This window comes from Streptomyces sp. TS71-3 (assembly GCF_018327685.1).
Classification (GTDB): domain Bacteria; phylum Actinomycetota; class Actinomycetes; order Streptomycetales; family Streptomycetaceae; genus Streptomyces.
The window spans coordinates 5,231,040-5,344,841 of sequence record NZ_BNEL01000001.1 but is presented as its reverse complement, the minus strand read 5'-3'; the positions used below and the strand labels follow the sequence as shown (position 1 = coordinate 5,344,841).

The 113,802-nt window shown below is 73.0% G+C and carries 98 protein-coding genes and 7 tRNA genes (2 of these 105 running past the window's edge); 23 read left to right on the top strand and 82 right to left on the bottom strand.

Annotated elements, in window-relative coordinates:
* The 5 genes from Sm713_RS21805 to fmt all read right to left on the bottom strand — a co-directional run.
* Positions 1-159, bottom strand: partial view of a barstar family protein gene (locus Sm713_RS21805; protein ID WP_212911239.1) — the 5' end (the start) only. It extends 216 nt beyond the left edge of the window; the window shows 159 of its 375 coding nt (coding positions 1-159); the start codon lies at positions 157-159; the stop codon falls past the left edge of the window.
* A gap of 118 nt (positions 160-277) precedes the next feature.
* Complete coding sequence (locus tag Sm713_RS21800) at positions 278-1,294, bottom strand: sugar-binding transcriptional regulator (RefSeq protein ID WP_212912177.1); 1,017 nt, start codon at positions 1,292-1,294, stop codon at positions 278-280.
* 196 nt (positions 1,295-1,490) lie between these two features.
* On the bottom strand, positions 1,491-2,177 hold the full coding sequence (gene rpe, locus Sm713_RS21795) for a ribulose-phosphate 3-epimerase (RefSeq protein ID WP_212911238.1): 687 nt from the start codon (positions 2,175-2,177) through the stop codon (positions 1,491-1,493).
* Between the two features lie 191 nt (positions 2,178-2,368).
* On the bottom strand, positions 2,369-3,829 hold the full coding sequence (locus tag Sm713_RS21790; RefSeq protein WP_212911237.1) for an RsmB/NOP family class I SAM-dependent RNA methyltransferase: 1,461 nt from the start codon (positions 3,827-3,829) through the stop codon (positions 2,369-2,371).
* A 47-nt stretch (positions 3,830-3,876) separates the two neighbouring features.
* The gene (gene fmt / locus Sm713_RS21785) at positions 3,877-4,821 is read right to left on the bottom strand and encodes a methionyl-tRNA formyltransferase (protein WP_212911236.1); all 945 of its coding nucleotides are present in this window, start codon (positions 4,819-4,821) and stop codon (positions 3,877-3,879) included.
* A 353-nt stretch (positions 4,822-5,174) separates the two neighbouring features.
* Between fmt and Sm713_RS21780 the strand changes: the two genes are divergently transcribed.
* Complete coding sequence (locus Sm713_RS21780; protein WP_212911235.1) at positions 5,175-5,726, top strand: hypothetical protein; 552 nt, start codon at positions 5,175-5,177, stop codon at positions 5,724-5,726.
* A gap of 305 nt (positions 5,727-6,031) precedes the next feature.
* Here Sm713_RS21780 and Sm713_RS21775 read toward each other — a convergent pair whose 3' ends face one another.
* From Sm713_RS21775 to pyrR, 14 genes are all read right to left on the bottom strand, one after another.
* Positions 6,032-8,188, bottom strand: coding sequence for a primosomal protein N' (locus tag Sm713_RS21775; RefSeq protein ID WP_212911234.1), 2,157 nt, complete (start codon positions 8,186-8,188; stop codon positions 6,032-6,034).
* A gap of 212 nt (positions 8,189-8,400) precedes the next feature.
* A complete protein-coding gene (metK, locus tag Sm713_RS21770) occupies positions 8,401-9,624 on the bottom strand; it encodes a methionine adenosyltransferase (protein WP_212911233.1) in 1,224 nt (407 codons plus the stop codon).
* A gap of 527 nt (positions 9,625-10,151) precedes the next feature.
* The gene (coaBC, locus tag Sm713_RS21765; protein ID WP_212911232.1) at positions 10,152-11,354 is read right to left on the bottom strand and encodes a bifunctional phosphopantothenoylcysteine decarboxylase/phosphopantothenate--cysteine ligase CoaBC; all 1,203 of its coding nucleotides are present in this window, start codon (positions 11,352-11,354) and stop codon (positions 10,152-10,154) included.
* 271 nt (positions 11,355-11,625) lie between these two features.
* Positions 11,626-11,898, bottom strand: a complete 273-nt coding sequence (gene rpoZ, locus Sm713_RS21760) for a DNA-directed RNA polymerase subunit omega (RefSeq protein WP_212911231.1) — start codon at positions 11,896-11,898, stop codon at positions 11,626-11,628.
* A gap of 60 nt (positions 11,899-11,958) precedes the next feature.
* Positions 11,959-12,552, bottom strand: coding sequence for a guanylate kinase (gene gmk / locus Sm713_RS21755; protein WP_212911230.1), 594 nt, complete (start codon positions 12,550-12,552; stop codon positions 11,959-11,961).
* A 38-nt stretch (positions 12,553-12,590) separates the two neighbouring features.
* Positions 12,591-12,914 carry an integration host factor gene (locus Sm713_RS21750; RefSeq protein ID WP_069814075.1) on the bottom strand — a complete coding sequence of 108 codons (324 nt, stop codon included), beginning with the start codon at positions 12,912-12,914 and terminating at the stop codon, positions 12,591-12,593.
* A gap of 243 nt (positions 12,915-13,157) precedes the next feature.
* Entirely contained in the window at positions 13,158-14,000 is an 843-nt protein-coding gene (pyrF, locus tag Sm713_RS21745; RefSeq protein WP_212911229.1) for an orotidine-5'-phosphate decarboxylase, read from the bottom strand.
* 10 nt (positions 14,001-14,010) lie between these two features.
* Positions 14,011-15,135, bottom strand: a complete 1,125-nt coding sequence (locus tag Sm713_RS21740) for a quinone-dependent dihydroorotate dehydrogenase (RefSeq protein WP_212911228.1) — start codon at positions 15,133-15,135, stop codon at positions 14,011-14,013.
* A gap of 105 nt (positions 15,136-15,240) precedes the next feature.
* Positions 15,241-18,549 (bottom strand): carbamoyl-phosphate synthase large subunit, encoded by a 3,309-nt coding sequence (carB, locus tag Sm713_RS21735; protein WP_212911227.1) that lies wholly within the window; start codon positions 18,547-18,549, stop codon positions 15,241-15,243.
* Complete coding sequence (carA, locus tag Sm713_RS21730; RefSeq protein ID WP_212911226.1) at positions 18,542-19,747, bottom strand: glutamine-hydrolyzing carbamoyl-phosphate synthase small subunit; 1,206 nt, start codon at positions 19,745-19,747, stop codon at positions 18,542-18,544. The genes carB and carA overlap by 8 nt, the downstream gene beginning before the upstream one ends.
* Positions 19,744-20,364: a hypothetical protein gene (locus Sm713_RS21725; RefSeq protein ID WP_212911225.1), complete on the bottom strand. Its 621-nt coding sequence runs from the start codon at positions 20,362-20,364 to the stop codon at positions 19,744-19,746. The genes carA and Sm713_RS21725 overlap by 4 nt, the downstream gene beginning before the upstream one ends.
* A complete protein-coding gene (locus Sm713_RS21720; protein ID WP_212911224.1) occupies positions 20,361-21,647 on the bottom strand; it encodes a dihydroorotase in 1,287 nt (428 codons plus the stop codon). The genes Sm713_RS21725 and Sm713_RS21720 overlap by 4 nt, the downstream gene beginning before the upstream one ends.
* A 5-nt stretch (positions 21,648-21,652) precedes the next feature.
* Positions 21,653-22,675, bottom strand: a complete 1,023-nt coding sequence (locus Sm713_RS21715; RefSeq protein ID WP_212911223.1) for an aspartate carbamoyltransferase catalytic subunit — start codon at positions 22,673-22,675, stop codon at positions 21,653-21,655.
* Positions 22,676-22,791: 116 nt separating this feature from the next.
* Entirely contained in the window at positions 22,792-23,373 is a 582-nt protein-coding gene (gene pyrR / locus Sm713_RS21710; protein WP_212911222.1) for a bifunctional pyr operon transcriptional regulator/uracil phosphoribosyltransferase PyrR, read from the bottom strand.
* Between the two features lie 461 nt (positions 23,374-23,834).
* Between pyrR and bldD the strand changes: the two genes are divergently transcribed.
* On the top strand, positions 23,835-24,335 hold the full coding sequence (bldD, locus tag Sm713_RS21705) for a transcriptional regulator BldD (RefSeq protein WP_189930573.1): 501 nt from the start codon (positions 23,835-23,837) through the stop codon (positions 24,333-24,335).
* A gap of 122 nt (positions 24,336-24,457) precedes the next feature.
* On the opposite strand, the gene nusB is transcribed toward bldD, so the two are convergent.
* The 18 genes from nusB to Sm713_RS21615 form a co-directional block, all read right to left on the bottom strand.
* Positions 24,458-24,889 carry a transcription antitermination factor NusB gene (nusB, locus tag Sm713_RS21700; RefSeq protein ID WP_212911221.1) on the bottom strand — a complete coding sequence of 144 codons (432 nt, stop codon included), beginning with the start codon at positions 24,887-24,889 and terminating at the stop codon, positions 24,458-24,460.
* A 2-nt stretch (positions 24,890-24,891) separates the two neighbouring features.
* Positions 24,892-25,458, bottom strand: a complete 567-nt coding sequence (gene efp, locus Sm713_RS21695; protein WP_212911220.1) for an elongation factor P — start codon at positions 25,456-25,458, stop codon at positions 24,892-24,894.
* Positions 25,459-25,562: 104 nt separating this feature from the next.
* Positions 25,563-26,684, bottom strand: a complete 1,122-nt coding sequence (locus Sm713_RS21690; protein WP_212911219.1) for an aminopeptidase P family protein — start codon at positions 26,682-26,684, stop codon at positions 25,563-25,565.
* 533 nt (positions 26,685-27,217) lie between these two features.
* A complete protein-coding gene (locus Sm713_RS21685; RefSeq protein ID WP_374196061.1) occupies positions 27,218-28,168 on the bottom strand; it encodes an AAA family ATPase in 951 nt (316 codons plus the stop codon).
* Positions 28,169-28,532: 364 nt separating this feature from the next.
* Entirely contained in the window at positions 28,533-29,681 is a 1,149-nt protein-coding gene (gene aroB, locus Sm713_RS21680; RefSeq protein ID WP_212911218.1) for a 3-dehydroquinate synthase, read from the bottom strand.
* Positions 29,678-30,160, bottom strand: coding sequence for a shikimate kinase (locus Sm713_RS21675; RefSeq protein WP_212912175.1), 483 nt, complete (start codon positions 30,158-30,160; stop codon positions 29,678-29,680). The genes aroB and Sm713_RS21675 overlap by 4 nt, the downstream gene beginning before the upstream one ends.
* 77 nt (positions 30,161-30,237) lie before the next feature.
* Positions 30,238-31,422: a chorismate synthase gene (gene aroC, locus Sm713_RS21670; RefSeq protein WP_212911217.1), complete on the bottom strand. Its 1,185-nt coding sequence runs from the start codon at positions 31,420-31,422 to the stop codon at positions 30,238-30,240.
* Positions 31,423-32,047: 625 nt separating this feature from the next.
* A complete protein-coding gene (locus Sm713_RS21665; RefSeq protein WP_212911216.1) occupies positions 32,048-32,890 on the bottom strand; it encodes a shikimate dehydrogenase in 843 nt (280 codons plus the stop codon).
* Positions 32,868-34,793 carry an endolytic transglycosylase MltG gene (gene mltG, locus Sm713_RS21660; protein ID WP_212911215.1) on the bottom strand — a complete coding sequence of 642 codons (1,926 nt, stop codon included), beginning with the start codon at positions 34,791-34,793 and terminating at the stop codon, positions 32,868-32,870. The genes Sm713_RS21665 and mltG overlap by 23 nt, the downstream gene beginning before the upstream one ends.
* 125 nt (positions 34,794-34,918) lie before the next feature.
* A complete protein-coding gene (gene ruvX / locus Sm713_RS21655; protein WP_212912174.1) occupies positions 34,919-35,383 on the bottom strand; it encodes a Holliday junction resolvase RuvX in 465 nt (154 codons plus the stop codon).
* Positions 35,384-35,522: 139 nt separating this feature from the next.
* Complete coding sequence (gene alaS, locus Sm713_RS21650) at positions 35,523-38,204, bottom strand: alanine--tRNA ligase (RefSeq protein WP_212911214.1); 2,682 nt, start codon at positions 38,202-38,204, stop codon at positions 35,523-35,525.
* Positions 38,204-38,635 carry a DUF6167 family protein gene (locus Sm713_RS21645; RefSeq protein ID WP_249416424.1) on the bottom strand — a complete coding sequence of 144 codons (432 nt, stop codon included), beginning with the start codon at positions 38,633-38,635 and terminating at the stop codon, positions 38,204-38,206. Before Sm713_RS21645 ends, alaS begins: the two co-directional genes overlap by 1 nt.
* Positions 38,636-38,642: 7 nt before the next feature.
* The gene (locus Sm713_RS21640; RefSeq protein WP_249416423.1) at positions 38,643-39,098 is read right to left on the bottom strand and encodes a DUF948 domain-containing protein; all 456 of its coding nucleotides are present in this window, start codon (positions 39,096-39,098) and stop codon (positions 38,643-38,645) included.
* A 256-nt stretch (positions 39,099-39,354) separates the two neighbouring features.
* Complete coding sequence (gene rpsD, locus Sm713_RS21635) at positions 39,355-39,969, bottom strand: 30S ribosomal protein S4 (protein WP_212911212.1); 615 nt, start codon at positions 39,967-39,969, stop codon at positions 39,355-39,357.
* Between the two features lie 415 nt (positions 39,970-40,384).
* The gene (locus Sm713_RS21630; protein ID WP_212911211.1) at positions 40,385-41,755 is read right to left on the bottom strand and encodes a replication-associated recombination protein A; all 1,371 of its coding nucleotides are present in this window, start codon (positions 41,753-41,755) and stop codon (positions 40,385-40,387) included.
* A 109-nt stretch (positions 41,756-41,864) separates the two neighbouring features.
* A complete protein-coding gene (locus tag Sm713_RS21625; RefSeq protein WP_212911210.1) occupies positions 41,865-42,530 on the bottom strand; it encodes a vitamin K epoxide reductase family protein in 666 nt (221 codons plus the stop codon).
* Between the two features lie 193 nt (positions 42,531-42,723).
* Complete coding sequence (gene hisS, locus Sm713_RS21620; protein ID WP_212911209.1) at positions 42,724-43,986, bottom strand: histidine--tRNA ligase; 1,263 nt, start codon at positions 43,984-43,986, stop codon at positions 42,724-42,726.
* 12 nt (positions 43,987-43,998) lie between these two features.
* Positions 43,999-44,712 carry an MBL fold metallo-hydrolase gene (locus Sm713_RS21615; RefSeq protein WP_212912173.1) on the bottom strand — a complete coding sequence of 238 codons (714 nt, stop codon included), beginning with the start codon at positions 44,710-44,712 and terminating at the stop codon, positions 43,999-44,001.
* 179 nt (positions 44,713-44,891) lie between these two features.
* Between Sm713_RS21615 and Sm713_RS21610 the strand changes: the two genes are divergently transcribed.
* Together Sm713_RS21610 and Sm713_RS21605 are read left to right on the top strand one after the other, a co-directional pair.
* Entirely contained in the window at positions 44,892-45,731 is an 840-nt protein-coding gene (locus Sm713_RS21610) for a peptidylprolyl isomerase (RefSeq protein WP_212911208.1), read from the top strand.
* A 135-nt stretch (positions 45,732-45,866) separates the two neighbouring features.
* Complete coding sequence (locus tag Sm713_RS21605; RefSeq protein ID WP_212911207.1) at positions 45,867-47,096, top strand: DUF349 domain-containing protein; 1,230 nt, start codon at positions 45,867-45,869, stop codon at positions 47,094-47,096.
* A 75-nt stretch (positions 47,097-47,171) separates the two neighbouring features.
* Here the strand turns inward: Sm713_RS21605 and Sm713_RS21600 are convergent, their stop codons facing one another.
* The 18 genes from Sm713_RS21600 to pgsA all read right to left on the bottom strand — a co-directional run bounded on the left by Sm713_RS21600 (position 47,172) and on the right by pgsA (position 66,768).
* Complete coding sequence (locus Sm713_RS21600; protein WP_212911206.1) at positions 47,172-48,314, bottom strand: caspase domain-containing protein; 1,143 nt, start codon at positions 48,312-48,314, stop codon at positions 47,172-47,174.
* The gene (locus Sm713_RS21595; protein WP_212911205.1) at positions 48,298-48,783 is read right to left on the bottom strand and encodes a hypothetical protein; all 486 of its coding nucleotides are present in this window, start codon (positions 48,781-48,783) and stop codon (positions 48,298-48,300) included. Before Sm713_RS21595 ends, Sm713_RS21600 begins: the two co-directional genes overlap by 17 nt.
* Complete coding sequence (locus tag Sm713_RS21590) at positions 48,776-50,158, bottom strand: serine/threonine-protein kinase (protein WP_212911204.1); 1,383 nt, start codon at positions 50,156-50,158, stop codon at positions 48,776-48,778. The genes Sm713_RS21595 and Sm713_RS21590 overlap by 8 nt, the downstream gene beginning before the upstream one ends.
* A 125-nt stretch (positions 50,159-50,283) precedes the next feature.
* Positions 50,284-52,878, bottom strand: a complete 2,595-nt coding sequence (locus Sm713_RS21585; RefSeq protein WP_374196017.1) for a bifunctional (p)ppGpp synthetase/guanosine-3',5'-bis(diphosphate) 3'-pyrophosphohydrolase — start codon at positions 52,876-52,878, stop codon at positions 50,284-50,286.
* 304 nt (positions 52,879-53,182) lie between these two features.
* A complete protein-coding gene (locus tag Sm713_RS21580; RefSeq protein ID WP_212911202.1) occupies positions 53,183-53,764 on the bottom strand; it encodes an adenine phosphoribosyltransferase in 582 nt (193 codons plus the stop codon).
* Positions 53,761-54,882 (bottom strand): protein translocase subunit SecF, encoded by a 1,122-nt coding sequence (secF, locus tag Sm713_RS21575; RefSeq protein WP_212911201.1) that lies wholly within the window; start codon positions 54,880-54,882, stop codon positions 53,761-53,763. The genes Sm713_RS21580 and secF overlap by 4 nt, the downstream gene beginning before the upstream one ends.
* Position 54,883: 1 nt before the next feature.
* On the bottom strand, positions 54,884-56,698 hold the full coding sequence (gene secD / locus Sm713_RS21570) for a protein translocase subunit SecD (protein ID WP_212911200.1): 1,815 nt from the start codon (positions 56,696-56,698) through the stop codon (positions 54,884-54,886).
* Positions 56,699-56,837: 139 nt separating this feature from the next.
* Entirely contained in the window at positions 56,838-57,413 is a 576-nt protein-coding gene (yajC, locus tag Sm713_RS21565) for a preprotein translocase subunit YajC (RefSeq protein WP_212911199.1), read from the bottom strand.
* Between the two features lie 165 nt (positions 57,414-57,578).
* Positions 57,579-58,685 carry a Holliday junction branch migration DNA helicase RuvB gene (gene ruvB / locus Sm713_RS21560; RefSeq protein ID WP_212911198.1) on the bottom strand — a complete coding sequence of 369 codons (1,107 nt, stop codon included), beginning with the start codon at positions 58,683-58,685 and terminating at the stop codon, positions 57,579-57,581.
* Positions 58,686-58,908: 223 nt separating this feature from the next.
* Positions 58,909-59,517, bottom strand: coding sequence for a Holliday junction branch migration protein RuvA (gene ruvA, locus Sm713_RS21555; protein ID WP_212911197.1), 609 nt, complete (start codon positions 59,515-59,517; stop codon positions 58,909-58,911).
* Entirely contained in the window at positions 59,514-60,167 is a 654-nt protein-coding gene (gene ruvC, locus Sm713_RS21550) for a crossover junction endodeoxyribonuclease RuvC (RefSeq protein ID WP_212911196.1), read from the bottom strand. The genes ruvA and ruvC overlap by 4 nt, the downstream gene beginning before the upstream one ends.
* Positions 60,168-60,327: 160 nt before the next feature.
* Positions 60,328-61,080, bottom strand: a complete 753-nt coding sequence (locus Sm713_RS21545; protein WP_212911195.1) for a YebC/PmpR family DNA-binding transcriptional regulator — start codon at positions 61,078-61,080, stop codon at positions 60,328-60,330.
* Positions 61,081-61,129: 49 nt separating this feature from the next.
* The gene (pdxT, locus tag Sm713_RS21540; RefSeq protein ID WP_212911194.1) at positions 61,130-61,738 is read right to left on the bottom strand and encodes a pyridoxal 5'-phosphate synthase glutaminase subunit PdxT; all 609 of its coding nucleotides are present in this window, start codon (positions 61,736-61,738) and stop codon (positions 61,130-61,132) included.
* A 67-nt stretch (positions 61,739-61,805) separates the two neighbouring features.
* Positions 61,806-62,729 (bottom strand): pyridoxal 5'-phosphate synthase lyase subunit PdxS, encoded by a 924-nt coding sequence (gene pdxS, locus Sm713_RS21535; RefSeq protein WP_212911193.1) that lies wholly within the window; start codon positions 62,727-62,729, stop codon positions 61,806-61,808.
* 398 nt (positions 62,730-63,127) lie between these two features.
* Positions 63,128-63,679: a hypothetical protein gene (locus Sm713_RS21530; protein ID WP_212911192.1), complete on the bottom strand. Its 552-nt coding sequence runs from the start codon at positions 63,677-63,679 to the stop codon at positions 63,128-63,130.
* A gap of 199 nt (positions 63,680-63,878) precedes the next feature.
* A complete protein-coding gene (locus tag Sm713_RS21525; protein ID WP_212911191.1) occupies positions 63,879-65,066 on the bottom strand; it encodes a glycosyltransferase family 4 protein in 1,188 nt (395 codons plus the stop codon).
* Entirely contained in the window at positions 65,063-66,022 is a 960-nt protein-coding gene (locus tag Sm713_RS21520; protein WP_212912172.1) for a phosphatidylinositol mannoside acyltransferase, read from the bottom strand. Before Sm713_RS21520 ends, Sm713_RS21525 begins: the two co-directional genes overlap by 4 nt.
* A gap of 77 nt (positions 66,023-66,099) precedes the next feature.
* On the bottom strand, positions 66,100-66,768 hold the full coding sequence (gene pgsA, locus Sm713_RS21515) for a phosphatidylinositol phosphate synthase (protein WP_212911190.1): 669 nt from the start codon (positions 66,766-66,768) through the stop codon (positions 66,100-66,102).
* A gap of 250 nt (positions 66,769-67,018) precedes the next feature.
* Here pgsA and Sm713_RS21510 point away from each other — a divergent pair, with 250 nt between their 5' ends.
* Both Sm713_RS21510 and Sm713_RS21505 read left to right on the top strand, forming a co-directional pair.
* Positions 67,019-69,235 carry an elongation factor G-like protein EF-G2 gene (locus tag Sm713_RS21510; protein ID WP_212911189.1) on the top strand — a complete coding sequence of 739 codons (2,217 nt, stop codon included), beginning with the start codon at positions 67,019-67,021 and terminating at the stop codon, positions 69,233-69,235.
* Between the two features lie 443 nt (positions 69,236-69,678).
* Positions 69,679-71,346 (top strand): hypothetical protein, encoded by a 1,668-nt coding sequence (locus Sm713_RS21505; RefSeq protein ID WP_212912171.1) that lies wholly within the window; start codon positions 69,679-69,681, stop codon positions 71,344-71,346.
* A gap of 167 nt (positions 71,347-71,513) precedes the next feature.
* Here the strand turns inward: Sm713_RS21505 and Sm713_RS21500 are convergent, their stop codons facing one another.
* From Sm713_RS21500 to Sm713_RS21485, 4 genes are all read right to left on the bottom strand, one after another.
* Entirely contained in the window at positions 71,514-72,074 is a 561-nt protein-coding gene (locus Sm713_RS21500; RefSeq protein WP_212911188.1) for an HIT domain-containing protein, read from the bottom strand.
* A gap of 77 nt (positions 72,075-72,151) precedes the next feature.
* Positions 72,152-74,134: a threonine--tRNA ligase gene (gene thrS / locus Sm713_RS21495; RefSeq protein ID WP_212911187.1), complete on the bottom strand. Its 1,983-nt coding sequence runs from the start codon at positions 74,132-74,134 to the stop codon at positions 72,152-72,154.
* Positions 74,135-74,291: 157 nt separating this feature from the next.
* Positions 74,292-75,575, bottom strand: coding sequence for a hypothetical protein (locus Sm713_RS21490; protein ID WP_374196060.1), 1,284 nt, complete (start codon positions 75,573-75,575; stop codon positions 74,292-74,294).
* Positions 75,576-75,613: 38 nt separating this feature from the next.
* On the bottom strand, positions 75,614-76,246 hold the full coding sequence (locus tag Sm713_RS21485; protein ID WP_212911186.1) for a DUF4365 domain-containing protein: 633 nt from the start codon (positions 76,244-76,246) through the stop codon (positions 75,614-75,616).
* 186 nt (positions 76,247-76,432) lie between these two features.
* On the opposite strand from Sm713_RS21485, the gene Sm713_RS21480 reads away from it, so the two are divergent.
* Positions 76,433-77,158 carry a 3'-5' exonuclease gene (locus Sm713_RS21480; protein ID WP_212911185.1) on the top strand — a complete coding sequence of 242 codons (726 nt, stop codon included), beginning with the start codon at positions 76,433-76,435 and terminating at the stop codon, positions 77,156-77,158.
* A 290-nt stretch (positions 77,159-77,448) separates the two neighbouring features.
* Here Sm713_RS21480 and Sm713_RS21475 read toward each other — a convergent pair.
* Positions 77,449-77,520 (bottom strand) — tRNA-Val (locus tag Sm713_RS21475).
* Positions 77,521-77,559: 39 nt separating this feature from the next.
* A complete protein-coding gene (locus Sm713_RS21470) occupies positions 77,560-78,012 on the bottom strand; it encodes an SRPBCC family protein (RefSeq protein WP_212911184.1) in 453 nt (150 codons plus the stop codon).
* A gap of 148 nt (positions 78,013-78,160) precedes the next feature.
* Between Sm713_RS21470 and Sm713_RS21465 the strand changes: the two genes are divergently transcribed.
* Complete coding sequence (locus tag Sm713_RS21465) at positions 78,161-80,779, top strand: SCO7613 C-terminal domain-containing membrane protein (RefSeq protein ID WP_212911183.1); 2,619 nt, start codon at positions 78,161-78,163, stop codon at positions 80,777-80,779.
* Positions 80,780-81,438: 659 nt separating this feature from the next.
* Here Sm713_RS21465 and Sm713_RS21460 read toward each other — a convergent pair.
* Both Sm713_RS21460 and Sm713_RS21455 read right to left on the bottom strand, forming a co-directional pair.
* A tRNA-Val gene (locus Sm713_RS21460) sits at positions 81,439-81,510 on the bottom strand.
* A gap of 137 nt (positions 81,511-81,647) precedes the next feature.
* Positions 81,648-82,079 carry a TIGR02611 family protein gene (locus Sm713_RS21455; protein WP_212911182.1) on the bottom strand — a complete coding sequence of 144 codons (432 nt, stop codon included), beginning with the start codon at positions 82,077-82,079 and terminating at the stop codon, positions 81,648-81,650.
* A gap of 189 nt (positions 82,080-82,268) precedes the next feature.
* Between Sm713_RS21455 and Sm713_RS21450 the strand changes: the two genes are divergently transcribed.
* Both Sm713_RS21450 and Sm713_RS21445 read left to right on the top strand, forming a co-directional pair.
* Positions 82,269-82,682 (top strand): SsgA family sporulation/cell division regulator, encoded by a 414-nt coding sequence (locus Sm713_RS21450; protein WP_003959770.1) that lies wholly within the window; start codon positions 82,269-82,271, stop codon positions 82,680-82,682.
* A 484-nt stretch (positions 82,683-83,166) separates the two neighbouring features.
* Positions 83,167-83,724 carry a CGNR zinc finger domain-containing protein gene (locus Sm713_RS21445; protein WP_212911181.1) on the top strand — a complete coding sequence of 186 codons (558 nt, stop codon included), beginning with the start codon at positions 83,167-83,169 and terminating at the stop codon, positions 83,722-83,724.
* A gap of 360 nt (positions 83,725-84,084) precedes the next feature.
* Here the strand turns inward: Sm713_RS21445 and Sm713_RS21440 are convergent, their stop codons facing one another.
* Together Sm713_RS21440 and Sm713_RS21435 are read right to left on the bottom strand one after the other, a co-directional pair.
* Entirely contained in the window at positions 84,085-84,237 is a 153-nt protein-coding gene (locus Sm713_RS21440; protein WP_212911180.1) for a hypothetical protein, read from the bottom strand.
* A gap of 260 nt (positions 84,238-84,497) precedes the next feature.
* Complete coding sequence (locus Sm713_RS21435) at positions 84,498-84,974, bottom strand: hypothetical protein (RefSeq protein ID WP_212911179.1); 477 nt, start codon at positions 84,972-84,974, stop codon at positions 84,498-84,500.
* A 368-nt stretch (positions 84,975-85,342) separates the two neighbouring features.
* Here Sm713_RS21435 and Sm713_RS21430 point away from each other — a divergent pair, with 368 nt between their 5' ends.
* Positions 85,343-85,864 (top strand): DsbA family protein, encoded by a 522-nt coding sequence (locus Sm713_RS21430; protein ID WP_212911178.1) that lies wholly within the window; start codon positions 85,343-85,345, stop codon positions 85,862-85,864.
* A gap of 234 nt (positions 85,865-86,098) precedes the next feature.
* Here Sm713_RS21430 and Sm713_RS21425 read toward each other — a convergent pair whose 3' ends face one another.
* Both Sm713_RS21425 and Sm713_RS21420 read right to left on the bottom strand, forming a co-directional pair.
* Entirely contained in the window at positions 86,099-86,923 is an 825-nt protein-coding gene (locus Sm713_RS21425) for a GNAT family N-acetyltransferase (RefSeq protein ID WP_249416421.1), read from the bottom strand.
* Between the two features lie 77 nt (positions 86,924-87,000).
* Positions 87,001-87,822, bottom strand: coding sequence for an aminotransferase class IV (locus Sm713_RS21420; protein ID WP_212911176.1), 822 nt, complete (start codon positions 87,820-87,822; stop codon positions 87,001-87,003).
* Positions 87,823-88,453: 631 nt separating this feature from the next.
* On the opposite strand from Sm713_RS21420, the gene Sm713_RS21415 reads away from it, so the two are divergent.
* From Sm713_RS21415 to Sm713_RS21395, 5 genes are all read left to right on the top strand, one after another.
* Positions 88,454-88,526, top strand: a tRNA-Gly gene (locus Sm713_RS21415).
* Between the two features lie 38 nt (positions 88,527-88,564).
* Positions 88,565-88,638: transfer RNA gene (locus Sm713_RS21410), tRNA-Cys, on the top strand.
* 1 nt (position 88,639) lies between these two features.
* Positions 88,640-88,711 (top strand) — tRNA-Val (locus Sm713_RS21405).
* Between the two features lie 29 nt (positions 88,712-88,740).
* A tRNA-Val gene (locus Sm713_RS21400) sits at positions 88,741-88,812 on the top strand.
* A gap of 50 nt (positions 88,813-88,862) precedes the next feature.
* Positions 88,863-88,934, top strand: a tRNA-Val gene (locus Sm713_RS21395).
* Between the two features lie 145 nt (positions 88,935-89,079).
* Here the strand turns inward: Sm713_RS21395 and Sm713_RS21390 are convergent.
* The 3 genes from Sm713_RS21390 to Sm713_RS21380 form a co-directional block, all read right to left on the bottom strand.
* A complete protein-coding gene (locus Sm713_RS21390; protein WP_212911175.1) occupies positions 89,080-89,361 on the bottom strand; it encodes a zf-TFIIB domain-containing protein in 282 nt (93 codons plus the stop codon).
* 68 nt (positions 89,362-89,429) lie between these two features.
* The gene (locus Sm713_RS21385; protein ID WP_212911174.1) at positions 89,430-90,440 is read right to left on the bottom strand and encodes a phosphotransferase enzyme family protein; all 1,011 of its coding nucleotides are present in this window, start codon (positions 90,438-90,440) and stop codon (positions 89,430-89,432) included.
* A 387-nt stretch (positions 90,441-90,827) separates the two neighbouring features.
* Positions 90,828-91,028 carry a hypothetical protein gene (locus Sm713_RS21380; protein ID WP_212911173.1) on the bottom strand — a complete coding sequence of 67 codons (201 nt, stop codon included), beginning with the start codon at positions 91,026-91,028 and terminating at the stop codon, positions 90,828-90,830.
* 635 nt (positions 91,029-91,663) lie between these two features.
* On the opposite strand from Sm713_RS21380, the gene Sm713_RS21375 reads away from it, so the two are divergent.
* Positions 91,664-93,091 carry a serine/threonine-protein kinase gene (locus Sm713_RS21375; RefSeq protein ID WP_212911172.1) on the top strand — a complete coding sequence of 476 codons (1,428 nt, stop codon included), beginning with the start codon at positions 91,664-91,666 and terminating at the stop codon, positions 93,089-93,091.
* On the opposite strand, the gene Sm713_RS21370 is transcribed toward Sm713_RS21375, so the two are convergent.
* From Sm713_RS21370 to Sm713_RS21350, 5 genes are all read right to left on the bottom strand, one after another.
* Complete coding sequence (locus tag Sm713_RS21370; protein ID WP_212911171.1) at positions 93,058-93,876, bottom strand: RNA methyltransferase; 819 nt, start codon at positions 93,874-93,876, stop codon at positions 93,058-93,060. The genes Sm713_RS21375 and Sm713_RS21370 overlap by 34 nt on opposite strands.
* A gap of 101 nt (positions 93,877-93,977) precedes the next feature.
* Positions 93,978-95,210 (bottom strand): uroporphyrinogen-III C-methyltransferase, encoded by a 1,233-nt coding sequence (gene cobA / locus Sm713_RS21365; RefSeq protein WP_212911170.1) that lies wholly within the window; start codon positions 95,208-95,210, stop codon positions 93,978-93,980.
* Positions 95,211-95,416: 206 nt separating this feature from the next.
* Entirely contained in the window at positions 95,417-99,331 is a 3,915-nt protein-coding gene (gene cobT / locus Sm713_RS21360) for a nicotinate-nucleotide--dimethylbenzimidazole phosphoribosyltransferase (protein WP_212911169.1), read from the bottom strand.
* 494 nt (positions 99,332-99,825) lie between these two features.
* The gene (gene cbiE, locus Sm713_RS21355) at positions 99,826-101,037 is read right to left on the bottom strand and encodes a precorrin-6y C5,15-methyltransferase (decarboxylating) subunit CbiE (protein WP_212911168.1); all 1,212 of its coding nucleotides are present in this window, start codon (positions 101,035-101,037) and stop codon (positions 99,826-99,828) included.
* A gap of 195 nt (positions 101,038-101,232) precedes the next feature.
* Positions 101,233-101,880 (bottom strand): GNAT family N-acetyltransferase, encoded by a 648-nt coding sequence (locus Sm713_RS21350; RefSeq protein ID WP_212911167.1) that lies wholly within the window; start codon positions 101,878-101,880, stop codon positions 101,233-101,235.
* A 239-nt stretch (positions 101,881-102,119) separates the two neighbouring features.
* Here Sm713_RS21350 and Sm713_RS21345 point away from each other — a divergent pair, with 239 nt between their 5' ends.
* Both Sm713_RS21345 and Sm713_RS21340 read left to right on the top strand, forming a co-directional pair.
* The gene (locus Sm713_RS21345) at positions 102,120-102,479 is read left to right on the top strand and encodes a hypothetical protein (protein ID WP_212911166.1); all 360 of its coding nucleotides are present in this window, start codon (positions 102,120-102,122) and stop codon (positions 102,477-102,479) included.
* Positions 102,480-102,543: 64 nt separating this feature from the next.
* The gene (locus Sm713_RS21340) at positions 102,544-102,918 is read left to right on the top strand and encodes a hypothetical protein (RefSeq protein WP_249416652.1); all 375 of its coding nucleotides are present in this window, start codon (positions 102,544-102,546) and stop codon (positions 102,916-102,918) included.
* Between the two features lie 66 nt (positions 102,919-102,984).
* Here Sm713_RS21340 and Sm713_RS21335 read toward each other — a convergent pair whose 3' ends face one another.
* From Sm713_RS21335 to Sm713_RS21325, 3 genes are all read right to left on the bottom strand, one after another.
* Positions 102,985-103,488: a GNAT family N-acetyltransferase gene (locus tag Sm713_RS21335; RefSeq protein ID WP_212912170.1), complete on the bottom strand. Its 504-nt coding sequence runs from the start codon at positions 103,486-103,488 to the stop codon at positions 102,985-102,987.
* Positions 103,489-103,528: 40 nt separating this feature from the next.
* Positions 103,529-104,101, bottom strand: coding sequence for an RNA polymerase sigma factor (locus Sm713_RS21330; RefSeq protein ID WP_212911164.1), 573 nt, complete (start codon positions 104,099-104,101; stop codon positions 103,529-103,531).
* 76 nt (positions 104,102-104,177) lie between these two features.
* Positions 104,178-105,362, bottom strand: a complete 1,185-nt coding sequence (locus Sm713_RS21325) for a glycerophosphodiester phosphodiesterase (protein WP_212911163.1) — start codon at positions 105,360-105,362, stop codon at positions 104,178-104,180.
* Positions 105,363-105,630: 268 nt separating this feature from the next.
* On the opposite strand from Sm713_RS21325, the gene Sm713_RS21320 reads away from it, so the two are divergent.
* The gene (locus tag Sm713_RS21320) at positions 105,631-106,407 is read left to right on the top strand and encodes a 1-acyl-sn-glycerol-3-phosphate acyltransferase (protein ID WP_212911162.1); all 777 of its coding nucleotides are present in this window, start codon (positions 105,631-105,633) and stop codon (positions 106,405-106,407) included.
* Positions 106,408-106,423: 16 nt separating this feature from the next.
* On the opposite strand, the gene Sm713_RS21315 is transcribed toward Sm713_RS21320, so the two are convergent.
* Positions 106,424-107,377 (bottom strand): aldo/keto reductase, encoded by a 954-nt coding sequence (locus tag Sm713_RS21315; RefSeq protein WP_212911161.1) that lies wholly within the window; start codon positions 107,375-107,377, stop codon positions 106,424-106,426.
* Between the two features lie 151 nt (positions 107,378-107,528).
* Between Sm713_RS21315 and Sm713_RS21310 the strand changes: the two genes are divergently transcribed.
* On the top strand, positions 107,529-108,365 hold the full coding sequence (locus tag Sm713_RS21310; protein ID WP_249416420.1) for a helix-turn-helix domain-containing protein: 837 nt from the start codon (positions 107,529-107,531) through the stop codon (positions 108,363-108,365).
* A gap of 203 nt (positions 108,366-108,568) precedes the next feature.
* Here the strand turns inward: Sm713_RS21310 and argH are convergent, their stop codons facing one another.
* From argH to Sm713_RS21295, 3 genes are all read right to left on the bottom strand, one after another.
* The gene (argH, locus tag Sm713_RS21305; protein ID WP_212911159.1) at positions 108,569-109,999 is read right to left on the bottom strand and encodes an argininosuccinate lyase; all 1,431 of its coding nucleotides are present in this window, start codon (positions 109,997-109,999) and stop codon (positions 108,569-108,571) included.
* A gap of 223 nt (positions 110,000-110,222) precedes the next feature.
* Positions 110,223-111,416, bottom strand: coding sequence for an argininosuccinate synthase (locus Sm713_RS21300; protein WP_212911158.1), 1,194 nt, complete (start codon positions 111,414-111,416; stop codon positions 110,223-110,225).
* 302 nt (positions 111,417-111,718) lie between these two features.
* A complete protein-coding gene (locus Sm713_RS21295) occupies positions 111,719-112,063 on the bottom strand; it encodes a DUF488 domain-containing protein (protein ID WP_249416651.1) in 345 nt (114 codons plus the stop codon).
* A 197-nt stretch (positions 112,064-112,260) separates the two neighbouring features.
* Here Sm713_RS21295 and Sm713_RS21290 point away from each other — a divergent pair, with 197 nt between their 5' ends.
* On the top strand, positions 112,261-112,848 hold the full coding sequence (locus Sm713_RS21290) for a pyridoxamine 5'-phosphate oxidase family protein (RefSeq protein ID WP_212911156.1): 588 nt from the start codon (positions 112,261-112,263) through the stop codon (positions 112,846-112,848).
* 240 nt (positions 112,849-113,088) lie between these two features.
* Positions 113,089-113,802, top strand: partial view of a bile acid:sodium symporter family protein gene (locus Sm713_RS21285; protein ID WP_249416419.1) — the 5' portion only. The gene runs 366 nt beyond the window's last position; only the first 714 of its 1,080 coding nucleotides appear in the window; its start codon is at positions 113,089-113,091; its stop codon lies beyond the right edge, outside the window.

The window sequence follows — 113,802 nt, the reverse complement described above, 5'->3', positions numbered from 1 at the left end:
GTCCCAGTTGCGGCCGAACCACCCGGGAGCGTCCAGCGCCCGGGCGCAGCGCTCCAGGAAGGCCGCCTTCCCGGTGACCCCGGCGAGGTCCAGGACCCCGGTGCTCCAGCCGGCCGCACGGACGGCCTCCAGCACGGGGGCGAACGACGCTTCGGTCATCCCTCAACCACCTTCCGTGGCGGACCGCCGCACCCGGCGGCCGTCCGTCGCTTGCCGCCGCGCCCGATCCGGCCGCCCGTGCCATGCCACCGGGCCGGATCCGGGGCCGGGCGTCCGCTCACGCGGCGATGCTGTCGGGGTCCATGCGGTCCAGGGCGGGGCGCGGGGTGGGGCCGGTGGACATCAGGAAGTCCGCTGCCGTGGTGTCGGTGACGAGGCTGGTCACCAGGCCGGAGCGGAGCACCGCGTCGATCGCGGGCCCCTTGCGCTGCCCGCCCGCGATCGCGACGACCTCGGGGATGCGGCGCAGCCGGTCGGCCTCCACCGTGATGCACCGCTCCCCCAGGTCCCTGCCGACCCTGCGGCCCTCGGCGTCGAAGAGGTGCGCGGACATCTCGGCGGCGATGCCGAGCGAGGCGTAGCTGGCGCGCTCCTGCTCGCTGAGCATGTCGTGGACGGTGGAGACGCCCGCCTCCCAGGAGCCGATGGACACGCACGCGACGGTGACCTTGTCGAAGTACTCGAAGGCGCGGGCGATCCCGGTCTGGTGGCGCAGCGCGTCCGCGGTGGCCGAGTCGGGCAGCAGCATCGGGGCGTAGATGGGGTGGGCCTCGCCGCCGGAGACCTGCGCGGCGCGCCGCACCGCCTCCACGGAGCCGCGCTCCGCCGTTCCGGCGTCGTAGACGCCGGTGAGCTGCACCACCGTGCAGGGCGGCAGCCGGTCCAGGGCGGCCGCCATGTGGATGGTGGAGCGGCCCCAGGCCAGCCCCAGCACATCGCCCTCGGTGACCAGCTCGCCGAGCAGGTCGGCGGCGACCTCCCCGAGGTTCTCCGGGTCGGGCGACTCGTCGGCCTCCGCCGGGGACTCGACGACGACCGCGTGCCGCAGGCCGTACCGGGCGCGCAGCGCGTCGGAACGCTCGGCGTCCAGCTCGGCGGGCACTCTGATCTCGATCCTGACCAGGTCGCGTTCGAGGGCGGTCTCCAGAACCCTGGCCACCTTGAAGCGGCTCACGCCGAACTCCTCGGCGATCTGGATCTTGGACTTGCCCTCCAGGTAGAAGCGACGGGCCATGGCCGCCGCCTGTACCAGCTCCGCGGGCCCCATCCGCAGGGCAGGCCGACCCGCCGACATGCCGGACACGGCGATCTCCTCACTGCTCTTGTCGTCGTTCACACTCTGGATCCGCCGTTCATCCTTGCAGATCCGAGGGGTTGCCTCCCAGGGCCTTCAGGCACTGGGAGAGGTCGATCAGCCCTTGATGGGTGGCGTTCACGTTCCCTTGTCCCGGCGGCCGCCTGGCGATCGGGACGGTCGGACGCCTGTGCGGTCAGTGCCCGCCCGGCCACCCGGCGCCGGCCATGGTGGCACCGGCCTGGTCGCGCAGGCTCCGGACGGCCGCGGCCGGGTCGGAGGCACCGTAGACCGCGGATCCCGCGACGAAGACGTCGGCGCCGGCCTCCGCACAGCGCTCGATGGTGCTCTCCGAGACCCCGCCGTCGACCTGCAACCACACGTCGAGGCCGTGCTTGCCGATCAGCTGCCGGGTGCGGCGGATCTTCGGCAGCATGATGTCGAGGAAGGCCTGGCCACCGAAGCCCGGCTCGACCGTCATGATCAGCACCATGTCGAGCTCGGGGAGCAGGTCCTCGTACGGCTCGATGGGGGTGGCCGGCTTCAGCGCCATGCCCGCCCGCGCGCCCTTCGCCCGGACCTCGCGTGCCAGGCGCACCGGTGCCCCCGCGGCCTCCACGTGGAACGTCACGGACGAGGCGCCCGCCTCCACGTACTGCGGTGCCCAGCGGTCCGCGTCCTCGATCATCAGGTGGCAGTCCAGGGGGGTGTCCGTGGCCCGTGCCAGGGACTCCACGACGGGGACGCCGAGGGTGAGATTGGGGACGAAGTGGTTGTCCATGACGTCGACGTGGAGCCAGTCGGCGCCTTCCACCGCCCGGGCCTCGTCGGCGAGGCGCGCGAAGTCGGCGGACAGGATGCTCGGGTTAATCTGCGGGGCCATACCCCCAAGCCTGCCATGCCCCGGCACATCGGCCTCGCCCGGACTCCGGAAGCACCCAGTCCGGTACTTGACGGGGCGTGGGCCGCGGCGGGATGAGGGCATGCCGCCGGCCCGGTCCGGCCCCGCTTCGGTCCGCGCCGGGTTCAGCCAGTCCTGCATTCAATCCGCGCCGGGCTCAATCCGCGCCGGGCTCAGTCCGTCCTGCGCAGCAGGGCCAGGTACATCGCGTCCGTGCCGTGCAGGTGCGGCCAGAGCTGGATGTCGGGGCCCTCGCCGAGGGACGGCACGCCGGGCAGCATCGGCCGCGCGTCCATCAGCCGGGCGCCGCCGTGCCGCTTGAGGACGTCGTCGACCACGGCCCTCGTCTCGGCCAGGTGCGGGGAGCAGGTCGCGTAGGCGACCACGCCTCCCGGGCGCGCCGCGACGAGCGCCGACTTCAGCAGCTCGCGCTGGAGGGGTGCGAAGCCGTCCAGGTCGTCGGGGCGGCGGCGCCAGCGGGCCTCCGGGCGGCGCCGCAGCGCGCCCAGGCCGGTGCAGGGCACGTCCACCAGGACCCGGTCGAAGCTGCCGCTCCGCCACGGCGGGCGGGTGCCGTCCGCGGTGATCACCTGGTACGGGCCCGGGTTGCCGGCGAGCGCCTTGGCCACCAGGCCCGCGCGGTGCGGCTGCTTCTCCGCGGCGACGAGCGCCGCGCCGCGCCCTGCGGCGAGTCCGCCCAGCAGCGCCGCCTTGCCGCCGGGACCCGCGCAGCCGTCCAGCCAGAGCCGGTCGGGGCCGTCGAGCGGGGCCGCCGCCAGGGCCGCGGCCACGAGCTGGCTGCCCTCGTCCTGGACGCCGGCACGGCCCTCCCGCACGGCGTCCAGCGCGCCGGGCTCGCCGCCCTCGGTGAGCCGGACCGCGTACGGCGACCAGCGGCCCGGGTGTGCGGACGCGGAGGCCAGCGAGTCCAGCAGCTCGTCGGCGGTGGCCCGGCCGGGGCGGGCGACGAGGGTCACCTCGGGCCGTTCGTTGTCGGCCGCGAGCAGTTCCTCCATGCCGGCGCGATCGCCCCCCAGCGCGTCCCAGAGCGCGGAGACGATCCAGCGCGGGTGCGCGTGCACCACGGCGAGGTGGTCCTCGGGGTCGTCCTCGTACGGTGGTGCCACCCGGTCCAGCCAGCCGTCCAGGTCGTCCTGCGCGATCTTGCGCAGCACGGCGTTGACGAACTTCGCACGCCCGTCGCCGAGCACCACCCGGGCCAGCTCCACCGACGCGGACACCGCGGCGTGCGTCGGGATCCGGGTGCCGAGGAGCTGGTGCGCACCGAGGCTGAGCACGTCGAGGACCGGCGGGTCGACCTCGCGCAGCGGGCGGTCGACGCACTCCGCGATGACGGCGTCGTAGGTGCCCTGGCGGCGCAGCGTGCCGTAGACCAACTCGGTCGCGAGGGCCGCGTCCCGGCCGTCCAGCTCGCCCTTCTCGCGGGCCCTGCGCAGCAGCGGGGGCAGGACGAGGTTGGCGTACGCGTCCCGCTCGTCGACCGCACGCAGCGCCTCGAACGCGAGGATCCGGACAGGGTCCTTCTTCGGACGCCGGTACGGCTTGTGCTGCTTGCCCGTCCGTGCGGCGGCCGGTGCCCGGCGCCGGGCGGACGGCTCGTGCTGGCTGGTCAAAGGTGCTCCGCTGCTGTTCCTGAGCCGGGCAGGCTGCCCGTCCCCCCTCAGCCTACGTCGCCGGCGCCCAGGCGCTCCCCCGGGGCGATGCGCGCTCCGCGGGCCCAGTCGGCGCCGCGCATCGGCTTCTTGCCCTGCGCCTGCACCCAGAGCAGTTCCACGGCGTGCGAGCCGGTGCCCACGAGGACCTGCTTCTTGCCCGGTGCCAGCTCTCCGGGGGCGAGGCCGGTGTGCTCCTGCACGGGGGCGACCTGCACCAACTTCAGCCGCTCGCCGCGGAAGACGGTCCACGCGCCGGGCGCGGGGCTGCAACCGCGCACCACGCGGTCGACGCGCAGCGCCGGGGTGTTCCAGTCGATCCGGGCGTCGTCGACCGCCACCTTGGGCGCGACGGTGATGCCCTCGGCGGGCTGGGGCACGGCCTTCAGGGTGCCGTCCTCGATGCCGTCCATCGTGGCCACGAGCAGCCCCGCGCCCGCCAGTGCCAGCCGGGTGAGCAGGTCGCCGCTGGTGTCGGTGGACCGCACCGCCTCGGTGATCGTGCCGTACACCGGCCCCGAGTCCAGGCCCTCCTCGATCTGGAAGGTGGAGGCTCCGGTGATCTCGTCGCCGGCCATGATCGCGTGCTGGACGGGCGCGGCACCGCGCCAGGCGGGCAGCAGCGAGAAGTGCAGGTTGACCCAGCCGTTCGCCGGCACGTCCAGCGCGACGCGGGGCAGCAGCGCTCCGTAGGCCACCACGGGGCAGCAGTCCGGCGCGATCTCCCGCAGCCGGGCGAGGAACGCCTCGTCGCGCGGCTTCGCGGGCTTCAGCGCCTCGATCCCCGCCTCCTCCGCGCGCTCCGCCACGGGGGACGCGATCAGCCTCCGCCCGCGGCCCGCGGGCGCGTCGGGGCGGGTGACCACGGCGGCCACCTCGTGCCGTTCGGAGGCGATCAGGGCGTCCAGGGCGGGAACGGCGACCTCGGGGGTGCCTGCGAAGACGAGCTTCATCGGTGGCTGTCGGCCTCTCGGGCGGGGGCAGGGTGTACGTGCGCCTCGGCGCCGGGCGTCGCGGCGGCGCACCAGTCTAGGCCGCGCCCGGGGCGGGGGTCCTCGGCCGCCTCCGCCCCGGGTCGCCCGCGCGCCTCGGACCCGATTCCCGGGATACGGGAGATCGGGGCGCCGCCCCGGGGCTCGTGAGCGCGGGGCGCACCAGGCGTGAGCGCGGTGTGCGCGGTCGCATATGCCGCTGCGCCCCGTCACCGTGACCACACAGGGAGTGGCGCGTTGTCAAGAAAGAGTTGACCACAGGGGCCGCGATCGCGGCCCGACCCGTTTTCGACGCCGGTTCGAGAGGCTTGCCCATGGCCGACCACGCAACCCACGACGCCCAGGCTCGCGCCAGCCTGCATCTGCTGGTGCGGGACATCGAGCGGGTCCGCCGGCAGGTGGACGCGCTGCGCACCCTCACCGCCCAGCTGGGCAATGTCTACCGCCCCCGGCGCTCCGGCCCCGCCACGGGCTTCGTCGTCTACGGCCGTGCGCCCGCCCCCACCGTCCGCCTCGCCCAGGAGCTCCGAGACAGCGTGGAGACCCTGGTCACGGCCGCGGTGGACTTCGACCGCTCGCTGGGCTTCTCGTGGGACGCGGTGGGCTCGGCACTCGGCGTCACCAAGCAGGCGGTGCACCGGCGCTACGGCGCCCGTCGTGCCGCGGCCCAGGCCGCCGCGGAAGCCGAGCGCGGCACCGACACCCACAGCACGGCGACGCATCCGCTCCCCCTCGGCGGCGGCCTGCCCGCTGTCCCGGCGGCGCGCTCGATGCCGGGACAGCCCGCGGCTCAGCCCTTGCCCGGGGGCGTCCCCCTGCGTGAGGAGACCCGTCCGGGAGTCTTCCCCGGGCCCCGGCACGGCTGAGGCGGCGGGCCTCGCGGCCAGGACCGGCAATCCGACCGGGAATCCGAGGGCGAGCGCGGTCCTTGGATACCCCGGGGCAGCCGGAGTTCGCTCGGGATTCCGCAGCGGACATTCACCCTGAGGTTCGGCAGCACGGACGCTCGCATTGAGGTCCCGCAGGACGGACTTTCGCCCTGGGGTCCCGCGGCGCGGACTTTCGCCTCGAGGTTCCGCAGCGAGGACTTTCGCCTTGAGGTCCCGCGGCGCGGCCGGAGTTCACCGCGAGGTCCTGGAGCGCGCCCCCTCAGCCGATGTCCCGCGCCCCCTCAGCCGATGTCCGGCGGGTCGATACGGACCCACACCGCGTCAGCACCCGCGCGCGACGCCTTCGCCACCCTCGCCACCTGAGCCGCCTTCAGCGCCGCGGCCAGGGCCGCGCCACCGCCCTGCGGGACCCTGATCAGGGCGCGCTCCCACTGCTCCCCCGGCGGCGGCGACCCCGGGCGCCGAGGGCTGCCCGGAGGGCTCACCGGCAGCAGCACCGGCCCCATCACCTGCGCTCCCCCCGGCAGCTCGACCGCGCGGAGAAAGTCGGCCACCGCCTCAGGCGGCCCCGTCACCGACGCCATCCGCGACACCGGCGGAAAGCCCAGCTCCTCCCGCTCCGCGCGCTCCCGGACCGCGAACCCCACCGGGTCCCAGCGCACCAGAGCCTGCACCGGCTGCAGAGTGGCCTCGGCCACGACCGCGACCGTGCCGCCCGCCTCGCCGCCGCGCACCAGCGCCGCCGCCGCGATCCAGCGGCGGAGCGCGTCCTCACCCGCCCGCAGGTCCGGGCGGCCGAGCATCGTCCAGCCGTCCAGCAGCAGCGCGGCCGCATAGCCGCCGTCTGCGACCGGCTCGGCGCCGGGCGTGCTCACCACCAGCGCGGGGGTCTGAGGCACCGTGTCCAGCACCTGCTCGCGCCCGGACGTGCGCACCGGCACCGACGGGAAGGCCCGCCCCAGTTCCTCAGCCGTCCGCCGCGCCCCGACCACCTGGGCGCGCAACCGGGTGGCACCGCACTCCTGGCAGTGCCACGCGGGCTCGCCCCGGCCGCACCAGCCGCACCGCAGTGCCCCGTCAGGCGCCGCCTGGAGGGGGCCGGCGCACTGCCCGCAGCGGGCGGGCGTACGGCAGCGCTCGCAGGCCAGCCGCGGCACGTAGCCGCGCCGGGGCACCTGCACCAGCACCGGGCCGCGCTCCAGCCCCTCGCGCGCGACCTGCCAGGCGAGACTGGGCAGCCGGGCCGCGCGGGCCGCCTCGTCCCGGGCGAGGTCGGTGTCCTGCACCGTGCGCACCAGTGGAGCCGAGCGGCGCGCCTCCTCCCGGTCGGCGACCAGGGGCAGCGCCCAGCCGTTCTCGACGAGCTGCGCCGCCTCCACCGTGCACCCCCAGGCACCCAGCAGGAACCCGCAGCCGGAGTGCGCGGCGCGCAGCAGCAGCACCTCGCGGGCGTGCGGCTGCGGGGCGTGCAGCTCGCTGTGGCTGTCGTCGCCGTCGTCCCAGATCGCGACCAGGCCGAGATCCCGCACGGGCGCGAACATCGCCGCGCGGGTGCCCACCACCGCGCGGACCGAGCCGCGGCGCACGGCGAGCCACTGTGCGTACCGCTTCTCCGGGCCCGCCTCCGCGGTCAGCACCGCGTGCCGGCCCTCGCCGAGCAGGGCAGTGAGGGCGGCGTCCACCCGGGCCGCGGTGCGCCCGTCGGGCAGCACCACCAGAGCGCCGCGGCCCGAGGCCAGCGTGGCCGCCACGGCATGGGCCAGCGCCGCGGCCCACTGCGGGCCTGGCAGGGCGTTCCACACGGCCCGCGGAGCGCCGCCGCCGGCGAGCGCCTCCAGGAAGGCCGGCCCCCGCGGATAGCGCTCCCACGGGCCCGGGTCGGGCGCCGGGGGGGCCGGGGCGGGGTCGGGTGACGGGCGGGACTCCGCGCGGGCGCTGCGCGGCGGGACGGCGAGCTGGAGGATGTCGGCGAGACTGCCGGCGTAGCGGTCCGCGACGGCGCGGGCGAGGCCCAGCAGCTCCTCGTCGAGGATCCGCTCCGGCGAGACGACCTGGGCGAGCGCCGCCAGCGGCCCCGAGTAGTCGGTCTCGGCGACGCGCTCCACCAGGAACCCGTCGACGAGCCCGCCGCCCTCGCGGCGGCCGCCGCGCACCCGGCGCCCCCCGGCGCCGAACCGCACCCGCACCCGCACCCCCGGCTGCGCCTGCTCGTCCAGCTCCTTGGGCACCGCGTAATCGAAGTAGCGGTCCAGGTGGAGCACGCCCTTGTCGACCACGACCCGCGCCACCGGCAGCCGCTCCGCCAGCTCGGCCCCCCGCCAGGTACGCGGCTTGGCCCGGGGAGCGCCGCCCTTGCGCACGCTCTCCCGGATCAGGGCGAGCTGCTCCGGCGGAACACCTCCCGCCGCACCGTCGCCCCGGCCGTCCTCGCTGCTCACACCTGCATTCCTACCAGAGACCACCGACACTCCCCGGCCTCCGCGAACCCTTCGGGGAAGCGGAGGGTCCGGTCGTGTGGCGGGACGTCATCGGGCCGGACAGCGGCCCGGACAACGAGACCGGCCCGGTGGCAAAAGAGACCGACCCGGCACCCCGAGGGTGCCGGGTCGGTCGAGGTCGGTGCACCGAGCTCAGGCGCCCCGGGGTCGGGCTAGAGAAGGCCCGCCGCCGCGCGCAGCGCGTCCACGCGGTCCGTGCGCTCCCACGTGAAGTCGGGCAGCTCACGGCCGAAGTGGCCGTACCTGGCGGTCTGGGAGTAGATCGGGCGGAGCAGGTCCAGGTCCCGGATGATCGCGGCGGGGCGGAGGTCGAAGACCTGGCTGATCGCGGCCTCGATCTTCTCGTTGTCCACGGCGTTCGTCCCGAAGGTCTCGACGAAGAGGCCGACCGGCTCGGCCTTGCCGATGGCGTAGGCGACCTGGACCTCGCAGCGGGTGGCGAGGCCCGCGGCGACGACGTTCTTCGCGACCCACCGCATGGCGTACGCGGCGGAGCGGTCGACCTTGGACGGGTCCTTGCCGGAGAACGCGCCACCGCCGTGGCGGGCCATGCCGCCGTAGGTGTCGATGATGATCTTGCGGCCGGTGAGGCCGGCGTCGCCCATCGGGCCGCCGATCTCGAAGCGCCCGGTGGGGTTGACCAGCAGGCGGTAGCCGTCGGTGTCCAGCTTGATGCCGTCGTCGACGAGGGCCTTCAGCTCGGGCTCCACGACGAACTCGCGGATGTCGGGCGCGAGCAGCGACTCCAGGTCGATGTCGCTGGCGTGCTGCGAGGAGACCACGACGGTGTCGAGACGGGCGGCCTTGTCGCCGTCGTACTCGATGGTGACCTGCGTCTTTCCGTCCGGGCGCAGGTAGGGGATGGTGCCGTTCTTGCGGACCTCGGACAGGCGCTCGGAGAGGCGGTGCGCCAGGCGGATCGGCAGCGGCATCAGCTCGGGGGTCTCGTCGCAGGCGTACCCGAACATCAGGCCCTGGTCACCGGCGCCCTGCCGGTCCAGCTCGTCCAGCTCGGCCTCGACGGCGCCGTCGACGCGCGTCTCGTAGGCCGTGTCGACGCCCTGGGCGATGTCCGGGGACTGGGAGCCGATGGACACCGAGACGCCGCATGAGGCGCCGTCGAAGCCCTTCTTCGACGAGTCGTAACCGATCTCCAGGATCTTGTCGCGCACCAGCTGGGCGATGGGCGCGTAGGCCTGGGTGGTGACCTCTCCGGCCACATGGACCTGACCGGTGGTGATCAGGGTCTCGACGGCGACGCGAGAGGTCGGGTCCTCCCGCAGGAGTGCGTCGAGGATGGTGTCGCTGATCTGGTCAGCGATCTTGTCGGGGTGACCTTCGGTCACGGACTCCGAGGTGAAGAGACGGCGGGACACATCGCTCCCTGGGGTTGCAGCGGCTGCTGGCTGATCTTTTATGGACGGGCACAGGGCTGCGCCTGGCGCCGTCCGTGAACATCTTATCGGGCAAAATCGCCCGGGGTCCGAGCGTCTCGCAACTTGAGCGGGGCGCCGAACGATCGAACCACGATACGACGGCCCGGACAGGGCGGAGACACGCTACCCCGGGGGAGACGGCGAGTGCATGAGTTCTGCACGGCGTGTTCTCCTCGTGTTCAAGCAGGTCACCGCTGTGGTTGTGGTGCCGTACACCCGGGCGGGCTCGCGTGCGCCCCTGCTCCGCGCGAGCGACCGCGACGCGCCCGCGACGGCGGCCGGCCGGGTCGCTCGCGCGGGGTACCCCTCGCGGTCCCGTGCCCGCCCACCGGAGCCCGAGGCGTGCACATGCGGCTCCTCGCGCATATGAGCGCGCCTGCGCGCCTGCCACGCTTTGCGGCTCCTACTTTCCCCACCCGTACGCCGAAGGGGCCGGGGAGCGCGTTCCCGGCCCCTCCTGAGCACGCTCAGCGCAGCCGGCCGGCCACCAGATCCCACACCACTTCGGCCAGGGCGTCCTTGGGCCCCTGCGGGACGAGGGTCTCGCTGCCGTCGGCGCCGAGCACCACGGCCTCGTTCTCCTCGGAACCGAAGGTCCTGCGCTCGCCGACCTCGTTGACGACGAGCAGGTCGCAGCCCTTGCGGCGGAGCTTGGCGCGGCCGTTCTCCAGGACGTCGTCCGTCTCCGCGGCGAAGCCGACGACGATCTGGCCGGGCCGCGGGCGGTCGGCGGAGAGCTCGGCGAGGATGTCAGGGTTGCGGACCAGCGCGATGGGCTCCGGCTCCCTGCCCTCCTCCTTCTTGATCTTCCCGGTGGCGTACGCGGAGGGGCGGAAGTCGGCCACGGCGGCGGCCATCACCACGGCGTCGGCCTGGGCGGCGGCCTTCATGACCGCCTCGCGCATCTGCATGGCGGTGCCGACCTGCACGATCTCGACACCGGCCGGCTCGGGCAGCGCCGTGTTCGCGGCGACCAGGGTGACGCTCGCACCGCGCGCCGCCGCGGCCCGGGCGAGGGCGTAGCCCTGCTTGCCGGAGGAGCGGTTGCCGAGGAAGCGCACCGGGTCCAGCGGCTCGCGGGTACCGCCCGCGCTGACCACGACGTGCCGTCCCGCGAGGTCCGCGGGTCCGAGGCCCCGGGCGAGCACCCGGCGGCACAGCTCGAAGATCTCCGCGGGGTCGGGGAAGCGACCCTTGCCGGTGTCCACGCCGGTGAGGCGGCCGACGGCCGGCTCGATGACGACGGCCCCGCGGCGGCGCAGCGTGGCGACGTTCTCCTGGGTGGCCGCGTGCTCCCACATCTCGGTGTGCATGGCCGGTGCGAAGACGACCGGGCAGCGGGCGGTCAGCAGCGTGTTCGTCAGGAGGTCGTCGGCGATGCCGTGGGCGGCCTTGGCGAGCAGGTCCGCGGTGGCGGGGGCGACCACCACCAGGTCCGCGGACTGGCCGATGCGGACGTGCGGGACCTCGTGCACGTCGGACCAGACCTCGGTGGCGACGGGGTTTGCCGAGAGTGCGGACCAGGTCGCGGCGCCCACGAAGTGCAGCGCCGATGCCGTCGGCACCACCCTCACCTCGTGCCCCGACTCGGTGAGCCGGCGCAGCAGCTCGCACGCCTTGTAGGCGGCGACACCGCCGCTGACCCCCAGAACCACCTTCGGCCTGTCCACCGCGCCTCCCCGCCGTCGTCCGGAGCCTTCGTCCGGAACCGTCACACCTGAAGCGTTCGCCCGGATCCCCGTCCGGGCATCCGCTCGATTCTCCCTTCCGAACCCCGCGGAGGCCGTCCCGCTTCCCGTGACACGCCTCGGGATCCGCGCCGGGGTTCCCCGTGACACACCTCGGGCCCGGCAGTCGCGCTGCCGGGCCCGTACTTCGTCACGGTGCGCCCGCTGAGGGCCGGCGCCGGGTCTGATGGCCGGCGGGCCCGCGGGGCGGGCCTTACTGGGCCGGGCCCTCGATGGCCTCGGAGGTCAGCAGACCGGCGTTGATCTCGCGCAGGGCGATCGAGAGCGGCTTCTCGTGGACGTGGGTGTCCACGAGCGGGCCGACGTACTCGAGGAGGCCCTCGCCGAGCTGCGAGTAGTACGCGTTGATCTGGCGGGCACGCTTGGCCGCGTAGATCACGAGGCTGTACTTCGAGTCGGTGGCCTCGAGGAGCTCGTCGATCGGGGGGTTGATGATGCCCTCGGGCGCGTTGGTGGAGGAGGACACGCGCTACCTTCCGGAAGATGGGAACATGATCAGTGTGAGGCGCCGGAGAACGGACATCGGTCACACAACGTCTATCAAGACTAGCAGCTCACGGGCCACGTGCTCGACGGAGGTGTTGACCAGCGTCGTATCGAACTCCGACTCGGCGGCGAGCTCGACCTTGGCCGCCTGGAGCCGGCGCTCGATGACCTCGGCCGACTCGGTGCCGCGGCCGGTGAGCCTGCGCACCAGCTCGTCCCAGGACGGCGGGGCGAGGAACACCAGCCGGGCGTCCGGCATGGACTCGCGCACGAGCCTGGCGCCCTGGAGATCGATCTCCAGGAGGACGGGCTCGCCCGCCTCCAGCCTGCGCAGCACCTCGCCACGCGGCGTGCCGTAGCGGTTGCCGGCGAATTCGGCCCACTCCAGGAGCTCGCCGTTGGCGATCAGCTTGTCGAACTCGTCGTCGCTGACGAAGTGGTACTGGACGCCGTCCCGCTCGCCCGGGCGGGGCCTGCGTGTGGTGGCGGACACGGAGAGCCACACCTGCGGGTGTTCCTTGCGCAGATGCGCGACGACCGTGCTCTTGCCGACCCCCGAGGGGCCGGAGAGCACGGTCAGCCGCGGACGTGCGTCCGGGGGTACGGGGGTCGTCCCCCGGGATGTTGCAGACATGCAGCGATTATCCAGCTTCGCGCCCGGAGCCGGGGACGTCAGGCGGCGTTGCCGCCGAACTCCCGCTCCAGTGATGCGATCTGGTTCGAGCCGAGACCGCGCACGCGACGACTCTCGGAGATCCCGAGCCGCTCCATGATCTGCTTGGCGCGGACCTTGCCCACGCCCGGCAGGGACTCGAGGAGGGCGGAGACCTTCATCTTCCCGATGACGTCGTTCTCCTGGCCCTGCTTGATGACCTCGTGGAGAGAGGCGCCGGAGTGCTTGAGTCGATTCTTGACCTCGGCCCGCTCCCGGCGAGCCGCGGCGGCCTTTTCGAGCGCGGCTGCGCGCTGTTCAGGGGTAAGGGGCGGAAGAGCCACGCCTACGTCACCTCGGATGTCGAACTGTCGGATACGGACCGGTGAGGAACCTAGTCGCCCCACACCTGGGGAGCAACGAGCAACGCGTTTGCCCGTGCACTCTCGACGGAGACTAGCGGCCAAGTCCGCTCGAGTCAGCGAGAACAGACGAAAAGTCCTGGTCAGCCTTTACTGAGCCGGACATTTTACACAAATGGCACTGGTTTTGCGGTGAATCCGCCCCCGAATCCACCAGGGAAGACGTCATCCGGCGGCGACGGCGGCGCGTACCTCGTCCGCGAATCGGGCCGCGGCGGCCCTCAGCGCGGCCGGATCCGGTCCCGCGCGGAGCACTCCGCGGCTGACGCTCGGGACGACGTTGCGCACCGCGGCGCCGAAGACCCCCGGGAGATCGGCGGGTGTGGCGCCCTGGGCGCCGATGCCGGGGGCGAGCAGCGGGCCGTTGATCGCGAGGTCGTACGAGGACAGGTCGCCCAGGGTGGCACCGACGACCGCGCCGAAGGAGCCGAGGGGCGCCGCCGGGGCGTTCTCCTCGGCCAGCCGGGCCAGGATCGTCGCCCCCACGGTGCGGCCGTCGGGGCGCACGGCGTGCTGGACCTCGGCGCCCTCCGGGTTGGAGGTGAGGGCCAGCACGAAGAGCCCGCAGCCGCTGCGGCCGGCAAGCTCGAAGGCCGGCCGCAGCGAGCCGTGGCCGAGGTACGGGGAGACGGTCAGGGCGTCCGCGAACAGCGGCGCGTCCGGGCGGAGGAAGGTCTCCGCGTAGGCGGCCATCGTGGAACCGATGTCTCCGCGCTTGGCGTCCATGACGACGAGCGCACCGGCCTCGCGGGCGGCGGCGACCGTGCTCTCCAGGACGGCGATGCCGCGGGAGCCGAAGCGCTCGTAGAAGGCGCTCTGCGGCTTCAGCACGGCGACGCGGTCGGCGAGGGCGTCCACGGCGGTGCGGCTGAACCTCTCCAGGCCCCGCACGTCGTCCCCGAGGCCCCAGTCGCCGAGCAGGGAGGCGTGCGGGTCGATGCCGACGCACAGCGGCCCGCGCTCGTCCATGGCGCGGCGCAGCCGCGCTCCGAAGGGTGCCGGGCTCATAGGGGGCTCCTCAGGTGTGTCGTACGGGGTTCTGCAGGTGGTGGCGCGGGTCACCGACCGCCTCGGCGAGGGTGTCGTACGGGGAGGCGGTCAGGCGCGCGGCCAGGCCCCGGTGGACGGAGCGGGCCCAGAAGGGCCCGCGGTAGATGAAGGCGCTGTAGCCCTGCACCAGGGTGGCGCCCGCGAGAACGCGCTGCCAGGCGTCCTCTGCCGTCTCGATGCCGCCCACGGCCACCAGGGTCGTCCGGTCGCCCACGCGCGCGTGCAGGCGGCGCAGGACCTCCAGGGAGCGTGTTCTCAGGGGCGCGCCGGAGAGGCCTCCGGTCTCCTGGACGAGCGCGGGGCCGGCGGTGAGGCCGAGGCCCTCGCGCGCGATGGTGGTGTTGGTGGCGATGATGCCGTCCAGGCCGAGTTCCAGGGCCAGGTCCGCGACGGCGTCCACGTCGGCGTCGGCCAGGTCGGGCGCGATCTTCACCAGCAGCGGCACGCGGCGGTCGGGGACGACCCGGTCGGCTGCCGCGCGCACGGCGGTGAGCAGCGGCCGCAGCCGGTCCACGGCCTGCAGGGAGCGCAGTCCCGGCGTGTTCGGGGAGGAGACGTTGACCACGAGGTAGCCGGCGTGCGGAGCGAGGCGCTCGGTGGACAGCACGTAGTCGGCCTCGGCCTCCTCCTCGGGCACGATCTTGGTCTTGCCGATGTTGACGCCGACCGTGGTGGGCAGCACGGCACGGCGGCCCTTCAGGCGGGCGGCGACGGCGGCCGAGCCCTCGTTGTTGAAGCCCATGCGGTTGATCAGCGCGCGGTCGCCGACCAGCCGGAAGAGGCGCGGGCGGGGGTTGCCGGGCTGGGGCTGCCCCGTGACCGTGCCGATCTCGACGTGCCCGAAGCCGAGCATCGCCATCCCGTCGATGCCCACGGCGTTCTTGTCGAAGCCGGCGGCGAGCCCGAGGGGGCCCGGCATCCGGAGGCCGAAAGCCGTCACGCCCAGCTCGGGGCGGCGCGGCGCCATGAGGGCGGCGAGCAGGCCGCGCAGGCCCGGCACGCGGGCCGCGAGCCGGATCCATGAGAACGCCATCGTGTGGGCGCGCTCGGGGTCGAGGCGCCGGAACGCCAGGCGGAACAGGAGCGAGTACATGTGAGGTCCGTCGGTCCGTCGTGGAGGGGGCCGTGTCCGAAGGGCGGGCGGCCGGGGTGGGCGCGGCGAGGGGGGACACCGCGCGGTGTCCCCCTGGCGCTCGTGCTAGACGCGGGCCTCGGTCAGGTGCCGGGCGTGCTCCTGGAGTGAGCGCACCCCGACCTCGCCGTGCCCGAGCGCGTCGATGCCCTGCACGGCGGCGGCGAGCGCCTGCACCGTGGTGAGGCAGGGCACGCCGCGGGCCACGGCGGCCGTGCGGATGTCGTAGCCGTCCAGGCGTCCGCCGGTGCCGTAGGGGGTGTTGACGATCAGGTCGACCTCGCCCTCGTGGATGAGCTGGACGACGGTCTTCTCGCCGTTCGGCCCCGGGCCCTCGGACTGCTTGCGCACGACCGTGGCGCTGATGCCGTTGCGGCGCAGCACCTCGGCGGTGCCGGAGGTGGCCAGCAGCTCGAAGCCGTGGCCGACCAGCTCGCGGGCCGGGAAGATCATGGAGCGCTTGTCGCGGTTGGCGACGGAGATGAAGGCGCGGCCCTTGGTCGGCAGCGGCCCGTAGGCGCCGGCCTGCGACTTCGCGTAGGCGGTGCCGAAGACCGAGTCGATGCCCATGACCTCGCCGGTGGAGCGCATCTCGGGTCCGAGGACGGTGTCGACGCCGTGGCCGCGCAGGTCCCGGAAGCGCGACCAGGGCAGCACGGCCTCCTTCACGGAGATCGGCGCGTCCAGCGGCAGGTCGCCGCCGTCGCCGTGCGGCGGCAGCAGCCCCTCGGCGCGCAGGTCGGCGATGGTGGCGCCGAGCGAGATCCGGGCCGCGGCCTTGGCGAGCGGGACCGCCGTGGCCTTCGAGGTGAAGGGGACGGTGCGGGAGGCGCGCGGGTTGGCCTCCAGGACGTAGAGGATGTCGCCCGCCAGGGCGAACTGGATGTTGATCAGGCCCCGCACGCCCACCCCGCGGGCGATCGCCTCGGTGGAGGCGCGCAGCCGCTTGACGTCGAATCCGCCCAGCGTGATCGGGGGCAGGGCGCAGGCGGAGTCGCCTGAGTGGATCCCGGCCTCCTCGATGTGCTCCATCACCCCGCCGAGGTACAGCTGCTCGCCGTCGTAGAGCGCGTCCACGTCGATCTCGATGGCGTCGTCGAGGAAGCGGTCCACGAGGACCGGCCGGGACGGACTGATTTCGGTGGACTCGGTGATGTAGGCGGCGAGCCTGGTCTCGTCGTAGACGATTTCCATACCGCGTCCACCGAGGACGTACGACGGGCGTACCAGCACCGGATAGCCGATCTCGTCGGCGATGGCCTTGGCCTCGACGAAGGTGGTGGCGGTGCCGTGCTTGGGCGCGGGCAGGCCGGCCTCGGCGAGCACCCGGCCGAAGGCGCCGCGGTCCTCCGCGGCGTGGATCGCCTCCGGGGGCGTGCCGACGATCGGCACGCCGTTGTCCTTGAGCGCCTGCGCGAGTCCCAGCGGCGTCTGCCCGCCGAGCTGGACGACGACGCCCGCGACGGGGCCCGCCTGGGTCTCGGCGTGCACGATCTCCAGGACGTCCTCCAGGGTGAGCGGCTCGAAGTAGAGCCGGTCGGAGGTGTCGTAGTCGGTGGAGACGGTCTCCGGGTTGCAGTTGACCATGACCGTCTCGTAGCCCGCGGCGCTCAGGGCGAAGGAGGCGTGCACGCAGGAGTAGTCGAACTCGATGCCCTGGCCGATCCGGTTGGGGCCCGAGCCGAGGATGATCACGGCGGGCCGCAGCCGCGGGGCGACCTCGGTCTCCTCGTCGTAGGAGGAGTAGAAGTACGGTGTCTTCGCGGCGAACTCGGCGGCGCAGGTGTCCACGGTCTTGTAGACGGGGCGTACGCCGAGGGCGTGCCGGACCTCGCGGACGACGTCCTCGCGCAGCCCCCGGATGCCGCCGATCTGGGCGTCCGAGAAGCCGTGCCGCTTGGCCTCGGCGAGCAGGGCGGAGGTGAGTTCCGGCGCGGCGGCCAGCTCGTCGGCGACCTCCTTGATCAGGAAGAGCTGGTCGACGAACCAGGGGTCGATCCGGGTCGCCTCGAAGACCTCGTCGGGGGTGGCGCCGGCGCGGATGGCCTCCATCACGACGTTGACGCGGCCGTCGGTGGGGCGCCCGGCCGCCCGGAGCAGCTCGTCCCTGTCGCCCGGCTCGCCCGTGAAGGCGAACTGGCTGCCCTTCTTCTCCAGCGAGCGCAGCGCCTTCTGGAGTGCCTCGGTGAAGTTGCGGCCGATGGCCATGGCCTCACCGACCGACTTCATGGTGGTCGTGAGGGTGCTGTCGGCGGACGGGAACTTCTCGAAGGCGAACCGCGGCGCCTTGACGACCACGTAGTCCAGGGTCGGCTCGAACGACGCCGGGGTCTGCTCGGTGATGTCGTTGGGGATCTCGTCCAGGGTGTAGCCCACGGCGAGCTTCGCGGCGATCTTGGCGATGGGGAATCCGGTGGCCTTGGAGGCCAGCGCGGAGGACCGGGACACGCGCGGATTCATCTCGATCACGATGATCCGGCCGTCCTCGGGGTTCACCGCGAACTGGATGTTGCACCCGCCGGTGTCGACGCCCACCTCGCGGATGACGGCGATGCCGATGTTCCGCAGGATCTGGTACTCGCGGTCGGTGAGCGTCATCGCGGGGGCGACGGTCACCGAGTCGCCGGTGTGCACGCCCATCGGGTCGAAGTTCTCGATGGAGCAGACGACCACGACGTTGTCGTGCTTGTCGCGCATCAGCTCCAGCTCGTACTCCTTCCAGCCGAGGATGGACTCCTCCAGGAGCACCTCGGTGGTCGGCGACAGGGCGAGGCCCTGCCCCGCGATCCTGCGCAGCTCCTCCTCGTCGTGGGCGAAGCCCGAGCCGGCGCCGCCCATGGTGAAGGACGGCCGGACGACCACGGGGTAGCCGCCGAGCTCGGGCACGCCGGCGAGGACGTCGTCCATGGAGTGGCAGATCACCGAGCGCGCCGACTCGCCGTGCCCGATCTTCTGCCGCACGGCCTCCACGACGCCCTTGAAGAGGTCGCGGTCCTCGCCCTTGTTGATCGCCTCGACGTTGGCGCCGATCAGCTCGACGCCGTAGCTCTCCAGGACGCCCGAGTCGTTGAGGGCGATCGCGGTGTTCAGCGCGGTCTGGCCGCCCAGGGTGGGCAGCAGCGCGTCCGGGCGCTCCTTGGCGATGATCTTCTCGACGAAACCGGGGGTGATCGGTTCCACATAGGTGGCGTCGGCGATCTCGGGGTCGGTCATGATCGTCGCGGGGTTGGAGTTGACCAGGATGACCCGCAGGCCCTCGGCCTTCAGGACACGGCATGCCTGGGTGCCCGAGTAGTCGAACTCGGCGGCCTGCCCGATGACGATCGGACCCGAGCCGATGACCAGGACGGACTGGATGTCGGTGCGCTTAGGCACGCTGGTCCTCCATCAGGGAGACGAAGCGGTCGAAGAGGTACGCGGCGTCGTGCGGGCCCGCGGCCGCCTCGGGGTGGTACTGCACGCTGAAGGCCGGCCGGTCCAGGAGCCGTAGCCCCTCCACGACCTGGTCGTTCAGGCAGACGTGGGAGACCTCCGCGCGCCCGTAGGGGGTTTCGGAGACCCCGTCGAGGGGGGCGTCGACGGCGAAGCCGTGGTTGTGGGCGGTGACCTCGACCTTGCCCGTCGTGCGGTCCTGCACGGGCTGGTTGATCCCGCGGTGCCCGTACTTGAGCTTGAAGGTGCCGAAGCCGAGCGCGCGGCCGAGGATCTGGTTGCCGAAGCAGATGCCGAAGAGCGGGACGCTCCGCTCCAGGACCGCGCGCATCACGGCCACCGGGCCGTCCGCGGTGGCCGGGTCGCCCGGCCCGTTGGAGAAGAACACCCCGTCCGGCTCGACGGCGAGGACCTCCTCGGCGCTCGCCGTGGCGGGCAGCACGTGGACCTCTATGCCGCGCTCCGCCATCCGGTGCGGGGTCATGCCCTTGATGCCGAGGTCCACGGCGGCGACCTTGAAGCGGGCGGTGCCGAGCGGGAGGGGCGCTCCGTCGGGGCCCAGTGCGGGCACCGTGTACGGCTCCTTGGTGGCGACCTCGGCCGCGAGGTCCGCGCCGGTCATGACGGCGGCCTCGCGGACCCGGGCGAGCATGGCCGCATCGTCGGGCAGCGCGTCCCCGGAGAAGACGCCGACCCGCATGGCGCCGCGCTCGCGCAGGTGGCGCGTGAGGGCGCGGGTGTCGATGCCCCGGATGCCGACCACGCCCTGGGCGGCCAGCTCGTCGTCCAGCGTCCTGCGGGAGCGCCAGTTCGACGGTGACCGGGCGGGGTCGCGCACGACGAATCCGGCCACCCAGATGCGGGCCGACTCGGGGTCCTCGTCGTTGACGCCGGTGTTGCCGATGTGCGGAGCGGTCATCACGACGACCTGCCGGTGGTACGACGGGTCGGTGAGGGTCTCCTGGTAGCCGGTCATGCCGGTGGAGAAGACCGCCTCGCCGAAGGTCTCCCCCACCGCTCCGTAGGCACGGCCTCGGAAGATCCGGCCGTCCTCCAGGACCAGCGCGGCGGGCGGCAGGTTCCGCCCGGCGGGGCGGCCGGCGGCATGGGGGTCGGCTGTTGCGGCCGGCGTCGCGGTCATCGTGTCGCGCCTTCCTTGTGCTCTTCGGTTGTGCTGTGCGGTCCGGGGGTGGAAAGGGCGGCGGCCCAAACGGCGTGCTCGGCGGCGCGGTCCAGCCGGAACCCGGAGTCGATCAGCTCCTCGCCGTGCTCCCAGGTGACGACGAGCAGCCCGTCGCGCGTGACGACCTTGCCGGCGATGGCGTTGTCGAGGCGCGCGGCGCGGAGCTGCTCCGCGGGCACGAAGAAGTCCTTCGAGCCGGGGCGCCTGACGCACAGACCCGCGTCGTAGAGGGTGAGCTCGGCCTTGCTGCGGGCGCCCAGGCCGTGCGCCACGATCCGCTCCAGCCAGCGGCCGGCGCTGGTCGAGCCGTGGTAGAGGCCCGTCATGCTCAGCCGGGGCGTACCGGGCTCGGCGGGCACGCGGTGCAGCGAGGGCAGCCGGCCCTGGAGGGTGGCGCGCCAGCGCCAGCCCTCCCGCATCAGCCAGCAGACCAGCGCGACGAGCAGCAGCAGCCCGACGAGCCAGCTCGCGCGCGCGGGCCAGTCGCTCACGTCCACGGACGTCTGCCCGGCGACGCTGGCCAGCACGGCGACCGGCCCACCGAGGGAGCGCAGGGGCGAGGAGTCAGTGATCATGCGATCTTCCCGTCGACGACGGTGGCCCTGCCCCGCAACCAGGTGTCGGTGACCCGGCCCGGCAGCTCACGGCCCTTGTAGGGGGTGTTGCGGCTGCGCGAGGCGAAGCCCGCGGGGTCCACGACGCCGCGGTACGCGGCATCGATCAGGGTGAGGTTCGCGGGCTCGCCGGCGGCGATGGGCCGCCCGTGGCCCCGCAGCCGGCTGATCTCGGCCGGCCTGTACGCCATCCGGTCGGCGACGCCGGCCCAGTCCAGCAGACCGGAGTCGACCATGGTCTCCTGGACCACGGAGAGAGCGGTCTCCAGGCCGACCATCCCCATGGCCGCGGCGGCCCACTCGCAGTCCTTGTCCTCGTGCGGGTGCGGGGCGTGGTCGGTGGCGACGCAGTCGATGGTCCCGTCGGCCAGGGCCTCGCGCAGCGCCATCACGTCGGTGGCGGTGCGCAGCGGCGGGTTGACCTTGTAGACGGGGTCGTAGCCGCGCACCAGCTCGTCGGTGAGCAGCAGGTGGTGCGGGGTGACCTCGGCGGTGACGTTCCAGCCCTTGGACTTGGCCCACCGCACGATCTCCACGGAGCCTGCCGTCGACAGGTGGCAGACGTGCACCCGGGAGCCGACGTGCGCGGCGAGCAGCACGTCACGGGCGATGATCGACTCCTCGGCGACGGCGGGCCAGCCGCCGAGGCCCAGCTCGGCGGAGACCACGCCCTCGTTCATCTCGGCGCCCTCGGTCAGCCGGGGCTCCTGGGCGTGCTGGGCGACCACGCCGTCGAAGGCCTTCACGTACTCCAGGGCCCTGCGCATGATCACGGCGTCGTCGACGCACTTGCCGTCGTCGGAGAAAACGGTCACGCCGGCCGCGGAGTCGTGCATGGCGCCGAGCTCGGCGAGCTTGGCGCCCTCCAGGCCGACGGTCACCGCGCCGACCGGCTGGACGTCGCAGTAGCCGTACTCCCGGCCGAGCCGCCAGACCTGCTCGACGACGCCGGCGGTGTCGGCGACGGGGAAGGTGTTGGCCATGGCGTGCACGGCCGTGTACCCGCCGAGGGCGGCGGCCCTGGTGCCGGTGAAGACGGTCTCGGAGTCCTCGCGGCCGGGCTCGCGCAGGTGGGTGTGGAGGTCCACCAGACCCGGCAGCAGCACCTTGCCGGCCGCCTCGACGACCTCGGCGTCGACGGCGGGCAGGTCCGCGCCGACGGCCTCGATCATCTCGCCGTCGATCAGCACGTCCTGCGGCTCGCCGCCGAGCACCTTCGCACCGCGGATCAGGATCTTGCTCATCTGGGTCACTTCTCCTCGGCCACGTCTGTGTGTGCGGTGGGCTCGCCGGCCGGCTGGGCGGCGGGGCGGGTGTGGGTGACGGCGGGCTCGTTGCCGCCGAGCAGCAGGTAGAGCACCGCCATCCGGATGGAGACGCCGTTGGTCACCTGCTCGACGACGGTGCACCGGTCGGAGTCCGCCACCTCGGCGGTGATCTCCATCCCGCGCACCATCGGTCCCGGGTGCATGACCAGGGCGTGCTCCGGCATTTTCGCCATCCGGTCGCCGTCGAGCCCGTAGCGGCGCGCGTACTCGCGCTCGGTCGGGAAGAAGGCGGCGTTCATCCGCTCCTGCTGGACCCGCAGCATCATCACGGCGTCGGACTTCGGCAGCACGGCGTCCAGGTCGTAGGAGACCTCGCAGGGCCAGGACGCGACACCGACCGGCAGCAGGGTGGGCGGCGCGACGAGCACCACCTCGGCACCGAGGGTGTGCAGCAGGTCGACGTTGGAGCGGGCGACCCGGCTGTGCAGGACGTCGCCGACGAGGGTGATGCGCCGGCCGGAGAGGTCCTGGCCGAGGCCCGCGTCCCGGCCCACCAGGCGGCGGCGCATGGTGAACGCGTCGAGCAGCGCCTGGGTGGGGTGCTGGTGGGTGCCGTCGCCGGCGTTGATCACGGCTGCGTCGATCCAGCCGGAGTTGGCGAGCCGGTACGGGGCGCCGGAGGCGCTGTGCCGGATGACGACGGCGTCGACGCCCATCGCCTCCAGTGTCTGCGCGGTGTCCTTGAGCGACTCGCCCTTGGAGACGGAGGAGCCCTTGGCGCTGAAGTTGATCACGTCCGCGGACAGCCGCTTCTCGGCGGCCTCGAAGGAGATCCGGGTGCGGGTGGAGTCCTCGAAGAAGAGGTTGACGACGGTGCGGCCGCGCAGGGTCGGCAGCTTCTTGATGGGCCGGTCGGCGACCCGCGCCATCTCCTCGGCGGTGTCGAGGATGAGGACGGCGTCGTCGCGGGTGAGATCGGCGGCCGAGATGAGATGACGCTGCATCGTTCAGGCTCCGTAGGGCTCCGGATGGGGCGGGCGGTTCCCGGGCATGCGGGTGCCCGGCGACCGGTCGGCGGGCGGCTGCGCGGGGCGCGTGACGGCGCGGACCGGGTCGGGGGCTATCCCTGGGCGGCGGGGGCCGGCCCGGCGTCGAGCACCCCGAGCAGTACGGCGTCCCGGCCGTCCTCCTCGGCGAGCTGGACTCTGACCGTCTCGCGCAGCGAGGTGGGGAGGTTCTTCCCGACGTAGTCGGCACGGATGGGCAGCTCGCGGTGGCCGCGGTCGACCAGGACGGCGAGCTGGACCGTGCGGGGGCGGCCGATGTCGTTCAGCGCGTCGAGCGCGGCCCGGATGGTACGGCCGGAGAAGAGCACGTCGTCGACGAGGACCACCAGGCGGCCGTCGATGCCGTCGCCGGGGATGTCCGTGCGGGCCAGCGCGCGCGGCGGGCGCATCCGCAGGTCGTCGCGGTACATCGTGATGTCCAGCGAGCCGACGGGGATGGGGCGGCCGGTGATCTCTTCGAGCTTGGCGGCAAGCCGCTGGGCGAGGAAGACGCCCCTGGTGGGAATGCCGAGCAGCACCACGTCGTCGGCGCCCTTGGCGCGCTCCACGATCTCGTGGGCGATTCGGGTGAGGACCCGCGCGATGTCGGGGCCCTCCAGCACGGGCCGTGCGAGGCCGGATGCTTCTACGTCCATAGGAAACGGACCTCCTTCTCCGCCTCACGGGACGGACATTAAAGGACGTCGATCTTTCGCCACCACGCTATCAGCCAGGTTCACTCCCCTGGGCGTATCTCGGACGTGAGGCCCCTCACAGCCGCCGGCGGCCCGGCCGGAGGCCTCCGAACCAGCCGCGGAAGGGGCCCTGGGCTGTGGCATCGCGCCTCTCGGCCACCCCTGGGCGACCCGCGAAAAGAAGACCGTCGGATCCTTCCCCGGCAGGAGGGAACGGGCTCTGCCGAGGCCGCCGGGAAGCGGCGGGAGGGCCCCGGAACCGGGCGTTCCCGCGCTCCGGGCGACCGCGCGGGGAACCGGAGAGGGTCGGGGACCGTCAATTCTGGTTCGGCTTGACGGACCCCCGTAACGCTGCGTAACCTCACAGTGAGTCACCAGCCACGCGGCTGAGCCGCACGTCGATATTGCGTCCGGGGAGCCATATGTCCAGCGAATACGCCAAACAGCTCGGGGCGAAGCTCCGAGCCATCCGCACCCAGCAGGGCCTTTCCCTCCACGGCGTGGAGGAGAAGTCCCAGGGACGTTGGAAGGCGGTCGTGGTCGGGTCGTACGAGCGCGGCGACCGTGCCGTGACCGTGCAGCGTCTGGCCGAGCTGGCGGACTTCTACGGCGTGCCGGTGCAGGAGCTGCTGCCGGGCACCACGCCCGGCGGGGCCGCCGAGCCGCCGCCGAAGCTCGTCCTGGATCTGGAGCGCCTGGCCCACGTCCCGGCAGAGAAGGCCGGCCCGCTGCAGCGCTATGCCGCGACGATCCAGTCCCAGCGCGGCGACTACAACGGCAAGGTGCTGTCGATCCGCCAGGACGACCTGCGCACCCTTGCGGTCATCTACGACCAGTCGCCTTCCGTCCTGACCGAGCAGCTCATCAACTGGGGCGTCCTCGACGCGGACGCGCGCCGCGCCGTGGCGCACGAGGAGAGCTGAAGCTCACCCGAAGCGGGGAGAAACGTCACGTCGAAGGGCGGGCCCATCAGCGATGGGCCCGCCCTCGGCGTTCCTCGTGCGGGGCGTGCTGCGCGCCCACCGGGCGCGCAGCACGCCCCGGCTCACTCCTCGCGGCGCAGGCTCGGCTTGAGGTCCTTCAGCCGGCCGAGAAGGCCGTTGACGAAGGCCGGGGACTCGTCGGTGGAGAACTCCTTGGCGAGCTGGACGGCCTCGTCGAGGACGACCGCGTCGGGGGTCTCGTCGACCCAGATCAGTTCGTACGCGCCGAGACGCAGGATGTTGCGGTCCACGACCGGCATCCGGTCGAGGGTCCAGCCCACCGCGTACTGCGCCAGCAGCTCGTCGATGCGCTTCGCCCGTTTGGCGTAACCCTCGATCAGCTGCATCGTGTACTCGCTCACCGGCGGCTGCCGGGTGTCGGTCCGGGCGTGCCGCACCCAGTCCCCGAGGACCGTCAGGACGTCGGCGCCCCGGTGGTCGGCCTCGAAGATGATCTGGAAGGCACGCTTGCGGGCCGTGTTACGGGCAGCCACGGTCAGCCGTTCACCCGGCCGAGGTAGTCGCTGGAGCGGGTGTCGACCTTGATCTTCTCGCCGCTGGTGATGAACAGCGGGACCTGGATCTGGTGGCCGGTCTCCAGCGTGGCGGGCTTGGTGCCGCCGGTGGAGCGGTCCCCCTGGACGCCGGGCTCGGTCTCCTGGACGGTGAGCTCGACGGCGGCCGGGAGCTCGACGTAGAGCACCTCGCCCTCGTGCTGGGCGACGACCGCGTCGAAGCCCTCCACGAGGAAGTTCGCGGCGTCGCCGACGGCCTTGCGGTCGACGTGGAGCTGGTCGTAGGTCTCCATGTCCATGAAGACGAAGTAGTCGCCGTCCATGTAGGAGAACTGCATTCCGCGCTTGTCGACGGTGGCCGTGTCGACCTTGACGCCGGCGTTGAACGTCTTGTCGACGACCTTGCCGGAGAGCACGTTCTTGAGCTTGGTGCGCACGAATGCAGGGCCCTTGCCGGGCTTGACGTGCTGGAACTCGACGACGGACCAGAGCTGGCCCGAGTCGAGCTTGAGCACCATGCCGTTCTTGAGGTCGTTCGTGGAAGCCACGGTTGCGGATTCTCCTGGATGACGCTGGTGGACGACCCGGGGCGTGCGCCAGTGCCCCGGCAGGTGACGTTTGCGCGACGGGGCGAACGTTGCCTGTTGGGGCGCTAGAGCGCGAGCAGCTCCTTGGTCGTGATGGTGAGTAGCTCGGGGCCGCCGTCCGCCTCGGAGCGGACGACGAGCGTGTCATCGATCCGGACCCCGCCCCTGCCCGGGAGGTGGACCCCCGGTTCGACGGTGACCGGCACGCAAGCGTCCAGTTTACCCATGGCGGTGGGCGCAAGCTGCGGGTCCTCGTCGATTTCGAGTCCCACGCCGTGTCCGGTCAGCTGGGTGAGGCCCCGAGCGTACCCGGCCGAGTCGAGCACCTGGCGGGCCGCACGGTCGACATCGCGGCACGGGGTGCCCGGTGCCAGTGCCTCCCGGCCGGCGCGCTGGGCCGCGAACACCAGATCATACAGCTCCACCTGCCAGTCGGCGGGCGAGGTGCCGATGACGAAGGTGCGCCCGATCTCGCACCGGTAGCCGCGGTAGGCGGCGCCCAGGCAGACCGAGAGGAAGTCGCCCTCCTCGACCCTGCGGTCGGTGGGGACGTGGCCGGGGCTGCCGGCGTTCGGGCCGGTGGCCACGCTGGTGGCGAAAGCGGGGCCGTCGGCGCCGTGGTCGACGAGCCGGCGTTCCAGCTCCAGGGCGAGGTGGCGTTCGGTGCGGCCGACCAGGATCGACTCCAGCAGCTCGCCGAGGGCCTGGTCCGCGATCTCCGCGGCGATCCGCAGGCAGGAGATCTCCTCCTCGTCCTTGACGTACCTGAGCTGCTCCACGGCGCCGCCGAGGTCCGTGAGCCGGAGGCGCGGGGCCCTGGTGTGCAGGGCGCGGTGCCGGGCCACCGTGAGGTCGTGCTCCTCCAGGGCGAGGGAGTCGGCGCCGGCGGCGGCGGCCAGGTCGGCGGCGGCCACCGCGGGGTCGCCGCCGAAGGAGTCCAGGACCCTGGTGGCGAGCGTCTCGTCGGGGTGCCCCTCGTCCGGCTGGTCGGTGGGGGTGGCGGAGCACACCAGGACGTCCTGGTCCCCGTCGAGGGGGTCCCTGCCGAGCAGGAGGACGGCGCCGGGGGGTGCGGCGCCGGTGAGGTAGCGGACGTTGGCGGGCCGCGAGACCAGCGCGGTGGCGCTGCCGCCGGCGGCGCAGTACGCCCTGAGCCGGTCTCTTCGGGCCGCGAACACCTCTGACATGACCCGAGCGTACGGGCCCGGGGTGGCCCGGGCCCGGTTCTATGCGGCTGACTGGGTTTCTGTGGGCTCTTCTGTGCGGTCGGGTGGTCTGCGGTTCGCGGGGGCCGCCGCCCGCCGCGGTGGGGGGCTGGGGCGCCGGCCCGCCGCGGTGGCGTGGCTTCTGTCGCTTCCGGATCCGCGGCCGGTGGTCGGCTGGTCGCGCAGTTCCCCGCGCCCCTGTCGGGGCACATGTCTACGGCCAGGGTCGGCGCAGCCTGGGGTCTGCCCGGCCTCGGAGCGGGTGCTTCTGTTGTCTTCGGACCAACCGCCTGTCATCGGCTGGTCGCGCAGTTCGCCGCGCCCCTGAGTGGGCCGGGGCTCAGCCCCGTCGTTGAGGGGCGCGGGGAGCTGCGCGACCGGTCACGGCGCACCTTGCAGGTCGCCACCGGCCCGAAGGGGCAGTCTCTGTCCTTCCGGGTCCTTCCGGGTCCTTCCGGGCCAACGGCCGGTGGGGGATGTTCTCGCGGGCCCCGCGGCCCCGGGATGCGGTCTGCCTACCAGGTCGGGGGGCTGGCTATGGCTCGGGCCAGGACCTCGTCCAGGGCGTGGGCCGCTTCCGCTATGTCCATGTGGGAGTTGTCGATGATGGGCAGGCCCGAGCCGTACCAGCCCGCCATTCTGCCGTGGATGCGGGCCACCTCCTCGTCCGTGAGGCGGCGGTTGCCGGAGCGTTCCGCGTTGCGTTCCAGGACGATCTCCAGGCCGGGGAGGAGTACGACCGGCAGGAGTCCGGGGCCGACGTGCCGTTTCCAGCCGCCGAGGCCGACCACGGGGCGGTCCGGGAAGACCGCGTCGTCGAGGATGCAGGAGATGCCGTTGGCGAGGAAGTTCCGCGCGGCGAATCCGCAGGTGCGGCGGGCCAGGCGGTACTGCGCCTCCGAGTGGTCGTTCCAGCCGGACTGGGGGTCGGCGAAGCCCGAGCGCACCCACTCGCGGACGTCGTCGAGGCTGATGTGCGCCGTGGGCGCCGGGCGCCGCTCGGCCCAGTAGCGGGCCACGCTCGTCTTGCCCGCGCCCGCCGGGCCGATCAGCAGCACCGCGAGCGTGGCGGTCGTGGGGTCCGCGCCGGTCGTGGCGGGCGGCGGGCTGGGCACGGCCACCGGGCCGCCCGGCGGCAGCTGGAGGTGCCCCGTCGTCTCCCCACCGTGCGACATCGGCGCGGGGTGCGGCACGGAGGGACCCGGCGCCTGGGGTACGGGGGCGGGAGCGGGCGTCTGCGGCACGGGAGTCGGCATCGGCGGAGGCGGCGGCGCGCCACCCGGTGCCGGGGGTTGATGGGTGAGGTGTCCGGGGCCCTGCGCGGGCCCCGGCGGTACCGCCGCGCCCATGGCTGCGTGGCCGGGAACCCCCAGCGGCCCGCCCGGTCCGGCGCTTCCGGCCTGGGGCACGACAGGAGGCGCCGGGGCCACCGGAGAGGCGCCCGGCCCGGAAAGGGGCACGCCCATGGCGTCGACAGCGGTGCCCGGCACATCCGGCCGGCCCGGGAGCCCCGCGCCCGGCGCACCGGGCGCGCCTGCGGGATCGCGCGGCTGCGCGGCCAGCGACAGGGTCACCGGATCGTTCACCGGGCTCTGATGGCCGTCGGCGGCCGGTCCGTGCCCCGGGCGAGGGGGCGGCGGCAGCGGTGATCCCACTGCGTGAGGCATCCGGTGGCACTCCGTCTCGTACAGGCGATGGCGCGGGCGGGGGCCTCGGCCCCGGTGCTACTGAACGGTACCCTTCCCCGGCCGCCGTTGGTGCGAACGACCGGGTGGACCGGGAAGTGCCCGGTGGCCACGGGTGTTTCCAGCCCGTGGCCGGGCAGTGCCGTTATGCGGCCACGGCGTCGAAGGCCGCGCGAAGCGTCTCGGGCTCGGGACCCTCCAGCACCGCCGGCTTGGCGAGACCGTCGAGCACGATGAAACGCAGCAAGTCGCCGCGGGACTTCTTGTCGACCCTCATGGCCGACAGCAACTGCGGCCACTGGTCGCCGGGGTAGCTCAGCGGCAGCCCGACCGACGCCAGCACGGCGCGGTGCCGCTCGGCGGTCGTCTCGTCGAGCCGGCCCGCCAGGCGGCCCAGTTCGGCGGCGAAGTGCATGCCGACGGAGACCGCCTCACCGTGCCGCCAGGTGTACTGCTCGTTCTTCTCGATGGCGTGCCCGAGCGTGTGGCCGTAGTTCAGGATCTCGCGGCGCCCGGCCTCCTTGAGGTCCGCGGAGACGACCTCGGCCTTGACCCGGATGGACCGCTCGATCAGCTCGGCGGTGTGGGGCCCCGCGGGGCCCTGCGCGCCCTTCGGGTCGGCCTCGACCAGGTCGAGGATCACCGGGTCGGCGATGAAACCGGCCTTGATGATCTCGGCGAGCCCGGAGACGTAGTCCGCGGTGGGCAGCGAGGCAAGCGCGTCCAGGTCGCAGAGCACCCCGGCGGGCGGGTGGAAGGCGCCGACGAGGTTCTTGCCCTCGGCGGTGTTGATGCCGGTCTTGCCGCCCACGGCGGCGTCGACCATGCCGAGCACCGTGGTGGGCACGGCCACCCAGCGCACGCCTCGCAGCCAGCTCGCGGCGACGAAGCCGGCCAGGTCGGTGCCGGCGCCGCCGCCGACGCCGACGACGACGTCGCTGCGGGTGAAGCCGGCCCGGCCGAGGGCCCCCCAGCAGGATGCGGCGACCTCGGCGGTCTTGGCCCGCTCGGCGTCCGGCACCTGGATGGCGAGGGCCTCGTACCCCTGCTCCGCCAGGTCGGCGCGGACCGCCTCGCCACGCTCGGCAAGGGCCTCGGGGTGGATGACCGCCACGCGCCGGGCGCGCTCGCCGACCAGCCCGCCGAGCTCGCCGACCAGCCCCCGCCCGACCAGCACCTCGTACGGGTCCGTGCCCGTGCCGCCGACGTGGATACGGGTCGCGTCCTGGCCGCTCCCGTCCTGTCCGGTCGCGTCCTGACCGCTCAGGTCCGTCCGGTGGGCGTTGTCGGTCATGCCTTGTTCAACTCCAGTGCGTCCAGGACGGCTTGGGCGACCTCTTCGGGGGGCCGCCCGTCGGTGGCGACGACGGCGCGCGCGACCTCGGTGTACAGCGGGCGGCGCTGTTCCATCAGCTCCCGCCACTGGCGGCGCGGGTTGATGGCGAGCAGCGGCCGGGCGACGTTCAGGCCGGTGCGCTTCACTGCCTCCTCCACGTCCATGGAGAGGTAGACGACCGGGTGCGTGGCGAGCAGCTCGCGCGTCCCGGCGTCCAGCACGGCGCCGCCGCCGAGCGCGAGCACGCCGTCGTGCTCGGCGAGGGCCCTGCGCACGGTCTCCTTCTCCACGGCCCGGAAGTACGCCTCGCCCGAGTCGACGAAGATGTCGGGGATCGGGCGGCCCTCGGCGGCCTCGATGTCCTCGTCGGTGTCGCGGAAGGTCCGCCCGAGCGCCGTGGCCAGCAGCGCGCCGACCGTGGACTTCCCGACGCCCATCGGGCCGATCAGGACCACGGCGGGCCCGGCGCCCGGCTCCTCCTGGTGTGCCTCCGCCTGCACCACGTTCCCTCCGCTCACCGGATCCGCAGGTTCTCTAGGTACGAACGGACGTTCCGGGCGGTCTCGGCGACGCTGTCGCCGCCGAACTTCTCCGCCACCGCGTCGGCCAGCACCAGCGCCACCATGGCCTCGGCGACGATGCCGGCGGCCGGCACCGCGCACACGTCGGAGCGCTGGTGGTGCGCCCTGGTGGCCTCGCCGGTGGTCACGTCGACGGTGGCCAGGGCGCGTGGGACGGTGGCGATGGGCTTCATCGCCGCACGGACCCGCAGCAGCTCGCCGGTGGTCAGGCCGCCCTCGGTGCCGCCGGAGCGCCCCGTGGCCCGCCGGATGCCCTCCTCGCCGGTCACGATCTCGTCGTGGGCCTTGGAGCCGGGGACGCGGGCGAGCCCGAAGCCGTCGCCCAGCTCGACGCCCTTGATCGCCTGGATGCCCATCAGGGCCGCCGCGAGGCGCGCGTCGAGGCGCCGGTCCCAGTGCACGTGCGAGCCGAGGCCCACGGGCACCCCGTACGCCAGCACCTCGACGACGCCGCCCAGGGTGTCGCCGTCCTGGTGGGCCTGGTCGATCTCGGTCACCATCGCCTTCGACGCGTCGGCGTCCAGGCAGCGCACCGGGTCCTCGTCCAGCCTGGCCACGTCCGACGGCGTCGGGTACACGCCGTAGGGGGCCTTGGCGCCGGCCAGCTCGACCACGTGGGAGACGATCTCGACCCCCGCGGTCTCCTTCAGGTACGAACGGGCCACGGCGCCCAGTGCCACCCGGGCGGCCGTCTCACGCGCGGAGGCGCGCTCCAGGATGGGGCGTGCCTCGTCGAAGCCGTACTTCTGCATGCCTGCCAGGTCGGCGTGGCCCGGCCGGGGGCGGGTCAGCGGGGCGTTGCGGGCCAGGCCGTCGAGGACCTCGGGGTCGACCGGGTCGGCCGCCATGACCTGCTCCCACTTGGGCCACTCCGTGTTGCCCACCATGATCGCGACCGGTGAGCCCAGGGTGAGTCCGTGCCGGACCCCGCCCAGGAAGGTGATCTCGTCGCGCTCGAACTTCATACGGGCCCCGCGGCCGTAGCCCAGCCTCCTGCGGGCCAGGTGGTCCGCCACCATGTCCGTGGTGACCGGGACGCCCGCGGGCAACCCCTCCAGCGTCGCCACCAGGGCCGGTCCGTGGGACTCCCCCGCGGTCAGCCACCGCAACCTGCTCAACGATGCTCCTCATCCTCGCGCCCGGAACTGCAAGAAGGCGACCGGACACCCGCGCGCCCCTGCCCCGCCTCCCCCGATCCTCCCACGCCCCACGCCCTGACCCGCGGCACGGTCCACAGGACGGGACACCCTCGCGCCCACGCGGACAGTCCCGCGCCCCTTCACAGACGCCTTCGGCGCCTCTCCTCGAGGTGCCACCTGAGGCCGTCCGCACCTGCCGTTCCACCGCGGCTGTCGCGCGGTTCCCCGCGACCCTCCTGGCGCTGCGCCTGGGGTCCTGGATGTGTGCGGGTTTCGTCGTGGTTGCTCGCGCGGTTCCCCGCGCCCCTTTCCCGGGCAGGGGCCGTCGTTCGGGCACCGGACGCGCCCCAAAGGGGCACGGGGAACCGCGCGACAGCAGCCATCCACCGGCAGACGATCCGGAAAACACAGCACCACCGCACAGGCCGGTGGAAAAGGGGCGCCGGGAACTGCGCAACCAGCCACGCCCCGGCAGACGATCCGGAAAACACAGCACCACCGCACAGGCCGTTGAAAAAGGGGCGCGGGGAACTGCGCAAAAGGGCCCGCCGGCCAACCCGGCCGGAGAAGGAGCGGTACCCCACAAACGGGCACCCCCGGGGCCTCACGGCCCCGTAAGTGCTCGCTCCCCCGCCGCCCGCATCACGTCCAACGGCGCCGGCGACAGCCCCGTCATCTGCTCGACCTGGAGCACGGCCTGGTGCACGAGGAGATCGAGTCCCCCGACGACGGCGCCGCCGTGCGCGGCCCAATGCTCGGCCAGAGCGGTCGGCCAGGGCTCGTAGAGGACGTCGAAGAGGGTCCCCACCCGCTCGGGCACCTGCGCGGCCAGGGCATCGGCCGCCCCCGCGGGCGTCGTGGCGATCACCAGCGGCGCGGCCAGCGCCTCGCCCGCCGCGGCCCAGCCGGCCGTACGGACCGCGACCCCCAGCCGTGCGCCCCAGCGCCGCATCTCGGCGGCGCGCGCCTCGCTGCGCACATAGGCGACGACCTCGCCGGAGCAGATCCGGGACAGCGCCGCGAGCGCCGAGGACGCCGTGGCACCCGCACCGAGCACCGCCGCGGACTCGACCTTCTCGATGCCGCGCTCCCGCAGTGCCGCGATCATGCCGGGGATGTCGGTGTTGTCGCCGACCTTGCGGCCGTCCTCCGTGAACACCACCGTGTTGACGGCCTCCACGGCCGCGGCGGTGTCGCTGATCTCGTCGAGCAGCGGGATGACCGCCCGCTTGAGCGGCATCGTCAGGGACAGGCCCGCCCACTGCGGGCCCAGCCCCGCGAGGAATCCGGGCAGTCCCGCCTCGTCCACCTGGAAGCGGTCGTACGTCCAGTCGCGGAGCCCGAGGTGCGCGTAGGCGGCGCGGTGCAGCACGGGCGAGAGCGAATGGGCGATCGGGGAGCCCAGAACGGCCGCCCTGCGGGCGTCAGTTGCCGGCCGAGCGGTCATTGAACTTTTCCTTGAGCTTCTGGAAGTCGGCGTAGGTCTTGGCGAACTCGGTCTTGTTCATCCCGTCCGTCGCCACGAAGTAGAACCAGCCCTCGTGCGTGGGATTGAGGGTGGCGGCGAGCGCCTCCGAGCCGGGATTGCCGATCGGTCCCGGCGGGAGGCCCTTCTGCGTGTAGGTGTTGTACGGGTCGTGGTTGCTGTTGATCTCCGACTCGCTGATGTCGATGTTGCTCTGGCCCTTCAGGTAGTTGAAGGTCGAGTCGAACTGGAGCCGTTGCCAGGTCTGCCTGTTGTCCAGGCTGAGGCGGTTGTAGACGACCTCGGCCATCTTGCGGAAGTCGTCGTGGGTCTTGCCCTCGGCCTGGACCAGGCTCGCGACCGTTATCACCTGCCAGGGGCCGTCGAGATGCAGCTCCTTGGCCCGGGCGTCGAGGTCCTGCGCCTGGTACTGCTGCGTGGCCATGGTCACCATCCGCTTGAGGATGTCCTCGGGCTTCATGCCCTTGGCCACCGGATAGTTCGACGGATAGAGGAAGCCCTCCAGCGGGTCCTTGAGGTTCTTGTGGTTGAGCGCCCACGAGGGCAGGCCCAGCTGCTTCCAGTCCTTCTTGGCCACCGCCGCGGTGGTGCCGCCCTTGAGGCCGAGGCGCTTGTCGATCTGGTCGTAGACCCAGGCGTTCCGCCGGCCCTCGGAGATGATCAGGCTGTTGTGGCTCTTCGGGTCGAGCATCAGCGCGACGGCGCTCTCGCCGGACATCTGCTTCTTGAGCGTGTACACGCCGTCCTGGATGGTCTGGCCCTTGGGGTTGTCCTGCTGCGCCTTCACGAACGCGTCGACGCTCTTGACGACGCCGCTCTTCTTGAGCAGCTGCCCCATGGTGTAGCCGCCCGCGCCCTTGGGGATCTCGACGGTCACGTTCGCCCCGGACCCGGTGCCGGCGAAGTCCGGAGGCGGACCGAAGTGGTCCTCGTAGAGCTGGTAGCCGAGGTAGCCCACCCCGCCGACACCGCCGACGAGGACCACGGCCACCACGAGGCAGGCGACCCCGCTGCGGCGCTTCTTACCCGGGCCTGTGCCGCGGCCGTGGCGATCCCCGCGGCCGCGCCGCCCCACGCGGCCGGCGCGCCCGTCGTCGTCATCGTCATCGTCATCGCCGCCGCCGGCGAAGAAGGCGTGCTCGCCCTGGTCCGGGCCGGGATCCCAGTCGGTGGGAGCGTCCGCTTCGTTCTCCGGACCGGGGCGGCGGCCGGGGCCGGGCTGCATGGCCCCCGCCGGCCGGCCGGGCGGCCGGGCACCGCGGGCGCCGTAGGGATCGGGCTCCTGGCCCTGGTGCCCGCGGGGCTGCTGGCCGTAGGGGTCGGCCGGACCGCCGGCGCCCGGGACCTGCCCGTGCTGCCCGGTGTCCCAGCCGGCCTGCTCGTGCTGCTGGTACTGCTCCGGCGCCTGGCCCGGGTATCCGCCCTGCCCGGGCCGTCCGGCGCCGGGGTTCTGTCCGGGCGGTATCCCGTAGGCCTGCCCGGGCATCTGCTGCGGGTGACCGTACCCGCCGGGTGCCTGCGGGTGGCCCTGCTGGGCGCCCGGCGCCTGGGGACCCCCCGGCTGGTACTGGCCGGGAAGGGGCTGCTGGCCCGTGCCCCACTGGCCGTAGGACCCCGTCTGGTCATAGGCACCGGACTGGTCGTAGGAGCCGCCCTGGCCGTAGGGATCCGGCTGCTGCGGGTGCTGTGGCGCCTGCTGCTGGTAGTACTGCGGCTGCGCCTGGTACGGGTACTGCCCGGGCTGCTGCTCGTCGTAGGGAACCTGGCCCGTGGGGGCCTGCTGCCCGTCGTATCCGACGTCCCCGTAGAGCGGGTCCTCCGGGTACCACGGTTCGGAACCTGGGCCCCGGCCATACTCAGTCATCGATCCCCTAGAGCCGCGAGACGTCCCGATGCCGGGCACTCGTGGCACGGTACCGTCCGCCTCTTCTGCTGTGCGTCAGCTAATCGAACACCCGGCACATCGCGCGGAACGTTACCGTATCGCGATCACGGCACCGCTTCGACGCCCTCCCCGGGCGCTTCACCCGAGGACCGCTCGATCTCCAGGGCGTTCTGCAAGATGATCACAGCCGCGGCCTGGTCGATCACGGACCGGCCCTTCCTGGCCGAGACGCCCGACGCCCGCAGCCCCTGGCCGGCGGTGACCGTGGTCATCCGCTCGTCCACCAGCCGCACGGGCACCGGCGCGACGGTCCGGGCGAGCTGCCGGGCGAAGGCGCGGACCTTCGTCGCGGCCGGGCCCTCGCGGCCGTTCAGGGACCGCGGCAGCCCCACGAGCACCTCGATGGGCTCGTACTCCTCGACGAGCTGCCCGAGTCTTCGGTGCGCGGCCGGGACATCACGACCCGGGACCGTCTCCACCGGGGTGGCAAGGATCCCGTCGGGGTCGCAGGAGGCGACCCCGATCCGGGCGTCCCCGACGTCCACCGCGAGGCGCCGGCCGCGGCGCATGCCGCCCTCGGCCGCACCGCCGCCCGCGGTCACGCCGCCACCACCCGGGCACCGGGCACGACCGCGGCGGGGGCCCCGGGCTGCGCCGGGTGCGCGAGCGCCGCGGTGTGCCCGTGGCCCGTCAGGGGTGCCGTCCGCCTCATGCCGTCTCGGCCACGAGGCGCTCCACCGCGGCGACGGCCTCGCCGATGGCGGCCGGGTTCTGGCCACCGCCCTGGGCGACGTCCGGCTTGCCGCCGCCGCCCCCGCCGAGGGTCTTGGCGGCGGCGCGGACCAGGTCGCCGGCCTTGAGGCCGCGGCCGCGGGCGGCCTCGTCGGTGGCGATCACCGTCAGCGGGCGGTCGTTCACCACGGAGAACAGGGCGACGACCACGGGGCGGTCGGACGGCCCGGACTGGTTCAGCCGGCCGCGCACGTCCAGTACCAGCCTGCGCAGGTCGTCGGCGCCGGTGCCGTCCGGGACCTGGCCGGTGACGAGCGCGGTGCCGCGCACGTCCCGGGCGCCCTCGGCGAGCCCCGCGGCGGCCTGGAGGACCTTCTCCGCGCGGAACTTCTCGATCTCCTTCTCGGCGTCCTTGAGGCGGCCGAGCATGCCGGAGATCTTCTCGGGCAGCTCCTCCGGGCGGCCCTTGAGGAGCTCCTGGAGCTGGGCGACGACGGTGTGCTCGCGGGCGAGGAAGTTGTACGCGTCCACGCCGACCAGGGCCTCGATGCGCCGCACGCCGGAGCCGATGGACGACTCGCCGAGCAGCTTCACCAGGCCGAGCTGGGCGGTGTTGTGCACGTGCGTGCCGCCGCACAGCTCCTTGGAGAAGTCGCCGATGGTGACGACGCGCACCCTCTCGCCGTACTTCTCGCCGAACTCCGCGATGGCGCCGGAGCGCCTCGCCTCCTCCAGGCCCATGATCTCGGCGCTGACGTCCAGGTCGCGGGCGAGCACCTCGTTGATCTTCTGCTCGACGTCGACCATCACGCTGCCCGGCACGGCGGACGGCGAGCCGAAGTCGAAGCGGAACCGGCCCGGCTGGTTCTCCGAGCCGGCCTGTGCGGCCGTCGGGCCGAGCGCGTCGCGCAGCGCCTGGTGGGTGAGGTGCGTGGCGGAGTGGGCCCGGGCGATGGCACGGCGGCGGTGCACGTCGATCGAGGCCAGCACCGGCGCGCCGACGGTGACCTCGCCGACCTGGACGACGCCCTTGTGGACGTGCACGCCAGGCACCGGCTTCTGCACGTCGTTGACGACGACCACGGCGCCGGTGTCGAGCCGGATGCGGCCGGTGTCGCCGATCTGGCCGCCGCCCTCCGCGTAGAAGGGGCTGCGGTCCAGCACGACCTCGACCTCGTCGCCCTCGCCGGCGGCGGGCGACGAGGCGCCGTTGGCGATCAGGCCGACGATGGTGGCCTCGTTCTCGTACGCGGTGTAGCCGGTGAAGTCGGTGCTGCCGGCGGCGTCGGCGACGGAGCGGTAGGCACCGAGGTCGGCGTGGCCCGTCTTCTTCGCCCGGGCGTCGGCCTTGGCGCGCTCGCGCTGCTCCGTCATCAGGCGCCGGAAGCCGTCCTCGTCGACCGCAAGGCCCTGCTCGGCGGCCATCTCCAGGGTGAGGTCGATGGGGAAGCCCCAAGTGTCGTGGAGCAGGAACGCCTTGTCGCCCGGGAGCACGCCGGAACCGGCGGCCTTCGCCTCCGTCACGGCGTTGTCCAGGATGGTCGTGCCGGACCTGAGCGTGTTCAGGAAGGCGGCCTCCTCCGCGAGGGCGACCGTCTCGATCCGCTTGCGCTCGGTGATCAGCTCGGGGTACTGCTCCCCCATGGTCTTGATCACCACGTCGACGAGTTCGCCGACGACCGGGCCGCTCGCGCCGAGCAGGCGCATGTTGCGGATGGCGCGGCGCATGATGCGGCGCAGCACGTAGCCGCGGCCCTCGTTGCCGGGCGTGACGCCGTCGCCGATGAGCATCACCGAGGCGCGCATGTGGTCGGAGACGACACGCAGGGAGACGTCGCTCGCCTCGGCCTCGCCGTAGGCGCGTCCGGTGAGCTCGGTGGCCTTGTCGATCACGGCTCGGGAGGTGTCGATCTCGTACATGTTCCGCACGCCCTGGAGGATCATGGCGAGGCGTTCCAGACCGAGACCGGTGTCGATGTTCTTGCTGGGCAGGTCGCCCAGGATCTCGAAGTCCTCCTTGCTGGTGCCCTCGCCGCGGGCGTACTGCATGAAGACGAGGTTCCAGATCTCCACGTACCGCTCGTCGTTGACGGCGGGGCCGCCCTCGGGGCCGAACTCGGGGCCGCGGTCGTAGTTGATCTCGGAGCAGGGCCCGCACGGGCCGGGCACGCCCATGGACCAGAAGTTGTCCTTCTTGCCCAGGCGCTGGATGCGCTCGGCGGGGACGCCGACGACCTCGCGCCAGATCCGCTCGGCCTCGTCGTCGTCGAGGTAGACGGTGATCCACAGCCGCTCGGGGTCCAGGCCGTAGCCGCCCTTGTCCTGGGGCGCGGTGAGCAGCTCCCAGGCGTAGGTGATGGCGCCTTCCTTGAAGTAGTCCCCGAACGAGAAGTTGCCGCACATCTGGAAGAACGTGCCGTGCCGGGTGGTCTTGCCGACCTCTTCGATGTCAGGGGTGCGCACGCACTTCTGCACGCTGGTGGCGCGCGGGGCGGGCGGGGCCGTCTCGCCGAGGAAGTACGGCTTGAAGGGGACCATGCCGGCGGGGACCAGCAGGAGGGTCGGGTCGTCCGCGATCAGCGACGCCGACGGCACGACCTTGTGCCCGCGCTCTTCGAAGAAGCGCAACCAGCGGCGGCGGATTTCAGCCGACTCCATCAGTGGTCCTCATTCCGGTCGTGGGAGTACGCCGTGTGCTCTGGCCGGACGGCGTATCCGGGGGTTGACTCGTGCGGTGGGTGGTTGGTCAGGGGCGCTGCCTCGGGTGCGGCGCCGCGCTCGTGGGCGGGTGCCCTGCCGACGGGGCCGAGGGCGGGGCGGCGCCTGGCGGCCGGCAGCATCCGGGCGGGCGGGCCGTCGGGCGAGTCGGCCAGGCCGAGGGCCTCGCCGAGCTCCTCTTCCCGCTGCGCCATGCCGTCGCGGACGTCGAGCGCGAACTCCCTGAGGCGCTGGCCCGCGTCGACGGCCTTGTGCGCGGCCTGCGCCGCGAGGCTGTCCGGGGTGAGCTGCCTCAGCTTGCGGTTGACCTTGGTGGTGGCCCACACGCCGGCCGCGGCGCCCGCGGTGAACCAGAACGTACGGCGGAACATCGCAGCGTCAGTCCTTCTTCCGCTTTCCCCGTCGGGCGGTCGGCACGGCCCGGCCCACGATCACGCCGCGCCCGGGCGGCTCGGTCCTGCCACCCGCCGCGCCGGCCTGCTGTCCCGCGCTCTTGCGGCCGAGGGCCCGGCGCACTCCGTAGCCGAACGCGGCGACCTTCACGAGGGGGCCGCCGAACGTCGAGGCGACCGTGGTGGAGAGCGCCGAGGCGTTGGAGGTGACCTCCTGGACGTCGGTCGCGATGGCGTCCACCCGGTCGAGCTGGGTCTGTGCGGAGCGCACCGCGGTGGATGCCTCGGAGAGCAGCGGCACGGCCTGCTCGGTCACGTCCGCGACGAGCTTGGTGGTCGCCTTGAGCGTCTGGGCCAGCCTCGCCAGCGCCACGGCGAGGAACGACACCAGGATCGCCCAGAAGACGGCCACCAGGATCCCGGCCACCTCTCCACCGGACACGCAGCACCGCTCCCTGAACATCGCGCTGGACATGGAGACCTGCCCGCGCAGGTCGTCTCCCGAGCCTATCGCGCCACGGCGCCCCTTCCGCACCGCATTTCGCCGGGCACGGGGCGTGGAGCGCGCCGCCCGGCGGGTGCCACCGGCCGAGCCCGGCGCAGGCCCCGGTCAAAGCGCGGACCCGCCGCCCCCCGGCCGGTCCGGGGACGGCGGGTGGGCGGCGGGCCGGTGCGCCTGGGCGCGGGGTCCGTCCGCGTCAGCGGGCGTAGTACTCGACGACGAGCTGCTCGTCGCAGATGACCGGGATCTCCTTGCGGTTCGGGTCGCGGTCCAGGCGGAACGCCAGCGCCTTCAGGTTGACCTGGAGGTAGCGCGGGATCTCGCCCTCGGGCGCGAAGCCACCCTCGCGGGAGACCTGGAAGAGCGACTTCTCGCGGGAGCGCTCGCGCACCATGACGACGTCGTCCGGGCGGACCCGGAACGAGGGCTTGTCGACCTTCTTGCCGTTGACCTCGATGTGGCCGTGCACGACCATCTGGCGCGCCTGGTAGATGGTCCGCGCGATGCCGGAGCGCAGCACGAGCGCGTCGAGGCGGCGCTCGAGCTCGATGATCAGGGCCTCGCCGGTCTTGCCCTGGACCTTGGCGGCGCGCTCGTAGGCGCGCACGAGCTGGCGCTCGGAGACGTCGTACTGCGCGCGCAGGCGCTGCTTCTCCAGCAGCCGGACCTTGTAGTCCGAGTTCTGCTTGCGGCCGCGGCCGTGCTCACCCGGCGGGTAGGGGCGGGCCTCGAAGTACTTCACGGCCTTGGGGGTCAGCGCGATGCCGAGGGCACGCGACTTCTTGACCTTGGGGCGGGACTGGTTCGCCACGAACCAAACCTCTCTTGTCTGAGCGATATCGGCTTCACCAGGGTTAGGGGAGGTCGCATCCGCAGACCGGGAATCCCCGTGGGGCAGGCGATGTGTGCCGGCCTCGCAGGGCAGCCGCTTCCCTTGTCTGGGCACATACGTGCAGTACGCGAGTGGCCCACCGACCTCCCCTGAGGGGGGTGATGGGCTGCCCGCGACACCGTTCGCCGGTGCGCGACGCTCCTGGAGTCCTCCGCCCGGGGGCGGGGCTCCGGCTGACTGTCCCGCTCTGGTGAGCCGGCCTGGGCCGGACACGGGACGCAGCGCTTCGTGGCAGTCTACCGGGTCCGCCGGGGTGTTCCCGACCAGGTCCACGGGCAGGCCCGCAGGGGTGCGATGCGGGCGGGCACGCCCTACGGCCGGGCGGACCCGGGGATCAGGCGTCCTTCTGGCCCTGCTGCTCCCCGGCCAGCCGCTCCCGCACCCGCTCGACGACGTCCGCGTACCGGGCCTCCGCGCCGTAGCGCGTGGGCTGGTAGTAGCGCTTGTCCTTGATCGCGTCCGGGGCGTACTGCTGGGCGGCGATGGCGCCGGGTATGTCGTGCGGGTAGACGTACCCCTGGGCGTGGCCCAGCTTGGCTGCGCCCTTGTAGTGACCGTCGCGCAGGTGCATCGGGACCGGTCCCGCCAGGCCCTTGCGGACGTCCTCCATGGCGGCGCCGATGGCCAGGGTGGCGGCGTTCGACTTGGGCGCGAGGGCCAGGGCGATCGTGGCGTGGCTGAGCGTGAGGGCGGCCTCGGGGAAGCCGATCATGGCGACGGCCTGGGCGGCGGCCACCGCGGTCGGCAGGGCCGTGGGGTCGGCGAGGCCGATGTCCTCGCTGGCGGAGATCATCAGCCGTCGCGCGATGAACCGCGGGTCCTCGCCCGCCTCGATCATCCGGGCCAGGTAGTGCAGCGCGGCGTCCACGTCGGAGCCGCGGATGGACTTGATGAGGGCGCTGGCGACGTCGTAGTGCTGGTCGCCGTCGCGGTCGTAGGTGACCGCGGCGCGGTTGACCGACTCCTCCAGGGTCTGGAGCGTGATCTCCGGCTCCCCCTTGGAGAGCGCGGCGCCGGCTCCGGCCTCCAGGGCGGTGAGGCCCCGGCGGGCGTCCCCTCCGGCGATGCGCAGGAGGTGGGCCGCGGCGTCGTCGGGCAGTCCGACCGCGCCGCCGAGTCCGCGCTCCTCGGTGAGGGCGCGCTGGAGCAGGCCGCCGATGTCGTCGTCGGTGAGGGGTTCGAGGGTGAGCAGCAGCGAGCGGGAGAGCAGGGGGGAGATCACCGAGAAGTAGGGGTTCTCGGTGGTCGCGGCGATCAGGGTGACCCAGCGGTTCTCCACGGCGGGCAGCAGGGAGTCCTGCTGGGCCTTGCTGAAGCGGTGGATCTCGTCCAGGAAGAGGACGGTCTCCTTGCCGAAGCCGCCGGTCGCCCGGCGGGCGCCGTCGATCACGGCGCGTACTTCCTTGACGCCGGCGGTGATCGCGGACAGCTCCACGAAGCGCTTGTTCGTCGCCCGGGAGACCACGTAGGCGAGGGTCGTCTTGCCGGTGCCCGGCGGGCCCCAGAGGATCACCGAGGACGGCCCGGCGGGCCCGCCCCCGCCCTCGCCGACGAGTCGGCGCAGGGGCGAGCCGGGCTTCAGCAGATGCTGCTGGCCGACGACTTCGTCGAGGGTGCGAGGGCGCATCCGGACGGCCAGCGGGCTGCTGGCCGGATCCTTCTCCTGACGCTCCTCGGCGGCGGCGGTGAACAGGTCGGGCTCCACGTCTTGAAGCCTATGTCACCCCGCCGACATCTCCTGCCGCGCCGGGAACCCGCCGGGTGGAGGCCCCTGCCGGGCAGACCGTCGCCCGGCCGGACATGCGGTCGGACCGTCAGCCGGTCCAGAAGTCCCACCAGCGGGTCAGCACCAGCATGCCGATGATGCCGATGTGCAGCACCGGCACGACCCAGGTGAACTCGCTGAAGAAGCTCCGCGTCCAGCGCGGCGCCGGCAGGTAGCCGCTGCGGACGTTGAAGGACGTCACGTACCAGAACATGGTGATCGTGGCGACCCAGGCGAGGGAGCACCACAGGCACAGGGCGTTGATCCGGTACAGGGACTGGAACTGCAGCCAGGTGCAGAACCCGACGCCGAAGAGCGTGCCCGCGTTGAAGGTGAGCCAGTACCAGCGCGGGAAGCGCGCGCGGCCCAGCAGGCTCATGCCCACGCCTATCACGACGGCGTAGGCGGCGAGGCCGAGCATCGGGTTGGGGAAGCCGAAGGCCGCGGCCTGCTTGCTCTCCATCACGCTGCCGCAGGAGACCACGGGGTTGAGGCTGCACGAGGGGGTGAAGGTGTGCCCGGCGACCTTGGCTTCCAGGATCTTGAACTTGTCGAGCGTGATGACCCAGCTCGCAAGCAGACCGGCCGCTCCGGTGATCACCAGGAGCAGCGCGAAGGCCCGGCTGCCGCCGAGGCTGCGCGAGGTCCCGGGCTCCGAGCCGTCGTCCTGGGCAGGGGATGTGTCGTCCCTGACTGTGGTCGTCGTTTTGGTCATCACGCCGTTCCATCGCTGGGGAGAGGGGAACCTGGCCGCAGCCATTGTGCCGTACGAGGGCACCGGTCCACCGTTGCTTGTGGATAAGTACGTGTGCACGACCATGACCACTCAGCCATGAGGAGCCGTTCAGCCATGAGGGGGCCGTCCCGACCGCGCCGCCCCGCTCGGACGGCGCGGTCGGGAACGTCTCTCAGCCGAGCAGTGCCTTCAGCTCGTCCACGACCGCGTCCAGCGCGACGGGCCGCTGGTCGCCGGACTCCATCTCCTTGAGCTGCACCACGCCCTCGGAGAGGTCCCGCTCGCCCGCTACCAGCACGTAGCGGGCGCCCGAGCGGTTGGCGGCCTTCATCGCGCCCTTGAGGCCCCGGCCGCCGAACGCGAAGTCGGTCGCGATGCCCGCCCTGCGCAACTCCGTGATCGTGGCGAAGAGCACGCGCCTCGCCTCCTCGCCGAGCGGCACCGCGAAGACGCTGGTGGTGGCGGGGAGGCCGAGCTCGACGCCCTCGGCCTGCAGGGCGAGCACGGTGCGGTCGACGCCGAGTGCCCAGCCGACCGACGGCAGCGCGGGCCCTCCGAGCATCTCGGACAGGCCGTCGTAGCGCCCGCCGCCGCCCACCGCCGACTGCGAGCCGAGGCCGCCGTGGACGAACTCGAAGGTGGTGCGGGTGTAGTAGTCGAGCCCGCGGACCAGCCGGGGATCGTCCTCGTAGCGCACGCCTGCCGCGGTGATCAGCTCGCGCACCTGCTCGTGGTACGCCTTGCAGGCGTCGCAGAGGTAGTCGCGCAGCAGCGGGGCGCCGGTGAGCTGCTCCTGCACCTGGGGGCGCTTGTCGTCGAGGACCCGCAGGGGGTTGATGTCGACCCGCCGCCTGGTGTCCTCGTCCAGGTCGAGGCCGCGCAGGAAGTCCTGGAGGGCCGTGCGGTAGACCGGGCGGCACTCGCGGTCGCCGAGGGAGTTCAGCAGGATCCGGAAGTTCGTCAGGCCCAGGCTGCGGTAGGCCTGGTCGGCGAGGATGATCAGCTCGGCGTCGAGCGCGGGGTCCTCGGCGCCGATGGCCTCGGCGCCGACCTGGGAGAAGTGGCGGTAGCGGCCCTTCTGCGGGCGCTCGTAGCGGTAGTAGGAGCCCGAGTACCAGAGCTTCACGGGGAGGTTGCCCGCCTTGTGGAGGTTCGCCTCCAGGGCGGCGCGGAGCACGGAGGCGGTGCCTTCGGGGCGCAGCGCGAGCCGGTCGCCGCCCTTGGTCTCGAAGGCGTACATCTCCTTGGTGACGATGTCGGTGGACTCGCCGACACCGCGCGCGAAGAGCTCGACGTTCTCGAAGCCGGGCGTCTCGATGTAGTCGTAGCCGGAGTTCCGCAGCGGCGCGGAGAATGCCTCACGGACGGCGAGATAGGCGGCCGAGTCCGGCGGAAGCAGGTCGTAGGTGCCCTTGGGGGCCTTGAAGGTGCTCACGGAGAAGAGTCGTCACATTCCTCGTCGGGGAGCGGCGGTCGGTGCCGCTCCCGGGCCTTGGGCCACCTGTCGCAGATACGGGTTGGCGGCGCGCTCCTGGCCGATGGTCGTCTGGGGACCGTGCCCCGACAGCACCACGGTCGAGTCGTCGAGCGGGAGGCACACACGGGCCAGCGACTCGAGGAGCTCGGCGTGGCTGCCGCCGGGCAGGTCGGTGCGTCCGATGGAGCCGGCGAACAGCAGGTCGCCCGAGAAGAGCACCTGCGGAACGTCCGCGGCCTCGGGCGTCCGGAAGGTCACCGACCCCTTGGTATGGCCGGGCGCGTGGGAGACGGTGAACTCCAGGCCGGCCAGGGAGAGGGCGGTGCCCTCGGCCAGCTCGCGGACGTCGTCGGGCTCGCCCACGGTCAGCTCGCCCATCAGCGGCATCCCGATGGAACGGCCGAGGCCCTTCTCCGGGTCGCTCATCATGTAGCGGTCCTCGGGGTGGATCCAGGCGGGCACGCCGTGGGCGCCGCAGACCGGGACGACCGAGGCGACGTGGTCGATGTGGCCGTGGGTGAGGACGACGGCGACGGGCTTGAGCCGATGCTTCTCCATGGCCGCCTCGACGCCCTCGGTGGCCTGGTGGCCCGGGTCGATGATCACGCACTCCTCACCCGCGGCGGGAGCGACCAGGTAGCAGTTGGTGCCCCAAGCCCCGGCGGGGAACCCGGCAATGAGCACGATCGTCCTTCGCTTCTCGTCCTGTGCGTCCTGTGCGGAAGCCACGGGGCGCCCCCTGGGCGCCCGCCGCGGCAGAGTCAGAGCCTACCGGCGCTGCCGTTTACACAGCGAACCCATATACGGTACGGGCACACGAACGGACACGGTCAGCTATTCGAGACGTACGAGGAGAGACACCGGTGGTCAGCAGCGATCAGCGGCGGCGGCAGCTCGCCCGGGAGAAGTTCTTGCGGCAGCAGCAGCGGCGGGAGAGCGCACGGCTCAAGGCACGGAGGCGCAACGCGGCGATCGCCGCGGGTGTCGTGGTGGTCGTGGCCATCGGTGCGGGGGCCTGGGCGACCGACGGCTTCGGCAGCGGCTCGACGAAGAAGAGCGCCGCGGGCGCCGAGCCGAGCGCGCCGCCCTCCCCCAGCAAGGCGCCCGACCCCTGCGAGAAGCCCGCCAAGGGCACGGTGAAGAACCTGAGCTTCAAGAAGGAGCCGGCGATCACCATCGACAAGTCGGCCACCTACACCATGGATCTCAAGACCACCTGCGGTGACATGCCGATCAGCATGGCGGCGTCGAAGGTTCCCCACACGGTGAATTCCTTCGACTTCCTCGCGAAGAAGGGGTACTTCGACCACACGAAGTGTCACCGGCTCACCACATCCGGTATCTACGTGCTGCAGTGCGGCGACCCGAAGGGGAACGGCACCGGCGGTCCGGGCTACACGATTCCCGACGAGGACCTGAAGGACACGCGCCTGAAGGGCAACGTCTACCCGGCCGGCACGGTCGCCATGGCCAATCAGTACAACCCGCAGACGAAACAGGGCAAGAACAGCGGCGGCAGCCAGTTCTTCCTGGTCTTCCAGGACAGCCAGTTGCCGCCCTACTACACACCGTTCGGGACGCTTTCCAAGGACGGCATGAAGGTGCTGACGAAAATCGCCAAGGCCGGGGAGAGCACCGGCCAGGGCGACGGCGCGCCGAATGCCACGGTGGTCATCAACAAGGCGACCGTGCAGAAATCCTGAGCACCAAGTGCGAAATTTCGGTCGCGCTGGATGCGGACAGCCGCCCTGCGGTTCGCCTAGATTGGCCGTGACGAAACTGTGGAAGATGCCGGGGGGCCGTCAGGGCCTTGGCGCGCATCATGTGGAGGAGGCGCTGTGAGCAGCGACCCGTGGGGCCGCGTCGACGAGGCGGGGACCGTGTACGTGCGTACGGCCGACGGCGAGAAGGTCGTCGGTTCATGGCAGGCGGGCTCCCCCGAGGAAGCGCTGGCCTATTTCGAGCGCAAGTATGAGGGCCTGGTCGTGGAGATCGGCCTCCTCGAACGCCGGGTGCAGACGACCGACCTGTCCGCCAAGGACGCGGGGGCCGCCATCGACCACCTGCGCGAGCAGGTGGAAGCGCACAACTCGGTGGGCGACCTGGAGGCCCTGCGGGCCCGGCTGACCACACTGGGCGATCAGGTCGAGGCGCGCCGTGAGGAGCGCAAGGCGCAGCGTGCGCGGCAGTCCGACGAGGCCCGCCAGTCCAAGGAAGCGCTGGTCGTGGAGGCCGAGGAGCTGGCGCAGAGCGAGCAGTGGCGGGCCGCCGGCGAGCGGCTGCGCTCCCTGGTCGACACCTGGAAGGGGCTGCCGCGGCTGGACCGCAAGTCGGACGACGAGCTGTGGCACCGCTTCTCCCACGCCAGGTCGGCGTTCTCCAAGCGCCGCAAGGCGCACTTCGCCTCCCTGGACGCGCAGCGCGAGGAGGCCCGCAGGACCAAGGAGCGGCTGGTCGCCGAGGCCGAGTCGCTGTCGGACTCGACCGACTGGGGCGCCACCGCGGCCCGTTACCGCGAGCTGATGGCGGACTGGAAGGCGGCGGGCCGCGCGCAGCGTGAGCACGAGGACGACCTGTGGAACCGCTTCCGCGGTGCGCAGGACGTGTTCTTCGCGGCACGCAGCGCGGTCTTCGCGGAGCGGGACGCCGAGCAGACGGAGAACCTCAAGCTCAAGGAGGAGCTGGCCGAGGAGGCCGAGCGCCTCGTCCCGGTCACCGACCTGAAGGCGGCCCGCGCGGCCTTCCGCGCGCTCAACGAGCGCTGGGAGGCCATCGGCCACGTGCCGCGCGACGCACGGGCCAAGGTGGAGGGTCGGATGCACGCGGTGGAGCGGGCCATGCAGGACTCCGAGGACGCCGAGTGGCGGCGCACGAATCCGGAGGCACGCGCGCGTGCCGAGGGCCTGACCGGTCAGCTCCAGGCCGCCGTGGACAAGCTGCGCGGGCAGATCGACGCCGCCCGCGCCGCCGGCAACACCTCCAGGGCGGACAAGCTGGAGCAGGAGCTCGCGGGGCGCCAGGCCCTGCTGGACCAGGCGCTCAAGGGTCTTCGGGAGTTCGGCGGCTGATCCGCCCCCAGGACGGCAGGATGCGGCACCGGCCGCCGGGCCCCGGCCCGGCGGCCGGTGCATGTTGGAAGCGCGCTACGGCCTGGTGCGGAGGTCGTTGTCGGCGAGGCTCAGGGCGTGCTTGAGGACCTCGCAGGCCTGGATGTGGTTGCCGGACTCCTGAAGCAGGTCGGCGAGCCTGCGGCAGACGAGCAGGGCCTCCGGTCCGTACACCTTGTGGACGTGCTGGAAGGCCAGCTCCAGCACCTCGATGGCCTCGTGGACCTGCCCGGTGTCCGCGAGCACTTCCGAGAGCTCCAACTGGACGGCGAGAAGGCCGCCCTGCCCCTGGGACGACTGCTCCCTGAGGGCGAGGCGGAGTATGTTCAGTGCGTCTCGGGTGTTGCCGTTCTCGCGCAGCATGCGCGCGACGTTGAGCCCGGTGGAGACCATGGCGGACCGCACCTCGGCCGCGAGGACGGGACCGGCCGGGGCGCGGCGGGCCGCGCGCGCCTTGTTGCGGATCATCGCGAGCCTGCCCACTCCGTTCTCCTCGGAGCGCTGGGGCGTGGGACGGTTCTTGGACCGCAGGCGTTCGTGCAGCACGCGGTAGAGGGTGTCCAGATCGATCAGGTCGGGGGCGCCGTGCACCCCGAACCTGAGCACCCGCAGCAGTTCCCCGGTGAACGCGGTGTGGCGTTCGCCGTCGGGCGCCAGGGCCAGCCGGTCGCGCGGTGACGCCGTCAGCACGTAGGCCCCGTCGACGGCCGCCTCCGCCGCGAGCACCTCCTTGGCCCCGGCGAGGGTCCGTGCGGCCCGGCCGCTGAAGCAGCAGTCGAGTACGACGATCTTGCGGCTGGCCCGGGCTGTCCGCAGTGCCGTCCTGAGGTGCTGGTAGGCGACGGCCGTGTAGCCGACGTTGTCGCGCGAGCCGCCCAGGGCCAGGTAGAGGTCCGCGGAGTCCTGGTCGCGCATGCCGTGGCCCGAGTAGTACACGACGAGCGTGTCGGTGGCCTCCTCACCCGCCTGGTGCACGGGGTCGAGCATCTCGGAGGGGTTCTGCGGATCGGTCACCACGGTGCAGTGCTGCACGGGCAGACCCCAGACGGTCGCGTCGCACAGCTCGGCGGCGAGATCCACCACGTTCGCCTCGACGGCGGGCAGTTGCGGCATGTACCGGTACGAGGCGGTGCCGATGAGCACGGCCCGGGAGTGGTCGGTGTCAGGGAGTGCGGCCATCGACCGCCCCGTCCTGCGCCGGCGTCCCGGCGGGCTGTGCGGGGGGCTCCACGAGCGGGGGCCCGTCCGCGGTGTCCCGTGCGGCGGCAGGGGCCGGCGGGTCCTCGCCGTCGAGGACGGCGACGATCCGCGTCAGCGCCGCGGTGTCGTTCGCCAGGCCCTCCGGCAGCAGGACCTCCACCTCGCCGCGGCGCAGGATGACGGCGGGGGCCCGGCGGCGCCCGTCGCGCCACTGGAGGACGGACACCACGAGTGCCGCCGCCGAGATCCCGCTGCCGACGGCGAACTCGACCAGGTCGAGCACCGCGCCCATGCTCCCGGCCGGCGGCTCCTCCCCCGCGGCGATACGGCCGCGCACGCCCGCGGGGACGTTCTCGTCCTGCCTCACCCACAGCAGGAGCGAGCGCAGGGCGTCCTCCGTGTCCTCCTCCGGCGACGGGCCGGCGACGCGCACGACGATCTCAGTCACCGACGTTGCTCCTCAGCTCGTCGACCTGGCGGTTCACGCGGGAGAAGAGGTCCACCGCCTCGGCCCCGGCACCCAGCCGGGCCAGGCACACGCCCTGCCAGTACTGGCTGGTGAGCGTGGTCGGATGGTCCGGCCCGAGGGCGGACAGGCACACCGGGACGATCACCGAGAACATCTCGGCCGCCTCCTGGAGCGCTCCCCGCAGCACGAGGTTCACTGCCTCCCGCTGACGCGACAGGGCACTGTCCGCGGTCATGGCGCTCAGAGCCAGATAGCGGGTGGCGTTGGACAGGGACGGCAGGACGTCCATCCCGGCGCGGCCCAGGGAGCTCGACACCTGGGTGGGCCCGTCCGGCCGCACGGTCAGGGACGCCCAGGGATTCCCCTCCGCGGACGGCCCGGGGAGCGGACCGCCGTAGGGAGGCCCAGAGCGGGCGATGTAGGGGACGGACCGCGGCTCGCCCGCACCGTCCACGGCATCGTCGCGCAGCACCCCGCCGAGCCGTTCCGCGAGCAGCGCCTGCCCGTCCTCCGCGAGCCCGTCCAGGTCCCGCAGCAGGTCGGCGGCCTCGGGCCGCCCGGCGGGGTCCTGGCTGCACAGGCGCTCGACGAGGCGGATCACCACGCTCTGGCCGTCCGACGTGCCGGAGGCGGCCAGGCGCGGAACGCCCTCTCCGAGGGCACGCTCCACCACCGCTCCCATGTCCCTGGTGTCCCCGAAGGGCAGTTCGCCGGTGAGCATGAAGTACATGCAGCCGCCCAGGCTGTAGAGGTCGGCGCCCAGGCTGGGAGGCCCGCCGCGCATCACCTCGGGAGCCATGAACTGCGGCGTGCCCACGAGCGCGCCGGTCCTGGTGATCGCCGCCTCGCCCACCAGCCGTGCCAGGCCGAAGTCCTGGAGGACGACCCGCCCCGATCCGGTGACGCTGATGTTCGACGGTTTGACGTCGCGGTGGTGCACGCCCGCCCTGTCGGCCTCCGCCAGGGCACGGGCCGCACCGTCGGCCACGCAGGCCACCACCGAGGGCTCCAGCGGGCCCGCGCGCTCCACGAGGTGGGCCAGGCTCATTCCGTCGAGCACCTGCATGACGAGGTAGGGGACGCCCTCGTCGACCCCGGCGTCATGCAGCGTCACGACGCCCGGGTGGTCGATGCGGGCGAGCGCGCGCACCTCGCGCACGAACCTCTGAAGTGACTCGTTCTCCTCGCCGAGCCCCTCCACGGCCGTCAGCAACTTGACGGCCACGCGCCGGTCGAGCCGGGTGTCCAGGGCCTCGTACACCGAGCCCATGCTGCCGCGGCCCAGGAGGCGCAGCGGCTGGTAGCGGTCGGCTATCAGCCGCGGTTCCCCCGTCCCCCGTTCCTGATCGCTCATCCCCGCACCGGTTCCCCTCCTCCGGCCCGCATCCCCTCGCCCTTCCTCTTCACGCCCCCCATAAGGGCCCGCCGGTGTCCTACGACGACCCGCCTGCCGAACCCACGACGACCAGCGTGCCGAACCTACGACGGCCTGCGCGCCGATGTCACCCGGTAGACGTCGTAGACACCCTCCACGCCGCGAACCGCCTTCAGGACGTGGCCCAGGTGCTTGGGGTCGCCCATCTCGAAGGTGAAGCGGGACGTGGCCACCCGGTCGCGCGAGGTCTGGACGGCCGCGGAGAGGATGTTCACGTGCTGGTCGGACAGCACCCGGGTGACGTCCGAGAGCAGCCGGGAGCGGTCCAGCGCCTCGACCTGGATGGCCACCAGGAACACCGACGACTGGGTGGGCGCCCACTCCACGTCCAGGATCCGCTCCGGCTGCCGGGAGAGGGAGTCCACGTTCACGCAGTCCGCGCGGTGCACCGAGACGCCGTTGCCGCGGGTGACGAAGCCGATGATCGGGTCGCCGGGGACGGGCGTACAGCAGCGGGCCAGCTTGACCCAGACGTCGTCGACGCCCTTGACCACGACCCCGGGGTCGTTGGAGCGGCGCTTGCGGCCCCGGCCGCGGGACGGCGGGGCGCCCTCGGCGATGTCCTCGTTGGCCGCGTCCTCGCCGCCGACGGCCTGGACGAGCTTGTGGACGACGTTCTGCGCGGTGACATGGCCCTCGCCGATCGCCGCGTAGAGCGCGGAGATGTCCGGGTAGCGCATCTCGTGCGCCAGGGTGACCAGGGAGTCGCCGGTGAGGATGCGCTGGATGGGGAGGTTCTGCTTCCGCATCGCCCGCGCGATGGCGTCCTTGCCCTGCTCTATGGCCTCCTCGCGGCGCTCCTTGGAGAACCAGGCACGGATCTTGTTCCGGGCGCGCGGCGACTTGACGAAGCTCAGCCAGTCACGGGACGGTCCCGCGCCGGCGGCCTTGGAGGTGAAGACCTCCACCAGGTCGCCGTTGTCGAGCGTGGACTCCAGGGGCACGAGGCGCCCGTTGACCCGGGCGCCTATCGTGCGGTGGCCCACCTCGGTGTGCACCGCGTAGGCGAAGTCGACCGGCGTGGCGCCCGCGGGAAGCGCTATCACATCACCCTTGGGGGTGAAGACGAAGACCTCGTTGCGGGAGAGGTCGAAGCGCAGCGACTCCAGGAACTCGCTGGGGTCCTCGGTCTCCTTCTGCCAGTCGAGGAGCTGCCGCAGCCACGCCATGTCGTTGACCGCGTCGGCGTCGCGGCCGCCGCGGCCGCCCTTGCTGGTGCGGCTGGACCCCTTGGGCACGTCGGTGCGGACCTTGGAGGCGCCGGCCACCGCCTCCTGCTTGTACTTCCAGTGCGCGGCGATGCCGTACTCGGCCCTGCGGTGCATGTCGAAGGTGCGGATCTGGAGCTCCACGGGCTTGCCGTTGGGGCCGATGACCGTGGTGTGCAGGGACTGGTACATGTTGAACTTGGGCATCGCGATGTAGTCCTTGAACCGGCCGGGGACCGGGTTCCAGCGGGCGTGCACGGTGCCCAGCGCGGCGTAGCAGTCGCGGACCGTGTCGACCAGGACGCGGATGCCCACCAGGTCGTAGATCTCCGCGAAGTCCCGGCCGCGGACGATCATCTTCTGGTAGACGCTGTAGTAGTGCTTCGGGCGGCCGGTGACGGTGGCCTTGATGCGGGCGGCCCGCAGGTCGGCCTGCACCTCGTCGGTCACTATGGCCAGGTACTCGTCCCGCTTCGGCGCGCGCTCCGCCACCAGCCGGACGATTTCGTCGTACATCTTGGGATAGAGGATGGCGAAGGCCAGGTCCTCCAGCTCCCACTTGATGGTGTTCATGCCCAGCCGGTGGGCGAGCGGCGCGTAGATCTCCAGCGTTTCGCGGGCCTTCTTCTCCTGCTTCTCACGCTTCAGGTAGCGCATCGTGCGCATGTTGTGCAGGCGGTCCGCGAGTTTGATCACCAGGACGCGGGGGTCCTTGGCCATGGCGACGACCATCTTGCGCACCGTCTCCGCCTGCGCTGCCTCGCCGAACTTGACCTTGTCCAGCTTGGTGACGCCGTCCACGAGCAGCGCGACCTGCTCGCCGAAGTCGCGGCGGAGGGTGTCGAGGCCGTACTCGGTGTCCTCGACGGTGTCGTGCAGCAGCCCGGCCATCAGGGTCGCCGGGTCCATGCCCAGCTCGGCGAGGATGGTGGTCACGGCGAGCGGGTGGGTGATGTACGGGTCACCGCTCTTGCGCTTCTGGCCGCGGTGCCACCGCTCGGCGACCTGGTAGGCGCGCTCGACCTGGCGGAGCGTGGCCGTCTCGATCTTGGGATCGTTGCTGCGCACTATCCGCAGGAGCGGCTCCAGGACGGGGTTGTACGGGTTCGAGCGCTGCACTCCGAGGCGCGCGAGCCGGGCGCGCACGCGATTGGACGAGCCGGAGCGCGGTGGCTGGCCCGTGGTGGGGCGCCCGGCGGGTGTGGCGGCCGGTGGGCGGGCCGGGGCCGTCGGAGGCCGTCCGGTGCCGGCGCCGGCCCCCGCGCGGGTGGCAGGGGTGGAGCTCGCCGGCCCGCTGGCGTTCTGCTGCGGCCGCTCGGCGGGCGCGGAGCGCGGCTCGGCGGGCGCGGAGCGCGGCTCGGCGGGCGCGGAGCGCGACTCTTCTGCCGCCCGGTCACTGGACGCCTGCGGCCCGTGGGACGCGTGTGACACGGGGCGAGCAGGGGCGGATGCGGACGCGGCAGCCCGGTCGGCCTGCTGATCGGGCGCGGCGGCAAGTGGCTGGGCCTCGTCTGGCAAGGGCGCTCCTCGTGCGCGGTCCGGGTCCACCGGTCGGGCCCCGGATAGCCCATGGTAGCCATCTTGGGACTTTGGCTCGTCTTGGTCCATGTAGCCGACTCTCTGGCTGAAAAACACCGAAGGCGGGCGCCGGATTCCTCCAGGCCCGCCCAGGTTGGTGCGGGGCGCTGCCGCGTTCCTCCCCGCGCCTCGCGCGTGGCGGGTGCGCGCTCCGCCGTCAGAGTGTGATGAGCGCCTCCAGGGGCGCGCCCGCGAGCGACGGCTCGACACGGGCACGCCCGCCGAGGAAACCCAGCTCCATCAGTATGGCGAGGCCCGCGACCTCGGCGCCGGCGCGGCGGATGAGCTGCACCGATGCCTCGGCGGTGCCACCGGTGGCCAGCACGTCGTCGATGATCATCACCCGGTCGCCCTCGGACAGGTCCTCGGCGTGCACCTCGATCTCGGCCGAGCCGTACTCGAGGTCGTACGACTGCCCGAGGGTCGCGCCGGGCAGCTTTCCGGCCTTCCGGACGGGCACGAAGCCGAGGCCCGCCCTGACCGCGACGGGCGCGCCCAGGATGAAGCCCCGCGCCTCCAGGCCGACCACCTTGGTGGCTCCGTGGCGGACGGTGAGCTCGGCGAGCGCGTCCGTGAGCGCGCCGAAGGCCGCGGGGTCGGCCAGGAGCGGGGTGATGTCCTTGAAGAGCACCCCCGGCTCCGGGTAGTCCGGGACATCCCGGATGCGGCTGAGCAGCAGGTCCCGGACGTCGGTCGGCACGGTCTCCCCCGTCTGGGTGCGGGTCCCCACGTCGGTCATCGGCGCTTCCCCGAGGGACGGCCACGGCCGCGGTTGCGGGACGTGGGCTGGACGCGCTGCCCGACCACGGCGGGTGCGGCGTCCTCCGGCTCCATGTCCTGCGGCTCGTCGGGCTCCGGGACCGGCGATCCGAGGGACTCGCCCTTGGCGGCCGCCGCGGCCCGCTTGGCCAGCACGCGCTTCCTCAGATTCCTCAGCGGCTGCTCCCGCTCCTTGAGATCGGTGACCAGCGGCGTCGCGATGAAGATCGACGAGTACGCACCGGCGGCCAGACCGACGAACAGGGACAGCGAGATGTCGTTCAGCATGCCGGCGCCGAGCAGGCCGCCGCCGATGAACAGCAGGCCGGCGACCGGCAGCAGCGCGACGACCGTGGTGTTGATGGAACGCACCAGGGTGCCGTTGATCGACCGGTTGGCGATCTCGCTGTAGGTAAAGCGGTTCTGCTTGAGGATGTCCTTCGAGCTCTCCCTGAGCCCGTCGAAGACCACCACCGTGTCGTACAGCGAGTAACCGAGGATGGTCAGCAGGCCGATGACCGTACCCGGCGAGACCTCGAATCCGACGAGGGCGTAGACACCGACCGTGATGGTGATGTCGTGGATGAGGGCGACCAGGGCCGCCACCGCCATCCGCCACTCGAACGCGATCGCCAGGTAGATCACGACGAGCACCATGAAGATGCCGAGGCCGGTCCACGCCTTGTTGGCGATGGTCTCGCCCCAGCTCGGTCCGACCAGGTCGGCGTTGACGGCGTCCGAGGACACCTTGAGGTCGGTGGCCAGCTTGTCCTTGATCTGGTCGGACTTGCCGGTGTCGATCCCGCTGACCTGGATGCGCAGGCCGCCGGTGCCGAGCTTCTGGACGACCGCGTCCTTGCCGGAGGCCTCCTCGGCGGAGTGCTCCGCGCTGCTCACCGAGACGCTGGTCTTCGGGGTGGTGAAGACCGCACCGCCCTGGAAGTCGATGCTCATGTTGAGCCCGCGCACCACCAGGCCGACGAAGGCCGTGATGGTGATCAGGATGGAGACGCTGTACCAGATCTTCCGCTTGGAGATGAAGTCGTAGCCGATCTCACCTCGGTGCAGCCGGGCGCCGAGAGTTCCGAGTCGAGACATCTCACGCCTCCTTCGTCTCGACGGGGGCGCTCGCGCGGCGGGAGCGGCGCAGCGGTGGTCTCACACCGAGCCGTTTGGGATCGAGGCCCGACCAGGAATGGCCGCTCGCGAAGAACTTCCTGCGCGCCAGGATCGTCATCAGCGGCTTGGTGAACAGGAACACGACGACCACGTCGAGGACGGTGGTCAGTCCGAGCGTGAACGCGAAGCCCTGCACCTTGCCGACCGTGACGATGAAGAGCACGGCCGCGGCGAGGAACGACACGAAGTCGGAGACCAGGATGGTGCGCCGGGCGCGCGGCCAGGCCCGCTCGACGGCGGGGCGCAGGGTGCGGCCCTCGCGGATCCCGTCCCTTATGCGTTCGAAGAACACGATGAACGAGTCGGCCGTGATACCGATGGCGACGATCGCACCGCAGACCGCGGGGAGGTTCAGCGCGAAGCCGATGGTCGGGCCGAGCAGCGCCATGATCGTGTAGGTCAGGGCCGCGGAGACCAGCAGCGAGGCGATGGCGATCGCCGACAGGCCGCGGTAGTAGGTCACCAGGTAGAGCACGACCAGCGCGAGGCCGATCGCGCCGGCGATCAGGCCGGCGTGCAGCTGCTCGCCGCCGAGGGCCGGGGAGACCGTGGTGACGGTCGCCTCCTTGAAGGAGAGCGGCAACGCGCCGTAGGAGAGCATGTTGGCCAGGTCCTGGGCCGACTGCTGGTTGAAGTTGCCGGAGATCTCGGCGTTTCCGCCGGTCAGCGCCTCGCGCACGTACGGGTCGGAGACGACCTCGCCGTCCAGGACGATGGCGAACTGGTTCTGCGGCGACTGCTTCTTCGCCAGCTCACCGGTGATGTCGGCGAACTTCTTGGTGCCGTTACCGGTGAACTGCATCGTGACCTGCCAGCCCGACGCGCCCTGGGTGTCGAAGACCGCCTGGGCCTTGCTCACGTCGGTGCCGGCGACGGCGGCGGGGCCGAGCACGTACTTCTGCCACTGGCCCTGGGAGTCCTTGCCGCAGGCGACCGTGGCGTCGCCCGGCTTCGCGGCGGCCTCGCTGGTCTTGGCGCGCACGGCGGCGTCGGTGCAGTCGAGCTTCTCGAACTTGGCCTGGAGCGCCGCGATGGCGGGATCGCTGGCCGCGCCGCTGGGGGCCGGGCTCGGCGGAGGCGTGTCCGCCGCCTTCCCCGAGGACGCGTTGTCCGTCGAGGACGGCGTGGGGTCGGCCTTGAGGGCCTGGGAGACGGCCCTGCCCTGCGGGGACCCCGAGCCGCTCGCGGTGGGGCTGCCCGAGGAGCCGGAGGAGGTGGCCTGCTGCCCGCCGTCACCGCCGGTCTTGCCGGGGGAGGCGGAGCTGCCGGCGCTTGGGCTGGTGCTGGCGCCGGGCGAGGGGCTGCCGGACTGCTTGGGCGCGGGCGCGCCGCTGGCCAGGGTCAGCACCGGGCGGAAGAAGAGCTGGGCGGTGGTGCCCACCTGCTCACGGGCCTGCTTGGAGTTCGTGCCGCGGGGAATGTTGACGATGATGTTGTTGCTGCCCTGCGTCTGCACCTCGGCCTCGCTGACGCCGAGGCCGTTGACACGGCGCTCGATGATGCTCACGGCCGTGTCCATGTTGGTCTTGTTGACCGCGTTCTTCTGGCCCGGTGTGCTCTTCGCCTGGAGCGTGATGCTCGTGCCACCGGCGAGGTCGATGCCCAGGCGGGGCTTGGTGTTCCCGGACAGGAACATCCCCCCGGTGAGCGCGACGAGCGCGACGAGGATGAGGACCAGGGCACGGCCTGGTTTACCCGAGGCGCTCGTCCGCCGGCCTCTTGTGGGTGATGCCACCTTCTCGTTCTCCCTCTCCCAGCCGCCCGGCGCGGGGAGCGCACGGGCGGCCATGACATGGTGTCGAGATGCCGCGCGAAGTGCGGACGGTCCTGGGACGGCGGTGTCCGAGCGGGTGCTCCGCGGTCCCCGGCCGTGACTACTTCGCTTCGGACTCGCCCTCGGTCTTCTTCGGCTCCGCCTCGTCGGCTGCGGAGGCGGCGTCGGCCTTGGGGGCGTCCTTGGCGGCGGCTTCCGCTGCCGGGGCCTTCTCGTCGGCCTCGGGGGCGTCGTCCTTGTCGGCCTCGGTGGTGCCGGCGGCCTGGGCGGGCTCCTCGTCGGCCGGCTCGCTCTTGCCGAGGTCGACGCGCGAGCCGGCGGGCTCGTCGCCGGTCTCGGTGAGGGAGGACGCGTCGTCCGGAACGACCGGGGTGTCGAGGTCGAGGGCGTCCCCCGCACCGTGCACGATGCGGTTGTACTCCTCGTCGTCGAGGACGGTGGCGATGGCGTTCTTCGCGAAGATCGCGTGGGTGCCGGCGTCGACCTCCAGGAGGACCGTCTCCTCGTGGACCTCCTTGACGGTGGCGTACATTCCGCCGATCGTGCGAACGCCGGAACCGGGCTGCATGTGGTCCCGCATCTGGGCCGCCTGCTGCTGCTTGCGCTTGGTGGACCTCGTCATCAGGAACATGGCCCCGATGAGCACGATGAACGGGAGGAGGGTCACGAGACTCACGGGTCGGAACTTCCTTCATACGGCCGCACACGACTGGACGGCCAGGGTCGGGGGTGGGCACGCCGCCCCGCAGGGGCGGCATCGGCGGAGTCTAGGCGAGTCCGCACGGATGGAACAACGCTCAGCATGGCACCGCAGTTCCTGAGGTGGCGACCGTCCGCGCCGTCATGGCCCGAACAAGTGTTGTTGCCCACCTCCGCCGGGCCCTCCGGGAGAGCCCGGCGGGGGCGTCAGGCCGAGATGGACCCAGGCCGCCGGGGTTGCGATCCGGCCACGGGGCGTGCGGGCGAGCAGGCCCTCCCGCACCAGGAACGGCTCGGCAACCTCCTCCACCGTCTCGCGCTCCTCCCCCACGGCCACGGAGAGTGTGGACAGGCCCACGGGACCGCCGCCGAAGAGCTTGAGCAGCGCCTCCAGCACGGAGCGGTCCAGGCGGTCGAGGCCGCGCGCGTCGACCTCGTAGACGGCGAGGGCCGCCCCGGCCACCTCGCGGGTGATCAGCCCGTCCGCCTTGACCTGGGCGTAGTCGCGGACGCGGCGCAGCAGGCGGTTGGCGATGCGGGGCGTGCCGCGGGACCGGCCGGCGATCTCCGCGGCGCCGTCGGCCTCGATGTGCACGTCGAGCAGGTGCGCCGAACGGTGGATGACGCGCTCCAGCTCGGCGGGCTCGTAGAACTCCATGTGGGCCGTGAACCCGAAGCGGTCGCGCAGCGGGGGCGGCAGCAGGCCCGCCCGGGTGGTGGCGCCGACCAGGGTGAACGGCGGCAGGTCGAGCGGGATGGCGGTGGCGCCGGGGCCCTTGCCGACGATCACGTCGACCCGGAAGTCCTCCATGGCCATGTAGAGCATCTCCTCGGCGGGCCGCGACATCCGGTGGATCTCGTCGAGGAAGAGCACCTCGCCCTCCTGTAGCGAGGAGAGGATCGCGGCGAGGTCGCCGGCGTGCTGGATGGCGGGCCCGCTGGTGATCCGGATCGGGGCGCCCATCTCGGCGGCGATGATCATGGAGAGGGTGGTCTTGCCGAGGCCGGGGGCGCCTGAGAGGAGGACGTGGTCGGCGGTGGCCCCGCGCGCGCGTGCGGCGCGCAGCACCAGGTCGAGCTGCTCGCGGACCTTCTCCTGGCCGATGAACTCGCCGAGGTCCTTGGGGCGCAGCGCGGCTTCGACGGCCTGGTCTTCGCCGTCGGCGAACGCCCCGACGAGCCGGTCCTCCCCGCCGGGGGCGGCGGGAGCGGTGGGCGGGCCGCTGGTCGTGTCGTCGTCCCAGTTCATGCGGTGAGCCTCGCGGGGTCGTACGGGTCGGCGTGGGCGGCCGGCCGGGAGCCGGGAGCGCCCTCAGGGCCTGCGGTCGTGCACCGGCGCAGGGGCGCCGGCGCGTGTAGGGGCGCCTGTCCGCCGGGCGGCACGGGCATGCGTCGGTGCGGCTCCGGCGTGCCTGCGCCCGTGCCCGTACCGCTGCGGTGCGGCGCGGGCACGGGCCCGCGGCGTCGCCGGATCACCGGGTGCGGTTCAGGGTCTGGAGGGCGGCCTTCAGGAGCGGACCCACCTCGGGGGTGGCCCCGGCGGCCTCGGCCTGGGGGGTGATGGACACCACGGCCTCGTCCGCCTCGCGGCCGGCGTAGCCCAGTCCGATCAGGGCGGCGTGCACCTGATCGCGCCAGCCGGTGGCGGCCGGGGCGGCAGCGCGGGACACGGAGCCGACAGGCGCGCCCAGCCGGTCCTTCAGCTCCAGCAGGAGCTTCTGGGCGCCCTTCTTGCCGATGCCGGGAACGGCCGTGAGTGCCTTCTCGTCGCCGGTGGCCACGGCCCTGCGCAGCGCGTCGGGGCTGTGCACGGCGAGCATGGCCTGGGCCAGGCGGGGCCCCACCCCGCTCGCCGTCTGCAGCAGCTCGAAGGTCCCCCGCTCGTCGTCGTCGGCGAAGCCGTACAGGGTGAGGGAGTCCTCGCGCACCACGAGCGAGGTGGCCAGCTTGGCGTGCGCGCCGACACGGAGCGTGGAGAGCGTGTCGGGGGTGCACTGGACGGCGATGCCGAGGCCCCCGACCTCCACCACCGCGGTGTCCGGGGCGAGCGTGGCGACGGGGCCGCTGACGAAGGCGATCATCCGTGGGCCTTTCGTGGGGTGCGGGGGGCCGGCTCCGCTCCGGCGGTGCGTGGGGTGGTGGGTGCGGGGCGCTCGGGCGGCCGCGGCGCCGCTGAGCGGCCCGCGGGAGGCACGGCTCGCGCGGCGGGGCCGCGGGCGGCACCGGCGCGGGCGCGGGCCTGCTGGAGGCGCTGTATCGCCGGGGCGCGCCAGATGTGGCAGATGGCGAGCGCGAGGGCGTCCGCCGCGTCGGCCGGCCTCGGGGGCTCCGCGAGCCGCAGCAGGCGGGTCACCATCGCGGTGACCTGGGCCTTGTCGGCGCGCCCGCTGCCGGTGACGGCGGCCTTGACCTCGCTGGGGGTGTGCAGGGCCACGGGCAGGCCGCGGCGCGCGGCGCAGAGGACGGCCACGGCGCTGGCCTGGGCGGTGCCCATGACCGTGCGCACATTGTGCTGGCTGAAGACGCGCTCCACCGCGACGAACTCCGGCCTGTGCTCGTCCAGCCACTGCTCGATGCCCTGCTCGATGGCGACCAGGCGGTGCCCCATCTCCGCGTCCGCGGGGGTGCGCACGACGCCGACGCCGACCATGGTGAGCGCCCGCCCCGCGACTCCGTCGACCACGCCGACGCCGCACCGCGTCAGGCCGGGGTCCACGCCCAGCACCCGCATCCGCCCCTCCCTCGCCTCGCTCGATGGCCCGTACGAACCGTGGACGGCACGCTACCGGCTGCCACTGACAGAGCGTCCGACGTGCCCCGTGGAGCGCCCGTGCCGCGGGCCGGCGGGGTGTCCCGCCGGCCGTTGCGCGCGGTTCCCGCCGGGGCGGCGGTCAGGCGTCGACCTTCTCCATGATCTCGTCGGAGACGTCGAAGTTGGCGAAGACGTTCTGCACGTCGTCGCTGTCCTCCAGGGCGTCGATCAGCTTGAAGATCTTCTTGGCGCCCTCCTCGTCCAGCTCGACCTGCATGGTGGGGACGAAGTTGGCCTCGGCGGAGTCGTAGTCGATGCCGGCCTCCTGGAGGGCGGAGCGCACGGCGACCAGGTCGGAGGCCTCGCTGAGCACCTCGAAGGACTCGCCCAGGTCGTTGACCTCCTCGGCCCCCGCGTCCAGGACCGCGCCCAGCACGTCGTCCTCGCCGAGCTCGCCCTTGGGGACGATCACGACGCCCTTGCGGTTGAAGAGGTACGAGACCGAGCCGGGGTCGGCCATCGAGCCGCCGTTGCGCGTCATGGCGACGCGGACGTCGGAGGCCGCGCGGTTGCGGTTGTCGGTGAGGCACTCGACGAGCACCGCGACGCCGTTGGGGCCGTAGCCCTCGTACATGATCGTCTCGTACTCGGCGCCGCCGGCTTCGAGGCCGGCACCGCGCTTGACGGCCGAGTCGATGTTCTTGTTCGGGACCGACTGCTTCTTGGCCTTCTGGATGGCGTCGTAGAGCGTGGGGTTGCCCTCCGGGTCGGCCCCACCCATGCGCGCCGCGACCTCGATGTTCTTGATGAGCTTCGCGAAGAGCTTGCCGCGCTTGGCGTCGATCACGGCCTTCTTGTGCTTCGTCGTGGCCCATTTAGAGTGGCCGGACATCTGCCTGTCTCCTTCGCGTAACCCATCTCTGAAACGAACTCCAGAGATCCTACAAGGACGCGGCGCTCCCCTGGCCTCGCACCATCTCCACGAAGAGCGCGTGCATCCGGTGGTCACCGGTGAGTTCGGGGTGGAACGAGGTGGCGAGCACGCCGCCCTGGCGCACGGCGACGACGTGCCCCTCGTGCCGGGCCAGCACCTCGACGTCCGCGCCGACGGACTCGACCCAGGGGGCCCGGATGAAGACGCCCTCCACGGGACCGCCGTCGACCCCGGTGACGTCGACCGCGGCCTCGAAGGACTCGTTCTGGCGGCCGAAGGCGTTGCGGCGCACGATCATGTCGATGCCGCCGAAGGTCTCCTGACCGGAGCGCGGGTCGAGGATCTTGTCGGCGAGCATGATCATACCGGCGCAGGTGCCGTACACGGGCAGCCCGGCACGCACGCGCGTGCGCAGCGGCTCCATGAGGCCGAACAGCACGGCCAGCTTGGAGATGGTGGTGGACTCCCCGCCGGGCACGACGAGTCCGTCGACCTCGGCGAGTTCCTCGGGGCGGCGTACCGCCCTGACCGCGGCGCCCGCCGTGGTCAGGGCGGCCACGTGCTCCCGTACGTCGCCCTGGAGGGCCAGGACGCCTACGACAGGTGTGGTGCTCATCGGTGGGATGACCTGTGCTTCGTCGTTCGGGGGTGTTCGGATGGTTCCCGCTCGGGTGCGGGGCGGCTCACCAGCCCCGGCCGGCGTAGCGCTCCGCCTCCGGGAGGGTGTCCAGGTTGATGCCGACCATCGCCTCGCCGAGGTTGCGGGATGCGTCGGCGACGATCTTGGGGTCGTCGTAGAAGGTGGTCGCCTTCACGATGGCCGCGGCGCGCTTGGCGGGGTCGCCGGACTTGAAGATGCCGGAGCCCACGAAGACGCCCTCGGCGCCGAGCTGGCGCATCAGGGCGGCGTCCGCCGGGGTGGCCACGCCGCCGGCCGAGAAGAGCACCACGGGCAGCTTGCCGAGCGCGGCGACCTCCTTGACCAGCTCGTAGGGGGCGCGCAGTTCCTTGGCGGCGGCGTACAGCTCGTTGTCGTCGAAGGCGCGCAGCCTGCCGATCTCGTTCTTGATCTGGCGCAGGTGGCGGACGGCCTCGACGACGTTGCCGGTGCCGGCCTCGCCCTTGGAGCGGATCATGGCCGCGCCCTCGGCGATCCGGCGCAGCGCCTCACCGAGGTTGGTCGCGCCGCACACGAAGGGGGTGGTGAACGCCCACTTGTCCGAGTGGTTGACCTCGTCGGCCGGGGTCAGCACCTCGGACTCGTCGATGTAGTCGACCCCCAGGGACTGGAGCACCTGTGCCTCGACGAAGTGGCCGATCCGGGACTTGGCCATCACGGGGATGGAGACGGCCTCGATGATGCCCTCGATCATGTCCGGGTCGGACATCCTGGCCACCCCGCCGTGCTTGCGGATGTCGGCCGGAACCCGCTCCAGGGCCATCACGGCGACGGCGCCCGCGTCCTCGGCGATCTTCGCCTGGTCGGGCGTGACGACATCCATGATCACGCCGCCCTTGAGCTGCTCGGCCATGCCCCGCTTGACGCGCGCGGTGCCGGTCGCCGGGGTCCCGTCGTTCTGGGTGGTGCTGGGAAGCGTGGTGGACACGTGTGACCTCACTCGGTGAAGGCGATTTCTGCGGAACGATCGTGCGGCTCGCTGAAGGGCCACTACAAGGGCCAATGATGCAGCAGTGGATCGTTTTGTGCCTTCATGGGTGCGTGCAGGGCCTTCGCGAGGGGCGTCCGCGCCGGCCGGCCGTGCTACCGGCCGTGCTAGGTCGTGTCCGGCGGATCTTCGTGGGCCCGCGACTCCCCCACTGCCTGAAGGGCGTGGGTGGGGGTACCTCCCACGCCCTTCAGGGCAGTGGGGGAGTGCCCCCAGCACCGCACCTCGCCGCGTTGTCGGAGTCATCCGAGTACGCCCCGTACGAGGACGATCCTCCGCCTTGCGATGCACGGCACCAGACGCCGCAGGCTGATCCACGAAGATCCGCCGGACACGACCTAGACGAGTGGTCGGTCCGCCAGGGCGGCCGGCGGCTCGTCGTCCATTTCGAAGGCCATCGGGAAGGGGGCGTGGCCCGCGAGCCGGAACCACCTCACCTTGCGGTGCCTGCGCAGCGCGCGTGCGGCCCCGACCGCGTCGTTGTGGAAGCGGCGCGCCATGGGCACCCGCCGCACGGTCTGGGACAGCTCCTGGACGGCCTCCTCGCCGCCGGGTGCCGCACGGACCACCTCGACCTGCTGGGCCTCGGAGAAGACGGCCCGCAGCGCCTGGCTGAACTCGCTCTCGGCGACCTCCCGCTGCTCCTGCTCCGCCTGCCGCGAGGCGTGCGCGGCCTCGTAGAGCACGATGGACGCGGCCGGGTCGAGCACCCCGGAGGCCGCCAGTTCCTGGGCGACAGAGGCCCGCCGCACCAGTTGGGCGTCGAGGGCGGCACGGGTGGCGTCGATACGGGCGTGCAGCCGGTCGAGCCGTCCCGCGGTCCAGCTCAGGTAGAGGCCGATCGCGATCAGGACGACGACGATCCAGATCAGTGTGGTCACGGGCGGCAAGGCTACCGGTGCGGGCGGCGGCGCCCGCGGGGCGGCTTGCGCGGGCCTGTACAGGCGCCCGCGGCACTCCGCCGGGCCGGGCCCCACGGCCTCGGTCACGGGCCGCAGCGGGTCGCGGCTTCCCGCGCCGACTTCCAGGGCCGGGCCCGGAAGGACCACGGCAGTGCCCGGCCGCCCTGCCCGGCCGGGCGCCGGCGCCTCAGAGCCCCAGGCGGGCCCTCAGCCCCGTGGCGCGCTCGTCGGCCGCGACCGAGGCGGCACCGTCCGTGACCGTCTCGTAGACGGCCAGGATGTCCGCGCCGACCGTCGACCAGTCGAAGCGCCGTACGTGGGCGCTGCCGTGGCTGCGCAGTTCGGCGCGGCGCGCGTCGTCGCCGAGCAGGCGGACCGCCGCGGCGGCCAGCGCGTCGGCGTCCTCGTTGGCGAAGAGCTCGCCGGCCGCGCCGTGGTCCAGGACCTGCGCGAAGGCGTCCAGGTCGGAGGCGAGCACCGGTGCCCCGGCGGACATGGCCTCCACCAGGATGATCCCGAAGCTCTCACCGCCGGTGTTGGGCGCCACGTACAGGTCGACGCTGCGCAGGAAGCGGGCCTTGTCCTCGTCGCTGACCATGCCGAGGAACTCCACGCGCGCGTGCATGTCGCCCGGCAGGCTCTGCAGCGCCTCCTTGCGGTCCCCGCGCCCGGCGACCAGGACACGGACTCCGGGCCGCTCCGCGAGGATCTTGGGAAGCGCCCTCATCAGCACGTGCAGGCCCTTGCGGGGCTCGTCGATGCGCCCTATGAAGCCGATCGTGCCGCCCTTGCCCGTGTTCGCGCCCCTGGCGAGCTCCGACTGCCAGTCGGGCCGGGCCTCCGCCTTGGCGAAGAAGTCGACGTCGACGCCGTTGGGGATGACGACGGCGTCGCCGCCCAGGTGCTCGACGAGGGTGCGCCGTGCGTACTCGCTGACGGCGATGCGCGCGCTGATCTTCTCCAGGGCGTGCTGGAGCAGCGCGTACGCGGCGATCATCGCCTTGGAGCGCGGATTGGACGTGTGGAAGGTGGCGACCATGGGGCCCTGCGCGGCCCAGCAGGTGAGCAGTCCCAGCGACGGGGAGCTGGGCTCGTGGATGTGGATGACGTCGAACGAGCCGTCGTGCAGCCAGCGGCGCACCCGGGCCGCCGACAGGATGCCGAAGTTGAGCCGGGCGACCGATCCGTTGTAGGGCACGGGGACGGCCCGGCCCGCGGAGACCACGTAGGGCGGCAGCGGGGTGTCGTCGTCCGCCGGGGCGAGCACGGACACCTCGTGGCCCCGGCCGATCAGGTGCTCCGCCAGGTCGCGGATGTGGAACTGGACGCCGCCTGGCACGTCCCAGGAGTACGGGCAGACGATGCCGACCCTCACGTCGTCTCCCGGGCGCCCTCGGCGGGCGGCTTCGCCGGATCGAGATCGGCGAGCCAGAGTCGTTGCAGCATGTGCCAGTCCTCGGGGTGTTCGGCGATGCCCCCGGCGAACACGTCGGCGAGGGCCTGTGTCATCACAGACGCCTTTTCACGGCGGTTGCCTGAGTCCGGCACCTCGATGGGCGGATGCACCCGGCCCTGCATCACCGGTGAGCGGTCGAACCAGAGGGTGACCGGCAGCAGCGCCGCGCCGGTCTGCTGGGCCAGTATCGCGGGGCCCGGCGGCATGCGGGTGCGCTCCCCGAAGAACGTCACCTCGGTTCCGGACGCCGACAGGTCGCGGTCGGCGACCAGGCACACCATGCCGCCGGCGCGCAGCCGCCTGGCCAGGACGCCGAACGCCGAGCCGCCGGTGTGCGGCAGCACCTCCATGCCGAGGCCGACCCGGTAGGCGACGAACCGGTCGTAGAGGCTCTCCGGTTTGAGCCGCTCCATGACGGTGGTGAACGGCATGCGCAGCGCGGTGTTGACCCAGGCGCCCGCCAGGTCCCAGTTCCCGAGGTGCGGTAGCGCTATGATCACGCCCCGTCCCGCGGAGAGGGCCTCCATGAGGTGGTGCACGTCCTTGGGGGCGAAGCCGCCCGAGATCCGCTCCTCGCTCCAGACGGGCAGCCGGAAGGACTCCATCCAGTAGCGCATATAGGAACGCATACCCGCCCTGGAGAGGGCGGTGAGCCGCTCGGGTCCGGCATCGGGCACGACCCGGGCGAGGTTGCGCTCAAGCTGCAGCACGCCCGTGCCGCGCCGCTTCCAGACGGTGTCCGCGATGGTCTGCCCGAGGCGGACGGCGACGGGCTCGGGGAGCTTCTTCACGGTGCCCCAGCCGAGTCCGTAGAGCGCGTCGCTCAGGCGCTCGCCGGTCCGTTCCGCGAGGCGGCGGCCGCCCGGGCCCCGCACGGGCGTGGCGCCGTGGGGGCCGGGGCCCTTGGCGGCGGGACGGTCCTCGGTGGTGCGTGAGGAGTCCTCCGCGCCGGTCACGAGGCGGCCCCGCTGCTGCTCTGGGCCGGCGCGCCCGCTTCGGCCTCCGCGGCTTCCCTGCGGACGGTGACGACGCGCTGGACGAGCGTGACCAGGCTGCCCACGGCGACCGCCCACAGGGCGATCGGCAGCAGCACCTGGATGCCCGGCACGCCGAACTTGTGGAAGCCCGCGAGCCCGGTGAGGACCAGCGTGATCACCAGCCGCTCCGCCCGCTCGACCAGGCCGTTCACCGCGACCGGCAGGCCGATCGACTCGCCGCGCGCCTTGGTGTACGACACCACCTGGCCGCTGACCAGGCAGAACAGCGTGACGGCGCAGAGGATGTCGTTGTCGCCGCGGCCGGCGTACCAGAGCGCGAGACCGCTGAAGACCGCGCCGTCGGCGACGCGGTCCAGGGTGGAGTCGAGGAACGCCCCCCAGGGGCTGGAGCGGCCGAGCTGGCGCGCCATGTTGCCGTCCACCAGGTCCGAGAACACGAACAGGGTGATGACGACCGTGCCCCAGAAGAACTCGCCTCGCGGGAAGAACGCCAGCGCGCCCGCCACCACCCCGGCCGTGCCGATCAGCGTGACCGCGTCCGGGCTGACGCCGCGGCGGATGAGGAAGGCGGCGAACGGGGTGAGGACACGCGTGAAGAACGCACGCGCGTACTTGTTCAGCATGGTTTTCCCGAGGGTCCGTGGGACGGCCGGCCCCTGCCGGCCGCCGGATGGCCCATCGTAGCCAGGCGCGTGCGGGGCCGGCCCGCGGGCACCCGTGGTCCGCGGGATCCCGTACGACGTATGGACGCACCATGACGGGAGTGGAAAGCTCGAAAGACAACCGCGGGCGTCGCATGAGCCGCCACCGCACGCGGCATGCGCGCCCCGCGCCAGGCAGGACCTCACCGAGTACGTGACCGGGAGGCACAGCATGGGCGACAAGGCGAACACGCAAGCCGGGGCCGCCGGCAGGGCGGCGACGGCCGGCCACCCCGCCTCGGTACGGAACGTGGTAATGGTCGGCCACAGCGGATCGGGCAAGACGACGCTGGTGGAGGCCCTCGCGCTGACGGCGGGCGCGGTGAACCGCGCGGGCCGCGTCGAGGACGGCGGCACCCTTTCCGACTACGACGAGATCGAGCACCGCCAGCAGCGTTCGGTGCAGCTCTCCGTGATCCCCCTCGAATGGGGCGATTACAAGATCAATCTACTGGACACACCCGGATACGCCGACTTCGTCGGGGAACTCAGGGCCGGTCTGCGAGCGGCGGACGCGGCCCTTTTCGTCGTCTCGGCGGCGGAGGGCGCGGAGGGCATCATGGGCGCCCCGCGCGCCGTGTGGGAGGAGTGCGCGGCCGTGGGCATGCCGCGCGCCATCGTGATCACCCACCTGGAGGCGGCGCGATCCGACTTCGAGGAGATGACGCGGGTGTGCGCCGAGGCGTTCGGCGCGGACGACCCGGACGCGGTGCTTCCGCTGTATCTGCCGCTGCACGGCGCCCCGGGGCCGGACGGGCACGCGCCCGTGACCGGCCTGACCGGCCTGCTGTCGCAGCGCCTGTACGACTACGCGTCCGGCACGCGCGAGGAGCACGAGCCCGACGAGGAGCGGCTGCCGCTGATCACCGAGGCGCGCAACCGGCTCATCGAGGGGATCATCTCCGAGAGCGAGGACGAGACCCTCATGGACCGCTATCTCGGCGGTGCGGAGATAGCGGTCCCGACGCTGGTGGCCGATCTGGAGAAGGCGGTGGCGCGCGGGGTGTTCCACCCGGTCCTGGCCGCCGCCCCGCCGCCGGCCGGCTCCCGCACGGGGCTCGGCACCGTGGAGGTCCTGGAGCTGATCACGGGCGGCTTCCCGTCGCCCCTGGAGCACGAGGTGCCCGCGGTGACCACGCCCCAGGGCGGATCAGGGCCCACGCCGTCCTGTGACCCCGAGGGGCCGCTGATCGCCGAGGTGGTGAAGACCGCGTCCGACCCGTACGTGGGGCGGGTCTCCCTGGTGCGGGTCTTCTCCGGCACGCTGCGCCCCGACCAGATGGTGCACGTCTCCGGACACGGCATGGCGGACCACGGCACCGACGAGCGCGACCTGCACGAGGCGGACGAGCGCCTGGGCGCGCTGTCGTCGCCGTTCGGCAAGCAGCAGCGGCCGCTGGCCCAGTGCGTGGCCGGGGATCTCGCCTGCATCTCGAAGCTCTCCCACGCCGAGACCGGTGACACGCTCTCCGGACGGGACGTCCCGCTGCTGATGGAGCCGTGGGACATGCCGGACCCGCTGCTGCCGCTGGCCATCGAGGCGCACAGCAAGGCCGACGACGACAAGCTGTCCCAGGGCCTGGCCCGGCTGGTCGCCGAGGACCCCACGATGCGCCTGGAGCAGAACCAGGACACCCACCAGCTCGTGCTCTGGTGCCTGGGAGAGGCCCATGCGGACGTCGCCCTGGAGCGGCTGCGCTCGCGCTACGGGGTGCAGGTCGACCTGGTGCCGCACAAGGTGTCCCTGCGGGAGACCTTCGCGGCCAAGGCAGCAGGCCGGGGACGGCACGTGAAGCAGTCCGGCGGCCACGGGCAGTTCGCCATCTGCGAGATCGAGGTCGAGCCCCTGCCGGAGGGCAGCGGCATCGAGTTCGTCGACAAGGTCGTCGGGGGCGCCGTACCGCGGCAGTTCATCCCGTCCGTGGAGAAGGGCGTGCGCGCTCAGGCGGCGAAGGGGGTGGCGACCGGCCATCCGCTGGTCGACGTGCGGGTCACCCTGCTCGACGGCAAGTCGCACTCGGTGGACTCCTCGGACGCGGCGTTCCAGACGGCGGGTGCGCTCGCCCTGCGCGAGGCCGCAGCGGGCGCCCGGATCCATCTGCTGGAGCCGGTGGCGGAGGTGCGGGTGCTCGTCGGCGACTCCTACGTGGGCTCGGTGATGAGCGATCTGTCCGGCCGGCGCGGGCGCGTGGTCGGCACCGAGCAGACGCCGGGCGGGCGGACGCTGATCCGTGCCGAGGTCCCCGAGATCGAGATCGGCAGGTACGCCGTGGACCTGCGCTCCGTCTCGCACGGCACCGCGCAGTTCGGCCGGTCCTACGCCCGGCACGAGCCGATGCCGTCGGGGATCGCCGAGCGGATCCGCGATCAGGCGGAAGCGTTCGCATGAATCGGTGTCCGGGCGGAAAGACACTGGTTGGACCGACGACACAACGTGACCCGATGTGACACAGGGTGTGCCCGGAGCCCGCCGCAGGGCCGGCGGAGGGCCCGTGCCCCATAGGGCGTGACACCGACTGGACATGCGCGACGAACGGAACGAGCCGGTACGGCAACGCGGGCCCGTGCGGGCGCAAGGCGCGACGCGAGGTCCGGCGGGAGTGGGAGGGCGGCCGTCCCGGCCACCCCGCTTCCCCGGGCTCGGGCGGTCTTCACGCATGTGCGGGCAGGGCCTGCCCGGTGCCCGGGGCGGCCGGGGAGGTTTTCCACAGGCCCGAGCAGAGATCTCCCGTCCTCGATACGCTGATGACCTGATCAAGTCGATGACCCGACCAACAGGTGTGCGGGACAGGGAAGTCGGGAAGGGCCCGCATGAGCGCGGGCGAAGCGGCGATGGGGGCGGTAGTGGCGGACGACGTATTCGACTTCAGGCCTGGGGCACAGGTCCCGCTCTCGGGTGCCCCGGGCCAGACCGCGGCCACGCAGGCTCTGGCGTCGGCCGCGTACCGCGACAGCGACATGGAGAAGATCCTCGACGCCAACAGCGACTGGCACCAGTCGAAGGTGAAGCCCGGCAAGATCGCCATGTTCAAGCCCAATCTGGGTGAGGCGTTCTCGCGCGCCATCCAGTTGCGGATGCTGGGCGGCGGCCGTGCGGCGCTCATCCAGTCCTTCGGTACCGAGCCGCAGGTGATCGTCGAGCACTGCCTCGCCGCGAGCCGCATACGCCGCGAGCGCGACAGCTGGCTGACGGCCGTGATGGTGCTCTGCGGAGTGATCTTCCTGCCGGGCCTGATCGCCTGGCTGCTGGTCTTCCAGCTCCGCCGGATGATCAACAAGTCCACGAACAGCCGCGCCTCCACGCTCTCCTCCGCACTGCTGCTGGGCTTCGGCATCCTGGCCGTGGTCTTCCTGGTCGAGCTGCCCCTCTCGGGCTTCTGGGCCTGGTACGGCCGGGCTGCCATCGTGGCGCCGGTGATCGGCTGGGTCTGGGCCCGGCGGATCTGCGAGCGCACGGCCCAGGACCTGCGCGACCGCTGGGGAGGCCTGCTCTCCGGCTCCGGCGTCGGCCCCAAGATCCCGGAGGCGGTGCCCACCCACCCCAACCAGACGGCCGCCGAGCAGCTCCGGCAGAGCCTGGCCAGGCTCTCCGCGGAGCAGCAGTCGAACTCCGTCTTCTACGCGGGCCCCAAGGGCATCCTCGGGATGGGCACGCGGTGGGGCAGCTGGCAGCTCGCGGAGGAGCTGGTGCCCAGCGAACCGGGCACGGAGATCAACCCCTTCCGCAGCTGGGACGTGATACGGGCCATCCACGACCAGCTCCGCCTGCTGGACCGCAAGCCCATCCACACGGGCGGCTTCCCGGCCCCGTCGGTGAAGCACTGGATCGTCACGCCCATCGCCGAGGGCGCCGGCAGCGTGTCGCGGCCGACGGGCACCGACGTCGAGGCCTTCCAGATCAAGCAGCACGAGATCCAGCGGATCTGCAACGAGCAGCAGTTCGGCAGCGGCGACCGCCACTACCTGGGCGTGCAGTTCGTCCTGTGGGACGGCCAGCTGGTGATCACCATGCTGATCACCGTCACGGTGCTCCACGAGACCCTGCGCATCGAGGTCACGGGTCACGCACTGGGGCCGGTGCACGGGCTGTTCACGTCGAAGCCCTCTCCCGAGACGAAGACGGTCACGAAGCCGATCAGGTTCTGGGAGACCAAGAGCGTCAACCTCCCCGTCGTCAAGCCGGACGAGGTGGTGCGGCTGGCGGTCCGGGCACCCTTCACCTGGTACCCGCCGCTGCTCGACTTCCTGGGCGGAAGCCTGGCCCTGCCCGAGCCCTTCGGCCTGCGGCACGCCTGGGCGGACAAGCCGTGGCGGCACCGCTTCATGGCCGACGACGCGCTGCGCACCGCCACCCCGGTGCTCCGGGTGGTGCACGCGGCGGCGATCAAGGTCCTTCAGGAGAACGGCGTCGACACCGAGAAGTTCGGCAGCCGTTCGGGCGCGCTCAGCGGCCAGATCCAGGACCCGGCGCCCAAGAAGGCGGATGTGTACGACGCGTAGCGCGGCCCGCTCGGACGGCGGGCCGCATCCGGCCCGGTCACCGGGCTGCCGCGGGTGGACCGTGCCCCGGGGACCCCAGTAGGCCCGGAGCCGGTCCCGTCCCCCGGCTGGTCCGCGGTGGGCCGAGGTGCTCTTCCCCTCCGCGCAGCCCTCGCCGGCGGAGGACCCTAGATGGACGGCCAGGCCGCCGCGAGCATGGCCCGGGTGTCCGCGAGGAGTTGCGGCAGCACCTTGGTGTGCCCGACGACCGGCATGAAGTTGGTGTCGCCGCCCCATCGGGGCACCACGTGCTGGTGCAGATGGGCGGCGATGCCCGCACCGGCGACGGCGCCCTGGTTCATGCCGATGTTGAAGCCGTGCGCCCCGGAGGCGGTCCGCAGGGCCGTCATCGCCTGCTTGGTGAGCTCGGCGAGCTCCGCCGTCTCCTCGACCGTGAGGTCCGTGTAGTCGGCGACGTGCCGGAAGGGGACGACCATGAGGTGCCCGCCGTTGTACGGGTAGAGGTTCAGCACGGCGTAGACCTGCTCGCCGCGCCTGATGATCAGACCGTCCTCGTCCGACTTGGCCGGGATGGAGCAGAAAGGACACCCGTCGCCCGCCTCGGGGCCGGTCGGCTTGTTCTCACCCTGGATGTAGGCCATCCGATGGGGCGTCCACAGGCGCTGGAACGCGTCCGGCGTTCCCACCCCGATCTGCTGCTCCGGCTCACTCGTCATGGAGTGCAGCATATGGCTTCACGGGGCATGCAGGGCAAAAGGCCCCCGAGCCGTTCCGGGGGCCTTTCGGCCTTGTCCGCGGGCGCCCGTCAGACCTGGGCGCGCTCCTCGACGACCTTGGCGATCTTCGCCAGGGCCTCGTCGACGGGGATGCCGTTCTCCTGGGATCCGTCGCGGTAGCGGAAGGAGACGGTGCCGGCGTTCATGTCGTCGTCGCCGACGATCACCATGAACGGGATCTTCCCCTTCTGGGCGTTCCTGATCTTCTTCTGCATCCGGTCCGCGGAGCTGTCGACGTCCACCCGAAGGCCCCGGTCCCTGGCCTTCCTGGCGAACTCCTCCAGGTACGGCACGTGGCTGTCCCCCACCGGGATCCCGACGGCCTGCACCGGCGCGAGCCACGCCGGGAAGGCGCCCGCGTAGTGCTCGAGGAGCACGGCGAAGAACCGCTCGATGGAGCCGAAGAGCGCCCGGTGGATCATCACCGGCTGCTGCTTGGAGCCGTCCGCGGCGGTGTACTCCAGGCCGAACCGCTTGGGCTGCTGGAAGTCGACCTGGATGGTCGACATCTGCCAGGAGCGGCCGATCGCGTCACGGGCCTGCACGGAGATCTTCGGGCCGTAGTAGGCGGCGCCGCCCGGGTCGGGGACCAGCGGAAGGCCCTGCTTCTCGGCGGCCTGGCGCAGGGTCTCGGTGGCCTCCTCCCACTCCGCGTCCTCGCCGATGAACTTGTCGGACTCGGGGTCGCGGGTGGACAGCTCCAGCTCGAAGTCGTGCAGGCCGTAGTCGCGCAGCAGGTCGAGGACGAAGGTGAGGAGCGAGTCGAGCTCCTGCGGCATCTGCTCCTTGGTGCAGTAGATGTGCGAGTCGTCCTGGGTGAAGCCGCGGGAGCGGGTCAGGCCGTGCACCACGCCCGACTTCTCGTAGCGGTAGACGGTGCCGAACTCGAAGAGGCGCAGCGGGAGTTCGCGGTAGGAGCGGCCGCGGGCCTTGTAGACCAGGTTGTGCATCGGGCAGTTCATCGCCTTGAGGCGGTAGTTCTGCTCGTCGAACTGGAGCGGGGGGAACATGGCCTCCGCGTAGCTCGGGAGGTGGCCCGAGATCTCGAAGAGCCGCTCCTTGGAGATGTGCGGGGTGTTCACGAACTGGTAGTCCGCGTCCTCGTGCCGCCGGCGCGAGTAGGTCTCCATCTCGCGGCGGACGATGCCGCCCTTGGGGTGGAAGACGGCGAGGCCGGGGCCGAGCTCCTCCGGGAAGGAGAAGAGATCCAACTCGTTGCCGAGCTTGCGGTGGTCGCGGCGCTCGGCCTCCGCGAGGAAGTCCAGGTGGGCCTTCAGCTCGTCCTTGGACGGCCACGCGGTGCCGTAGATCCGCTGGAGCTGCGGGTTCTTCTCGCTGCCGCGCCAGTAGGCGGCAGCCGAGCGCATCAGCTTGAACGCCGGGATGGCGCGGGTGGTGGGCAGGTGCGGGCCGCGGCAGAGGTCCTTCCAGCACAGCTCGCCGGTCTTGGCGTCGAGGTTGTCGTAGATGGTCAGCTCGCCGCCGCCGACCTCGGCGTCGGCGCCCTCGGCGGCCTGCGCCGCGTTCCCCTTGAGGCCGATCAGCTCCAGCTTGTACGGCTCGTCGGCCAGCTCCTCGCGGGCCGCCTCGTCGGTGGTGACGCGGCGTGCGAAGCGCTGCCCCCGCTTCTGGATCTCCTGCATCTTCTTCTCGACGCGCTTGAGGTCCTCGGGGGTGAACGGCTCGGGCATGTCGAAGTCGTAGTAGAAGCCGTCCCGGATGGGCGGGCCGATGCCCAGCTTGGCCTCGGGGAAGAGCTCCTGCACGGCCTGCGCCATGACGTGCGCGGTGGAGTGGCGCAGGATGTTCAGGCCGTCCTGCGAGGAGATCTCGACGGGCTCGACCTGCTCGCCGTCCTGGACCTGGTACGCGAGGTCCTTCAGCTCGCCGCCCACCCGGGCCGCGACGACGGTGCGCTCACCGGAGAAGAGGTCGGCGGCCGTAGTGCCCGGGGTCACCACGCGCTCTTCCCGCTCTGAAACGCGTTGGATGATCACACGGACGTCTGACACCGGTCTCTCCTGCCTGAAGGTGGATGCGGCGCACCGGCTCGCGCGCGCCGCCGGTGGTCGATCGTACCGAGCCGGGGGCGCCGACCGCTAAACAGTCGGCCGGGTCCCCCACCCGGCCCGGGCCCCGGGCCCGGCGGCGGCGACCCGGCCGACGGCGTCACTCCCCGCTGCACGCCTCCTCGAAGAAGTCCAGGTTCTCCTGGAGCGACTTCATCAGGCGGTCCCGCTCCGTCTCGTCGACCTGGACGGGCACCACGTCGTGGGCATGGGTGAGTTTGCGGAACCCGCCGCGGCTCTGCAACCTGCCGTGCACCCGGATGGGCAGCCCGACCAGGTGCGCGTGCCCCGCGATGCGGTACGCCTCCTCGTCCAGCGTCATCCGCACCCGCGCCACCTCGGCGCCGGCGATCACCCGCAGCCGTACGGTGCCCTCGCCGCGCGGCCCCGACCTGCGCATACGGACGACGGTGCCGGTGATGCGGACCGGCACGGAGGGTTCGCTCTGGAGGTAGCGTGCGCTCGCCTCGCGCAGGGCGGGCAGGTCGCCCGGGGAGAACTCGACGGGTTCCGTGGAGGAGGCACAGCCCTCGGGCGCACCGGCCGCGGGTGACCACTCGACCGCGACCCGGGCGCCCTGGGTGCCGCGCACCAGGGCGACGAGCGCCTCGGTCAGCTCGTGGCTGACGCCTGCCTCCACGGCGCCGTCGAACGCGTCCATGCCGCCGGTGGCGCGCCGGTAGTCGACGGCCTCCCGGGCGGCGAAGAGCGCCTGGTGCAGCCGGAGGGCGAGGGGTCGCGCCGTGCCGACGGGTACGAACGCCGTCAGCCGGCGCCCGCCCTCCGCGGCGCCCACCAGTACCTCACGCATCAACGCGGCGGCCGGGCCGCGGTGCCGCGCGCCGTAGTAGCCGGCGCGTGCGCGGGTGGCGAGGGCGCCGGCGAGCAGCATCCGGCGGGCCGCGCCCCGCAGCTTCTCCTCGGCCGGCCACGCCGCGGAGCCCGCGGGGCCGGTGGGCACATCGCGCCACCAGCGGATCTCGTCGCTGGGCACGGCGAGCGCGACCAGCACCTCGCGGGCGGCGGGCGTCCCGCTGCGGTCCAGCGCGGTGAGGGCCTCGTCGAGCAGGTCCTCGCTGTCGGGGTAGCCGCGGCTCTCCGGCACCAGCAGGCTGGTGCCCGTGGCCCGCCCGGCGGGGGCTCCGGGCGGGGTCCAGCGGCCGTACCGCCCGGGAGGGCCGCCGCGCCGCTGCCAGCCGTGCCGGGCGAGCAGGGCGCCGAGCACCACGGGGTCGACCCGGTCCGGCTCCGGCGGCCGGTACCAGGGGCCGTCGGTGTCGGTGGGGTGCTCCCTGCCGTGGTCCGCGGGGCTCCCGGACGCCGCTTGTGCGGGCTCGGGGCCCTTCCCGGGCCCGGGGCCGCGCCCGGAGGCGGAGGTCTGCACGGGCGCGAGGCGCGGGGGCTGCTCGAACGGCCGTTGTGTCACGGTGTGCCTCCCCTTCCGACCCGCGTCATTATCTCGCAGAGCGCTCGGTCGTCGAAGATGCGTGAAGTCGGAATCCGCACGGTCGTCCTGCGCCGGCCCGTGATCGGGTGCCCGGCGAGGTTGACCCAGTAGCAGCAGTGCCGCAGGTCGAGCCGGTCGTGGCCGGCGCGCAGCCAGTCCTCCTGCGACCGCGGCACGAGCATCACCACGAGAATCTTGTGCACGGCGACGGGGGCGCGGGCGAGCTTCGCCAGGTGGTCGTTGTCCAGGGTGAACGAGAAGGTGTCCCCCCTCCGGCGGGGCGTGCTGCGCCCCTTCTCCGCCGGGCGCGGAGCCGGCGGAACGGGCGGGATCTGGTAGGTGCACTTGAGCTGCACCTTGATGGTGACTTCGTCGTCGACCGTGTGTCCCGGCGCGCTGTGGCTGACGTGCCAGTCGATGCCGTTGTCGGGAAACGGCTGCGAGAGGGAGCAACCCGCCGCGGCGGCGACCGCGTGCAGATAGCCCACCTGCAACGTCTCCATGCAGGCGGTGACGGCGAGGCTGCCGCGCTGCACGGGCGGGGCCGTACCGGGCGGCCGCCCGTCTGCGGGGGACAGCCCGCCTTGTTCGGGCTGCGCGAGGGTCATGTCCCACGGGCCTTCCGGAACTGGTGCATCCCCATCGGGGCCTCAATTCCCGGCCCCCGTACCTGTGTTGTCTCCGTACCACATCGAATGCAAACAGCGTAGTGCGCAAACAGCCCGGGTATCACCAAACCGGGGCAGGGGACGGCGCGTCAACTGCCCAGGGGTCAGGAGGGAGTTGGGGTGCACATGACCTGCTGGTATGAGGGACCTCTGGCCGCTTTCGACACCGAGACCACGGGCGTCGACGTGGAGACCGACCGGATCGTGTCGGCCGCCGTCGTCGTCCAGGACGCCCCGGGGGCGAAGCCGCGCGTCGTGCGCTGGCTGGTGAACCCGGGCGTGCCGGTGCCGGAGGGGGCCACGGCCGTACACGGTCTGACACAGAGCCACCTGGAGAGCGAGGGCCGCTGGCCCGCGCCCGTGATGGAGGAGATAGGCAGGGAGGTCGCGGGGCACAACGCCGCGGGGCGTCCTCTGGTCGTGATGAACGCGCCGTTCGACCTGACACTGCTCGACCGCGAGCTGCGCAGGCACCGAGCGTCGTCCCTGGCGGCCTACCTGGCGGGCGCGCCGCTGTGCGTGCTGGATCCGCGGGTGCTCGACAAGCACCTGGACCGCTACCGCAAGGGCCGCCGCACCCTGACCGATCTGTGCGCGCACTACGGGGTGGAGCTGTCCGACGCGCATGACGCGGCGGCGGACGCGATCGCCGCGATGGATGTGGTGCGTGCGGTGGGCCAGCGCTTCGCGGCCCGCCTGGAGCGGCTCACTCCGCCCGAGCTGCACACCCTGCAGGCGACCTGGCACGCGGCCCAGGCCCGTGGCCTGCAGGCGTGGTTCGCGCACAACGGCTCCCCCGAGGCGGTCGACCCGTCCTGGCCCCTGCGCCCCGAACTCTCCGCGGCCGCCTGACCCGTCGAGCGGGTCCCTCCCCGGGCCTGCCCGGCGCCCGCACCGAGCGTCCCGGGCCCGACGACGATGGCGGCACCGTCCGCGTCCTGCGCGGACGGTGCCGCCATCGTGTGCGTCGACGTTCGTCGGGGCCATGCGAACCAAGGCGCCCGCCGCGGCGGAGACCATGGGGGCGCGGGTGGCGAAGCCGCCGCGGGGCGAGGCGGAGCCGGGCAAAGGGCGGAGCCGGGCAAAAAACCGACGAGGGTGACATGGCTCGCTTCTCGCGAGCCATGTCACCCTCGACCTCATGGGCGATACTGGGTTCGAACCAGTGGCCTCTTCGGTGTGAACGAAGCGCTCTCCCACTGAGCTAATCGCCCGTGAACGATGTGAACCATACAGGTCCGGGCACCGGTGGTTCAAACCGTTTCCAGGAGGCCGAGCAGCCCGAGCCGCCCGCCGCGCATCATCAGGGCGTGGTTGAAGCGGAAGGCGGGCCGGCAGGGCACGGCGAACCGGCGCATCAGTGGCTTGCACACCTCGACCTCCTGCTCGTACAGCGCGTGCGTGCCGGTGGCGTCGGGGGCGGCGACGAGGGTCCAGCGCGCCCAGCCGTCCAGGTCGCCGGTCATCGCGATCTCCAGGAGCCCGGCGACCGGGTCACGCTTGCTTTCACGGGCGGTGACCACGAGGTCGTACGGCAGCAGGGAGCGGAAGCGTACGGTGCCGGTGCGCTCGTCGAGCCGTGTCACCTCGCGGACCTGGGGCCACCAGGCGGGGTACTCGTGCGCGCGCTCCAGTACCTGGTACACCTCGGCGGGCTTGGCGGGCAGCCGCCAGAGGCTGCGGAATCGGTAGTGGCACCAGTCCATGGCCCCAGTCTGGCCGACCAGGGCCCGGACCGGACCCGGGAGTCGGGCAGCGATTCGGTACCGCCGGGCCGGTGGGCGGCCGGATCTGAGTAGGTCATGAGTACGCGCGCTCATGCCGGGCGGGGTGGCCGTGGGCACACTGCCCGCCATGGCAGACATCCCGCCTCCGGCCGAGGAGCTCCGCATCCTCGACCGTGAACTGCGGCAACTGGACTACCGCAGGGCCGTGTTGACGGCCCGCCGGGCCTGGCTGGTCGACGTCCTGGCCGGGGCGGCGGCGCAGGCTCCGCCCCGGGGCCCGGACGCGGGCTCCGCGCAGGCGGACCCGGCGGCGTCCGGCGCCGTCCCGCCGGACCCGGCAGGGCGGTTGTTGCCGCCTGTGCCGCCGGCACAGGGCGTTCCGCCGGCGCCGGCCGCTCCCCCGGTCGCGGCCGGTGGTGGGGCGGCGCGTCCGGACGCCTCGCCCGTGCGCGTGCAGAACGTCCTGCTGGTGCTCGGCGGCGTGCTGCTGGCCATCGCGGCCATCGCCTTCACGCTGCTGGGCTGGGGGCATCTGGGCATCGCGGGCCGCTCCGCGGCCCTGGCCGCCGTGACCGCCGCCGCGCTGGGCGTGCCGGTGGCGCTGATCGCCCGGGGACTGCGTTCGACGGCGGAGGCGGTGGCGGGCCTGGCACTGGCGCTGACGGTGCTGGACGCGTACGCCCTGCACCAGGTCGCGCTGCCGGACGCCGGCGGCACGGGCTACGCGGCGGCCGCGGCGGCGGTGCTGGCCGCGGGGTGGGGCGCGTACGGGCTCGCGCTGCGGGTCCTGCGGGTGCCGCCCGCCGCGGCGGTGGCGGGCGCGCAGTTGCCGCTGCTGCTGTGGGCGGTTGGGGCCGGCGGGGGCGTGCGCACGATCACGGCGGTGCTGCTGGTGACGGCGGGCCTCGACGCCGTGCTCGCGGCGCGGCTCGGCCCGGCCGCGGCGAGGCGGATGCCACGGTGGGCGGCGGTGGCGGTGGCCGTGACCGGGTGCTGCGCGACAGGCGGCGTCGGGCTGCCCGCCGCGCTGTGGCTGTCCTGGCAGGCTGCTTCGCCCTGGGACGCGGTGCGCGCGGGTGGTCTCCTCGCGCTGGGCGCCGCGGTCGCGCTGTGGGCCGCGTGGCGTCTGCCGCGCGCCGCTGCGGCCCTCGGTGCGGCGCTGGTGGGTGGTGTGGCGCTGGTGGCCGCCGGGGACGGTGTGCTGCGGACGGTGCTGCCCGGGGCGTGGACGGTGCCGGGGTACATGGTGTGCGGGGTGGTGGTGCTGGCAGGCGCGTGGGCCGTGCGCGCCGGGGCGCCGGGCCCCGTGGTCCGCGGGCTGACCCGGGCGGGCCTCGGCGTGCAGGGCCTGGGCGTGCTGTGGGCGCTGCCGGTGGCCGTGGCGGCCCTGCTGGGGCCGTTGGGCCTGACCGACGGCGTCTGGTCGGGGGCGCCGGCGCACATCGGGTTCGCGGTGGGCGGTGGCGGCTCCCACGTCTCCCACGTCTTCAGCGGGTACGGGTTCTCCCCCGTTCCCCACCTCCTCGTGCCCCATCCCCGGGTGGCCGTCCTGGTGCTGGCCCTGGCTGCGGGCACCATCGCCACCGTGCGCCGGCAGCGGAACGGCGGCGCGCGGAGGGCCGGCGCGGCGGGGTGGTCGGCCGGACTGGCCTGGGGTGCGCTGCTGGCGCTCCCGGTGGCGTTCGAACTCCCCTACGGCGCCGTGGTCGCGGCGGCGCTGCTGCTGACGGCCGCCACCCTCGCCGTGGCCGTCCGCGCCCCGCACCCGGTCGTGGCAGCCGTCGCGACCGCGCTCGCCGGTCCGACCTCGGCCTGGGCGGCCTGTCTTGCGCTGCCCTCCGAGACGGCCACCCTGGTGGCCTTCTGCCTGCTGACGGCGCTGTTCGCGGCGGGCGCCGCGGCGGCGCGGAGCGAGCCGGCGCCCGTGGGGCGGGTGTGCGCGGGCGCCGCCATCGGGTGCGCGGCGGCGCTGGCGGTCTCCGCGGGCGCCGCGTGGGAGCTGGAACCGCAGCACATCGCGCTGCTCGTCCTGCTCGTGCCGGCCGGCTCGACCGCCCTCGCCGCCCGGCTGGGGCGCTCGGGACCGCATCCGCTGGTGGGACCGGCCGAGGTGGGCGCGATCGTCACGGGGCTGCTGGCGGTGGGTCTGGCGGCGCGGGACCGTCCCGTGCTGGCTCTGGTGCTCGCTCTCTGCGCGGTACTGGCGTGCGTCGCGGCGCTCCGGCCGGAGAGCCGCAGGTCCGCCGGAGCGCTGGCCGCCGCGCTGTTCGTGCTGGCCTCGTGGGTGCGGTTGGCGGCGTGGGACGTGGACGTGCCCGAGGCCTACGGGCTGCCGGTCAGCGTTCCGGCGCTGCTGATCGGCGCGGTGCGCAGGCGGCGGGACCGCACCGCGTCCTCGTGGACGGCCTACGGCGCCGGTCTCGGGGCCACGCTGCTGCCGAGCCTTCTGGCGGCGTGGGCCGACGCGCACTGGATCCGGCCCCTGCTGCTCGGCGTATCGGCGCTGTCGATCACCCTCGCGGGCGCCCGGCTACGGCTCCAGGCGCCGCTGCTGCTGGGCGGCGGCGTGCTCGCCGCGGACGCGCTGCACGAACTCGCCCCCTACGTGGCGCAGGTGGCGGGCGCACTCCCCCGCTGGCTGCCGCCCGCGCTGATCGGCCTCGTCCTGCTGGGCCTCGGTGCCACGTACGAGCAGCGGCCGCGGGACGTGCGCCGGATCCGGGCGGCGTTCTCGCGGATGCGCTGAGGCGTGGACGGCTGCGGCGGCCCGGCTCTCCGGAATTCCTCCGCAATGCCGGGACTTTCGTTTCCGCCGGGCGCCGGGAACGCGCCGTCGACCGCCGCGCACAACGGAATGCGACCCGCTGGAACGGAAATCGCCGGGGTTGCGAAAACGCGAACCGGACCATCGTGGGTCCGTATGGACGAAAGCAGGTCCCAAAGGGTGAAGTTCTGTCAGTCTCCATCCCCCCAACGGTCCAGGAACCGTATCCGCCAATCAGCGGAACGCCACCCCTCGTAAGAGTGCCGCCGTCGCGGGGAACTCGCTGAAGCCGCCACGCGGGCAACCCCTCCAACATCCCCCGCACGGCGGTACGCACCCTCCCCACGAGGTGTCTTCCGTCCAGCCCGGGCAGCGCGCTCCCCGGCGCGGCCGGCGGTGCAGCAGACGGCACGCCCTGCGCAGACGGCGTCCGATGAGCGCATCCCCAAGACGGCGACATGCGGCGATGACCCCTCGGAGGGAGTGCGCCGGGACCGGTGCCCGGCATCTGAGCGAGCCTGGATGCAACGGGCATGCAAGGGGCGCACAATGCCGGTGGTGGCTGGCAGGCCGGAAAAGCGTGGACGCGACGAAAAGGGTGGCGTGTCCACGCGAAACGCGGACACGCCACCCTGATTCCATGGGCGATACTGGGTTCGAACCAGTGACCTCTTCGGTGTGAACGAAGCGCTCTCCCACTGAGCTAATCGCCCGAACGCACGGAGAACATTACCGCATGTCAGCAGGTGCTCGTGACCACCCCGGGACGGCACGGGGGCGGGCGGACGCGGAAGTCCGGGCGGAATGCGCGGGGCAGAGGCCAGGCGGACGGGCGGGCGGACGGCCGTGGTCAGCCTGCCGCGTTCCACGGCAGCGTCCAGCCGAGCTTCCAGACGTACACGGCCGCGCCCGCGGCGGCGGCGATCAGCACGACGCAGGTCAGGATGGTGTTCCGGCGCCGCACCTCGGGGGCGAGCGCCCGCCGCGTGGCCCCCATGACCTTGCGTTTGACCCAGCGCAGCACGAGCTGCGCCCAGACGAACTCGTGCGCCCAGATCCCCACCCCGGCGAAGATCACGAGCCAGCCCGGCCCCGGCAGCGGGAGCAGGACCACCCCGCCGCAGACCACGGCCAGGCCCACGACGAAGACGCCCACCCGCCAGCTCAGGTGGAGGGTCCGGCTCTCCTTGATGAATTTGGGCGCCCGCGACCCGAGGCCACGATCCGGCGGCTCTTCTGCCATGGTCGAACCCGACCGGAATTCGTCACTCCCCGTATTCATACGACCAAACGTACCCGACTGAAACCAGTCACCGGAATGGACGCCACCGGCAAACAAAACTCCGCCGTACGAGCTACCTAAAGACACTCAAAACCCACAAGGGGGTTTACAACGGCACCGTAGGTGGCATGTCGATTTCGCCGACGTGCGAATCCCCGAGCGCACACTGAGCGAAAGGCCCTGGCGCTTATGAACACCACGGTCAGCTGCGAGCTGCACCTGCGCCTCGTTGTGTCGAGCGAGTCCTCACTGCCTGTCCCCGCGGGACTGCGGTATGACACGGCCGACCCGTATGCCGTGCACGCCACCTTCCACACCGGAGCCGAGGAGACCGTCGAGTGGGTGTTCGCCCGCGACCTCCTCGCCGAGGGTCTGCACAGGCCGACCGGCACGGGAGACGTCCGCGTCTGGCCGTCCCGCAGCCACGGTCAGGGCGTCGTCTGCATCGCCCTGAGCTCGCCTGAGGGCGAGGCCCTGCTCGAGGCCCCGGCGCGAGCCCTGGAGTCGTTTCTGAAGCGAACGGACGCCGCCGTGCCACCAGGCACGGAGCACCGCCATTTCGACCTGGACACGGAGCTGTCCCACATCCTGGCCGAGAGCTAGGCCAGGGGCCGGGATCAGCCCCCGGCGCCGTCCGACTCGGGGAGACGGCGCAAGCCACCAGCGACACACGAGCCACGAGCCACCGCCAGAAGAGAACCACGACGACACACGACAACCTCATAGGGCACACACCGGCGCCGTCGCCGCGGAGATCCGCGGGGGCGGCGCCGCTGCGCGCCCGCCCCGCCGCGCCTCACGGCTCCCCTGCCGCCCGGCCGCACCGGGACGCGCCTCGGCAGGCGCCGCACCACGCACCTCCCGGCGCCGCGCGTCCCGGCGCCGTCCCGGCCCCCTGGGCCGCTCCCGACGGTGACGTCGGGACGGATGCCGTCCCGGCCCGCAGGAGCAGCCCCTGAAGCACTCAGGGCCTCTCCAGGGCCTGCGGGGAACCGATCGGGCGTGCCCGGCCGTTCGTGTCGCGAAGCCGCTAGCATCGGCGGGCATCGGCGGGCTCAGGCCCGATCCAGAGGGGCAGGGAGCAAACGTGCTGATTACCCACGACACCCGGTGTGCACTTGACGCCGTTGTCGATCTGGTGAACTCCGCACCGGACGCAGACGCCGCCGACGGACTCGCGGATGTGGACGCCCTGCGCACGTTCGTGGACCAGCACAACTTCAGCGACGTGGGTACGCTCACGGAGCGTGACCTCGCGGCCGTGCGTGCGGCACGCACCCGGTTCACGGAGGTCTTCGCGACGCACGACGCCAGGACCGCCGCCAAGCTGATCAACGAACTGCTCGCGGGCGCGGGCACGACGCCGCAGCTCACGGACCACGACGGCTTCGACTGGCACGTGCACTACTTCGCCCCGGGCGCGTCCGTCGCGGATCACATGGCGGCGGACTGCGGCATGGCTCTCGCGTTCTTCGTGGTCGCCGGAGAGCAGGAGCGGCTGCGCCGCTGTGCGGCCCCGGACTGCCGGAACGCGTTCGTGGACCTCTCGCGCAACCGGTCCCGCCGGTACTGCGACAGCCGCACCTGCGGCAACCGCCTGCATGTCGCCGCCTACCGTGCGCGGCGCAAGGAGGCCACCGGCTGATCCCGGTGCTCCGGGCCACCGGCTGTCCGCCGTGCTCCGGTGGCGACCGGAGCACGGCGTCGGGCCTCGTTCGGGTTGCAGGACCCTACTGGTGGATGACGGCCTTCCTGGGACTGCGGGATCTTCTGGGACCGGCGGCCTTCGGACCGGCGGCCTTCCTTCGTGTGCGGGACCTTCCGGGGCCGAAGGCCCTCCTCCGGCTCAAGGACCTTCCTGCGGCGGAAGGATCTTCCCGGTGGTTGGGGGCCTCCTCCGGGCCACGGGGACGAGCCGGGCTACCGCGGCTCCTCGGGGCCCCGGATCCCCGGGCTGGTGGTCGGACGGGGACTGCGGACCGGACCGGCGGGCCTCCGGGCCGGGTCACAGCAGTAAAAGATCGTGCAGCGACGCCAGAAGAAGCAGGCAGCCGATCACCGCCAGGAAGATCATCAAGGGTGGCTGGGAAAGGGCGAAAAGACAGCCTCGCCGCTCCTCGGTGACCGGGGCAGCGTCGCTTTGCGTTGTGTCGAGCATCTCGAGGTGATGATGTCGCAGGCCAGGTGCCGCTGGCGATCAACATGCCCGAATTGAGCGGTAGTTCGCCGGATTCCGTGACACGGCGGCAGTCATGCTGACGGATCGCGGCGAGTACGGACGGCGTGTGGGAGGAGGTCTCCGGCGCACGGGTGCGCGTGGGGGTGCGGAGCGGGTCGACGCGCCCGGTCAGACACCGGGCGCATGCTCCTCGGCCTCAGGCCAGGCCGCCTACCACCCGCCTGCTCTCGGCCGTCCGCTCAGATCCCGTGCTTCTTCAGGATGGCCTCGATGTCGCTGAAGTCGTCCGCACCGCCGCCGCCCGACCGGCCCTGGGCGGGCTTGGCCTGGGGCTGCGGCGTGCGCCCCTTGGGCTGCGGCGCGCGGCCGGCCGAGGGGTCCAGAGCGGGCGCGGAGGCCCCGGGGGCGACCGTGTCCCGCTGGGCCGCCCTCGCCTCCCGGCGCTCCTTGCGCGTGCCGCCCCTGCGCCGTTCGACGGAGCGGGTGGTCGCGAACAGCAGCCAGGCGACGCCGAGCACGCCGAAGCCCGCCCAGGCGGTGGGGCTGAACGCCGTGTGCGCGAGCCACTTCACGGCTCCCGTCATCACCAGGGCGACGGGCACGAGGGCGTACGCGGCGATACGGGTGGCCGCGAGGAAGCGCTTGCGGTAGGCGGTCACCACCGCGATGCCCAGGCCTGCCGCGGACACGGCGGAACAGACGGTCTCGGCAAACATCCTGTCCTCCAGGGACACACGGCGGGCGACTACCGCTTCCCATCCTGCACCGGCCCGCTCCCCTGGGCCACGCCTTCGACACGGCATCAGGGAGAACTCCGGGTCGGGGTCCTCCCCAGGGCCTGCCGGCGGACTCTTCCACCGGGCGCGCGCGGACCGCCGCCGCACCGCGACGACCGCACAGGGCGAACGGTCCCGGGACGGGTGACCGTCCGGGAACAGGAAGCCGTCCCGGCCTGCAAACGGGAAGGCGTCCGGCCTGGAACGGGAGGGCCTCCCGGTCCGGAACAGGAACCCGTCCCGGCCTGGCGCAGGAGCCCACCCCGGCCTGGCGCAGGAGCCCGCCCCGGCCTGGGAGACTGGGCCCCATGAACGACTCTTCGACCGCACCGCACGCCGAACGTCCCGTCCTGGACGTCTGGTGCGAGCTCCAGTGCCCCGACTGCCGCTCCGCGCTCGGCGACCTGCGCGCGCTGCGCGAGCGCTACGGCGACCGCCTCGAACTGCGGCTGCGGCACTTCCCCCTCGACAAGCACCGGCACGCCTTCGCCGCGGCCCAGGCCGCCGAGGAGGCGCTGGAGCAGGGCCGGGGCTGGCCCTACGTGGAGGCGGTGCTCGGCAGGGTCGACGAGCTCGGCCGCGAGGGCGAGCCGTTCCTCGTCGAGGTGGCGCGGGAACTGGGCCTGGACGCGGAGGAGTTCGACACCGCCCTCGTCGACGGCCGGCACATCCTCGCCGTGGACGCGGACCAGGCGGAGGGCAAGGCGATCGGGGTGACCGGAACGCCCACGTACATGATCGGCGGGCGGCGCCTGGACGGCGGCAAGAGCCAGGAGGGCCTGCGGGCCCGGATCGAGGAGATCGCGGACGGGCTGCTGGCGGGCGGCTGACGGGCTGCTCGGCCCTCCATGGGTGCCCCGGCCCGCCGGCCAAGGCCCCGGGAGAGCAGACCGGCGCGCCAGGGGTGCCTCCCGTTCGTCTGCGCCCTGCCGTCACCCGCGCGCCGTGCCCCACTCCCCTGCCACCCGCGCCCGCCTACCGGGGCCCACGCGCCCTCCAGGGCCCTCCAGGGACCGCCCGGACCGTCCCGGACCCGCCGGCCCCCTCTTGCGCCGGCCCGTTCGCTAGACCAGTTGCTTGTACAGGCCGAGGTTCTCCGTCCGGTACCCGAGCGACTCGTACAGCCTGATGGCCGGAGTGTTGCCCGCGAACACGAAGAGGCCGATGGTCCCGAACCCGGCGGACCGCGCCTGGTCCTCGGCGGCGAGCATCAGGGAGCGGCCGTGGCCCCGGCCGCGGTGCGCGTCGTCCACCTCCACGCTCAGCACGAACGCGGACTCGCCCCTGCGGGCGGCCCAGAGCGTGCCGACCGGCTTCCCGGCGTGCTCCAGGATCGTCACCGAGACGCCCTCCGTGGCCAGGCCCCGCGGCAGCTCGCGGGCGTGGTCGGCCTCCGACTTGGCACGCGCCTCGGCCTCCGGAACGCCCTGCCGGATCCAGGTGTCCGCGTAGGCGCGCTTGCGGTACTCGAGCCAGGGGCCGTACTCGTCGTCGGTCATGGGCCTGGCCGTGCTGCCCTCCGGAAGGGCCGGCCGCGTCCCGTCCAGTGTCTTGTCCATGCGGCGGCCGCGTTCCTGGTAGCCGAGCGCGGCCGCGAGGCCGAGAGCCGCGTCGGCGGTGGCGGAGGCGATCGTCTCGATCCGGGTGCAGCCCCAGGCCCGGGCCACCTCCTCCGCGGCGAGCGCGGCGACGGCGCCCCGGCCGCGGCCACGGTCGGGCTCCGCTATGCGGAGGTCGCGTATGACGGCGGTCCGGGGGCCGAACTCCGGATGGGTCGCAAGGTGCAGGGCACCCACGGGGCGGCTGTTCACGCACACCTGGTAGTGGCGCGACAACCCTCCGTCGGCGCCGTGTCGCAGCGGCTCGGTCGGCCGCAGGGTGGTGGTCACGGACGGTTCCCTACCCATGTGCGGGCCCGCGCGTCACCCGTGCGGCGCGACCGCCTCCGCCGGATGGCCGTGGCCGCTCACGGTTCGAGGTCGGCCCCGGCGCGCTCCTCGAACAGCCGCATCGCCTTGGCCGTGACGGGGCCCGGTGCGCCCGGCAGTTCGCGGTCGTCGACGCGGTGCACGGCCTGGATGTCACGGAGAGACGACGTCACGAAGACCTCGTCGGCCTCCTTCAGCACCTCGAAGGGCAGGTCCGTCTCGCGCACGCCGGCCCAGTCGACGACCAGCGCCCTCGTGATGCCGGCCAGGCATCCGGACGCGAGCGGCGGCGTGTGGACCTCCCCGTCGAGGACCACGAACACGTTGGTCCCGGTGCCCTCGCACAGCCGGTCGGCCGTGTTGGCGAACAGCGCCTCGGACGCGCCCTGCTCGTGGGCGCGGGCGAGTGCGACCACGTTCTCGGCGTACGAGGTGGTCTTCAGGCCGGCGAGGGCGCCGCGCTCGTTGCGCGTCCACGGGACCGTGATCGTCGCCGTGGAGTCGGGGCGCCGGGTGGTCTCGCCGACGGCGACGACGAGGGTCGGGCCCTGGTCGCCGCGGTCCGAGCCGAGGGGCGAGAGCCCGCCGGTGTAGGTGATGCGGAGCCTGCCCAGCGGCATGGGGTTGGCGTCGAGGACGGCGGTGCAGGCGCGCCGCACCTCGTCCCGGTCGGGCTCCGGCAGGCCGAGGCCGCGCGCGGAGCGCCCGAGCCGGTCGAGGTGCCGGTTCAGCGCGAAGGGCCGCCCTTCGACGGACTTCACGGTCTCGAAGATGCCGTCACCGACGGTCAGCCCGTGGTCGAACACGGAGACACGGGCGGAGGCGATGTCCTGGAGCGCGCCGTCGAGCCAGATCTTCACGTAAGGGTCCCTTCACTCGTGCCGGCGCCGTCCATCAGGTGCCGCTTGCTGTTCCCACTGTCCCGCTCCGCCCCACCCGGACGCCACCGCGATCGTCAGCGACCATGATCCGCCGGGGTCCCGCGGGCGGGCGGGCAGCCGCTCCGGGGCGCGCGGCGCACACCGCACGCGGCACACCGCGCGGCCCGTTGGCGACGCACCGTGGCCGCTCCCGCAGCAACCCGCCGCCCCCTCCGGGGAGGCCGGCCACCGAGCGCGGGGAAGCCCGGCCACCACCGCACGGGACCTCTGCGCACCGCGCACACCGGCGCCGCCGACGCGCCCCACCGAGCCCCGGCGTCCACCGTCACCACCGGGAAACCGCTGGACTCCCGGCCGCTGACCCGCTCGTCAACGCCGCCGACGGGCGCACCGGCAGTGCTTCCCATCCCCTGGAGGGTGCCGGTGGAGCGGGTTCCGCTTGCGGGAGCGTGGGCGACCGCGAGTCCGTGAACGGCGCCGCCGAGCCGCCCCGATGGTGGCCCTGGGTGGTCACAGCGCAGCACGCTGCGTAAACGCGTTTTTGTGCTGGCCCGGGAATCCGCTAGAGTTCACCACGTCACCGGGACGCGACAGCGGACCGAAGGGACAGGCGGACGTAGCTCAGTTGGTAGAGCGCAACCTTGCCAAGGTTGAGGTCGCGAGTTCGAGCCTCGTCGTCCGCTCGAAGGGTGAAGGGGTCTCTCGGGACTGCGACACCCGTGGTGGAGTGGCCGAGAGGCGAGGCAACGGCCTGCAAAGCCGTCTACACGGGTTCAAATCCCGTCTCCACCTCCATGGACGATTAGCTCAGCGGGAGAGCGCTTCCCTGACACGGAAGAGGCCACTGGTTCAATCCCAGTATCGTCCACTGGAGCTGCCGGACACGGCAGGCTTCCTGCGCGATTAGCTCAGCGGGAGAGCGCTTCCCTGACACGGAAGAGGTCACTGGTTCAATCCCAGTATCGCGCACACAGCAGATGAGCGGCGCGGCCGTCAGGTCGCGCCGCCGCTGTTTTCCCGGACGATTAGCTCAGCGGGAGAGCGCTTCCCTGACACGGAAGAGGCCACTGGTTCAATCCCAGTATCGTCCACGCGACAGAGGGCGACATGGGCCGCGGGCAGTGGGCCATGTCGCCCTTTCGCGTTCCAGGACACGCCTCAGCGCCTCGATGCCGCCGCGGTGACCGGCCGGGCAGCACGGCGGTGCCCCCGGCCGCGCCGGGGGCACCGCGTGGGTCAGGACGAGAAGAGCAGGTGCGCGAAGCCCCGGTTGTGACCGTGGTGGCCGTGGTGACCGTAGTGGCCGCCGTGGCCGCCCTGGTGGCCCCAGGCCGGCGCCGGAGCCGCCGGATACGCCTGGGGCGGCGGGGCCGGCTGCACCCACTGGGACTCCAAGCGGGTCAGTGCCTCCAGCTCGCCGTAGTCGAGGAAGATCCCGCGGCATCCGCTGCACTGCTCGATCTGGATGCCGTTGCGGTTGTACGTGTTCATCGGGGCATGGCACTTAGGGCACTGCATCCCGGATCAACTCCTCGCTATCCCGTTGGATTTCGCCGGAACGCCGCCCGGCTTCGGTCGATTGCACCCTACTTGGCGGCGCCCTTCTCCCCCTCCCCCGGCATCGCTCGTGTCTTTTTCCCCGGCGGACCTATCGGCTCCTGCGTCACCACCGGTACATCCGACATCCGCGCACAGGCGTCGACCATGGCCTGCTCCACCTCGTCCAGGGCGCGGGAGGCGGCCACGGCCCTCGACACCGCCAGGGCCGCCATCTGGACGCTGAGGGCGCGTGCGGGCACGTCCAGCGCCGGCCAGGGATCCTCCACCGCGGGCACGGCGGGGCCTCCGGACGCCCGGTAGGCGGCCAGGAACGCCGCCCAGTCGGCAGGGCCCACCACCCCGGCGGCGAACCACGCGGCCGGCCTGGCCAGGTCCCAGGCGGGCACGCCCAGGCCGAGGTCGTCCACGTCGATCAGCCGCCACGGTCCGCCGTCCTCCGGGCGGCGCACCAACTGGCCGATGTGCAGATCCCCGTGGCACAACCGCCACGGGTACGGCATGGGGGCCTCGTCCCGGGCCCAGGCGGGGAGCATCCGCCAGGCACGCAGCACCGGCGCGGCACCCGGGTGCGGGCCCGCCGCCAGCATCCGGTTCACGCCGCGCACGGCCTTCGCGGGCCCCCGCATCAGCGGCAGCGGGAACGGCAACTGCGAGGGTTCCACCCGGTGCAGGCGGGCGAGGAGGGCCCCGGCCTCCGCCCAGGGCACGGCCTCGGGAGCGGTGTCGGGCCTTACCGGCGACCCGTGCGGCCACAGGCTGACGAGACGGCCCCGGAAGGCCTCGGCGTCCGGGCGCAGCGGCGCAAGCAAGACGCCCTCCAGCGCGGGGTGGGCGGCCGCCGCCATCCGCAGGGAGAGCTGCGCGGCGTCGGTGTCCGGGGCGTGTGCCTTGGCCACGACATCGCCGTGGCGGACGACGGTGCCGTCGGCGCGGTCGGCGAGCACGGCCCCGGGCTCGGTGCAGGCGCACGCGGCGGCACCAGGGTGCACCGCCCTGCGCACCTTCGCCGTCAGCGCGGGCAGCACGTCTGTGGTCACCGGTCTCCCTGCGGTCGTACGGCGATCCTGTCCGCCGCGAGCCTACGCACCACGCCGATCGTGCTCCATCCCCCCTGCCCGTGCTTCGGGCCCCCGCCTGGGCCGGATCATCACCAGATCCCGCGGCGCCGCACTCCCCCACATGTGCCCCAGCCGGACCCGCCGGCCGCACGGGCGCCCGTGCTCCCGTGGCCGGGCGCCGCCGGTCCGGCGGAACCGGGCCGCTCTGGAGGAACCGGGCCGCGGAGGAACCCGGCCCCGAAGAGAAGGCTGCCCGCGCAGCTCCCCAGCTGCGCGGGCAGTGTGCCGTCCGCCGCACCCCCGTCCCCACGGGGTTTCGGGCTGGATGTCCCCGCCCGGGCCGCTCTCCCGGGCCTGGCGCGCAGGTCAGCGCCCCAGCATCATGCCCACGGACGACGCTTGTGTGACCACTGCGTCCCAGCCGCCGAAGACGACCACGAGCAGGGCCGCCAGGGGCAGGACCATGGCCGTCGCCACCAGTGGGTGGCGGGGGCCGGACGGGCGGGCGACGTGCGCAGCCCTGCGTCCGGGCAACCGGATCGCCGTGCGCGGTGCCGTGTCCGCCATGGTTCCGCTCCTGATCGTTTCTCCGGAGCCGGCCGCCCGGCTCCCTGTCGTACAGCGGCGGGTGCTGACCTCGGGGGACGAGCGCTGCACCCACCGCTTGACGACAAATCTAGGCGCGCGGGTGTTCACGGACGTCATGCCGTCGTACCGATTGGCGGGCCTCCCGGAGGATGAGCCTCCACGGCCGGAGTACTCCCCTGGGTGGAGAAGAAGACCTAGGTCTCAGGGTCTTCCCGCACGGGATGCGTCCCCGCGAGCCGGCCGGCCGCCATGCGCCGCTGGTGGGACGGGTGCTGGGAGTGATGTCGATCACTTCTGCGCGTTCCGGGCGCAACAGTTGTGCGCGTACCCCGTGCCGGCTCGCGTATCCGGGGCGCGCTCGGACGTGCGCCCCCGGCGCGCGGCCGGGTGGGAGGCCCGGGTGCCCCGGCCGTCCGAGCCGTCCCAACACGCCTGCCTCGCGGGACGGTTGAGAAAGAGTACAGGTGGGAAGACGTGGGGCGGCACGGTGGGGGCGCGCAGATTCCCCGTCGCGCCTGGTGACGAGATTCGGTCGGTCCGGGAGGGCGCGGCCTCTGCGCGCACCAGGCCACGGATACGTAAGCTGTGGCTCGTCAGATGGACCGGCAGCGGGGATGAACATGGCGATGATGCGGCTCCGGCGCGAGGACCCGCGAGTCGTCGGCTCGTTCAGGCTCCACCGGCGCCTGGGCGCGGGCGGGATGGGCGTGGTCTATCTGGGGTCGGACCGCCGCGGCCAGCGGGTCGCGCTGAAGGTGATCCGCCCGGACCTGGCGGAGGATCAGGAGTTCCGGTCCCGCTTCGCGCGCGAGGTCTCCGCGGCCCGCCGGATCCGCGGCGGCTGCACGGCCCGGCTGGTGGCCGCCGACCTGGAGGCGGACCGCCCGTGGTTCGCGACGCAGTACGTCCCCGGCCCCTCCCTGCACGACAAAGTGGCCGAAGAGGGCCCCCTGTCGGCCGCCGATGTGGCCGCCGTGGGCGCCGCCCTGTCAGAGGGTCTGGTCGCCGTGCACGAGGCGGGCGTGGTGCACCGGGACCTGAAACCGTCGAACATCCTGCTGTCCCCGAAGGGCCCGCGGATCATCGACTTCGGCATCGCGTGGGCGACCGGCGCCAGCACGCTCACGCACGTCGGCACGGCGGTCGGCTCGCCCGGCTTCCTCGCGCCGGAGCAGGTGCGCGGAGCCGCCGTCACACCCGCCACGGACGTCTTCGCGCTGGGCGCGACGCTGGCCTACGCAGCGACCGCCGACTCCCCGTTCGGGCACGGCAGTTCCGAGGTGATGCTGTACCGGGTGGTGCACGAGGAGCCCCAGGTGCAGGGCGTCCCCGACGCGTTGGCCCCGCTGGTCAGCGCCTGCCTCGCCAAGGACCCGGAGGAGCGGCCGAGCACGCTGCAACTCTCCCTGCGGCTCAAGGAGATCGCGGCCCGCGAGACCCACGGCCTGGCGGACGTCCGGCCCGCCGGCCCGCGCGGCGACCTCGGCCGCCCGTCGGGGCGGCTCGCCCAGGAGTACGTGGAGCAGCGCACCCAGCGGCGCCCGCCCGTCCCGTCGCAGGGCACCCCCACGCCCAGGAACGGCAGCGCACGCACCAGCGGGGCGCGGGGGGCCGGCGGGCGTCCCGGTCCCCGCTCCCAGCCGGGCCAGCCGGGCCGCGAGTCGGCGCGCCCCGGCGCGAAGCCCGCGGCGCGTGGCGGCACGGGCCGCGGCGGGCCGCGGCCGGCCGGCTCCGGGAGGCGTCCGGCCAACCCCCGGCTGCTGCGGCAGCGGCTGTTCGTGTTCGTGGTGGTGACCCTGCTGGTGGCGCTGGGCATCGCGGCCGCGCAGGGCTGCCAGGGGCCGGACCGCGGTCTCGGCGGGGTCCCGGCCCGGCCGCCGGCGGGCTCGGCGCACTCCGCGAGCGCCGGTCGGGGCGCGGGTGTGTCGGCTCCTCCGCCGGCCCCCCAGGACTCGGCTCCCCTACCGGTGGCTCACGACTCGGCTCCCCTGCCGGTCCCGCCGGTCCCTCAGGACTCGGGCCGGCCCGCCGTCACCGCGTAGAAGGCGACCGCGGCCGCCGCACCGACGTTCAGCGAGTCGACGCCGTGCGCCATCGGAATCCGCACCAGGGCGTCGGCCGCCGAGAGTGCGCGGCGGGACAGGCCGGTGCCCTCGGCGCCCACCATCAGCGCCACCCGCGGCTTCCGGTGCGCGGCCACGGTGTCGAGGGGGACGGCCCGCGCGTCCGGAGTGAGCGCGAGCAGCTCGAACCCGGCCCGCCCGAGCGCGTCGAGGCCGCCCGGCCACACGGGCACGCGCGCGTACGGCACCGAGAAGACGGCGCCCATGGAGACCTTCACGGAACGCCGGTAGAGCGGGTCCGCGCAGTCCGGCGAGAGCAGCACCGCGTCCATGCCGAGCGCCGCGGCGGAGCGGAAGATCGCGCCCACGTTGGTGTGGTCGTTGACGGACTCCATCACCGCGACGCGGCGCGCGGTCCGCAGCAGGTCCTCCGCGGCGGGCAGCGGCCGGCGCTGCATGGCGGCGAGCGCGCCGCGGTGCACGTGGTAGCCGGTGACCCGCTCGGCCAGTTCGGGCGTGACCGCGTACACGGGGGCGGTGGCGGACTCGATGATGTCGCCCATGGCGGCGAACCACTTCTCGGAGAGCAGCATCGAGCGCATCGTGTACCCGGCGTCCAGGGCGCGCCGGACGACCTTCTCCCCCTCGGCGATGAACAGCCCCTCGGCGGGCTCCCGCCTGCGGCGCAGCTCCACGTCCGTCAGGTCCGTGTAGTCCCGCAGCCGGGGGTCGTCCGGGTCGTCCACGGTCTGGGGTGCGGCCACCGGGGCACCGCCTCCTCTGCTGTCGTCGCCCTGCTGCTCCGCCGCGGGACTTGCCTCCGCCGGCCGGACGGGGCCGGGCGTGCCGGTGTCGGGGAACGTGCTCACTCGGGGGTGCCGGGGCCGACCCGCACCACCGGGCCGATGACGATGACCGCGGGCGGCTTGACCTGCTCGCTCCGGGCGACCTCCCCGACGGTGCCGAGGGTGGCGTCGACGCGGCGCTGGGTGGCGGTGGTGCCCTCCTGGACCAGCGCCACGGGGGTGTCCGCGGGCCTGCCGTGGGCGATCAGGGCGGCCGCGATGCTGCCGATCTTGTCGACGCCCATCAGCACGACCAGGGTGCCGCGCAGCGCCGCGAGCGCCTCCCAGTCGACCAGCGACCGTTCGTCGTCGGGCGCGACATGGCCGCTGACCACGGTGAACTCATGCGCGACGCCCCGGTGGGTGACCGGGATACCCACGGCGCCGGGCACCGAGATGGTGCTGGAGATCCCCGGCACGACCGTGCAGGCGATGCCCGCCGCGGCGAGCGCCTGCACCTCCTCCATGCCGCGGCCGAAGACGAACGGGTCGCCGCCCTTGAGCCGTACCACCGCCCTGCCCGCCTTGGCGTGCTCGATCAGGGCGTTGTTGATGGCCTCCTGGGCCATGTACCTGCCGTACGGGATCTTGGCCGCGTCGATCACCTCGACGTGCGGGGGGAGTTCGTCCAGCAGGTCGCGGGGGCCGAGGCGGTCCGCGATGACGACGTCCGCCTCGGCGAGCAGCCGCCGGCCGCGCACGGTGATCAGCTCGGGGTCGCCGGGGCCACCGCCGACGAGCGCGACGCCGGGCGTCCGGACGCGGTGCTGCCTGGCGACCAGCGAGCCGTCCCGCAGCGCCTCCACGATCGCGTCGCGGACGGCCGCGGTGCGGCGCGGGTCGCGGTCGTGCATCGTGGCGCTGAGCACCGCGACCGCGACGCCGGCGCCGCGCCCGGTGGCCGGGGTCAGTGCCGTCGCGGCCTCGGCGTCGTCCGCCCGCACGCACCACACGCGCTCCCGCTCGCCCTCGGCCGACGCCGCGGCGTTGGCCACGGGATCGCTGGTGGCGATCAGGGCGTACCAGGCGCCCGCGAGGTCTCCCTCGGCGTACCGGCGGCGTTCCCAGCGGAGCTCGCCGCGCTCGGCCATGGCCTCCACGGAGGCGGTGGCCGACGGCGAGACGAGCACGACGTCGGCGCCCGCGCCGAGCAGGGCGGGCAGGCGGCGCTGGGCCACCTGGCCGCCGCCGAGGACCACGGTGCGGCGGCCGGACAGGCGCAGGCCGACGGGATAGGCAGGGTGTTCTGGCATGGCTGTGCGGGACTCCTTCATGGAGGTCGGGTCCACGATACGGCGCGGAATCCGACGGCCTCGTCGCCGTCTCGGGGGCCGGTGGCCTCCGCGGAGCCGATTCCCCGTCGTCGAGCCGTGCCCGCTCGGGGCAGGACCCGCGCCGGGGCACCGGCGGGCCGCATAGGCCCCGTAGGGAGCCCTGCTCGTACCTTCTCCTTCTCCTGCTACTTCTCGGTCACGCCCGCCGAGTCGAACGTGGCCACCTCGTGCATGGCTCGGGCCGCGCTCTGGATCATGGGCAGGGCCAGGAGGGCGCCGGTGCCCTCGCCGAGGCGGAGGTCGAGGTCCACCAGGGGGCGCAGGCCCAGCTTGTTGAGTGCCACCACATGGCCCGGTTCGGCGCTGCGGTGGCCCGCGATGCAGGCGGCCAGCACCTCGGGGGCGATGGCGCGGGCGACCAGCGCGGCGGCGCCGGCGCTCACGCCGTCCAGCACGACGGGGGTGCGCAGCGAAGCGCCGCCCAGCAGCAGGCCGACGATCGCCGCGTGCTCCAGACCGCCGACCGCGGCAAGCACCCCTATGGGGTCGGCCGGGTCGGGCCGGTGGAGGTCGAGCGCACGGCGCACCACCTCGGTCTTGAGGGCGAGCGTCTCGTCGTTGATCCCGGTGCCCCGGCCGGTGACCTCCGCGGGCTCGGCACCCGTGAAGACGGCGATGAGGGCGGCGGACACGGTGGTGTTGGCGATGCCCATCTCACCGGTGAGCAGCGCCCTGTTGCCGGCGGCCACCAGGTCGCGGGCGGTCTCGATGCCCACCTCGATGGCGGCCTTGACCTCCTCGCGGGTGAGCGCGGGACCGGTGGTCATGTCGCCCGTGCCGGGGCGCACCTTGCGGGGCAGCAGGCCCGGCACGGCGGGCAGGTCGGTGGCCACTCCGACGTCGACGACGCAGACCTCGGCCCCCACCTGGGTGGCGAAGGCGTTGACCACGGCTCCCCCGCTGAGGAAGTTGGCCACCATCTGGCCGGTGACCTCCTGCGGCCAGGGCGTGACGCCCTGGGCGTGCACGCCGTGGTCGCCGGCGAAGACGGCGACGGCGGCCGGCTCGGGCACGGGCGGCGGGCACATCCGGGAGAGCCCGGAGAGCTGGGCGGAGATGATCTCCAGCATGCCGAGCGCGCCGGGCGGCTTGGTCATCCGCTTCTGGCGCTCCCACGCCTCCCCGAGCGCCTTGGCGTCCAGCGGGCGGATCCCGGCGATGGTCTCGGCCAGCAGGTCGTGCGGGTCGGAGCCGGGCAGGGCGCGGCGTCCGTACGTCTCCTCGTGCACGACCCAGGAGAGCGGGCGGCGCTTGGACCAGCCGGCCTGGGCCAGCTCGGGCTCGGTGGGGAACTCGTCGACGTAGCCGATGCACAGGTAGGCGACGACGTTCAGGTGCTCGGGCAGGCCCAGCGCCCGCACCATCTCGCGCTCGTCGAAGAAGCTGACCCAGCCGACGCCCAGGCCCTCGGCGCGCGCGGCGAGCCACAGGTTCTCGACGGCCAGGGCCGAGGAGTAGGGCGCCATCTCGGGCTGGGTGTGGCGGCCGAGGGTGTGCCGGCCGCCGCGGGTCGGGTCGGCCGTGACGACGATGTTCACGGGCGTGTCGAGGATCGCCTCGATCTTCAGCTCGCGGAACGCCTTGGCCCGGCCCTTGGGGAGCGACTTGGCGTAGGCCTCGCGCTGCCGCATGGCCAGTTCGTGCATGGCCCGCCGGGTGTCCGCGCTGCGGATGACGACGAAGTCCCACGGCTGGGAGTGGCCGACGCTGGGCGCCGCGTGTGCGGCCTCCAGGACGCGCAGCAGCACTTCGGGCGGGATGGGGTCGTTGCGGAAGCCGTTGCGGATGTCCCGGCGCTCGCGCATCACCCGGAGCACGGCCTCGCGCTCGGCCTCGTCGTACGCGGGCGCCGCGGGTCCCCTGGCGGCCGGGGCGTGCGCGGCCGGCTCCTTGGGGGCGTCCGCCTCGGAGGAGTCCGGAGCGAGGTCGCCCGGCTCGTGCAGCGCGGTGGGGTCCGGGGAGCCGTCGGGGGCCTCAAGGGCGGTCTCCTCCGATGCTTCCGGGGCGCTCGCCTCGGCGGCGGCACCGGGTTCGGCCACCTCCGGAACGGCTGCTTCCGCGAGGGCGTCCGCCGCCAGGGCCTCTTCCTGGGCGGGCTGCGCCATCTCGGACGCCGGCTCCGCCGTGGCCGCGGCCTCGGGCTCGGCCGGCAGGGGCTCCGCCGGTGCTCCGCCGGCCGGTACGGCGTCGGGCAGGGGCACGGGCTGGGGGTGCTCGCCGTCGCGCGGGGCCGGCACGGTCGGCCGGGCCTCTGCGGCGGCTTCCGCCACGGCCGCCTCCGCGGCCTCCTCGGCGTGCGGGTCGCCCTGGTCCTGGTGATCCTGCGCCGGGGCGGCCTCCGGGTGCGGTTCGGAGGCGGCGGACGGCTGCTCGGGGGCGAGCTCGGCGGCTGCCGCATCCTCGGCGGGGACGGGCTCGTACGGTGCGGCCGGTTCGGCGAGCGCGTCCTCCGCCGTGGTGCCGGCCTGCTCGGCCGTCTCCGCGGTGCCGGGAGTCCCGGCGGCGGGCAGCACGGCCTCAGCGGGCGCGTCCGCGGACGGCTCCGGCTCGGCGGCCTCGGTGCCGGGCAGCCCGTTCCCGGCGGCTGCTTCGGGCCCGGACAGCGGGGTCTGGACGCTCTCGCCCCCGGAAAGCACGTCGGACGGCCCGGATCCGGGCACGCCCCCAGGCTCTCCGGTACCGGGCAGCGCGCCCGGCGCCTCGGTCTCCGGCAACGCGCCCTGGTCCGCGGCCTCCGCCTGCGGGGCCCCGGTGATGTCCTCCGTCGCCATGACGCCCCCGGCCGGCGCGCCGCCGCCCGGCTCGACCGGCACGGCCGCCTCGTGCGGGACTCCTGCGCCGGACTGCCCGGCGTCCAGGGCCTGCGTCGCACCGTCCACCGTGTAGGGGGCGGTCCCGGTCGCGGCCTCCTGGGCGGGCCCGGCGCCGGTCGCGTCCCCGGCGAACGCGGGCTGCTCCACCGGAGCGTCCTGGGGTCCGATCCCACCGGCCTCGGCGCCCGACATGCCGTCCTGCGCGTGCGCCTCGGTCCCCGTGCCGGGGCCCGGCGCCTCTGCCGTGGCATCGGGCGGTTGCGGGAACGTCAGGGCGTGCGGAGGTGTCGGTGCCAGGTGCGGGGTGGTGGGCACGGTTCCGGCCACCGGGACGAACTGGCCGACCGGCTGGGCCTCGGCCCCGGCCGCCGGGTACCCGCCGGCGGCATCCGGAAGGGCCCCCGGGTGAGCGGCCGTGGCGTACTGGCCGGAACCGTCCACCGGCTCGCTCTGAGCGGGCTCCGAGGGGTAGGCGACTCCGTTGGCCGTGGAGTGGGCCTGTTCGGCGCCCGGCGCGGGGGCCGGAAACGCGGGTGCCTCGTGATGCGCCTGCGACTCCTGATACGCGTGGGGGTCCTGAAGCGCCTGAGGGTCCTGGAAAGCCTGCTGGTCCCCCGGGATGCGCTCCGCGTAGCCCGCGCCCTGTCCCGCGTGGCCGGAGGAGTCCGCCGGGGCCGCGCCGTCGGCCGGTTGGCCCGGGGCGTACTGCTGGTGCGGGGCCTCCTGCTGGGGGCCCGGCGACCAGGGGCCGCCGATGTGCGGCGGGAGCGCGCCGAGTTGGGGTCCTGCCAGGGCCGGGTCGTCGACGGGCGTGTCCAGGTACTCCGGTTCGGGCGCCCGGACCCGGGCGCGGCGGGGCGGCGGCGCGCCGGCCGGGCCGCGGTCGGCGAGCGTGCGCACCACGCCCGTCGAGGTCTCGGAGACGGGCGGGCCGAGGCGCAGCGGGCGCCTGGAGGGGGCCTGGGGCGCCGTCGGGGTGCCCCCGGCTGGGGTCTGCGTCTGGCCCCAGGCGCCCTGGGCGCCGGGCATCAACAGCATGTCGTCGTCGGGGTGGTGATCCGCCGAGGGAGCCGCGGGCTCTGCGGGCGCGGAGGGGGCGACATAGGGGTGGGCGTCCGGCACGTGGCCACCCTGCTGGGCCTCCGGGCCCGGGGCGGGTCCGGAAGCAACCCCGTTGTCTGCGTTCTCCGGCAGTCCCTCGGCCGGGATCTGGCCGGTCTCGGTCATGCGTACCCCTCGCCCATCGGTTGGTGCTTCCTCGACGGTCCCCGCGCCGCGGCCGGGGCCGCCCGGAACGGCGCGCCGTCCGCCCGTCATGAAGAACGAGCGTGCCCGCCGCGCGGCACGAACACCCGGGACGGCGCCCAGGCGGGCGTGTCCCGTTCCGTCCGCCGTCGCGTCCTCAAGTCCGCCACGGCCCGCTGTGGATCGCGCCCGGGGCGCGACGTGGTTCCACGCAGGACATGCGCCCTTGCACGCCCTGTGAGCCGACCCGGGGCGTGCTCCTCGCACGGCCCCGTGCCCCGCCGTACCGCACCCGTTTACCAAGGCGGTTCCGTTGTCCGGACATTGAGCGACGACGTCGCAGAACACCCGAATGCAGTACAACGGTCGGCCAGCCTACCTCGCGAGCGGCGGCCAGGGGATCACGGGGCGGGCCGGTTTCCGCCGTCCCGCGGGGCGGCGCGCGACGGGGCCTCCGGCACGCCGCGGGGCCCGCGTCACCGGCTGGGATCGCGGCGTTCCTGGAGGATCCCGCAGATCAGGAAGGCGACGCTGCGCTCGCACTCGGCCCAGGCCCGGGTGTCGAGTTCGACGGACTGGAGCAGGGAGCACTCCACGTCGTAGCCGTGCTCCATGAGGTCGCGGCCGATGAGTTCGGCCTCGTCGCGGGTGGCGGCGTGGGTGACGATGCGCTCGGGGCGGCGGTCGGCGACGGCGGAGACGACCGCCGCTCCCCCGCCGGCGACACGGACGACGTCCGGCTCGGGGAGGCTCTCCAGGATGTGCGGCGCGGTGCCGTGCACGACCTGGAGGTGAACGCCGAAGCGGCGGGCGGTCGCGGTGGTGCGGGCGCAGGCGTCGGCGTCGGCGTCGACGGCGATGACGGCGGCGCCGAACCGTCCGGCCTCCGCGCTCAGCGCGCCGGTGCCGGAGCCGATGTCCCAGACGAGGTCCCCCACCCGCGGGCCGAGCCGGGCGAGTTGGGCGGCACGCAGCGGCGCGCCCTCGCCTTCGTTCAGGCCGCCGCCGTAGACGGTGCCGGGCAGCGCCCAGCCGCGGACGGCCCCGGGGTCGCGGCCCGCGATCCAGCCTGGCTCGCCGGTGGCCGCGGCCCCGACCGCGATGACGACGTTGGGGTCGCGCCAGGTGTGGTCGGCGGCCTTGTCGGAGGTGACGACGGTGACCCGCTCGCGTTCCGTGCCGAGTTCCTCGCAGATCACGAAGGTGCGGTGCACTCCTTCAAGGAGCAGCCCGAGTTCCGCGGGGCCCGCGCCGGGCGAGGTGAGCACGGCGACCTTGGCGTGCGCGCGGCAGACGTTCACGGCGCGGCGCAGGGTGCGGGGATGGGCGACCACGACCTCGGCGTCGTCCCAGGGCATGCCGGCCCGGGCGAAGGCCGCGGCCACCGACGAGACGGCGGGCACCACCTCGACCTCCAGGCCGAACTCGGGGTCGCGCAGGGTGCGTACCACGCCGAAGAAGCCCGGGTCGCCGTCGGCGAGGACGACGGCGGTGCCGCGGTGCGCCGCGATGCGGCGTGCGGCGAGAGCCACGCTGCCGAGCCGGATGCGTTCGGCGCCCGCCGGGATCTCGGGGAGCGCCAGGTGGTGGGCGGCGCCGGCCACCAGGGTGGCGGCCGACAGCGCCGAGCGCGCCGCGTCCGTCAGCGGCGAGCCGTCCCAGCCGATCACCGTGACCCGGTCGGCCATTCTCGTTAGTCTCCTGGGTGTCGTCTCAGGTCGTCAGGGCTGCCGCGGGGGATGCCCCCGAGCACGAGGCCGCGGGGGGGGACGGGCACCGAGAGCGTACCTGGTGACGTCCGAAGCGCCGCCGTCCGGCCCGGAGCGGGCCCTGGACGAGGGGGGAGGGTCGGCTCCGGCCGGAGCGGGCCGGGGTGGGGAGCGTCAGCTCCAGTCGGAGTAGGTGGAGAAGCCGCCGTGGTCGGCGAGGTGTTCGGGGACGCCTTCCAGGTCCTCCGGCAGCAGGCTCCAGACGATGAGGTCGGTGCGCACGTCGGTCCAGCCGCCGTCCTCGGTTCTGCTCCGGGCTATGTAGGCGCCTCTGAGCACGCCCTCGCTGATACAGCCGATCTTCTGGGCGACCTGCTGGGCCGCGGTGTTGTCGGCGGCGGTGCGCAGCTCCAGGCGTTCGAACTTCTGGTCGTGGAACATCCACTGCGCCATCGCGAAGAGTGCCTCGGACGCGTAGCCCTCGCCGCGCGCCCAGGGCGCGATGGCGTAGGAGAGCACCGCGGAGCGCACCCGCCAGTCGGCGTCGTGCATCTGCACCACACCGACCAGGCGCTGGGTGAGGAACTCCGCGACGGCCAGCACCACTCCCCGCCCCTCCTTCCGCAGCGCGGGCGCCTCGCTGCCGACCAGGGTCCGGGCGTCCTGCTCGGTGTAGGGCGTGGGCACCGTGGTCCAGGCGGTGACCAGCTCGTCGTTCATCATCTCGGTGAAGGCCTGGAGGTCGCCGTCGTCGAGCGGGCGCAGCACCAGCCGCTCCGTGCTGATGGAGATGTCGGGGAACCCCGAGAAGGGTGTCGTCATGCGCCGCTCCGTAACCATCATCGGGAACCTTCAGGCCGGTCGAGTGCCCCAGCATGCAGCATCGCGGCCGGGCGACGCACCACGGGGTGGCGTCCATGGCCCGGATCCGGGCACGCCACGGACCCCGGGTGAAGGGGCCCGCGGGGCCACCGTGACGGACGCCACAGGAGGGGCGGGGCCGGGGCCCCGGAGCGGGGGCGGGAGTCAAAGGCGGCGGGCCACCGTAATAAGGTCGCGGCATGCTTGACGCCCTGACGATCGTGCTCGCGGTGGGCGCGGTCGTGCTCGCCGCCTGGTGCGGCTTCGCGGCCTACCGCGACCAGCCGACCAAGGACTGGCACTTCATCGGCATGGCCGTGGTCGCGCTGCTGGCCACGGTGCAGCTCGTCGTGGGCGTCGTCGAGCTGGCCCGCGGCGGCAAGCCGGAGCAGGGCACCGTGATCTTCGTGTCCTACCTGCTGGGCGCGTTCGCCTGCGTCCCCGCGGCCGGGTTCATGTCGCTCGCGGAGCGCACCCGCTGGGGCTCGGCGACCGTCGCGGCCGGGGGCGTGGTGCTCGCCGTGCTCGAACTGCGCCTGTACGACATCTGGGGAGGCTGAGGTGGCGGTGACCGATCAGAAGCGGGCAGAGGCACCGCGGACCAGGCTGATCAGCGGTCCGGGCATGCTGCTGGTGTGGGTGTACGGGGTGATGGTGGTCGGTGCGGTGTCCCGCTCGGTCGTGCAGATCAGCACCGACTTCGCGCACGCGCCGCTGGCCTACTCCCTGTCGGCGGTGGCGGGCGTGGTGTACGGCTTCATCACCTACTCGCTGGTGCGGGGCGGTGAGCGTGCCCGCCGGGCGGCGCAGGTGTGCTGCGCCGCCGAGCTCGCCGGTGTGCTGATCGTGGGCACCTGGACGGTGGTGGAGCCGTCGGCGTTCCCGGATGCCACGGTCTGGTCTGACTACGGCATCGGCTACCTGTTCATCCCCGTGATCCTCCCGGTCACCGCCATGTTCTGGCTGCGCAGGGCAGCACGCTCGGTCGGCGCCGCGTAAGGGGTCCAAGGGGACGCGGGGGACGGACACGCGGGCGACGGGGAGCACCCCCGGCCCGCGTCCGCGTCAGGCGCTGGCCATGAAGGCCGGGGCCTCGGGGTCCTTCGTCAGGGTGATCAGGGTGAGCGCGTCGTCGATCCGCTGGCTGCCCGCGGGCGCGTAGCCGTGCCGGCGGTACAGCCGCATGTTGTGCTCGCTGCGGTGGCCGGTGGAGAGCTGGAAGCGCTGCACCTCGCCGTCGCCGCGCAGCTGCTCCTCGACGGCCGAGAGCAGGCGGCCGCCGAGGCCGTGCCGCTGCATCCGGGGGTGCACGATGAGCTTGCCGATGTGGGCGACGCCCTCGTCGTCGAGGCTGCCCCGGACCGAGGCCACCACCTCCGTGCCGAGCCGCGCCACGAGCACCCGGCCCCGGGTGAGCTCCTCCTTCAGCGCGGCGAGCGACTGGGTGAGCGGCTCGATCGTGTAGTCGCCGTACAGCTCGGCCTCCCTCTGGTAACAGAGGTACTGCAGTTTGAGGATCTGCTCCGCGTCCTGCTCGTCCGCCGCAGAGATGGTCACGCTCATGCCCATGTGTGCATGCCTCTCGCTCACCTGTACCGCCGGTTGTCCATCAGTGCTTTCCCCGCGGGGCTGGAAGTGCAACCTCCGCGCTGAGCATTCTGCGCAGACATCCCAGGCAGCGCGAGCGCTCAGGCCCCAGGCTGCCCTGTGAGATACCCAACTCTCCTGCGATTTCACGGTAAGTGAGGTCCTGGGGAGACAGGAGTGCCGTCACGAGAGTGGCGCAACGGCCGGGGAGCCTGCGCACCGCCGCGCGCAGTGCGCGGCGCCGCAGTGCGGCTGCGACCTGCGGTTCGGTGCCGCGCCAGGAGGCGTCGGCCGGCTCCGCGTGGGAGGGGAAGGACCTGCGGGTGAGGCGCCGGATGCGGCGTGCCTCCAGACGCACCGCGCCGAGCAGCCAGCGGGCCGGGTCGTGCGGGGGGCCCACCGTGTGCAGTCGCTCCAGGAGCCGCAGCCACACGGCCTGCTCCAGGTCGCCCGGCTCGGCCCCCGCTGAGGGGGCCTCGGCCGCGGCCTCGGCGGCGAGCAGCGGGCGCAGGTCCTCGACGAGCGCGGTGGCGATGTCCCCGCCGGGCGGGCGGGGCGGGTCCGATTGCGGTGGGCTCGGTGGTGTGCTGTCCATGCCGGGCGTGACGCGGCCGTCCCGGGCGGGGTTGCCGGGACGGCCGCCGTGTCACTCGCCCGCGGGGTGCGGGCGCTCAGCCGTTGACGAAGTCCTCGCGGGCGAGCAGGGCCGTGTCGGCATTGTCGGAGAAGATCCCGTCGATGCCGGTCTCGAAGTACCTGCGGAAGGCGCCGAAGGCGTCGCCGTAGGCGTTGGGGTCGGTGCCCTTGCGGAAGTCGGCGGGCAGGAAGGTGTTCTCGTTGCGCATCGTGTACGGGTGCAGGATCAGGCCGGCGGCGTGCGCGTCGGGGACCAGCGTGGTCGGCCTGGTGAGCTTGCCGTTCGCGTCCTTCGGGATGATCAGGTCGACCGTGGGCCCGATGCCCTGCGCGAAGGACGCGATCCACTCCAGGCCCGCGGGCTTGACCAGGTCGTCGACGGTGCGCGGGTCGCCGGAGGCGGTGAAGTCCCAGGGGCGGGTGCCGGCGGCGTCCAGGAGCACGATGGACGGCGAGTCGACGAGCCGGGACAGCCGCTGGATGCTGCTGGGCTCGAAGGACTGGAGGATGAGCGGCGAGTCGCGGCGGTCCCGGCGGTACGTGCGGAGCAGCCGCGCCAGCAGGTTCTCGACGTCGAAGCCCAGCCCCCGGAAGTAGGTGGGGTGCTTCGTCTCCACGTACAGCCAGACCGGGCGGCCGCGCCTGTTGCCCTCGCGGTCGGCCCACTGGAGGACCTCCTCGTAGGTGGGCACCTCCCACCGGCCGTTGTAGAGCGTGTTGTTCGGGCGGTTGGCGGGAATCCGCTCGATCGCGCGCAGGGTCTTGAGCTCGGCGAGGGTGAAGTCCTCGGTGAACCAGCCGGTGATCGCGTTGCCGTCGACCGTCTTCGTGGTCTTGCGGCCGGCGAACTCGGGGTGCTGGGCGACGTCCGTGGTGGCCGTGATGTCGTTCTCGTGCCGGCAGACCAGGTGCCCGTCCTTGGTGGGCACGACGTCCTGCTCGACTATGTGCGCGCCGAGGTCGAGGGCGTGCTGGTAGGAGCCGAAGGTGTGCTCGGGGCGGTATCCCGCGGTGCCGCGGTGGCCGATGACGGTGGGCGTCGGCAGGTCGAGGCCGTGCCCGTGGGACGCCGCCGCGGGGCCTGCGGCGCGCTCGGCGGCCCGGGCGGCTGTGGGCAGACCGGCGACGGCGCCTCCCGCGCCGAGCACGGCCGCTCCCAGGACCGTGCGCCGGCCCGGTCCCCCGGCCGGTCGCTGCTCGTTCGACACCTGCTTCGCCATGGACGTACCTCCTGGTGTGCTGCTGTCTGTGGGCCGCGCTCCGGCCCTGCCGGACCGACCGATCGTAGGGGCCGGCGAGTGACGGAAGGCAGACATGGGGAGAAACGGGAGGCTGATCTCGCATGACCGCCGACCGCCCGGGAGCGACCGGCCCGTCCGGCCCGCGGCGGCCTCTGCGGCCGGGGACCCGGAATCCGGGCCGCGGCGGCCGGCCGCTCAACGGGAAACCCTGGCCATGGCGTGACGGCCGGTACCCGACTCGTGGTCGATGTGCAATCGCCCGCGCGTCACGAGTACCGTACTCACCTGCGGAGACCTCCGCACGAGTGCACCAGGCGCAGCAGTCGATCCCTTGACCACGGAGGGCCCGTTGTCCCGTTTCGCGTTCCTCAAGGCAGTGCTCGGGCCGCTGATGCGCCTGATGTTCCGGCCACGGGTGGAGGGCGCGGAGAACATCCCCACCTCCGGGCCCGTGATCATCGCGGGCAACCACCTCACGTTCATCGACTCGTTCGTGCTTCCCGTCGTCTGCGACCGGCAGGTCCTCTTCATCGGCAAGGACGAGTACGTCACGGGCAAGGGGCTGAAGGGCCGTCTGATGGCGTGGTTCTTCACCGGCGTCGGCATGATCCCGGTGGACCGGGACGGTGCCAACGGCGGGGTGGCCGCGCTGATGACGGGCCGGCGGGTGCTGGAGGAGGGCCGGATGTTCGGCATCTACCCGGAGGGCACCCGCTCCCCCGACGGGCGGCTGTACCGCGGCCGCACGGGCATCGCCCGGCTGACGCTGATGACCGGCGCGCCGGTGGTGCCGTTCGCGATGATCGGCACGGACAAGCTCCAGCCCGGCGGCGCCGGCATCCCCCGCCCTGGCAGGGTGACGATCCGCTTCGGCGCGCCGATGGAGTTCTCCCGCTACGAGGGCATGGACCGCGACCGCTACGTGCTGCGCGCGGTGACGGACTCCGTGATGACGGAGGTCATGCGGCTGTCCGGCCAGGAGTACGTGGACATGTACGCGACGAAGGCGAAGGCGGCGGCCTGACACCGCCCGCGTCCCTTCAGTACCGGTCCCCCCGCACGGAGTCGGCGAGGCCTTCCAGCCGTTCGAGGTCGGACGGGTCGAGGGCGACGTCGAGGGCGGCGGCGTTCTCCTCCAGCCACGTGACGCGCTTGGTGCCGGGGATCGGCACCACCGGCACTCCCAGCCGCTCGCTCCGCGAGGCCACCCACGCCAGCGCGACCTGGCCCGCGGAGGCCCCCTTCTCCCGTGCGACCGCCTCGACGGCCTCGTTGAGGGCGGCGTTCGCCCTCGCGGCGTCCTCGGTGAAGCGCGGCAGCCGGCGGCGCCCGTCGTCGGGAGCCAGGGCGGTCACGTCGACGGTGCTGGTGAGGAAGCCGCGCCCGAGCGGGGAGTAGGCGACGAGCCCGACGCCGAGCTCACGAGCGGCGTCGGCCACGTCCTTCTCGGGGTCGCGCGTCCACAGCGAGTACTCGCTCTGCACCGCGGTGACCGGGTGCACCGCGTGCGCCCTGCGCAGCTGCTCGCCGGTCACCTCGGACAACCCGATGTGCCGCACCTTGCCCTCGGCCACCAGCTCGGCCAGCGCGCCGACGGACTCCTCCACCGTGCTGTCGGGTGCGACGCGGTGCAGGTAGTACAGGTCGATGTGGTCGACCCCGAGCCGCAGCAGGGAGGCGTCGCAGGCCCGCTTGAGGTAGTCGGGGTTGCCGCGCAGGACGACCTTGCCGCGGCCGGTGCCGTAGTCCATGCCCGCCTTGGTGGCCACCTGCGCCTCGTCCCTGCGCCCGGCGATCGCGCGCCCCACCAGCACTTCGTTGTGGCCCGCCCCGTAGGCGTCGGCGGTGTCGATCAGCGTGACGCCCAGGTCCAGGGCGTGCCGGACGGTGGCCACGCAGGAGTCCCAGTCGGCGGCACCGTACACGGAACTCATCCCCATGCAGCCCAGCCCCTCGGCCGAGACGGTGAGATCTCCCAGTGCGACGGTCTTCATGTGCGCTCTCCTTCCGCGTGCCCGCCTGCCGGCGGTGTGCTGCCTGACGCCTCCACGGTGCTCCGGACGCCGGGCGTCAGGCAGGGCCGGGATCTTCCTGGGAGTGCCAGGACCAGGCACGGGGCCGGCGGCGCGTCCTAGAGTGGGGTGTGTGGACGGCTCGAACGCGCTGGGAGGGTTCCTCCGCGCGCGCCGCGAACAGGTGCGCCCCGAGGACGTCGGGCTTGCGGTGTCGGGTCGGCGGCGCACGCCCGGCCTGCGGCGCGAGGAGGTCGCCCTGCTGGCCGGCATCAGCACCGACTACTACCTGCGGCTCGAACAGGGGCGTGACCGGACGCCGTCCACCCAGGTGCTCGACGCGGTCGCGGGCGTGCTGCGGATGGACCACGACCAGATCGCCTACCTGCACGCGCTGAACCGGCGCCGGTCGCGGCACGGCGAACCGCCGCCGTCCGAGGACGTTCCCGACGGCACGCTCCGGCTGCTCGACGCGCTGCCCATGCCCGCGTTCGTGCAGGACAGGTACCTGAACGTGCTGGCGGCCAACCCGACGGCCGAGGCACTCTCGCCGACCATGCGGCCGGGCGCCAACCGGCTCGTCGCGGCGTTCCTCGATCCCCACGAGGCCGAACTCCACGAGGACTGGGAGCGCCTGACCGCGGCGGCCGTCGGCCAGCTCCGCGCCACCGTGGGGGCGGAGCCGGACGATCCGCGCCTGCTGTCGCTCGTCGGCGGGCTGTGTGCCGAGAGCGAGCGGTTCCGGCGGCTGTGGGCGCGGCAGGACGTGGTTCGGCCGAGCGGGGGGATGGCGCGGCTGCGCCATCCCGACGTGGGGTGCCTGGAGCTGTACCGCGAGAAGCTGGTCATCGCCGGGACCGGTGGGCAGACGCTCGTGATCTATCACGCGGAGGCGGGGTCGGCGTCCGCCCGGGCGCTCGACCTGCTCACCCTTTCCAGCACCCCTGATCGGGGTGCAGCCCGGCTCTGAACCACCACCTGCCGGTGGCCCGGACACGGCAGAGACTGCCCCTTCGGGACCGTGACGACCTGACGGTCTCGTGGTGGCTGGTCGCGCAGTTCCCCGCGCCCCTTGAAGGCGGGGCTGCGCCCCGATCCGATCAGGGGCGTGCGGCTCGGCTCCACCGAGCGCGCCCACGCGGCGCAGCCGCAAATCGGCACAGCCCCGCGCCCCTATCGGCGCGCTGCGTCCGCCCACTCACGCTGCACGGCCAGGTCCGCCTTGACCTCGGCAAGCTGCGCGGCCACCGCCGCGGGCGCCGTGCCGCCGCGGGCGCCGCGGGAGGCGAGGGCGCCCGGCACGTTCAGGACCGTGCGCACGCCGGGCGTCAGGTGCGGGGAGATCTTGGCGAACTGCTCGTCGGTGAGCTGGTCAAGCTCGATGCCGAGCGTCTCGCACTCCTTGACGCACTCCCCGGCGACCTCGTGGGCGACCCTGAACGGCACGCCCTGCCTGACCAGCCACTCGGCGATGTCGGTGGCGAGGGAGAACCCGGCGGGCGCCAGCTCCTCCATCCGCTCGCGGTTGACGGTGAGGGTGGCCATCATGCCGGTGAAGGCGGGCAGCAGCACCTCCAGCTGGTCGCAGGAGTCGAAGACGGGCTCCTTGTCCTCCTGGAGGTCGCGGTTGTAGGCGAGCGGGAGCGCCTTGAGGGTGGCGAGCAGGCCGGTGAGGTTGCCGATCAGGCGCCCCGACTTGCCGCGCGCCAGCTCGGCGATGTCCGGGTTCTTCTTCTGCGGCATGATCGACGAACCCGTCGAGAAGGAGTCGTGGAGCGTGACGAAGGAGAACTCCTTCGTGTTCCAGATGATGACCTCCTCCGCGATCCGGGAGAGGTCGACGCCGATCATCGCGGTGATGAAGGCGAACTCGGCGGCGAAGTCGCGCGCGGCGGTGCCGTCGATGGAGTTGGCGGCGCTGCCGCCCTCGAAGCCCAGGTCCCGGGCGACCGCCTCCGGGTCGAGGCCCAGCGAGGAGCCGGCCAGCGCACCCGATCCGTAGGGCGAGACGGCGGTGCGCGCGTCCCACTGCCGCAGCCGCTCGGCGTCCCGCGCCAGCGCCTGTACGTGCGCGAGCACGTGGTGCGCGAAGAGCACCGGCTGGGCGTGCTGGAGGTGGGTGCGGCCCGGCATGGCGACGTCCGGGTGGGCCTCGGCGAGCCCCACCAGCGCCTCCTGGAGGTCGGTGATCAGGCCGCCGACGATCCGGGCGTGGTCGCGCAGGTACATCCGGAACAGCGTGGCCACCTGGTCGTTGCGCGACCGTCCGGCGCGCAGCTTTCCGCCCAGGTCGGGGCCGAGGCGCTCCAGCAGGCCCCGCTCCAGGGCGGTGTGCACGTCCTCGTCGGCGACGGTACCCGTGAAGGAGCCGTCGGCGACGTCGGCGGCGAGCCGGTCCAGGCCCGCGAGCATCCGCTCCAGCTCGTCCTCGGTGAGCAGCCCCGCCCGGTGCAGCACGCGCGCGTGTGCACGCGATCCCGCGATGTCGTACGGCGCGAGCCGCCAGTCGAAGTGGACGGAGGCGGAGAGCGCGGCCAGGGCCTCGGCGGGGCCGTCGGCGAACCGGCCGCCCCAGAGCCGGACGTCACCGTTGTTGCTGCTCAATGCGGTTGCTCCTTGCATCCTGCGGGTCGGGTGCGTGCCGCGGCCCGCGACGTTCCGGCGTTCGGGCGAAGGCGTGATGCCAGACCGCCTCCCCGCGTTCGGGCGGGGAGGCGGTGTTCAGACTAGGGCGTCCGGGGCTGTCCCCCATGCCCTTCGGACAGTGCGGACATACGTCCCACGCGTCCTTCGGGCAGTGGGGAGGGCGATCCGGCCGCTACGGGCATCAGGCCAGGTCGCGCCGGGCCGCGATCTTCTGGGAGAGGCCGAAGATCTCGATGAAGCCCTGCGCCTTGGACTGGTCGAACGTGTCGCCCGAGTCGTACGTGGCGAGGTTGAAGTCGTAGAGGGAGGAACCGGACCTGCGGCCGGTGACCACGGCGCGGCCGCCGTGCAGGGTCATCCGGATCTCACCGGTGACATGCTGGTTGGCCTCGTTGATGAACCCGTCCAGGGCGCGCTTGAGCGGGGAGAACCACAGGCCGTCGTAGACCAGCTCGCCCCAGCGCTGCTCCACCTGCCGCTTGTACCGGGCGAGTTCGCGCTCGACGGTGACGTTCTCCAGCTCCTGGTGGGCGGTGATCAGGGCGATGGCGCCGGGGGCCTCGTAGACCTCCCGGGACTTGATGCCGACGAGGCGGTCCTCGACCATGTCGATCCGGCCGATGCCCTGGGCGCCCGCGCGCTCGTTCAGCAGCTGGATGGCCTGAAGGGGGGTGACCGGCTTGCCGTCCACGGCGACCGGGACGCCGGCCTGGAAGGAGATCACGACCTCGTCGGGCTCGCGCGGGACGGAGGGGTCCTTCGTGTACTCGTAGATGTCCTCGATCGGCGCGTTCCAGATGTCCTCCAGGAAGCCGGTCTCGATGGCCCGGCCGAAGACGTTCTGGTCGATCGAGTACGGGGACTTCTTGCTGGTGGCGATCGGGAGGTTCTTCTCCTCGCAGAAGGCGATCGCCTTGTCGCGCGTCATGGCGTAGTCACGGACGGGTGCGATGCACTTGAGGTCGGGGGCGAGGGCGACGATGCCGGCCTCGAAGCGGACCTGGTCGTTGCCCTTGCCGGTGCAGCCGTGTGCGACGGTGGTCGCGCCGTGCTTCTGGGCGGCCTTGACGAGGTGCTTGACGATGGCGGGCCGGGAGAGCGCGGAGACCAGCGGGTAGCGGTCCATGTACAGGGCGTTGGCCTTGATCGCCGGCAGGCAGTACTCGGCGGCGAACTCGTCCTTGGCGTCGGCGACCTCGGCCTCGACCGCCCCGCAGGCGAGCGCCCGCTTGCGGATGACGTCCAGGTCCTCGCCGTCCTGGCCGACGTCGACGGCGACGGCGATGACCTCGGCGCCGGTCTCCTCGGCGATCCAGCCGATGGCGACGGAGGTGTCAAGGCCGCCGGAATAGGCGAGTACGACGCGCTCGGTCACGTTCTCTCCTCACATGCATTCGCTGATATGCATGAGTATGCATTACCCCGTATGTTTCGTCAATCCGGGGCGCGTGGAGAGTCGTGCCACGGGACCATTCCGGGGCGCGTACGCGGCGCACACACGCCCTGCACGGGGCACGGGCCTGCACGGGGCACGGGCCGGCGGGCGCTGAGCTGCCGAGACCTGGGGGGCCTGGGGGCCTGGGAAGGGTCCACGGGTCCTGGCGGGGGCAAGGCGAGCCTGGGGGCGGCCTGGGAGGCGTGGTGTGCGCAAGGGGGCTCGACGAGACGGCACCCGGCTCACTCTCCGCCGGTCAGCGCCTCCATGAGGACCCGGGCCTGGCTGTGGGCGAGGTCCTTCGTGGCGGTGAGGAGCGTCACCGGGCCCTCGGCCGCCAGCTCCACCAACCGGTCGAGCGCTTCCATGCGCTCGGGCTCGGCCAGCTCGACGCGGTAGCGCTCGGCGAACTCGCCGTACCGGTCGGGATCGTGCCCGTACCACTTCCGCAGCTCGGTGGAGGGCGCCACGTCCTTCAGCCAGGCGTCGAGCGGCACGGCGTCCTTCGCGAGGCCGCGCGGCCAGATCCGGTCGACCAGGATCCGGGCGCCGTCCCGCGCCTCGGCGGGCTCGTAGACCCGGCGCATCCGCACCTGCGGGGGTCCGCCGCGGCGCCGGGAGCCCCCGCCCGCCCGAGCGCTTCCGTGCGCGCCCTGCCCTTCCGTCCGCTGTCGTCCGCTGCCCGCCATGCGTCCATGGTCCCGCGGTATCCCGGTCCCGCCAGTCGAGACGCCCCGGAAAACATCGGACACGACCGCACGACCGTGCCGAATAATCGATGGACATGGGAAAGACCTACGAACGCATCGACGGCAGGCTCCGCTCGTTCATCGAGGCCCAGCCCCTCTTCTTCACCGCGACCGCACCCCTGTCCGGCGACGGCACGGTGAACCTCTCCCCCAAGGGCCTCACCGGCTCCTTCGCCGTGCTCGACGAGCACAGGGTGGCGTACCTGGACTTCGCCGGCAGCAACGCCGAGACCATCGCCCACCTTCGTGAGAACGGCCGGATCACGCTGATGTGGTGCGCCTTCCAGGGCCCGCCGAACATCGTGCGGGTGCACGGGCGCGGCGAGCCGGTGTTCCGCGACGACGCACGCTTCACGGAGCTGCTCGGGCAGTTCCCCGGCATCGACCCGCGCCGGCACGGCCTGCGCGCGATCATCGTCGTCACGGCCGAGCTGATCCGCGACACCTGCGGGTACGCGGTGCCGTACATGGCGTACGAGAGCGACCGCGAGCTGCACGGCAAGCGGTTCGCACGGGAGGACGACGTGTCACTCGACGCCTACTTCACGAAGAAGGAGCACGTGGCCACGAGCCTGGACGGGCTCCCCGGGCTGCCGCTCCCCCTGCCGCCGGGCGGCTTCTGAGGTTCCGGGCCGCTCCGGAACGCACGGGGTCGGTGCGGCCCCACGACTTCTCCCCGCAGGCACGGGGTCGGTGCGGCCCCACGACTTCTCCCCGCAGGCACGGGGTCGGTGCGGCCCCGCGCCTCCTCCCGGCACGCACGGATCGCTGTCGGCCCCACGCCTCCTCCCGGCGGGGGCGGGCGCTTCCATATGACGAGACGCGTTTGCGTCCAACACCCGTGGCCGCGTTGCATCACGGCCGTGCAGAAGGACCCTGAGGAAACCGAGGACCGCGAGGACGCGGCAGGCGCGGCGGACACGTCGGCCGCCCCGGACACCGGCCGGAACGCACCGCCGGGGGCCGCATCGCCGGCGCCCGCCGGCCGACCACCAGGCGCCGACCGCGCCGCGCGCCGCGCTGTCACCGTCTTCCCCGTGCTGGTGCTCGCCGCCGGCGCCGCGGGCATGGCGGCGCCCGGCGCGTTCACCGCGTGGGCCGCGGACATGCCGTACCTGCTGGGCGTGGTGATGTTCTGCATGGGCCTGACGATGACCCCGCTGGACTTCAGGGGCGTGCTGCGGCGGCCCTGGGCCGTCGGCCTCGGCCTCGTCGCGCACTACGTGATCATGCCGGGGACCGGCTGGCTGATCGCCCATGCGCTGGGCCTCTCCCCGCAGCTCGCGGCCGGCGTGATCCTGGTGGGCTGCGCGCCGAGCGGAACCGCGTCCAACGTGGTCACGTACCTCGCGCGCGGCGACGTCGCCCTGTCGGTGTCGGTCGCCACGGTCTCCACCGTACTCGCGCCGCTGGTCACGCCCCCGCTGACGCTGCTGCTGGCGGGCGAGTACCTGCCGGTCGACGCGTCCGCCATGGTCACGGACATCCTCAAGACCGTGCTGCTGCCGGTCCTGGGCGGCCTCGCCGTCCGCCTGGTCCTCGGCCGCCATCTGGAGCGGCTGCTCGGCGTGCTGCCG

What these genes read in the sequence shown, in the direction of transcription:
- cobT (WP_212911169.1), bottom strand. Translation starts at nt 99,331, where the DNA reads ATGACCGAGACCGGCCAGATCCCGGCCGAGGGACTGCCGGAGAACGCA.
- Sm713_RS21345 (WP_212911166.1), top strand. Translation starts at nt 102,120, where the DNA reads ATGCTTGACGCCCTGACGATCGTGCTCGCGGTGGGCGCGGTCGTGCTC.
- Sm713_RS21375 (WP_212911172.1), top strand. Translation starts at nt 91,664, where the DNA reads ATGAACATGGCGATGATGCGGCTCCGGCGCGAGGACCCGCGAGTCGTC.
- Sm713_RS21315 (WP_212911161.1), bottom strand. Translation starts at nt 107,377, where the DNA reads ATGAAGACCGTCGCACTGGGAGATCTCACCGTCTCGGCCGAGGGGCTG.
- Sm713_RS21580 (WP_212911202.1), bottom strand. Translation starts at nt 53,764, where the DNA reads ATGACCGACGTGGGGACCCGCACCCAGACGGGGGAGACCGTGCCGACC.
- Sm713_RS21290 (WP_212911156.1), top strand. Translation starts at nt 112,261, where the DNA reads ATGGGAAAGACCTACGAACGCATCGACGGCAGGCTCCGCTCGTTCATC.
- fmt (WP_212911236.1), bottom strand. Translation starts at nt 4,821, where the DNA reads ATGAAGCTCGTCTTCGCAGGCACCCCCGAGGTCGCCGTTCCCGCCCTG.
- alaS (WP_212911214.1), bottom strand. Translation starts at nt 38,204, where the DNA reads ATGGAGTCGGCTGAAATCCGCCGCCGCTGGTTGCGCTTCTTCGAAGAG.
- Sm713_RS21435 (WP_212911179.1), bottom strand. Translation starts at nt 84,974, where the DNA reads ATGTTTGCCGAGACCGTCTGTTCCGCCGTGTCCGCGGCAGGCCTGGGC.
- gmk (WP_212911230.1), bottom strand. Translation starts at nt 12,552, where the DNA reads ATGTCTGCAACATCCCGGGGGACGACCCCCGTACCCCCGGACGCACGT.
- Sm713_RS21715 (WP_212911223.1), bottom strand. Translation starts at nt 22,675, where the DNA reads ATGCAGCGTCATCTCATCTCGGCCGCCGATCTCACCCGCGACGACGCC.
- Sm713_RS21665 (WP_212911216.1), bottom strand. Translation starts at nt 32,890, where the DNA reads ATGACCGCTCGGCCGGCAACTGACGCCCGCAGGGCGGCCGTTCTGGGC.
- Sm713_RS21720 (WP_212911224.1), bottom strand. Translation starts at nt 21,647, where the DNA reads ATGAGCAAGATCCTGATCCGCGGTGCGAAGGTGCTCGGCGGCGAGCCG.
- Sm713_RS21545 (WP_212911195.1), bottom strand. Translation starts at nt 61,080, where the DNA reads ATGTCCGGCCACTCTAAATGGGCCACGACGAAGCACAAGAAGGCCGTG.
- Sm713_RS21685 (WP_374196061.1), bottom strand. Translation starts at nt 28,168, where the DNA reads ATGGGCGTGCCCCTTTCCGGGCCGGGCGCCTCTCCGGTGGCCCCGGCG.
- Sm713_RS21645 (WP_249416424.1), bottom strand. Translation starts at nt 38,635, where the DNA reads ATGTTCCGCCGTACGTTCTGGTTCACCGCGGGCGCCGCGGCCGGCGTG.
- Sm713_RS21340 (WP_249416652.1), top strand. Translation starts at nt 102,544, where the DNA reads ATGCTGCTGGTGTGGGTGTACGGGGTGATGGTGGTCGGTGCGGTGTCC.
- Sm713_RS21335 (WP_212912170.1), bottom strand. Translation starts at nt 103,488, where the DNA reads ATGGGCATGAGCGTGACCATCTCTGCGGCGGACGAGCAGGACGCGGAG.
- ruvX (WP_212912174.1), bottom strand. Translation starts at nt 35,383, where the DNA reads ATGCGCCGCGGCCGGCGCCTCGCGGTGGACGTCGGGGACGCCCGGATC.
- Sm713_RS21510 (WP_212911189.1), top strand. Translation starts at nt 67,019, where the DNA reads ATGGGCGACAAGGCGAACACGCAAGCCGGGGCCGCCGGCAGGGCGGCG.
- Sm713_RS21450 (WP_003959770.1), top strand. Translation starts at nt 82,269, where the DNA reads ATGAACACCACGGTCAGCTGCGAGCTGCACCTGCGCCTCGTTGTGTCG.
- rpe (WP_212911238.1), bottom strand. Translation starts at nt 2,177, where the DNA reads ATGGCCCCGCAGATTAACCCGAGCATCCTGTCCGCCGACTTCGCGCGC.
- pdxT (WP_212911194.1), bottom strand. Translation starts at nt 61,738, where the DNA reads ATGAGCACCACACCTGTCGTAGGCGTCCTGGCCCTCCAGGGCGACGTA.
- Sm713_RS21440 (WP_212911180.1), bottom strand. Translation starts at nt 84,237, where the DNA reads ATGCTCGACACAACGCAAAGCGACGCTGCCCCGGTCACCGAGGAGCGG.
- Sm713_RS21325 (WP_212911163.1), bottom strand. Translation starts at nt 105,362, where the DNA reads ATGGCGAAGCAGGTGTCGAACGAGCAGCGACCGGCCGGGGGACCGGGC.
- Sm713_RS21590 (WP_212911204.1), bottom strand. Translation starts at nt 50,158, where the DNA reads ATGAGCGATCAGGAACGGGGGACGGGGGAACCGCGGCTGATAGCCGAC.
- cobA (WP_212911170.1), bottom strand. Translation starts at nt 95,210, where the DNA reads ATGCCAGAACACCCTGCCTATCCCGTCGGCCTGCGCCTGTCCGGCCGC.
- Sm713_RS21485 (WP_212911186.1), bottom strand. Translation starts at nt 76,246, where the DNA reads ATGACCCTCGCGCAGCCCGAACAAGGCGGGCTGTCCCCCGCAGACGGG.
- cbiE (WP_212911168.1), bottom strand. Translation starts at nt 101,037, where the DNA reads ATGGCCGACCGGGTCACGGTGATCGGCTGGGACGGCTCGCCGCTGACG.
- Sm713_RS21390 (WP_212911175.1), bottom strand. Translation starts at nt 89,361, where the DNA reads ATGCAGTGCCCTAAGTGCCATGCCCCGATGAACACGTACAACCGCAAC.
- carA (WP_212911226.1), bottom strand. Translation starts at nt 19,747, where the DNA reads ATGACCGCGACGCCGGCCGCAACAGCCGACCCCCATGCCGCCGGCCGC.
- ruvA (WP_212911197.1), bottom strand. Translation starts at nt 59,517, where the DNA reads ATGATCGCCTTCGTCAGCGGCCCCGTCGCCACGCTCGCCCCGGACACC.
- Sm713_RS21690 (WP_212911219.1), bottom strand. Translation starts at nt 26,684, where the DNA reads ATGTCAGAGGTGTTCGCGGCCCGAAGAGACCGGCTCAGGGCGTACTGC.
- pgsA (WP_212911190.1), bottom strand. Translation starts at nt 66,768, where the DNA reads ATGCTGAACAAGTACGCGCGTGCGTTCTTCACGCGTGTCCTCACCCCG.
- pyrF (WP_212911229.1), bottom strand. Translation starts at nt 14,000, where the DNA reads ATGAGCCCGGCACCCTTCGGAGCGCGGCTGCGCCGCGCCATGGACGAG.
- Sm713_RS21675 (WP_212912175.1), bottom strand. Translation starts at nt 30,160, where the DNA reads ATGGGCGTCGGGAAGTCCACGGTCGGCGCGCTGCTGGCCACGGCGCTC.
- Sm713_RS21380 (WP_212911173.1), bottom strand. Translation starts at nt 91,028, where the DNA reads ATGGCGGACACGGCACCGCGCACGGCGATCCGGTTGCCCGGACGCAGG.
- secF (WP_212911201.1), bottom strand. Translation starts at nt 54,882, where the DNA reads ATGTCTCGACTCGGAACTCTCGGCGCCCGGCTGCACCGAGGTGAGATC.
- Sm713_RS21465 (WP_212911183.1), top strand. Translation starts at nt 78,161, where the DNA reads ATGGCAGACATCCCGCCTCCGGCCGAGGAGCTCCGCATCCTCGACCGT.
- ruvC (WP_212911196.1), bottom strand. Translation starts at nt 60,167, where the DNA reads ATGCGGGTGCTGGGCGTGGACCCCGGCCTGACGCGGTGCGGCGTCGGC.
- Sm713_RS21600 (WP_212911206.1), bottom strand. Translation starts at nt 48,314, where the DNA reads ATGGCCGCACTCCCTGACACCGACCACTCCCGGGCCGTGCTCATCGGC.
- Sm713_RS21740 (WP_212911228.1), bottom strand. Translation starts at nt 15,135, where the DNA reads ATGTACTCGCTCCTGTTCCGCCTGGCGTTCCGGCGCCTCGACCCCGAG.
- Sm713_RS21480 (WP_212911185.1), top strand. Translation starts at nt 76,433, where the DNA reads ATGACCTGCTGGTATGAGGGACCTCTGGCCGCTTTCGACACCGAGACC.
- bldD (WP_189930573.1), top strand. Translation starts at nt 23,835, where the DNA reads ATGTCCAGCGAATACGCCAAACAGCTCGGGGCGAAGCTCCGAGCCATC.
- Sm713_RS21330 (WP_212911164.1), bottom strand. Translation starts at nt 104,101, where the DNA reads ATGGACAGCACACCACCGAGCCCACCGCAATCGGACCCGCCCCGCCCG.
- Sm713_RS21625 (WP_212911210.1), bottom strand. Translation starts at nt 42,530, where the DNA reads ATGACCAAAACGACGACCACAGTCAGGGACGACACATCCCCTGCCCAG.
- pyrR (WP_212911222.1), bottom strand. Translation starts at nt 23,373, where the DNA reads ATGGACGTAGAAGCATCCGGCCTCGCACGGCCCGTGCTGGAGGGCCCC.
- Sm713_RS21505 (WP_212912171.1), top strand. Translation starts at nt 69,679, where the DNA reads ATGGGGGCGGTAGTGGCGGACGACGTATTCGACTTCAGGCCTGGGGCA.
- Sm713_RS21430 (WP_212911178.1), top strand. Translation starts at nt 85,343, where the DNA reads ATGAACGACTCTTCGACCGCACCGCACGCCGAACGTCCCGTCCTGGAC.
- aroB (WP_212911218.1), bottom strand. Translation starts at nt 29,681, where the DNA reads ATGACCGACAACGCCCACCGGACGGACCTGAGCGGTCAGGACGCGACC.
- Sm713_RS21350 (WP_212911167.1), bottom strand. Translation starts at nt 101,880, where the DNA reads ATGACGACACCCTTCTCGGGGTTCCCCGACATCTCCATCAGCACGGAG.
- mltG (WP_212911215.1), bottom strand. Translation starts at nt 34,793, where the DNA reads ATGACTGAGTATGGCCGGGGCCCAGGTTCCGAACCGTGGTACCCGGAG.
- Sm713_RS21800 (WP_212912177.1), bottom strand. Translation starts at nt 1,294, where the DNA reads ATGTCGGCGGGTCGGCCTGCCCTGCGGATGGGGCCCGCGGAGCTGGTA.
- Sm713_RS21320 (WP_212911162.1), top strand. Translation starts at nt 105,631, where the DNA reads ATGTGCAATCGCCCGCGCGTCACGAGTACCGTACTCACCTGCGGAGAC.
- Sm713_RS21500 (WP_212911188.1), bottom strand. Translation starts at nt 72,074, where the DNA reads ATGCTGCACTCCATGACGAGTGAGCCGGAGCAGCAGATCGGGGTGGGA.
- Sm713_RS21455 (WP_212911182.1), bottom strand. Translation starts at nt 82,079, where the DNA reads ATGAATACGGGGAGTGACGAATTCCGGTCGGGTTCGACCATGGCAGAA.
- ruvB (WP_212911198.1), bottom strand. Translation starts at nt 58,685, where the DNA reads ATGAACTGGGACGACGACACGACCAGCGGCCCGCCCACCGCTCCCGCC.
- Sm713_RS21295 (WP_249416651.1), bottom strand. Translation starts at nt 112,063, where the DNA reads ATGCGCCGGGTCTACGAGCCCGCCGAGGCGCGGGACGGCGCCCGGATC.
- Sm713_RS21470 (WP_212911184.1), bottom strand. Translation starts at nt 78,012, where the DNA reads ATGGACTGGTGCCACTACCGATTCCGCAGCCTCTGGCGGCTGCCCGCC.
- Sm713_RS21725 (WP_212911225.1), bottom strand. Translation starts at nt 20,364, where the DNA reads ATGATCACTGACTCCTCGCCCCTGCGCTCCCTCGGTGGGCCGGTCGCC.
- Sm713_RS21780 (WP_212911235.1), top strand. Translation starts at nt 5,175, where the DNA reads ATGGCCGACCACGCAACCCACGACGCCCAGGCTCGCGCCAGCCTGCAT.